This window comes from Mesorhizobium sp. Root102 (genome assembly GCF_001425625.1).
Lineage (GTDB): Bacteria > Pseudomonadota > Alphaproteobacteria > Rhizobiales > Rhizobiaceae > Mesorhizobium.
In genome coordinates this window covers 113,074-226,817 of sequence record NZ_LMCP01000001.1, presented here as the reverse complement: position 1 = coordinate 226,817, position 113,744 = coordinate 113,074, and the positions used below count along the sequence as shown (strand labels likewise).

Here is a 113,744-nt window from a genome sequence, read left to right as displayed (position 1 = left end):
TACATTTGAGCAGAGATTCGCCGCCACCGGGGCTAACACTGGCAACCTACTGATAGGGCAATCCCTTTTTGAGGAACTTCGCTTCGATGAATTCGAGTATGGGATGTCACGTTCTGCACAAGAGGTCGATGAACGCTTTGACATCATAGTGGTTTCAGCTGCGAATTTCATTTTTAAGAATTTCGATTTAGGTTATCTGGCGGACTATATTGAAGCGACTAAGCTCCCATGCTTGGTCGTCGGTCTCGGTGCGCAAGCGCCAGCTATGGGCGATAGGGTTACGAATATCCCCGAGGGCAGCAAGCGCTTTCTCCGAATCATTTCCGATCGCAGCAAGATCGTGGGCGTGCGAGGGAATTTCACCGCGGAAGTCATGAACGACTTTGGAATAAGAAACGTCAGGGTAACCGGATGCCCGAGTCTGTATCGAACGCTGAAGCGCGACCTGAAAATCAAGCGACCGGACACGAGCGGCCCACTCAAGGTTTCCATGAACGGGTCCCGAAACGTCTTTTCACATTCAGCCAATCCGGAGGCAGCCCGTCGTATCGAAGCGGACCTTCTCAAATTGTCGATTGCTGAAGGATATTGTTACGTCTTACAGAACGAAAATCCGGAAATGCAAATACTGCTATCCAGCGACGGAGAGGAGACCAATTTAGAGCGTGCCAAGGCTATAATAAGGAGCATGAGAATGGATGTTTCTCCATCCGATTTTGTGACTCATATAAAAGAAAACGGTAGACTGTTCTTTGATCTTGCGCGGTGGGACGAATACATATCTGCTTTTGATTATTCGTTCGGGTCACGGTTCCATGGAAATTTGATCGCTCTGACAAATGGAGTGCCGGCAACCATAATAACTCATGACTCTAGAACAACCGAGATGACGGAATTTATGAGAATTCCGCATATTTCAGTCGAAGACATAGAGTATGTCGACGTCAAAGAAATCGCACGAGCAGGAGATTACGAAGCGTTCGAACAAAACTACAGCATTCTATACGACCGTTTCGCTGATTTTCTTTCGGAAAACGGCTTGGATCACAACTTGGGAAAACTTCAAGTGGGCGCCGCCGATGATTCATCGTCTGTTCGCGCCAGCTGAGGCTTGTATCTTGCAGTGACTTGCGAATCAAATGGTGATCTTTATGAATACTGATCATAGACTAGTCTATAAGGGCGCTGGATATTGCCCGATTTGTGAGGCTCACGTTGATTTCTCTGCCAAATACGATTGGTACCGCGATCACCTGCTGTGTTCCAAATGCGGGTCGATTCCACGAGAGCGAGCGTTAGCTCTTATGCTGAAGCGATACGTTCCCAATTGGCGCGAACTCTCCGTTCACGAATCCTCCCCGACCGCTCGAGGGATTTCTCCCAAGTTGAAGCGAGAATGCACCCGGTATGTCGAGTCGCAGTACTTTCCGGGGGAACGTCCGGGCTCGCTTATCAAGGGCTTTCGAAACGAGAACCTGGAGGCGCAGACCTTCGCTGACGCAAGTTTTGATCTTGTCGTGACGCTGGATGTCATGGAGCACGTCAACATGCCGGAAATCGTGACAAAAGAGATTGCTCGGACGCTGAGACCTAACGGCGCTTATCTTTTTACGGTTCCCACTTACAAGGGAAAGGTGAGTAGTGAGCGTCGCGCGCTATATAAGGCAGATGGATCAATCGAATATATTGCCGAGGCTGAATACCATGGAAATCCGGTGAGTGATGCGGGTTCGCTGGTAACATTCCACTATGGTTACGATCTTGCGGAACTGACCCGTCAATGGTCAGGGATGGACGTCGAGGTTTGCCGATTTCACGACCACAAGCACGGAATTATAGGAGAATTCACCGAAGTATATTTGGCGCGTAAGCCCTCCGCTAATTGAGCGCGGTTGCAAAGTCGTAAAGCGTGCCGAGGTGACGTCCGGCGCCGATGTTGAATCCGCGAAGGCATGGGGACCGGTGAAAGTCTCGCTTAGGCAGGGGAGCCTGCCAAAGGCCGAGGGACACGGGTGACGCATTAAGCCAGCGGCCGGACGAGTTGGGTCGGGTGGGCGAGAAGCAGAAATTTACACGCCTACGGAATTTGCGGCATCTCCCCGATTATGGACCGTTCGGCAGAAGCAATTGCCAAGGCTACGTGGGTGACTCCGTATCGGGTCAGTACATCGATCTGATGTGCTCGCAGTCGCGAGCGGGAGTGACTGGCACGAAGCTCTCTACGTTGCGCTTAGTCACCAAATCGTCTAGCTAAGCCGTGGGTTTTGTCAGGAGCGAGCGTTGTATGCAGATCGATAAATTGGCAGCGATGTGGCAGGGTTACAGGCAGCGCGGCGTCATTCCGACGATCCACCCTGATGATGGAATGTTTAAAGGCAATCCGTTCCTTGATGACTACGACATTGTCGGCGAGAGCGTATTGAAGGTTATTGTCTCAAACTTGGCTATCGCTCGGAAAGAGGCTATTTACAACATCATGGATTTCGGATGCGGCCATGGTCGCGGTGCTCGCTATATCCGGTCACTGTTCCCAAGCGCCAATATAACCTTCTGCGATATCGATCCGAGTTGTATCGAGTTTTGCGCCCGCGAGTTCGGAGGAGATGCGGTGCTTTCGTCAGAGCACCCTTCTGACATCAAGATACCAGGTGGCATGGATCTAATCTGGGTCGGCTCCGTCTTCACCCATTTGGATTACGAGAGAATGCAAATTTTGTTCGACAAGCTCTTTGCGGCGCTGGGGCGCGGTGGGATGCTGATCGCAACCTTCCGGGGCCACACCTCATACGAGATCAGCAAGAACAATCCGGCCCAAGCCACCAGCCAGGCAAAAATGCTGGAGGATTACGATCAGACAGGGATCGGCTATTGGCCATACCCAAATGCCGCCGGCCAAGTCGGCATGAGCGAATGGGGACTTTCGCTTACATCGGTAGAACGCGTGGTGGCGTTAGGCAAACGACACGCTGACGCTCGCTTGGTCGGCTATAGCGAAGCCGGGTGGGCGAACATCCACGATGTTGGCGCTTGGACGAAACGCTAAACCACGGTGTATTCGAACATGGCGATCGAAGAAGCCGGTTATCTGGTCTAGGAACCGACGTAGCGGGCAGCAGCGCTGGCCAGGGTGTAGTTGGGGTTTGCTTGTACCCGGCAAAATGATTCGTAAACCGGGCAGTAAAGACGCTCGGGAACGCCAGCTTCAGCCTCTATCTCTGACATCATGTAGGTCAGGTCGGTTTGGAGAGGTCCGGCCTGCGGAATCTTGCTAGCTGGAGGGTTTACCGACACTTGGAATGGGTCGACGTCCCACTATTCTCCAACAATCCCCGCCCAAAAATCTATCTCGCAAGAGATGTCGCCGTACGCTTCGCCTTCAATACCACCGCGAAGCTCAGATGGGTCGGCGGATCAAGCTTTGCAAGCAAAGTAAGATGGAACCACAAAATCGCCATCGCAAGCGCCGCGCTAATCCCCCAACGCTGCGGCGCGTTCCGCTTCCGACAATAAGGGCAATGTGTGCTTAAACATGCTGAACTCGATCTTTCTTAGAAACCATTCGCAGCTGCCGTACGACCTACAAACGGCTTTCGTCGGAGCTGGCTTGCTTTCCGAACCATTCTTCAGCACTGCAAAATGTGCGTAGCCTGGATTCATGCAATTCCAAAATCTTGTTGCAAGTCTTCTTCAGCAGTCCGTGGTTATGACTCGCCAGCACGATGATCCCGGCCTTCTCGGCCATCTCGTTCATGCGCTGCCGTGCCTTGTCCTGAAAATTCGGGTCGCCGGCACCGATCCATTCGTCCATCAGCAAGATCTCGGGTTCGAAGCTGGTAGCGATGGAAAAGGCCAGCCGTGCTGCCATGCCCTGGCTGTAGGACTTGAACGGCAGGTCTATGAAATCGCCGAGCTCGCTGAATACGATGATCTCATCCATGCGTACCTTGATCTCATCCGGGCTCCAGCCATTGATGAGGCCGCGCAACTCGATGTTGCGCCGCCCGGTAGCCTCTGGGCGGAAACCCAGCCCGATGTTGAACAGCGCATCGACTCGACCTTCGATTGCGACCCTGCCTTTTGTCGGCACGTAAATACCGTAGAGCACTTTGAGAAGTGTGGTCTTGCCTGCGCCGTTGGCGCCCACAAGACCGAGTCGATCACCTGCTTCGAGCGAGAAGCTCACGCGATCTAGCGCCGTCACGTGGCGGTCGCGGCCCATACCCTCGATGCGTCCACCCGCCAGTACGCGCCTGTCCCGCAGGCCTAGCGTCATCTTCTGGCGGACCTTGTAGCTGAGGCCCAGATTTTCGGCGTGAATTGAAACCATCAGAGCACGAACACGATCTTCTTTCGACATCTGCCCAAAAGCAGCACAGCCAATACCCACAGTAAGACGATCATTATCGTGCAAATGCCGAAAGCGGTGGCCGGGAATTCAGCGTCTATCACCGGCAGGCGTACGATTTCCAGGAAATAGGTGAAGGGGTTCCAGCGATAGAACTCGCCACGGATGCCTTGGCCCGGGCCAATCCAGAACACCGGAGTGATGAACGTGCCGATGCGCATAAGGTTCTGAACGATGAAGCTCAAATCGGGGAAGAATGCACCAGCCACGGCAAAGACCAGGATCACCGCCGGCGTCACTATCATGATCATGATGAGCGCTAACCCTGACCAGAGCCAGTCAACAGTGAGCGGCGTGCGCACGAGCAGGAGGATGGCTAGGCAGCCGACCAAGGCGTAGCCTGCGCGGATTACCGATTGCATGGTGAGGCGCATGACATAGATGGTCAGTGGAAGTGTTGTCCCCTTGATGAAACTCTCCTCGCGAGCAAAGAGGGTCACACTCAGGGTGATCACTTCCATGAAATAAAGCCAGACCAGTAACCCGGTCGCCACGTAAGCGGCAAAATGCGGCACCGAGCGATTTTCGCCGAAGATGACGACGAAGGTGCCTGCAAAAGCGAGGTAGTTGATCAACAGCCAGATGGGACCGAGCGTCGTGCGTCTGTGCTGGTCGCCGATGTCCTCATGGGCAAGCGCAACCCAGACCCGGTGCAACCTCATGGCCTTGGAGATATCGTCAAGAGCGCCGGTTAGTACCGCAATCATAGGTGGAGTATCGCAATCCGTTGTTCTGGCGCATTATCCTTCGCCGCCATAGCGAACCACCAAGCCCGTCTCTAATATCCATTTCGGCGGGCATATGGCAACGCATTGCGTCGTAACGAGGTCGGTAGCAGAGTCAACTGCGGCAAAACTGGACACATGCCGATGCCGCGTTGCCCCTTTAGTAGCACGATCTAATGCGGACCTGGCGGCAATCGCCCGCGAATGATGATCGCGCTTCAAAAAACAACTGGCTATGACGTCACGCCCGCAGTATGCGATACAACAAGGCGGGGGCCGGGGATGGCACTGATAAGGTGATCGGCCACGAAGTATCTTCGTGTTCGCACTTTGCAGGTGTTCATGCCCTTGAGCCTGGAGTCTAGTGCCGCCCGATGAATTCTTACCTGGAAGCTGTGTTCCGGCTCAGGCCGCAGATGCGGCGCGCCTTCATCATGGTCCAGGACGTGGTCATGGTCCTGGTCGCCGTTGCGCTCAGCCTCGTGCTTTCGCGGTCGGATCTTTCGTTCGCGGCACTCTCCGACGAGGGGCTGGCAACCTGGGCATGCGTCGTCCTCATCAGCCATTTGCTGTTCAGATATTGTGGCCTCTACACCACGGTATGGCGCTTTGCCTCGACGCCCGACTTTTTCAACATCCTGAAGAGCTGTGCGATCCTGACGCTCACTCTCTACCTGGCCTCGCTGCTGCTCCGTTCTTTCAAACCCGTGCAGGGGCTGAACGAGCGTCAGTTCATCGTCTTCTTCCTCGTCTCCTTCACGATCATATCGGCGCCCCGGCTGTTCTACCGCTTCCTGCGTGACGGCGTGAGTTGGGGCATTCTGAGCCGCAAGACCGACAAGTCGCGGGCCAAGCGGGCGTTGTTCGTCGGCCGGCTCGGCGAGGCCGACCTGATCATTCGCTTCACGCGCACGGCACAGCCGGCGGACCACTCCATCGCGGGCATCATGGCGACCGAGCGCGGCGCGCCGTTGGGCACGCGGATCCAGGGCGTTCCGGTGGTCGCGACCCTGCCGCGTCTGATCGACGTCCTGGAAGACTATGTGAGCGGCACCAAAAGCCTGGATTTGCTGATTTTCGGCAGCGGCGCCGAGCACGAGATCGAGGACTATTCGGAACTCGTCCGCGTCGCCCGGCACGGCGGCATAAATGTCGTGCAGTTCTCCGGTCTTTCGGAACTGGAACAGCACGGAAAGCTGGTTCTCGACACCGTCGAGATGGAAACCATCCTGCGCCGTCCGACGGTCGCGTCCGATGTCGAGCGCATCGGCGCCTTTGTCGGCGGCAAACGTGTCCTGGTCACAGGCGGCGCCGGCTCGATCGGCCGGATGCTGGTCAAACGGTCGCTGCGGCTGGGAGCGGAGGCGGTGCTGGTCGCCGACAACTCCGAGTTCGGCATCTTCCAGCTGAGCCAGTATATCGACGAGAAGGACCACGACCGTCTCAAGGTCCGCATCGTCGATGTCGCGGACCGGCGCCAGATAATGCGTGTCGTCACGGAATTCCGGCCCGACATCATCTTTCATGCCGCGGCGCTCAAACACGTTCCGCTGCTCGAGGAAAACTGGGATTCGGCCATCCAGACCAATATTTTCGGAACGCTTGTCTGCGCCGAGGTCGCCGCCGAATGCGGGGTTCCGCAATTCGTCATGATATCGAGCGACAAGGCGGTGGATCCGACATCGGTGCTCGGCACGACAAAGCGGGCCGCCGAACAGATCGTCAGCGCCTTGCATGGAATGCCCGCGGGCGAGCCGGGCGAGCGTCGCTCCGCCACCAGGTTCATAGCCGTGCGGTTCGGCAATGTCTTCGGCAGCAATGGCTCTGTGGCGACGATATTCCAGGCGCAGATCGAGGCCGGAGGACCCGTCACCATCACTGACCGGCGCATGACACGCTATTTCATGACCGTGGCCGAAGCCGTCGATCTCGTCATCATGTCGGCGGCCGATGCCGCGTCGCGGCGGAGCGGGGAAGATTATGCCGTCTATATGCTCGACATGGGCAAGCCGGTGCCGATCCTTGAAGTGGCCGAAACGATGATCCGCATGGCCGGCAAGAGCCCATACACCGACATCGCGATCCGGTTCACCGGCATAAGGCCCGGCGAAAAACTCCACGAAACGCTGCATGGCGAAGATGAGGAGCTCGTCGAACTCGGCATTTCGAAGATTTTCGGCCTCAGTACGGACGTCGTGGAATGGTCGGATGTCCAGCTTGCGCTCACGGTGCTGCGGCAGTCGGTGCGGAACCAGGACAAGGCTGCCGCGCTCGCCGTGCTGGCGGGCCTCGACCGCGCCAAGAAGGCCAGGGCGGGCATTCATCAGGGCGCGATCCCGAAAACGGCCGGGCAGGCGAGCTAGATCTTGGTCGTTAGCAAGGAAGATCCGCGCATCGCGGTCCTGATGGGCACGAAAGATGGCGCCGCCTTCATCGATGAGCAACTGCAATCCCTGCTCGCGCAGTCGCACCCCCTGGTCGACCTGTGGATCTCCGACGATGGCTCCATCGATGGCACCACCGCCATCATCGAGACATGGAAATCGCGCTGGTCCAAGGGTCGAATGACCCTCGTGGAGGGGCCGCGGCAAGGCTTCGCCGCCAATTTCCGGTCGATGATCCTCGATCGGCGCGTCGATGCGGACTGCTATGCCTTCTGCGACCAGGACGATATCTGGGAGTCCGACAGGCTGGAGAGCGCCATGCGCTGGGTGCGGGCCCATGACGCGAAAACCCCGCTGATGTTTTGCTCGCGAACCGCGACCATGACGGAAACGGGAAGCCTGGTCGGCCATTCGCCGCTGTTTGCCCGGCCGCCATCCTTTCGCAACGCGCTTGTGCAAAGCATCGCCGGCGGCAACACCATCCTGCTCAACGCCGCGGCACGCGATCTTCTGGCCACGGCCTCCGCGCGGACCGGGTTCGTCAGCCACGACTGGTGGGCCTATCTCATCGTGACCGCCGCCGGCGGCATCGTCCGCTATGATTCGCGGCCGCTGGTGCGCTACCGGCAGCATGCGGCAAACCTGGTTGGCGCCAACGTATCGTGGCGGGCAAGGGTTTCCCGGCTTGGCCGCCTGTTCAAGGGCGAGTTCGCCGGCTGGACGGATCTCAATCTTGACGGCCTTGCCGTCAATCGCGACCTCCTGACCGAGGACGCGGCGGCATGCCTGGACCTGTTCAACAGCGGGCGGCAGGGCGGTCTTTTCCGCCGCTTGGCCGCCTTGCGCGAAAGCGGTGTCTATCGGCAGACTTTTTCCGGAACCCTGGGACTCTATCTCGCTTTCATCCTGGGGCGCATCTGAAGTATCGAACGGTCCTCGGGACTTTCGCAGGGAGCACTATCGGCCGTTCATGAAGGCAGCCAAGAAAATCTTCGATCTTGCCGGCGCGGCCGTGCTGCTGGTGACCACATCTCCTGTTTTGGTGCTGGCCGTCCTCGCCGTTCGCGCATCGTCGCCCGGTCGGGCTATTTTTTCCCAGACGCGGGTCGGCCGCGACGGCCTGCTTTTTCGCTGCCACAAGTTGCGCACGATGTATGTCGGGACGCCGTCATTGCCCTCGCATGAGGCGCCGGCGAATTCCGTGACATCGGTTGGAGCGGCCTTGCGCAAGTTCAAGCTCGATGAGCTGCCGCAATTCTGGAACGTTCTGAAGGGCGAGATGAGCCTGGTCGGGCCGCGCCCCTGCCTGCCGACCCAAACGGAATTGATCGAGTGTCGCAGGCAACTGGGGGTTTTGGCGGCACTGCCCGGCATAACCGGCCTGGCTCAGATCAAGGGCATCGACATGTCGAACCCGGAGCTGTTGGCGCAAACCGATGCCGACTATCTCCGCACAGCGTCGTTCTGGCTCGACCTTCGGATCCTGCTTGGAACGCTTTATCGAAGCTGAGCGGACCATGCTCCCAAGAAGAGTCAGGATCTGCTAAGCCGCGCCAGTTCGGTCAGCCGCTCGAGCGTGTCGGTTTCAGGCGTCCAACCCTCCGATACCAGCAGGGCGGGGTCGCAAATCTGGGTCGCGGTCAGGCTGTCCCAAAAAGCCCGCCTGCCCAGCACGCTTGCCGCCGGCCGTATCAGGCCGGCCGGCACGGTCATCAGGCGCATCGGCCGCCCGAAACCTCCACGAAAGGCGGCGATGATGGCCGCGACGGCGACCGGCGGCACATCGGCGCCGACATAGATCGGGCGCAGTGACCCCGAATGGCCGAGCAGGTGCGACACCGCTCGCACCGCGGCCTCGGTTGACATCAGCGAGCGGATTCCCGTCAAGGCACCGGTCGGCAGCGGCAGCGCCGTATCGGCCAGGCGCATCAGCGTCGCGAGGTTTCCCTTCATGCCGCTTCCATAGACAGGAGGCAGGCGCAACACGGCGGCGTCGGAGCGGCCATGCGACGCATAGGCATCCAAAACCCTGATCTCGCCGTCGCGCTTCGAGCGTCCGTAGGCGCATTGCGGGGCAGGAAGCGTGTTCTCGTCGATCGTCGCGCTGACGCGAGCGCCGATCACGGCCCGGATCGAGGAGAGATGAATGAAGCGTCCGCTTGCCTGTGCCGCCGCGGCATGCGCCAGCCGTGCGCTCAATTCGACATTGGCCGCCCGATAGTCGGCTTCGGTGGCATTGCCCTGATCATTGTTGAGGCCGGCACAATGGACGACATGGGTCACATCCCTGGTGAGTGCCAGGAAGGCCGCGGCCGGCGCATCGAAATTGGGCATCCGCACCGCCCCATCCCCCGACCCGAGCCTCTCCGGGTGGCGGGAGGCGAGGCGAAGCTCTGCTCCGGCCTGCCGAAGATGGCGCGCGACAAGACGCCCGATGAAACCCGTCGCCCCTGTCACCAGGACTTTCATTGCCTTGCTCGCAACAGCTCTCGAGTAGCTGGTGGTTCCACCAACGGAGCTTGACGTCCGGAGGCGAGATATGTCCCACACACCAGGAAGACCATCAGCACCGAGTCCAGAATGTCATGGCCGACGAGGATGCCCGTCATTCCCGCCGTGAGATACGTGATCACGACGATGACGATCATGGTGGCGCCGAACCGCTCGACCGGATCGCTGCTGTTGCGCAAGACCCGGGCGGCATTCCCGGCGGCAACGACAAAGATCGCCGCCAGCGTTGCGGCGCCCAGAATTCCCGCTTGCACCAAAGCGGTCAGGAAGCCGTTGTGGAAATGGTTGAAGCCGGCGTCCATCGCGAACTGGTCATGGAAGCCCTGCTTGATCAAAAGCTGGGTTGCACCCACCCCATGTCCGAACAACGGCATGTCATGGAATGCTTTGAGGCCGATCTCCCAGAGCGCGACACGTAATCCCAACGAGGTGTCGTAGTTGCCGTGAGTCCCCAGCGCATCCCAATCAGCGTGCAGAAAGTCGACGCGCCCGGATATCGCCTGGAAGCCGAAAGCGGCGATCACGATGCCGACTGCCACCAGCAACCGCAGCAGGCGAACGGCATTCCTGCCTCTGAGCCTCTGCCGGTGGATCAGCAGAACGGCGATGCCTGCAATCAGCAGCGCCAGCCAGACGATACGCGAACCGGAATAGATGATGGCGATCGTCCCGGCCAGTGTGGCGTAGAAGAGGGGGTTTCGGGCTCGCTCTATGCCTGACAAGGCACCGGCCACGCAGACCATCACCGCAAGGCAGACGACCGTCGCGAACACGATCGCATTGCCGGCCCCGCCCTCGGCCCTGACCCCACCCCAATATTGCTGGATGACGGCCATGAGCAGCGCGACAAAACAGGCGACCATGCTGGAGAGCACGATGATGCGGGCCAGCGTGGTTTTCGACGTGATGCTCCAGGTCGAATAGGAGAGGGGAAAGAACAGGAAGGTGACGAGCGGGATAAGGTGTGGGGCATCCCGGACGAAAGAGTTGTTGACGATGGAGGCCATCAGATTGGCCGCGCAGTAGGCATAGATCGCGGCCGTCAGCCAGATCATCGGCAGGTCAGCGTTGAAGCGCCTTTTTCCAGTAGCAATCAGCACGACGGAAGCCAAGCCTCCGCCGTTGAACACAAAGCTGACCACCGATCCCAGAACCGGCGGAAAAAAGAAGCAAAGGATAGAGAAGTAGATATTCACCTGCGAGGGAGTGAATTGCCGTCTTATGAATGAAAGTCGGTTCAATGCTCTGGATCACAATTCTCTGCGAGCTTCAGATGGCAGGTCTCATTAGCGAAATCGAATGTGGTGGCCTCGAAATGCACGTGTTCGACCATGCGTCGTTCTTGTTTTCAACGCCGGTATAGCGGCCGAAGTCTTGTTTCGATAGTGCGGCAAGGCCGGTTGCCACCAGAAATCGACGGCCACCAGCGGGCCAGCCGGGCAATTATTTTCCCCGGCTTTTCCTGCCTACTTGGCCGGCGAGCAGGAAATTCCGGGTTTTGCGATCTCCGTGGAAAATTCATTCCCGAACCATGTGCCTCCGGGCCAGTCTTGCATTGTTCTTGCCAACGACGATCTGCTAAAACGCCGGCTCGAAAGAGATTGTCCAGAAGCAAGGCTTGAACCGGGCGCAAAAAGCTCGATGATTTGGTCTTCTGTCGGAAGGCACGAAAGAACGCTCACGGTCCATGACAATAGCGCTTACGCATCTTCAACGGCTTGAAGCCGAGTCCATACATATATTCCGCGAGGTTGCGGCCGCCTTTGCCAAGCCGGTCATGCTCTACTCGGTCGGCAAGGATTCATCCGTGCTGATGCATCTGGCAATGAAGGCCTTTTATCCCGCCAAGCCGCCATTCCCCTTTCTTCACGTCGACACGACGTGGAAATTCCGTGAGATGATCGCCTTTCGCGATCAGATGGCGCAAAAGCTCGGCTTCGATCTCCTAGTTCATGTCAACGAAGATGGCGTGCGCGACAACATCAATCCGTTCGACCATGGTTCGAACACGCACACCCATGTGATGAAGACCGTGGCGCTGCGCCAGGCGCTCGACAAATACGGTTTCGACGCGGCCTTTGGCGGCGCCCGTCGCGATGAGGAAAAATCGCGCGCCAAGGAGCGCATCTTTTCCTTCCGCAACGCCCAGCACGTGTGGGATCCGAAGAACCAACGCCCCGAGATGTGGAAGATATTCAACACCCGCATCGCATCGGGTGAATCGATCCGCGTCTTTCCGTTGTCGAACTGGACCGAACTCGATATCTGGCAGTACATACTGCAGGAAAGTATCCCGATCGTGCCGCTCTATTTCGCCAAGGAACGGCTGGTGGTGGAACGCGACGGCATGCTGATTCTCAGGGATGACGAGCGCATGAAGCTGCGCCCCGGCGAGGTTGCGGAGAACCGGCTGGTGCGATTCCGCACGCTGGGCTGCTATCCGCTGACCGGCGCCATCGAATCGGAGGCCGACACGCTGGAAGCCATCGTCGGAGAAATGCTGACCGCGCGCACCTCCGAACGGCAGGGGCGCCTGATCGACCGCGATGAAGCCGGCTCGATGGAAAAGAAGAAGCGCGAGGGGTATTTTTGACCATGCGCCACATCATGGCAAAGAGCCTCGCACCCACCGATGGCGTCCGCGACTATCTGGCGGCGCAGGAGAAGAAGTCGCTGCTGCGCTTCCTGACCTGCGGCTCCGTCGATGACGGCAAGTCGACGCTGATCGGGCGCCTGCTTTCCGATACCAAGCAGATTTTCGAGGACCAGCTCGCCGCGCTCGAACGCGATTCGCGCAAGCACGGCACGACGGGCGAAGACATCGACTTCGCCTTGCTGGTCGACGGTCTCGAGGCTGAGCGTGAGCAAGGCATCACCATCGACGTCGCCTACCGCTTCTTCGCCACGCCGAAGCGCAAGTTCATCGTCGCCGACACGCCCGGCCACGAACAATACACGCGCAACATGGCGACCGGCGCCTCGACCGCCGACCTGGCGATCGTGCTGATCGATGCCCGGCAAGGGGTGCTGCGCCAGACGAGGCGCCACTCGATCATCGCCTCGCTGCTCGGCATCCGCCACATCGTGCTGGCCGTCAACAAGATCGATCTCGTCGGGTTCGATCAGGCGGTCTTCGACCGGATCGTTGAAGACTACCGGCAGTTTTCGCGCGATCTCGGTTTCCAGACCATCGTGCCGATCCCGATGTCGGCCCGTTACGGCGACAACGTCACCGGCCGTTCGGGCAACACAGAATGGTATTCCGGCCCGACGCTGATCGAGCATCTCGAAACCGTGTCGGTCGACCAAGCGGTGGTCGAACTGCCGTTCCGTTTTCCGGTTCAGTATGTCAATCGCCCCAATCTCGATTTTCGCGGTTTTGCCGGCACGATCGCATCCGGCTCGGTCGCGCCCGGTGATGAGGTGGTTGTTGCCAAGTCCGGCAAATCCTCGCGCGTCAAGCGGATCGTCTCCTATGGCGGCGACCTGGCCCAGGCGGCTGCCGGCCAGGCTGTCACGCTCGTCCTTGACGACGAGATCGAGATTTCACGCGGCAACATGCTGGTTTCGCCTGCCGCACGGCCGCAGGTCGCCGACCAGTTCGCCGCCAACATCGTCTGGTTCGACGAGCACGCCCTGCTGCCCGGCCGCTCCTACATCCTGCGCACCGAGACCGATCAGACCAGCGCCACCGTCACCGACCTGAAATACCGGATCAACGTCAACGACTTTGCCCATGAGGCGGCCAAATCGCTCGAAATGAATGAAGTCGGCATCTGCAACATCTCGACGCGGACGCCGACCGCCTTCGATCCGTTCGCCGAGAACCGTACGACCGGCGCCTTCATCCTGATCGACCGCATCTCAAACGCAACGGTCGGCGCCGGCATGATCCTGCACACGCTGCGCCGCGCCGAAAACATCCACTGGCAATCGCTCGATGTCGTCAAGCGCGTTCGCGCCGACATGAAGAACCAGCGGCCCGCCGTGTTCTGGTTCACCGGGCTGTCGGGCTCCGGCAAGTCGACCATCGCCAACCTGTTCGAAAAGAAGCTGTTCGCCACCGGCCGCCATACCTATATCCTGGACGGCGACAACGTCCGTCACGGCCTCAACCGCGATCTTGGTTTCACCGACGCCGATCGTGTCGAGAACATCCGCCGCGTCGCCGAAGTGGCGCGGCTGATGGGCGATGCCGGGTTGATCGTCATTGTATCGTTCATTTCGCCGTTCAGCGCCGAGCGGCGCATGGCGCGCGAATTGATGGCCGACGGAGAGTTCATCGAGGTGTTCGTCGATACCCCCTTCGAGGAATGCGCCAGGCGTGATCCCAAGGGCCTCTATGCACGCGCCTTGAATGGCGAGATCAAGAATTTCACCGGCGTCGATTCTCCCTATGAAGCGCCGGAAAACCCGGAAATCCATCTCAAGACACTCGGCAAATCGGCCGAAGAGATGGTAGACACCCTGGAACACTGGCTGAACGAGCGCGACATTGCCGAAGACCAATACGACAGCGGCGGCGGCATCTGACGACAGGCTGATGCTCGGAATCTGCGAGCGGCTGGCCTTGGCGGCGGGGCGTGAGGTGATGCGCGTGTTCCACGCCGGCTGTGCGGTCGACCGCAAGTCCGATTCGTCGCCGGTGACCGAGGCGGACCGCGAGAGCGAGAAGATCATTCTCACCGGGCTGCGCGCCGCATTTCCCGACATTCCCTGCGTGGCCGAGGAGGAAGCATCCGCCGGCATCGTGCCGCCCGACCTGGACGGGGCCTTCTTTCTGATCGATCCGCTCGACGGCACCAAGGAATTCGTCAACCGCCGCACCGATTTCACCGTCAACATCGCTCTGGTTCGCGATGGCGTACCGGAAGTCGGCGTCGTCTTCGCGCCCTGCACCGGCCGCTTCTTTTCCGGCCTGCCGGGCAGGGCGGAATCTCTCGAAATCGATGGCGACTACCAGATCACCGGGCGCCGGCCGATTTCGGTGAGAACAGCCATGGCGCCGCTGGCCGTCGTTGCCAGTCGTTCGCACAACACGCCGGAAACCGAGGCCTATATTCGCGACCTTGGCGCGGCCGAAATCGTGTCGGTCGGTTCGTCCTTGAAATTCTGCCTTGTCGCCAGCGGTGAGGCGGATGTCTATCCGCGCTTCGGCCGCACCATGGAATGGGACACGGCGGCGGGCGACGCCGTTCTGCGCGCGGCCGGCGGCATGACGCGCACGCTGGACGGCCAGCCTCTGGTCTATGGCAAGCGCAGGCAATGCGACGATGAGGATTTTGCCAATCCGCATTTCATTGCCAGCGGCAGAGCAGGGGTCAGCCCCGCCTGAGAAGGCCCCGCAGCTTACTCGGCTGCGGCCTGCGCTGAATTCGAGCCGATATAGTTGCGGATCGTTTCAATGATGCGGTCCTGGTCGGCTTCGCTGAGATAAGGGTGCATCGGCAGACAGAGAATCCGCTTCGGCAGGTCTTCCGACACAGCAAGGCCGGTCGGCGTGCGCGGGTAGTCGCGATAAGCAACCTGGGCATGCAGCGGCTTCACATAATAGATGACCGACGGAATTCCCTTTTCGCCGAGATGCGCCTTCAGCCCGTCGCGCTTCGGCGTCTCGATGGCGTACTGCGCCCAGGCCGAACGGCTGCCATCCAGATTGCGGGCGGCGGTAACGACGTCGCCAAGCCCATCGGCATAGCGCTTGGCCACCACTTGGCGGGCAACCATCTCGTCTTCGAGGATGGCCAGCTTCTCGATTAGGATCGCCGCCTGCAGCGTGTCGAGGCGTGAATTGATGCCGACGCGGACATTGTCGTATTGCGTTTCGCCCTTGCCGTGGAAGGCGAAGGATCTGAGTTGCTCGGCCAGCGCATCGTCATTGGTGAACATCGCGCCGCCATCGCCGTAGCAGCCAAGCGGCTTGGCAGGGTAGAAGCTCGTCGAGCCGACCGCGCCGAACGAGCCGCACATCTTGCCGTCGAGAGAACCGCCCATCGACTGGGCGGCATCCTCGATCACCATCAGCCCTTCGCGGTTGGCGATCGCCATGATCGCCTCGTAGTCGGCGGCAAGGCCAAACAGATCGACGGGAATGATTGCCTTCGGCTTCAGCCGGCCTTCCTTCTTGATCATGGTGATGGCCGCTTGGAGGCTGGCAATGTCGATGTTGTAGGTATGCGGGTCGACATCGACGAACACCGGCTCTGCCTTGGCCAGCGCCACCACTTCCGCCGTGGCGGCGAAAGTGAAGCTCGGCACGAACACCGCGTCGCCCGGTCCGACGCCGGCCGCAAACAGGGGCAAGAGCAATGCATCGGTGCCGTTCGCGCAAGCCACGACATGCTTGGTGCCGACATAGGCGGCGAGCTTGTTCTCGAATTCGGTGACTTGCGGGCCGAGAATATAGCGGCCCTCGTCGACGACACGGTCGATCGCGGCCTTCAGCCGGTCGCGGATTCGTTCGCGCTGCGCGCCAAGATCGATGAACTGCATGTCGGCCTCAAAACGGTTTCAACCAGGCGGTTTAGCCAGATAACGGCCCGCTGGTACCAGAGTTGCGCTTGACGAGAAAGCCGGACGCACAGAGCCGTAAATTGCCTGTGTGTCGTAGCCTGTTACCTGTATTTCCCGGCAGACCTTCGCGAGATGCCGGAAATCCGGGCTTCGTCGGGCGCGATCGCGCCTTTATAGCCCCACGCATCGGTCCTGCGAAACATAAAGTGATCGACTGCTCAATCTATGTTGAGCGCTACTCAGGCGATCTCGTGTCGCCAGGGTGGATTGGCGCCGGCCCGTGACACCGTTACCGCTGCTGCCTTGGCGCCAAGCGCCAGCGCCTTGTGGATGGCGTCTTTCGACAGGTCGGAAATCGACGCTTTCGTCAGCAGGCCCTGCTCATGCAAGGAGGCGAGGATACCGGCGTTGAACGTGTCGCCGGCGCCGACCGTGTCGACCACCTCGACCTTCTCCGGCATCACCGTGACGGTGTGCTCCTTGCTGTAGCCGACAGCGCCTTCGCTGCCATGGGTGACGACGATCAGCTTCGGGCCGCGGTCCAGCCAGTTGCGGATGACATCCTCATGCGAGCCGGCTTCGCCAAACCAGTTCAGGTCTTCGTCCGACAGTTTCACGATGTCGGCCATCGCCATCATGGCGCGGATGCGCCTGAGGTGCTTGGCCTTGTCCGGGATGAAGTTCGGCCGGATGTTGGGATCGAGCATCATGACGCGGCTTGCCTGCTCGCGCCGCATGAACTCTTCGTAGGCACTGCCGGCGGGCTCCGAGATCAGGCTGATGGCGCCGAACAGCATGGCTTCGATCTCGTTGCCGAGCTGTGGCAGGTCGTCGATGGTCAGCATGCGGCCGGCGGTGTTCTCGTCATAGAAGGTGTAGGTCGCCTGGCCGTTGGTGAGCTTGACGAAGGCCAGCGTCGTTGGCCGAGGCGAGGTGTGTGCATAGGTGGAACTGACCTTGCTCGCCCCCAGCGCATCCAGGAACTGGCCACCGAACAGATCCGACGACAGGCCGGAAAAGAAGCCGGCTGGCGCGCCGAGCCGGCCAAGCGCGATCGCCGTGTTGAACACGGCGCCGCCGACATAAGGCGCAAAGGCCGGCTCGCCCGCTGTCGTCGTGCGCGGCAGCATGTCGATCAGGGCTTCGCCGCAGCAGAGGATCATGGCTTCCTGGTCTCCGGCGGATAGATCACGCCTTTGCGGATTATGATGTTGGCGTAGAGCCGCGGCTCGCTTGTTGCGACGATGGCATGCGCCGATTTGACCCGTGCATAGAAGTCGGCGCCGGCCAGCGCAACCACCTTGCGGCCTGGCGCACGTTTGGCGCAGATCGCCTCGATCTCATTATGGACGGGATCGGCAAGCGAGGGGTCACCCTTGACCGAGGCGCGGAACAGCGCCTCCGGCACGGCGTCGTCCACCGGCAGCACGCTCAAGATCGCGTCGAGCACCGGGATGAGGTGGTGACCATCGGCTCGTACCAGCCGTGTTGCCTGCTGTTCCGCCGGATAATTTCCGTCGACAAGCGCGATTTCGTCGCCATGGCCCATGCCGCGCAGGATCGCCAGAAGCTCCGGACCGAGCAGCGCCGGGATTCCGATCAGCATCAGGCGCTCCTGGAAATCGTCGTCGAGCCGATCAGGAAGCGTTCGGATAGTGGCAGGCTGGCGCCTCCGAGGGCCCGGGCATGAATGCCGACGGTTCCCTCGCGAACCGCGGGCAGCTTCAAACCTTCGCCGTCGATCGTGGCGATGGCCGCGATGATGGCGTCAACCAGACGACGGCGCACCGCCTTCGGCATCCAGCCGTCGATCACCGCCGCCTCGAAATCGATGACCGAGGATGCGGCGACGATGGCGTAGGCGAGCGCTCGCGAGGCGCTGGCGATCCAGTCGTCGAGCTCGGGTCCGATCTCGCCCCAGTCTTCCGGCGATGTCCACAGATGCGAGGCCTCGACGCCGCGCGCATTGAGCGCCTTTTCGAGCATGGCGATGGACGCCACGTCGATCAGCTGGGTCGGTTTGCCGTTCGGCCCGGGCACGGGCATGGAGCCGAGTGCTCCGGCATTGCCGGTCGGGCCGCCAAACAGCCGGCCATTCAGCACGATGCCGCCACCGGCAAAGGCACCGATATAGAAATAGACGAAGTCACGCGCGCCGCCCGCGTGGCCGAAGACGAGCTCGGCGCCGCAGGCCGACGTGGCATCGTTCTGCAAATAGACCGGAAAATCGCATTGCGCCTGGATGTCGGCCCTGATGTCGCGGCGGCGCCATTCGTCCATGACGTCGCGCGGGGCGCCGGCAGTATCGGTCCAGTTCCACAACTCGAACGGCATGGCGATGCCGAGCCCGGCGATGCGCTTGTCCTGTGCGGGCGTCAACTCGCCGCGCATCTGCCGAATGCCGTTGCTGACGAAGTCCACCGTCTCGCGCCGCGCCGGGTAGCGGTATGAATGCTGCAGCATCGAGCGCACATTGCCAAGGAAATCGATCAGCACCAGTTCCGCGCTGCGCCGGCCGATCTTCAGGCCGATGAAGAAAGCGCCTTCGGGATTGAGCGCCATCGGGATGGAGGGCTGGCCGATCTTGCCGCGCAACGGCGCCTGGCGCAGCAGAAGGCTTTCTTCCTCCAACTCACGCATGATGACCGAAACCGTCTGCGCCGAAAGTCCGGTCATGCGAGCGATGTCAGATTTCGCCAGGCTGCCGTGCTGGCGCACCAGCGAGAGCACCAACCGCTCGTTGTGGTCGCGCATGCCGCTCTGGTTAGTGCCGCGGTGAATGAGGCTGTCATTCACCTCGGGCGAACCGTGCCTCGCAATGGCGGTTTCCACCCTGTTCCTCCCGTCGTTTCCCCTCAATGCTTTTGGGCCAGAATGGGTGAACGAAGCAATGCTGTCAATAATAAATAAGAGTGATTTAATTATTGACAGAGGCTTCGGCCTGGTGTCTGTTGAGGCAGCGTCCACACTGGGAGAATTTCGTTGGATGCGCTGCAGGTGCCGGTTGGCCGGCATCGGAATGGTTCCACTGGGAGGAAAATCGTGACCAATACAAAACTGTTGAAATCGACCGTGTTTGCCGCCGCGGCTCTTGGCCTGATGGCGTTTGCCTCGTCCGCATCCGCGGCCGGTGTCGGCGCCTGCCTGATCACCAAGACCGACACCAATCCCTTCTTCGTCAAGATGAAGGAAGGCGCGACCGCAAAAGCCAAGGAACTCGGCGTCGACCTCAAGACCTACGCCGGCAAGATCGACGGCGACAGCGAGAGCCAGGTCGCGGCGATCGAAAGCTGCATCGCCGACGGCGCCAAGGGTATCCTGATCACCGCGTCCGACACCAAGGGCATCGTGCCGACCGTGAAGAAGGCGCGTGATGCCGGCCTGCTGGTGATCGCGCTCGACACGCCGCTCGATCCCATCGACGCGGCCGACGCGACCTTTGCGACGGACAATCTCGAAGCCGGCAAGCTGATCGGCGCCTGGGCCGCCGCCACGCTCGGCGACAAGGCCAAGGACGCCAAGATCGGTTTCCTTGACCTGACCCCTTCGCAGCCGACCGTCGACGTCCTGCGCGACCAGGGCTTCATGATGGGCTACGGCATCGATGTGAAGGATCCCAACAAGATCGGCGATGAGGACGATCCGCGCATCGTCGGCCACGATGTCACAAACGGCAACGAGGAGGGCGGCCGCAAGGCGATGGAGAACCTTCTGCAGAAGGACAACACCATCAACGTCATCCACACCATCAACGAGCCGGCCGCTGTCGGCGCCTACCAGGCGCTGAAGGCCGTCGGCCTCGAAAGCCAGGTGCTGATCGTTTCCGTCGACGGCGGCTGCCCCGGCGTGAAATCAGTGGCCGAAGGTGTCATCGGCGCCACGTCGCAGCAATATCCACTGCAGATGGCAGCACTTGGCATCGAGGCGATCGCCGCTTTCGCCAAGGACGGAACCAAGCCGAAGCCGACCGAAGGCAAGAATTTCTTCGATACCGGCGTCAACCTGGTGACCGACAAGCCGGCCACTGGCGTGAAGTCCATCGACACCAAGGAAGGCCTCGCCAAGTGCTGGGGCTGATGCCGGTCTGACAGGCATCTACGGAACCTGAGCGGTCGGGGCTTGATCCCCGGCCGCTTCGGGTGGACGATGGGTCGCGTGACCGCGAACAATCCCGGCGACAGACCGGAAAAGCGTGGACGGGTGTTGGCGCGTGGCTGGCACCCAACGGGGAGGAAACATGGCTCAAGCTCAGGAATTCGAGAAGGTTCTCTCGAGCAGCGATACAAGCGTTGCCGCTTTTGACGAGCACAAATCGGCCGTCAAGCGCATCCAGCATTTCCTGCATTCGACGCCGGCCGCAGTGCCATTGATCGTGCTGGTTCTGGCGATCGTCGTCTTCGGCATCACCATCGGAGGACGCTTCTTTTCGTCCTACACGCTGACGCTGATCCTGCAGCAGATCGCCATCATCGGCATTCTGGGTGCTGCGCAGACATTGGTCATCCTGACCGCCGGCATCGATCTGTCGATCGGCGTGATCATGGTGATTTCAGCAGTGATCATGGGCAATTGCGCGGTCAGCTACGGCATGCCGAGCGTGCTCGCCGTGGCGATCGGGCTTGCCGCCGGCGCGGCCTGCGGGCTGCTCAACGGGGTGCTGGTCGCCTACATGAAGCTGCCGCCATTCATCGTGACGCTAGGCACCTGGAACATCGTCATGGCCACGAACTTCATCTATTCGGCCAATGAGACGATCCGCGACACCGACGTCGACACCCAGGCGCCGCTGCTGCATCTGTTTGCATTAAGCTTCAAGATTGGCACCGCGGTGCTGACGCTCGGTGTCATTGCCACGGTCGTGCTCGTTCTGATCCTGTGGTACGTGCTCAATCACACGGCATGGGGCCGCCATGTATACGCCGTTGGCGATGATCAGGAGGCGGCGAAGCTGTCGGGCATCCAGACCAAGAAGGTGCTGATGACGGTCTACACCCTTGCCGGACTGATCGCCGCTTTCGCTGCCTGGGTCTCCATCGGCCGCAACGGCTCGATCTCGCCGTCAGCCGCCGTCACCGACTATAATCTCCAGGCGATCACCGCGACGGTGATCGGCGGTATTTCTCTGTTTGGCGGACGCGGCTCGATCCTGGGCACGCTGTTCGGCGCGATGATCGTCGGCGTCGTCTCCATGGGCCTCAACATGCTGGGCGCCGATCCTCAATGGAAAGTGCTGCTCACCGGTGTGCTGATCATCGGCGCCGTGGCAGTCGACCAATGGATCAGAAAGGTTTCGGCATGACCATGACCCAGGAACCCATTCTCACCGCTCGTGGACTGGTCAAGCGCTATGGCCGTGTCACCGCCCTCGACAATGCCGACTTCGACCTTTACCCCGGCGAAATCCTCGCCGTCATAGGCGACAATGGCGCCGGCAAGTCGTCGCTCATCAAGGCGATTTCCGGCGCGGCCGTACCCGACGAAGGCGAGATCCGGCTTGAAGGCAAACCTGTCGCCTTCAAATCACCGATGGAGGCCCGCGAAGCCGGCATTGAAACCGTCTATCAGAATCTGGCGCTGTCGCCGGCACTCTCGATCGCCGACAACATGTTCCTTGGCCGCGAGATCCGTAAACCGGGTTTTCTGGGCGACTGGCTTCGTATGCTCGACCGTCCGGCGATGGAAAAGCGCGCCCGCGACAAGCTCACTGAGCTTGGCCTGATGACCATCCAGAACATCAGCCAGGCGGTGGAGACGCTTTCAGGCGGCCAGCGCCAGGGCGTGGCGGTGGCGCGCGCCGCCGCCTTCGGCAGCCGTGTGGTGATCATGGACGAACCGACGGCCGCCCTTGGCGTCAAGGAAAGCCGCCGCGTGCTCGAACTGATCCTCGACGTCAAGAAGCGCGGCCTGCCGATCGTTCTGATCTCGCACAATATGCCACATGTCTTCGAAGTGGCCGACCGCATTCACATCCACCGGCTGGGGCGTCGCCTCTGCGTCATCGATCCCAAGCAATATACGATGTCCGATGCCGTCGCCTTCATGACCGGCGCAAAGGTTCCGCCCGAGGCGGCGCTGGCGGCTTGATGCATGTCGCCCAAAAGTGCGTAGCGGTTTTGGGAACAACGACATGTATGGAACAAGAAATTTGAAGCGTGTCGCGCGGGATCGCCTGGGCGCGTCACGCTTCGAACTGTCAAATTGCCGCAGGGTAAGCCAGTATGCGCTGATCTAAATCGATTGAATATGTAGTGGTATCGGCTAGCATGGGCTGGGAGGAACGATGAAAGCCGGTATGATCGTGGCAACCGCACGAGAGGCAGCATGACGCGCGCGATGACATCCGAAGCTCCCCAGCCCGAACTTGAAAATCCCGATCCCAAGACACTCGCCGCGGAAGTCTTGAAGGCCCTCAAATACCGGGTTGGCAAGGACACCACCGTCGCGACCCAGTACGACTGGCTGACCGCCTCGATCAAGGTCGTGCGCGACCGCATCGTCGACCACTGGATGCAGGCGACGAAGGAGGCCTACGACCAGCAGGAAAAGCGCGTCTATTATCTGTCGCTGGAGTTCCTTATCGGCCGCCTGATGCGCGACGCCTTCTCCAATCTCGGCCTGATGGACAATATGCGCGCGGCGCTGTCGTCGCTGGGCGTCGATCTCGATCTGATCGCCGCTCTCGAGCCGGACGCGGCACTCGGCAATGGCGGCCTCGGCCGGCTTGCCGCCTGCTTCATGGAAAGCATGGCGACCGTCGACATTCCCACGCATGGCTATGGCATCCGCTATGCCAACGGCATGTTCCGCCAGGAGATTCATGACGGCTGGCAGGTCGAACTGCCCGAGACCTGGCTCGATCACGGCAATCCCTGGGAATTCGAACGCCGTGAGCGCTCTTTCGAGGTCGGTTTCGGCGGTTCAGTGGAATCGATCACCTCCAAGGACGGCCGGCTCGAACGCCATGTCTGGAAGCCGACCGAGCATGTACTGGCCGTCGCCTATGACACGCCCGTCGTCGGTTGGCGGGCCAATCGCGTCAACACGCTGCGGCTCTGGTCGGGCATGCCTGTCGATCCGATCCTGCTCGACAAGTTCAATGCCGGCGACCACATCGGTGCGCTTGCCGAAAGCAACAAGGCCGATGCCTTGTCGCGCGTGCTCTACCCCGCCGATTCACACAAGGCCGGGCAGGAACTGCGGCTCAGGCAAGAATACTTCTTCTCCACCGCCTCGCTGCAGGACATCGTCCAGCGCCATCTCAGCCAGTATGGCGACCTGAAGTCGCTGCCCGACAAGGCTGCGATCCATCTCAACGACACCCATCCGGCCATCGCTGTCCCCGAGTTGATGCGCCTGTTGATGGATGTCCACGGCATGGATTTCGACCTTGCCTGGAGCATCACCAAGCGGACCTTCGGCTACACCAACCACACGCTGCTTCCTGAAGCGCTGGAAAGCTGGCCGGTGCCGCTCTTTGAGCGGCTGCTGCCGCGCCACATGCAGATCGTCTACGCCATCAATGCCGAAGTGCTTCTTGAGGCGCGCGCCTCCGACCAGTTCTCCGACGAGCAGATCAGTCGCATCTCGCTGATCCAGGAAAACGGCGACCGTCGGGTGCGCATGGGCAATCTGGCCTTTGTCGGCTCGCACTCGATCAACGGCGTTTCGGCGCTTCACACCGACCTGATGAAGGAAACGGTGTTCGCCGACCTGCACAAACTCTATCCCGATCGCATCAACAACAAGACCAACGGCATCACGCCGCGGCGCTGGCTGATCCAGTGCAATCCCGGGCTGACGTCGCTCGCCCGCGAGACGATCGGCGACCGTTTTCTCGACGACATCGACGCCATCAAGGGTCTCGACGTCTTCGCCGGCGATGCCGCCTTTCGCGACAAGTTCGCCGCCGTCAAGCGCGCCAACAAGGCGCGGCTGGCCAACCTCGTCGCCGACCGGCTCGGCATCAAGGTCGATCCCTCGGCGCTGTTCGATATCCAGATCAAGCGCATCCATGAATACAAGCGCCAGCTTCTGAACATCCTTGAGGCGATCGCTCTCTACGACCAGATCCGCTCGCATCCCGAGCGCGACTGGATGCCGCGCGTGAAATTCTTCGGCGGCAAGGCGGCACCCAGCTACCACAATGCCAAACTGATCATCAAACTCGCCAACGACGTCGCCAAGGTCATCAACCGCGATCCGGCCGTGCGCGGTTTGCTGAAGGTGGTGTTCGTGCCAAACTACAATGTCAGCCTGGCCGAGATCATGATGCCGGCGGCCGACCTGTCCGAGCAGATCTCGACCGCCGGCATGGAAGCGTCAGGCACCGGCAACATGAAGTTCGCGCTGAATGGTGCGCTGACCATCGGCACGCTCGACGGCGCCAATGTCGAGATCAAGGAGTGCGTCGGCGACGACAATATCTTCATCTTCGGCCTGACCACCGCCGAGGTCGCTGAGCGGCGCAACAACGGCTACGATCCGCGCGCCGTCATCGAAGCATCACCCGAACTGGCGCAAGCGGTTGCTGCCGTTTCGTCGGGTGTCTTTTCGCCGGACGATCCGGAGCGTTACCGCGACTTGATGAACGGTCTCTATCAGAGCGACTGGTTCATGGTCGCCGCAGATTTCGACGCCTACGCCGCTGCGCAGCGCGAAGTCGATGCCGTCTGGCGCAACAGTCCCGACTGGTACGCCAAGGCGATCCGCAACGTTGCGCGTGTCGGCTGGTTCTCCTCCGATCGCACGATCCGCCAATATGCGAAAGAAATCTGGAACGTACCTGTCTGATGTGGTTGCATGAGGCCGCGAACAATGTGGTCCCAGGGTGTGAAATGCACACCCTAGAACAAAATACTCGGTGCCCGGGGAGGGACGCTGCCTGATGAAGAAGCCGCGCGCGACCGCTGCGACAAGCGGGCCGGACGGACTGGCGCAAGCCAGCGATGTTGCGGCGATTGTTGCCGGCACGCACGGAGATCCCTTCGCGGTCCTTGGTGTCCATGAGATCGGCAAGAGCCTGTATGCCCGATGCTTCGTTCCGCATGCCGAATTCGTTACCGCTTATACGCTGACCGGCACCATCGCGGGTGAACTGTCCAGGCGCGACGACGGCGGCTTTTTCGAAGGCAAGCTCTCGATCAAGAAGCGGCAGCCCCTGCGCTATCACGCGCGCAATGCCGGCGGCGACTGGTGGCTGACCGATCCCTATTCGTTCGGTCCGGTGCTTGGCCCGATGGACGACTACTACATCGCCCAAGGCTCGCACCTCAGGCTGTTCGATAAGCTCGGCGCCCATGTCATCGACCACGAAGGCGCTTCCGGAGTGCATTTCGCCGTCTGGGCTCCCAATGCACGGCGCGTCTCGGTGGTCGGCGACTTCAACGAATGGGACGGTCGCCGGCACACGATGCGTGATCGCCGCGACACCGGCATCTGGGAACTGTTCGTGCCCGATATCGGTGCCGGTCGGCCCTACAAATACGAGATCATCGGTCCCGATGGCGTGAGACTGCCGCTGAAAGCCGACCCGTTCGCCTTCAAATCTGAATTGCGTCCGGCCACTGCTTCGGTCGTGGCCGTGCCACCGGCGCATGAGTGGGGCGACGAGGCGCACCGCAATTTCTGGCGCAATGCCGATCACCGGCGCGAAGCCATCTCGATCTACGAGGTCCATGCCGGCTCCTGGCAACTTCACGACGACGGTACGTTCCTGTCATGGGACGAGTTGGCCGACCGGCTGATCCCCTATGTGGTCGAGACCGGTTTCACCCATATCGAATTCATGCCGATCTCTGAACACCCCTATGACCCGTCCTGGGGCTACCAGACGACCGGCCTCTACGCGCCGTCGGCCCGCTTCGGCGACCCGGACGGCTTTGCTCGTTTCGTCGATGGCGCCCACCGCGCCGGCGTCGGTGTCATCCTCGACTGGGTGCCGGCGCATTTCCCGGTCGACGCGCACGGCCTTGCCAACTTCGACGGCACCGCGCTCTATGAACATGCCGATCCGCGCAAGGGTTTTCATCCCGACTGGAACACCGCGATCTACAATTTTGGCCGCCGCGAGGTGGTGTCGTTCCTCGTCAACAACGCCTTGTTCTGGGCCGAGAAATATCATGTCGACGGTTTGCGCGTTGATGCGGTCGCCTCGATGCTCTACCTCGACTATTCGCGCAAGGCCGGCGAATGGATCCCCAACGAGAAGGGCGGCCGCGAGAACCTCGAGGCGGTCAGCTTCCTGCAGAAGATGAACAAGGAGGTCTACGGCCACCATCCGGGCGTCATGACCATCGCCGAGGAATCGACCTCCTGGCCGAAGGTCTCGGCACCGATGCATGAAGGCGGCCTGGGCTTCGGCTTCAAGTGGAACATGGGCTTCATGCACGACACGCTGGAGTATTTCTCCAAGGAGCCCATCTTCCGCAAACATCACCACAACGACCTCACCTTCGGCCTGACCTACGCCTTCTCGGAAAATTTCGTGCTGCCGCTCTCGCATGACGAGGTCGTGCACGGCAAAGGCACGCTGCTTGGCAAAATGGCCGGCGACGACTGGCAGAAATTCGCGACATTGCGCGCGTACTACGCTTTCATGTGGGGTTATCCCGGCAAGAAGCTGCTGTTCATGGGGCAGGAGTTCGCGCAGCGCCGCGAATGGAGCGAGGCGCGCGCGCTCGACTGGAACCTGCTGGAGTTCCGCCCGCATCGCGGCGTCTGGCAGACGGTGCGCGATCTCAACTATCTCTACCGTTCGCGCCCGGCGCTACATGGCCGTGATTGCGAGCCGGAAGGGTTTTCCTGGCTGATCGTCGACGACAGCCAGAATTCGGTTTTTGCCTGGCTGCGCAGCGCACCGGGCGGCAACTCGGTGGCCGTCATTTCCAATTTCACGCCGGTGCCGCGCGACAATTATCGCGTGCCGCTGCCGACGGCCGGCAAATGGCGCGAAATCATCAACACCGACGCTTCGGAATATGGCGGTTCCGGCAAGGGCAATGGCGGCATGGTCGAGGCGCGGGCGGAGGGAGGGAGCATCTCCGCGACTATGCTCTTGCCGCCGCTGTCGACGATCATGCTTGAACTCGTTGCGGACTAGGTCCGTCAACTTGTCGCCGACTGAACCATGTCGAGATCGAGTAACTTGGGAGGGTAAAAATGGCAGACTTGAAACGGACCCAGCCGCTGGCGCGCGATGCCATGGCCTATGTGTTGGCCGGCGGCCGTGGCAGCCGCCTCAAGGAACTGACCGACCGGCGTGCCAAGCCGGCCGTCTATTTCGGCGGCAAGACGCGCATCATCGACTTCGCGCTCTCCAACGCGCTCAATTCCGGTATCCGGCGCCTTGGTGTCGCCACGCAGTACAAGGCGCATTCGCTGATCCGCCACCTGCAGCGCGGCTGGAACTTCCTGCGTCCTGAACGAAACGAGAGTTTTGACATCCTGCCGGCCAGCCAACGCGTCTCGGAAACGCAATGGTATGAGGGCACCGCCGACGCCGTCTATCAGAACATCGATATCATCGAGGCCTATGGACCTGAATACATGGTCATCCTGGCCGGCGACCACATCTACAAGATGGACTACGAGATGATGCTTCGCCAGCACGTCGACGCCAATGCCGATGTCACCGTCGGCTGCCTCGAAGTGCCGCGCATGGAAGCCACCGGCTTCGGCGTCATGCATGTCGATGCCAACGACAACATCATCGCCTTCGTCGAAAAGCCCGCCGACCCGCCCGGCATTCCCGACAAGCCGGAATTCGCCCTGGCCTCGATGGGCATCTATGTCTTCAAGACCAAGTTCCTGATGGAGCAGTTGCGCCGCGATGCGGCTGAGCCGGGCTCAAGCCGTGACTTCGGCAAGGACATCATCCCCTATATCGTCCAGCACGGTAAGGCGATCGCGCACCGCTTCGCCAAGTCCTGCGTCCGCTCGACCGCCGAGAACGAGGCCTATTGGCGCGACGTTGGAACGGTCGACGCCTATTGGGAAGCCAACATCGACCTGACCGACATCACGCCGGAACTCGACCTCTACGACCGCGACTGGCCGATCTGGACCTATGCCGAATTGAAGCCGCCGGCAAAGTTCGTGCATGACGAGGATGGCCGCCGCGGTTCGGCCGTGTCCTCGCTTGTCTCGGGCGATTGCATCGTCTCGGGGGCTTCGCTGAAAAGAAGCCTGATCTTCACCGGAGCGCGCATCAATTCCTATTCGACCCTGGAAGAAGTCGTCATGCTGCCGGACGTTCATGTCGGCCGGAACGCAAAGTTGAAGCGCGTGGTCATCGACCATGGTGTTAGGATACCGGAAGGGCTGGTGGTCGGCGAAGACCCCGTCCTCGACGCCAAGCGTTTTCGCGTGTCCGAAAAAGGCATCTGCCTGGTTACTCAGGACATGATCGACAAGCTGGGGCTCTAACGCATGCAGGTTCTGTCGGTCGCGCCCGAGATTTTCCCGCTGATCAAGACCGGCGGGCTTGCCGACGTGACCGGCGCGTTGCCCATCGCACTGGCGGCCAAGGGCGTGACCATGCGCACGCTCATTCCCGGTTTCCCGACCGTTATGGCCGCTTTCAAGAAAAAGAGGGCGGTTCTGCAATATCCCTTGCTGCAGGGCGGTAAGGCCTCCGTTCATTCCATCCAGCTTGCCGGGCTAGAGCTGTTCGTGCTCGACGCGCCGCATCTGTTCGACCGTCCCGGCGGTCCCTATGGCAATGCGACCGGCGTCGATTGGCCCGACAACTGGCGGCGCTTTGCAGCACTAAGCCAGGTCGGCGGCGATATCGCCGGCGGCGCCATCTCGGGCTACCAGCCTGACATCGTCCACGCCCATGACTGGCAGTCGGCGATGACGCTGGCCTATATGCGCTACGGCAAGGCGGTCGGCGTACCGTCGATGATGACCGTTCACAACCTCGCTTTCCAGGGCCAGTTCGGCGCCGGCATCTTCGGCGAGCTCGGCTTGCCTGCGGCGGCTATGGCGCTCGACGGCGTCGAATATTATGGCGGCGTCGGCTTCCTCAAGGCGGGCCTGCAGGCCGCCTGGGCGATCACCACGGTCAGCCCGACCTACGCGCAGGAGATACGCTCGGCGGAATTCGGCATGGGCCTCGACGGCCTCATCAACATGCGCTCCAGCGATCTCTATGGCATCGTCAACGGCATTGACATCGACATCTGGGATCCGGAGACCGACAAGCATCTGGTCTCCACCTACACGGCCGGGACGCTGAAGGCGCGCGCGCCCAACAGGGCCGCCGTCGAGGAGCGCTTCAGCCTGGATCGCGACGACAGCCCGATCGTCTGCGTCGTCAGCCGCCTGACTTGGCAAAAGGGCATGGACATACTAGCGCTGGTGGTCGACGGCATCGTTGCCACGGGCGCGCGGCTGGCCATCCTGGGCTCGGGCGACGCCGGCCTCGAAGGTGCGCTGCTTGCCGCCGCCGCCAGACATCGCGGCCGCATCGGGGTTGTCGTCGGCTACGATGAAGGGCTGTCGCACATCATGCAGGGCGGTTGCGACGCTATCGTCATTCCCTCACGCTTCGAACCGTGCGGGCTGACGCAGCTTTACGGCCTGCGTTATGGTTGCGTGCCGGTGGTTGCCCGCACCGGGGGCCTGGCCGATACGGTCATCGATGCCAATGAGGCCGCCGTCTCGGCCGGCGTTGCCACCGGCTTCCAGTTCGCGCCCAACAATGGCGGTGCCTTGCTGCACGCCATCCGCCGCCTCGTCGACGCCCATGCCAGTCCGCCGGTCTGGGAATCGCTGCAGCGCCAGGGCATGAAGGCCGACGTGTCGTGGGACAAGAGTGCGGATAAATATGTTGAACTCTATCGCTCGCTGCTTTCGAAAAGGGTTGCCTGAAGCATGATACGGACCATCCCCACCAAACCCTATTCCGATCAGAAGCCCGGCACGTCGGGCCTGCGCAAGAAGGTGCCTGTCTTTCAGCAGGAGCACTATGCCGAGAATTTCATCCAGTCGATCTTCGACGCGCTGGACGGTTTCAAGGGCAAGACCCTGGTGATTGGCGGCGATGGCCGCTTCTACAACCGCGAAGTCATCCAGAAGGCCATCGCCATGGCAGCCGCCAACGGCTTCGGCAAGGTGATGGTCGGGCAGGGCGGCATCCTGTCGACGCCGGCCGCCTCGCATGTCATCCGCAAATACAAGACCTTTGGCGGCATCATACTGTCGGCCAGCCACAATCCGGGCGGTCCGCACGAGGATTTCGGCATCAAGTACAATGCCGGCAATGGCGGCCCGGCGCCGGAAAAGCTGACCGACGCGATCTTCGAAAAGACCAAGGCGATTTCGAGCTTCAAGATCGCCGACATCGATCCGATCGACATCGACACGGTCGGTGCGGTCAAGGCCGCCGGCATGACGGTCGAGATCATCGACCCGGTCGCCGACTATGCCGAGCTGATGGAAAGCCTGTTCGATTTCGACGCATTGCGCAAACTGTTCAAGTCCGGCTTCCGCATGCGCTTCGACGCCATGCACGCGGTGACCGGGCCCTACGCCAAGGAGATCCTGGAAAACCGGCTTGGCGCGCCCAACGGCACCTGCCGCAATTTCAAGCCGCTGCCGGATTTCGGCGGCCACCATCCGGACCCGAATCTTGTCCATGCCAAACACCTCTATGACGAAATGATGGGGCCGGACGCGCCGGATTTCGGCGCCGCCTCTGATGGTGACGGCGACCGCAATTTGATCATCGGCAAGGGCATTTTCGTCACCCCGTCGGATTCCGTTGCCATGCTTGCCGCCAATGCGCGCCTGGCGCCCGGCTACAAGGCCGGTTTGAAAGGCATTGCCCGCTCGATGCCGACCAGTGGCGCGGCCGATCGTGTCGCTGAAAAACTCGGCATCGGCATCTATGAGACGCCGACCGGCTGGAAGTTCTTCGGCAATCTGCTCGACGCCGACATGGCGACGATCTGCGGCGAGGAGAGTGCCGGCACCGGTTCCAACCATGTCCGTGAAAAGGACGGCCTGTGGGCGGTGTTGCTGTGGCTCAACATCCTGGCCGCGCGCGGCGAAAGCTGCAAGCAGATCGTCACCGAGCACTGGGCGACCTACGGTCGCAACTACTATTCTCGGCACGATTATGAAGAGGTTGAGAGCGACCGCGCGAATGCGCTGGTCGACGAACTCCGCGCCAAACTCGGCTCATTGCCGGGCACCAGCGTGCGCGGCATGACAATCGCCAGCGCCGACGATTTTGCTTATCACGATCCGGTCGATGGCTCGATCAGCGAGCACCAGGGCATCAGGGTGCTGTTTGAAGGTGGTTCGCGCGTCGTCTTCCGCCTGTCCGGCACAGGTACGTCGGGCGCGACGTTGCGCGTCTACATCGAGCGCTACGAGCCGGACAGAGCGAGGCACGATCTCGACACGCAAGAGGCGCTTGCCGATCTGATCGCGGCCGCCGATGATATAGCCGGCATCAAGAGTCACACCGGTCGCAACGAGCCGAGCGTGATTACTTGAGAGTGGCTGTGTGCGCTTTCCCTTCTCCCCTTGTGGGAGAAGGTGGATCGGCGCGCAGCGCCGAGACGGTTGAGGGGTGCGCGAAGGATCGCCGTCGGCGCCAAGCTGGAACGCCCCTCATCCGTCGCCTTCGGCGACACCTTCTCCCACAAGGGGAGAAGGGGGAGCCCGCATGACGTCACTCGGCGCTACGGTCACCTGCGAAGGCATCCGCTTTGCTGCGTGGTCGCAGGCCGCCCGCCGGCTCTGGGTCTCGGTCTTCGACGAGCAAGGCAACCGGGAAATCGAACGGCTCGAACTGCACCCGGAAGGCGAGGGCGTCCATGCGCTGTTCGTTGCAGGCCTTGGCCCCGGCACCCGCTATGGCTTTCGCGCCGATGGCGATTATGCGCCCGAGCGTGGGCTTTGGTTTGATCCCGACAAGCTGCTGACCGATCCCTACGCCGTCGAGATCGACAGGCCCTACGCCTATGACTGGCGGCTGGGCCGGCGCCGGGGCGAGGGGGCCGATACCGCGCCGCTGGTGCCGAAGGCGATTGCCGCCGCCTTGCCGAAGCCCGTGCAGGCTGCGCCGCCGCTATTTCGTGCCGGTGGTCTGATCTACGAGGTGCCGGTACGCGCCTTCACCATGCTGCACCCAGACGTTCCTGAAAAGCTGCGAGGTACGGTCGCCGCCCTCGCTCACCCCGTGGTTGTCGAGCATCTGAAGAAGATTGGCGTTGGCGCGGTCGAGCTGATGCCGGTGACCGCCTCTATCGACGAGCGACATTTGCCGCCGCTCGGGCTGCGCAACGCATGGGGCTACAACCCCGTCACCTTCATGGCGCTCGATCCGCACCTGGCGCCGGGCGGCATCATGGAATTGCGAAACACAGTCGCCGTGCTACGCAAGGCCGGCATCGGCGTTATCCTCGATCTCGTCTTCAACCACACAGGCGAGAGCGACAGGCTTGGTCCGACGTTGTCGCTGCGCGGCCTCGACAACCAGGCCTATTACCGGCACACATCAGACGGCAGGCTGGCCAATGACACCGGGACGGGCAACACAGTCGCTTGCGACCATCCCATCGTTCAGGAAATGGTCCTCGACACGCTTCGCCATTTCGTCAGGGATGCCGGCGTCGACGGCTTCCGCTTCGACCTGGCGACCATTCTGGGGCGGGTCGAGGGCACATTCGATGCCGAGGCGCCGCTGCTGAGAGCGATGCGCGACGACGCGCTGCTGGCCGATCGCGTGTTGATCGCCGAGCCGTGGGACATCGGTCCGGACGGCTATCAGCTCGGCAATTTCCCACCATTCTTCCTCGAATGGAACGACAAGTATCGTGATGATGTCAGACGCTTCTGGCGCGGCGACGCCGGCATGGTCGGCGCCCTGGCGACCCGGCTCGCCGGTTCGTCCGATGTGTTTGCCGCGAACGGGCAAGACGCCAGCCGCAGTGTCAATTTCATCGCCGCCCATGACGGCATGACGCTCGCCGACATCGTGCGTTATGAGCGCAAGCACAACGAAGCCAATGGCGAGCAGAACCGCGACGGCCACAATGAAAACCTGTCCTGGAATAACGGCGTGGAAGGTGATGCGGACGACCCAGCCGTAGCCATGGCTCGCCTGAACGACCAGCGCGCGCTGCTCGCCACGCTGTTTGTCTCACGCGGCACCATCATGCTGACCGCGGGCGACGAATTCGGCCGCACCCAGCACGGCAACAACAACGCCTATGCGCAGGACAACGCGATCACCTGGCTCGACTGGCCCGGCCGCGATCAGGCGCTGGAGCGCTACACGGCGCTGCTCTCGACGCTGCGCCGAGCGATGCCCGCGCTTTCCGACACAAGCTTCCTTGCTGGCCAGCCGCCGGCAGATTCAGAGATACCGGACGTCGCATGGCTGACCGAGATGGGCGTGCCGCTCGACGAACAGAGTTGGCAGGATCCGCAGCGGCACCGCCTTGTCATGATCCTGGCCGCCGATGACGACCGCAGTCTTGCGGTGCTCATCAACGGCGATCGCCGGGCCTGCATGTTCACCTTGCCCGAGCGAGATGGATTTTTCTGGGCTCCGGCCATCGAAACGCCGGATGCGGCGGATATCTCCCGGCCGATATCGGGGCGGACAGTGATCTTCATGATCGAACGAGTGCAGACCGGCACAAGGGAGAAGCGCAATGGGGGCAGGTGACAAGGCCGGATGGTGGCGCGGCTGCGTCATCTACCAGATCTATCCGCGCTCCTTCCAGGACACGACCGGCCACGGCAGCGGAGACCTCAGCGGCGTTACGTCGAGGCTCGCTCATGTTGCCTCGCTTGGTGTCGACGCCATCTGGCTGTCGCCCTTCTTCAAGTCGCCGATGGCCGACATGGGCTACGACGTGTCGGATTACTGCGATGTCGATCCAATGTTCGGCACGCTTGAGGATTTCGATGCGCTGGTCGCCGAGGCGCATCGTCTCGGCCTGAAGATCATCATCGACCAGGTGCTGTCGCATTCATCCGACAAACATGACTGGTTCGTTGAAAGCCGCGCCAGCCGCGATAATCCCAAGGCCGACTGGTATGTTTGGGCCGATACCAAACCCGACGGCAGCGCACCCAACAACTGGCTCTCCGTCTTCGGAGGCCCGGCCTGGGAATGGGATTCGACCCGCCGGCAGTATTACATGCACAATTTCCTCGCCTCGCAGCCGGACCTCAATTTCCATAATCAGGAGGTTCAGGACGCGCTGCTGGAAACGGTGCGGTTCTGGCTCGAGCGTGGCGTCGATGGCTTCCGGCTCGATACGGTCAACTACTATGTCCACGACCGCTGGCTGCGCAGCAATCCACCCTTGGCATCAAGCGTCGCCGGTACCAACAGCGAAACCAACACCTACCTCTACCAGGAGCACCTGTTCGACAAGACGCAGCCGGAAAACCTGGCGTTCCTGCGCCGCTTCAGGGCGCTGCTCGACGCCTATGAGGACCGCGCCGCTGTCGGCGAGATCGGCGATGAGGGCCGCTCATTGCAGACGCTCGCCGCCTACACCTCCGGCGGGGATACGCTCCATATGTGCTACACCTTCGACCTGCTTGGCCCACAGTTCTCTGCGGCGCATGTGCGCGGTTGCGTCGAAGCCTTCGAGGCAGCCGTTTCCGATGGCTGGGTCTGCTGGGCGTTCTCCAACCATGACGTGGTGCGCCATATCAGCCGCTGGACAAGGCCGGGCAGCGATCCCGACGCGATCGCAAGATTCTCGATCATGCTGCTCTCCTCCCTGCGCGGCTCGATCTGCCTCTACGAAGGCGAGGAACTCGGCCTTGAAGAGGCGGAGCTTGCCTACGAGGATCTGCGCGACCCCGTCGGCATCCGCTTCTGGCCGGGCGTCAAGGGTAGGGATGGGTGTCGAACGCCGATGGTCTGGGAGGCCGGCGCCGACAATGCAGGCTTCTCGACGGCCAGGCCGTGGCTGCCGATACCGGCCAGCCATCGCGCCCGAGCAGTCGACGTCCAGAACGCCGACACGGCCTCGGTGCTCACGTCCTATCGGACCGCGCTGGCGTTGCGCAGGGAGCATGAGGCATTGGTAACAGGCTCGATCCGCTTTCTTGACGCTGAGGGCGACGTGCTCGCATTCGTCCGCGAAGGCGGCGGCGAGAGACTGCTCTGTATCTTCAATTTCGCTAGGGAGCCGGGGACCTGGCCGTTGCCGCCTGATATTGGAGCGGTTGCAAAGCTTGACGGCGATACAGCGGTCGTCGAGGAGTCCGAGCTTTCGCTGCCTGCGCTCGGATACTACCTTGGTCGCCTCGATTGATGCCTCGGCCGTCCCTACTGGACGAGCACCGAGCGTCCGCAGGTCGCACCGGTGACACGGACATCGGCCTGGCCGACGCCGACACCCAGCGCTGAAAGCACATTGTAGAGCAGGTCGTCGACGGGTGCTGTTACACCGTTCAGCACCGCCACCACCGCCGGCTTGACCGTTCCGAGCAGGGCGGTCAGGTCGATCCCCAGGCCAAGCGCATTGACTGAAAGCGACAGGTTGCTGACCAAGGATGTGGTGAGCGACTGCGTAATGTTGCGCGTCGAAACGGTCTTGATCGTCTTGTTGGCGATGTCGGTCGCATCGAAGGTCAGCGTCGTCGGGTTGTTGTTGGTTATCGCGGTGGCGGCGGAGCCCATCACCTGTATCAGCGGAATGTTGATCAGCAGCAGCTTGAGGCTCACATCCGCGATTTCCGCGTCGGTGAATGTCTGCGGTTGGCTGAAGTCGCCAAAGCCTGATGAGTTGCTGTTGGCCAGATGCAGCGAGGCGATACCTGGGTGTGCGGCGATGGAAACCTTGATGCTGGACGGCCCTGTCGGACAAGTGATGTCGGTCAGTTTGGCTTCGGCATAGGCGACTTCCACATTGAGCGGCAGATTGACGGCCAGCAGGCTGATGCCGCCGCCGAGACTGGGTGTGCCGACGCCAACGGTGGCCACCAGCTTGATGCGCGTCTGGGCCGTGCGCACCACCGTGCCGATGCCGTCGACCGCGAGCCACGGCGAAGATTGCGCCGGCTCGCCAATGGCAATGGTAAGCGCGGTGGACAAAAGCCCGGGTACGGTGGCCCCGAGGTTGACCTGAGCCTGGTTCGTGCCGTTGGCCAGCACGGCGGCGGCGGTCAGCATTCCCATGGCGCTTGCGTCAACGCCAAGGCCGGCCGGTTTTTGCCCGAGCCCCAGGCTGCCGAAGGAGCCGAGGTCGACAAGTTTGTTGAGCGGGATCTTGACCGTGCTGGTCGCCTTGGACGCGATCGTCTGCAGGGCGACCTTGGCCGTATTGCCAACTCCGGGCACGTTGGCCATGGCAGTTGCGATCTGGCCGACGGTCGCCTTCGATGCCAGTACGTCCGAATAGGACACGCCGGTCAGGTTCAGCTGCGTGGCAAGGCCGTCGACGAACGAAAGTACGCTCACATCCGCGGAGATCAGCGCGTTGTAGTCCATGACACTGAGCGAGATGTTGCCGCCGAGAAGTCCGCTGAGGAGCGCGTTGAGAATGCCGCCATTGACGCTGAGCAGCCTCGATCCGACCGAGAAGGTCGCCTGCGGCGTCATGCTGGCGGTGGCCTGCGTGCCGATCACGGGAGAGGGGATCAGCGAACTCGCGAAATAGCGGGCGGGGATCTTCTTCAGGGTGACACGGACGGCATTGTAGGGTGTTACGCTGGCCTGGAAGCGCTGGCTCACATTGGTGCCGGATGCCGCGTATCGCCCGGGCGTGACCGTAACGACGGTTTTCCCTACGGCCGGAGCGATCGTCTGTCCCGAGCCTTGAACGACCACCCCTGGCATGCCGTTGTCGGTCAGCGTGGTCACGACTGCTGTGTTGACGTTGGTGATGTTCGAGGCGGCGGTGATCGCCGCCAGATCCACCATTGCCTGCGCCTCGCGGCGCTCGGTGTAGATCGAGGCTTCGTCGATAGCCACCGCGGCCAGCGCCAGCGCCACCGGCGCCATGAGCGCCGTCATGACGGCGAAATTGGCCTTTCTGTCGCCCAGCATCAACCGTGCAAGCCGGAAGATCTCCTTGCGCTCACGCAGCAACATTCAGATGCCTCCGACCCTGATCGTTGACTTGCGCGTGATGGTGGTGCCTGGCATCGCTATGCCTGGGAAAAGATTCCAGATCGGCAGGTTGCGGGCATCGTATTGGATGGACACAACGAACTGACTTCCATCGGCCACGCTATCATTGGCCTGGTAGGTCAGCTTGCTGGCATCCACGAAAGGATATCCGCCGGCATTGTTGGTGACGAAGCTGGCGACGAGCGTCTGCCGTTCGGTCTGGTTCAATCCGGAGATCGCTGTGCGGGCCGCGTCCGCCGCGATCTGCTGGATCGAGTTGGCAGCGCCGAAATATATACCGTATGCAACCATCCCGAGTAGAAGAAGGATGAAGATCGGTGAGAGCAGGGCGAACTCAACCGCCGAAGTTCCTGACGTATCCATCTGGAATCGGCGGCTTATGACCGTGGGAATGACATTGCGTACCATGGCTCTGAACATGCCAAAGTTCGGATGCAAAAGCGAAAACTCTAGGCGCAACCTGGAGGTGTGCACGATTGAAAGACAGTTCTAATTTAGTGGATGCTTGCTTTGATTTCTGACTATTGACTTAAGGTCAATCAGTACTCGGTTGAAAAGACCTTACCTCCTGTCTAGTCTCCTGCCACCAGCCATCGGAGGGAACCGGTGGCGCGCTCAAAGGGGTCAGATATCGGCTCCGGGGCGTCAACACTTAAAAGGTGCGCCGACGGCAGCGCCGACAGGGAGAACTTCATGCTGATGAAAAACATGCTGAAGGCGACGGTGCTCGCCACGACGATGGCTTTGGCGGCCGGCACGTTCTACACACCGGCTTTCGCCGAGACCGTCTATAACAGAGGCAGCGCCGCCGAAGCGGAGACGGTCGACCCGCACAAGACCTCGACTGTCTACGAAGCCGATATCATACGCGACCTGTTCCAGGGCCTGGTCATGCATGACCAGAAGACCAACCTCATTCCGGGCGCCGCCGAAAGCTGGACGGTGTCCGACGACGGCACTGTCTACACCTTCAAGCTGCGCAAGGACGGCCTCTGGTCGGATGGCAGCCCGGTGACGGCGGACGACTTCGTCTATTCGTTTCGACGGCTGGAAGATCCGGCCACCGCTGCCGAATACGCTTCCATGCTCTATCCCGTGAAGAACGCCGAGGAAGTCAACACCAAGAAGGGCAAGCCGGAGGATATGGGCGTCAAGGCACTTGACGCAAATACCCTCGAAGTCACGCTCAAGGCGCCGACGCCTTACTTCCTGGAGATGCTGACCCACCAGGCCACGTATCCGGTCAACAAGGCTTCAATCGAAAAGCTCGGCGCCGACTGGATCAAGGCGGGCAATCTCGTTTCGAACGGCGCCTATACACTGGCCGAGTGGATTCCCAACGACCACATGAAGCTGGTCAAGAATCCGAAATTCTGGGACGCCGCGACCGTCAAGATGGACGTCGTCAACTATATCCCGACCGAAGACCGTTCATCGGCGATGAAGCGCTTCGAGGCCGGCGAACTCGACAGCTACGGCGACCTGCCGACCGAACAGCTTGCTGACCTCAAGACCAAGTTCGGTGATCAGGTCCGCGTCGGACCGTATCTCGGCACCTATTACTATGCGATCAAGACCGACAAAGCGCCGTGGGACAACCCCGAACTGCGCAACGCCATCTCGATGGCGATCGACCGGGACTTCCTCGCCGAGAAAGTCTGGCAGAACTCGATGCTGCCTGGCTATTCTATGGTGCCCCCGGGCATCGCGGGCTACACGCCGGCAATGGCCAAATACGCCGACATGTCGCAGATCGACCGCGAGGACGCTGCCAAGAAGACCCTCGAGAAACTCGGCTATACGCCCGAGCATCCGTTGAAGATGGAGATCCGCTACAACACGTCGGAAAACCACAAGAACACCGCGGTTGCCATCCAGGAACAGCTGAAGCCGCTTGGCGTCGACGTCACGCTGCTCAACACCGACACCAAGACCCACTACTCCTTCCTTGAGCAGAAGGGCAACTATGATGTGGCGCGTGCCGCCTGGATCGCCGACTACAAGGATCCGGAGACCTTCCTCGGCATCACACGCAAGGCCAGCGGCAACAACTATTCCAACTATGTCAGCCCGGCATATGAAGCGGCCATGGACAAGGCGGCGGCTTCCGGCGGCAAGCCAGAAGAGCGCATGAAGGACCTCACTGAGGCCGAGCGCATCCTTGTCGATGACGTCGGCAACATTCCGCTTCTCTACTACAGCTTCCACGATATCGTTTCCTCGAAGCTGCATGGCTTCGATGACAATGTCATGGACATCCATCCGTCCCGCTTCGTCAGCAAGGACTAACTCCCTGGCCAAGCCGCCGCGCCCTTCAGGGCGCGGCGGCAGTGGTTTGCCATCGCATCGGCCCGGGAACCGGAATCGATTTTCGGCATGTCGGTGCGAAGATTTGAAGGCTAGAGCGCAACCGTCCGGCTGGACGCGCGTTGCTCTGGATCAAGCGGGGCACCGATGCTGCGATACGTATTACGGCGGCTTCTGACCGCCATCCCGACGCTGTTCGTCATCGTGACCATGGCGTTTTTCCTGATGCGCGTCGCGCCAGGCGGTCCATTCAACCAGGAGCGGGGGCTAAGTCCCGAGATCAGGGCCAACCTTGAAGCCCAGTTCGGCCTCAACGATCCGCTCTGGCTGCAATTCGTCCACTATCTCGGCAATCTGCTGCGCGGCAATTTCGGCCCGAGCTACAACATGCCGGACTTCACCGTCACCGAACTGTTCGCCAAGGGGCTGCCCATTTCGGTCCAACTCGGTGCTTCGGCGCTCGTCCTGGCGCTTCTGCTCGGTTCCGTGCTCGGCACCATTGCCGCGCTCAACCAGAACAAGCTTGGCGACTACACGGTGATTGCGTTGGCGACCGCCGGCAGCACCATCCCCACCTTCGTCATCGCACCGGTAATCCAGCTCCTGTTCGGGCTGACCTGGAAGCTGTTGCCGATCGGTGGATGGGGCGACGGCGCTTTCATCAACAAGGTCGGCCCGGTGCTGACGCTCGCTCTGCCGCAGATCGCCATCGTCGCCCGGCTGATGCGTGGTTCGATGATCGAATCCTTGCGGTCCCATCATATCCGCACGGCGCGCGCGCTCGGCCTCTCCGACTGGTCGGTGGTGGTCAAGCACGCGCTGCGCGGCGCCATCCTGCCGATCGTCTCCTTCACCGGCCCGGCAGCCGCGGCATTGCTGACCGGCTCGGTCATCGTCGAGACGATCTTCTCCATTCCGGGCGTCGGCCGCTATTTCGTCGATGCCGCGCTGAACCGCGACTACACGCTGGTGATGGGAACGGTGGTGGTGATCGCCATCTTCACCATCGTCTTCAACCTGATCGTCGACGTCATGTACGCGGTCGTCGACCCGAGGGTGCGCTATGACTGACATTGCAGCCACAGCTCCCGCCGTCGTCGGTCGCTCGCTCTGGGGTGATGCCTGGGCGCGCCTCAAGGCCAATCGCGCCGCCATGTTCAGCCTGTATTACCTCGCCCTGATCGGTGTCGTCAGCGTGTTCGGGCCCTTGTTCGTGCCGCATCAGTACACCACCATCTATGCCGACTATGTGCGCATGCCGCCGAGCCTGTCGGCCTATCCGAAGGCCGACATGATCGAGACGGCACTCACCGAAGCGATCAAGCGCATGCGGGTCGACATCAAGGAGTGGCGGCAGGAAGGCAACCAGGTCTTCGTTACCGTCAAGTCGACCAAGCCGATCGACGACCGCAACATCCGCTATCTCGACCGCTCCGATGCCTTTGACGACACCAAGATCGAGAGCAAGTCGCCTGACGGCCTCGAAGTGACCATGAGTGCCTCGATCAAGCAGCAATATTTCCTGTTCGGCACCGACAACACCGGCCGCGATCTGTTGTCGCGCACGCTGATGGCCGGGCGCATATCGCTGGCCATCGGCCTGCTTGCCGGCGTCGTGGCGGTGGCCATCGGCGTGGTCTACGGGGCCGCTGCCGGCTTTGCCGGCGGCAAGGTCGACGAGGTCATGATGCGCATCGTCGACGTGCTCTATTCCTTGCCCTTCATCTTCTTCGTGATCATGCTGGTGGTGTTCTTCGGCCGCAACTTCGTGCTGATGTTCCTGGCGGTCGGCGCCGTGCTGTGGCTCGACATGGCGCGCATCGTGCGCGGCCAGGCGCTGTCGATCCGCCGGCAGGAATATGTCCAGGCGGCGGAAGCCATGGGTGTCGGCCAGCGCGGTATCCTGCTGCGCCACGTCATTCCCAACCTGCTCGGCCCGGTGGTGATCTATATGACGCTGCTGGTGCCGCAAGTCATCATCCTGGAGAGCTTCCTGTCATTCCTCGGGCTCGGCGTGCAGGAGCCGATGACCAGTTGGGGCGTGCTGATCTCGGTCGGCGCCAAGAACATCGGCACCGCCAACTGGCTGCTCCTGTTTCCCGCCTTCTTCCTCGTCTCGACACTGTTCGCGCTGAACTTCGTTGGCGACGGCCTGCGCGACGCGCTCGACCCGAGAGATCGATAAAGATGGGGATCGCTGAAATGTCTGCTTCCGAAACGATCCTCAGCGTCAAGGATCTGCGCGTCCGCTTCCGCACGCTCGACGGCGCGGTCGAGGCGGTGAAGGGCATCAACATCCACGTCAAGTCAGGCGAAACCGTTGCAGTGGTTGGCGAATCCGGCTCCGGCAAGAGCCAGACGATGATGGCGGCGATGAGCCTGCTGGCATCGAATGGCGAAGCGACAGGCAGTGTCGACTATCGCGGCCGCAATCTTCTGACACTGAGCAAATCCGAGCTCAACAAGGTCCGAGGCCGCAAGATCAGCATGATCTTCCAGGAGCCGATGACCTCGCTCGATCCGCTCTATTCAATCGGCAACCAGCTGATCGAACCGATCCGACGGCATCGGGGCCTGAATGCTGCCGAGGCGCACGAAGAGGCGCTCAGGCTGCTGCGGCTGGTGCATATCCCCGACCCCGAGCGACGGATGAAGTCCTATCCGCACGAAATGTCCGGCGGCCAGCGCCAGCGCGTGATGATCGCCATGGCGCTCGCCAACGACCCTGACATATTGATCGCCGACGAGCCGACGACGGCGCTCGACGTGACGATCCAGGCGCAGATCCTGATGCTTTTGGCTGAATTGCAGCGCAAGCTCGGCATGGCGATCGTCTTCATCACCCACGATCTCGGCATCGTCCGTCGCTTTGCCGACCGGGTCTATGTCATGCGTCAGGGCGAGGTTGTCGAGGAGGGGGAGGCCGAAGCCATCTTCGTCAACCCGCAGCATGCCTATACGAAAATGCTGCTGGCGGCCGAGCCGACCGGCCACAAGGCGCCACCACCCGCCAATGCACCGGTGCTGCTCGAAGGCAGGAATGTCGAAGTGACGTTCAGGATCGGCGGCGGGTTTCTGGCCGGCGAGCCGCTGATGCTGCGTGCCGTCGATCACATCTCGATCCGGCTGCAGCGCAACCAGACCATCGGCATCGTCGGTGAATCCGGCTCGGGCAAATCGACGCTCGGCCGCGCTCTGCTGCGGCTGTTGCCGAGCGACGGGCTCATCCGTTTCGGCGATCGCGACATTTCCCAGGCGGACCGGCAGGCGATGCGACCGCTACGGCGTCAAATGCAGCTCGTCTTCCAGGACCCGTTCGGCTCGCTGTCGCCGCGCATGACCGTCGGCCAGGTCATTACGGAAGGGCTGCTGGTGCATGAGCCGAACCTTTCGGGCAAGCAACGCGACCAGCGCGCCGTCGAGGCCTTGCGCGAGGTCAACCTCGATCCGAACGCCCGCAACCGTTACCCGCATGAATTTTCCGGCGGCCAGCGCCAGCGCATCGCCATTGCGCGGGCCATGATCCTGAAGCCCAAGCTGGTGGTGCTGGATGAGCCGACCTCGGCGCTCGACCGCTCGGTGCAGAAACAGATCGTCGAGCTGCTGCGCAAACTGCAGGCCGACCACGAACTGTCCTACCTCTTCATCAGCCACGATCTGTCGGTCGTGCGCGCCATGGCCGACTACATCATCGTCATGAAACAGGGCAAGATCGTCGAGGAGGGGCCGACCGAGGCGATCTTCAGCAATCCGCAGCACGTCTACACACAGACGCTGATGGCCGCGGCGATCGACGTCACGCGGTTTCGCCTGAGCGCCTGAGCCACTGCAGGCAGTTGCCGCAGATGGTCTTTTCACTCAGTCCGTTGACCGCGGGCACTTGCGCGCCCGTGCCCCGACAATCGCCTCTTGTTGCTGCTTCAGCCGATCGATTCTGGCCGTTTCACGGCCGGCGACCGCGGTCTTCACACGCGAGCCGCCCAGCAGCCAGCGCGGAACACTGGTGTTCGCGACCTTGCCACGGGTGATTGCGGTTTGTGAGATGTTACGGGCAACGGCTCCCAGCGCGCTGTTGAGCTTGGCACACGTCATCGAATCGTATTTCGCCGGATCGACGGATCTGCTAATCGATGAACAGCCAGCGACAAGAAACAGTGCAATCATCAGGACCGGTGGCAAAGCTGTCGTCGAATTCAAATTCATGTCGCATCCGGCTCGCCGTTTCATCGACCCATCATACCCATCGAACTACCTAGGGCCGAGGGCCATTTCGTCAAAGTCGTCAAAGTTTGCGACTGCGAAGGACCCTACCACCGCGCTCAGCCTTTCCGGCCAAAGCAGGAACATTCTCGGTCACTCGCAGTTGGTACCCGTCGAGTGCTTTAATTCAATCACTGGTAAACGGAGAGAGCCCGTCTCGGCTTACGCCGGGACCGGCTTTTTCGTGCATTTTGGTGATCTCCGACCACAACGGCTGCCGGGTCATTCATTCAATGTCCCTGGAAATTCTCACGCTGCTTCAGCAACGAACGTCGTCGGGGCGCAACCGTCGAGCATTGCCTGGGCGATGTCGGTCTCATTTCCATCGACATGGGCCGTCACCAAAACGATCCCCTCGGTGTTACTCCGATCATCCGTCTTCACGGCAGTCATGGGGAATGTTCCAAGCAGACCGCCAGCAACGCCGCCACAGGCCCCGCCGGCCACGACTGTTGCCCATACGCTTGCAGCAAGAGGACTGATGCCGTGGGCCGCAACAGCGCTCAGGCAGGCCAACTCGCCGGCGGCAGCGCCGAGGATGACCCCCAAAGCGGAAATCCACAGAGATCCCACTTCGTCATTGTAAGGTCCGATGATGGCGATCTGTACCCGAGGAATTCCGGCCGCCACCAGATCGCTGGCGACCCGGGCCGCTTGGGCATGGGAATCAAAAAGTCTGCTGATTGTTGGCATGGTCACTCAAGGCTTTTGACTGTTTGGCAGCGTGTCGGTGACGAAGGATGCGGCAATCAGGTCGTCGCTTTCAATTCGGCCCTGGCGGTCTTCCATGATGGCCGCGACCTTGTGGAAGGTCTTCATTTCGCCCTCGGTGATTTGGGCCTTCTCCATCTTGGACTTGAGGTCAGCGACGCGCATCCCCAAGGCATGTGATCTTGCAGTCTCAGGGTTCGACATGATGATGGTCATCCGTTTCATTTTTGTTGGTCTTTGCCCCAACCAACCGAACTGGGGCAAGTGCAAAAGGTTCCCAAGTCGGGCTTCGGTCGGGCAAGGCACCGGACCTAGGTCTGATCGCAAAAAGCAATGATCCTATTGGGGGCGTCGCTCGGAACGGCCACTGCCTGCGGTCGTTGTCCGCTGCACGTTTGCGGGAGGAAGCTGATGGAAAGGAGTGTTGGCCAAGCGCGCTGGTTGCTCGCACCGGTCTTCGCCGTGGCCATCACCTTCATCGTGATGGGAATAGCTCTTTGGCTGACCATCCGGAAGACCTGCGCGCGAAAGTTTTGCACATCGGTGCAGCTACGTCCCTTCCTGCGCTGATAGGGTTCGCTCGCTGCTCCTGTGTGACGGGCGAACCCTCAACTTTCAGGAGCGACGACCAAATGCCCGACTCCTGGGAGCCGGGCGGTTCGCGATCAGTAACCGTCGTTTTCGATCACCACGGGGTGGTGGCGATGAGTGGAGACGGAGCCTGTCACGACGACGGTGTCTCGACGATGATGCCGGCGCCCATGGTCATAGAACGCATCCGCACCGTGTCGGCGGTGGTGCAAGCGCTGGCCGTCTTCGTTGATGATCTTGACGCTGTTGTGGTGTCGATGGTGGGTTCTAATAACCACATCGGTCTCGGCAGCCGAAGCCATAACGGGCAATCCCATGGAAAGCGCCAAGGCGCACATGATCATTGTTTTCATTGCAGTTTCTCCATTTTCTTAATTAGCCCTTCGTCGGATAACCGCCTCTGATCACTTTGGTTCCGGCCTTCCCCAAGGCCAGCCAGAACACTTGCGGCAAGTCGAAGAACGGGCGATCGCTCTTGCAGAGAGCGATGTGTCTGACCGCATCAGTCTCGCTCGGCGCATGATGGCTCCTGACCCAGCCGGCGGTCTGCTTCTGCCGTCGGGGTAAATAGGCTCCGAGGCCAATATGAAGGCAATTCACCAGGCCATCGCTCGATCTCGCCAAACAGCGGAACATTAGGCACGTCTGATAGTTCTATTTCTCGCAGCCAGCACTGCGGCTTTGGTGTCTGCTGCGGATCAGCCGCTAAGGCTGGTCGGCCCGCGTCTCCGCCAGAGGCGCGGGTTTCCCCCAGGCAACAGGAGAGAAATTATGAACAACATCATTTGGCTCGTCGGAGCGGTGGTCATCGTCCTAGTGATATTGAGCTTTTTCGGCCTTCGTTAAGCGCGACGTAAGCCATGTCCATCGACCCTCTATCGGAAGGTGATCAGCCGAAGCGGACACTGCGAAAGCGACGCAAGCGGCCGGCCGAAGATCGACACGATGGCAGGGAGGCCATCGTCTCTGTGCCATCTGAGGAAAAGAGCTTTCGCGTCTGGTTCCTGTCCAATGAAACAGGCATCAGCCTGGACCAGGCTAGCGAACTTGTCGACAGAATCGAGGCAGATGGCGCGGCATTGTTGAATGCCGCGCGGCTAATGAAAATTCACTCGCAATGACTGGCAAATCTGTAGCCGCCGACGTCGTCGGCGACTTCGAGAAGCTCACTGGCGCTACGTGCCCGACGACGAAAGACAAGACTCTGGGTTTGTCTCATCAAGCAGTGAGCCATCTCGCTCTATCTTCAGGCGGGATATCAGTCTGAGCGCCGAAGTCGGGATGCGCTAACACTTTGTTTTTTCTGGTCGGAGTGGCAGGATTTGAACCTGCGACCCCCTCGTCCCGAACGAGGTGCGCTACCAGGCTGCGCTACACTCCGTGACCAGACCGCGGGCTTATAGCTGCCGTACTTCGTTCCTGCAAGCGGCAATGGCAGCGCCTCTGTCGCATTTCGTCCGCTTTCGTCGGGCATTTCGGCCAAGCTCGGATTTCGGTCCGGGATAAACGTGGCTTAAAGCCTTGTGTGCTAAGCCGCGGCCCTCGATAGATTGTATTTTCTGCCGCCTGGAGTTCTGCTGTCTTGCCCCCAAAAATCGTTGGCGACGCCCGGCCCAACAGTTTCGAATTCGAAACCGAAGCGCTGATCAAGGCGTCCGGCTTTCGCGAATATGATGCGCGCTGGTGGTTCGGCCATCCCGGCTCCGCGCAACCGCCGGAGCTCAATCTGATCGGCGTCCAGGCGCTCGGCATGGGGCTTGGCACGCTGATTCGCCGTCTCGGCGCCGGGCCGGATATCGTCACCGGGCATGACTTCCGCTCCTATTCGCTGTCGATCAAGTTGGCGCTGGTGTCCGGCCTGATGGCGGCGGGCGCCCGCGTGAGGGACATCGGCCTGGCGTTGTCGCCAATGGCCTATTTCGCTCAGTTCGCCTTGGATACGTCCTCGGTCGCCATGGTCACCGCCTCGCACAACGAGAATGGCTGGACAGGCGTCAAGATGGGCGCGGCGCGGCCGCTGACCTTCGGCCCCGAAGAGATGAGCGCGCTGAAGGCGATCGTGCTGGCCGGCGATTTCGATCTTGCCGGCGATGGCTCCTATGATTTCGTCCGCGATTTTCGCGCGACCTATCTCGACGATCTGACCCGCGACAAGCGCATCACGCGAAAGCTGAGAGTGGTCGCCGCGTCCGGCAACGGCACCGCCGGCGCCTTTGCCCCGCAAGCATTGGAACGCATCGGCTGCGAGGTCATCCCGCTCGATGTCGAGCTCGACTATACCTTCCCACGCTACAATCCCAATCCTGAGGACATGCAGATGCTGCATGCCATCAGGGACAAGGTGCTGGAGACCGGTGCCGATGTCGGCCTTGGCTTCGACGGCGACGGTGATCGCTGCGGCGTCGTCGACAATGAAGGCAACGAGATTTTTGCCGACAAGGTCGGGGTGATGCTGGCGCGGGATATTTCCAGCCAGCATCCGGGCTCGACTTTCGTTGTCGACGTCAAGTCGACCGGCTTGTTCAACACCGACGCAGTGCTGCGCGCCAACGGCGCCGTCACCGATTACTGGAAGACCGGCCACTCCTACATCAAGCGCCGCGTCGCCGAGCTTGGCGCCGTCGCCGGTTTCGAAAAGTCAGGCCATTTCTTCTTCAACCCGCCGATCGGCCGCGGCTATGATGATGGGCTGGTCACCGCCATCGCTATCTGCCAGATGCTGGATCGCAGCCCCGGCAGTTCGATGGCCGATCTCTACCGCGAGCTGCCGCTGACCTTCGGCACACCGACCATGTCGCCGCACTGCGCCGACGATGTGAAGTATGGCGTGGTCGAGCGGGTGGTTGCCGACTTTCAGGCCATGAAGCGGGATGGAATGGTTTTCGCCGGCCAGAAGATCGGAGATCTCATAACCGTCAACGGCGTGCGTGTCGTCGCCGAGGACGGCACCTGGGGGCTGGTGCGCGCCTCGTCTAACAAGCCGGAGCTCGTGGTGGTCGTCGAAAGCCCGGTATCGTCGCAGCGTCGCCGGCAGATGTTCGAGGCCGTCGACGCGGTGCTGCGCCGCAGCCCCGAAGTCGGCGCCTACAACCAGACTTTTTAAGATCAGCGATCGGTCGTGGAAGCTGTCCGCTCCAGGACGCTCCAGTCGAACGACCGCGCCCAGTCGGCAAATCCGTGCCAGCGGACCTCCGGGAATTCCTTGCGCAACGCGGCGATATCGACATCGTAACCGACGCGGTCGAACCACTCGAACATGAGTGCCGCGTCCTCGCTCTGCTGGCGGGCCGCCGCGATCGGGATTTCCTGATAGCGGATCAGACGGCCGATGGCCTCGGACAGGATTTTCGCCTGCTCTTCGCCGGACAGTTCGTCCCCGGCGAAGTCGAAGCGCTTGCCGAATACCTGTTCTCGCCGCTCGACCAGGGCAGCAACGAAGGCGCCGATGTCCGTCAGGCTGACAAGCTGGAGGACGCGTTTGGCAGGCAGGGCGAAGGCATGTGTGCCTTGGCTGAGCGCGTCGATCGACCATGGCGCGACGGCATTTTCCATGAACGCGACCGGCGCGCTGATCGTATAGGGGATGCCGAGACCAACGACATGTTTCTCGACGAGATATTTGCTCTCGAAATGCGGGATACCGGTTTTCTTGTCGGCATCGGCGACTGACGAATAGATCAGGTGTCCGACGCCGGCAGCCTTCGCGGCATCGGCTGCAAGGATCCCCTGGCGGGTCTCTTCCTGCAGACCGGCCTCGTAGCTGTTGCCCATCAGGAACATCGTGTCGACGTCTTTTGCCGCCCTCACAACGGAGGCTGCGTCAGCGAGATCGCCGGCCACGATATCGGCGCCCGCCGACGCCAGTTGCCGCGCGGCCTCGCTGTCCGGCTTGCGCGTCAGCGCCTTTACGTGATGGCCCCTCGACAACAGGGCACGGGCAACCGCGCCGCCTTGTTGGCCGGTGGCGCCGGTTACCAGGATGTTTCGCTTGCCGGTCATGATCTCTGCTCCTTCTTGTTTCTCCTGGAGCAAAACTAGGGCCTGTCGCATTGATGCATAATTGGCTATAATTGGAAAACTTAGTGCCAATTTTAGATACAATGCTCGACCTCAACGACATCATCGTGTTTGCCCGCGTCGTCGAAGCCGGCAGCTTCACTGCTGCCGCGCGTCTGCTCGCCATGCCCAAGACAACGGTCAGCCGCCGCATTGCCGCGCTCGAGCGCGAGGTCGGCGTGCGCCTGCTGCAGCGCACGACACGCAGCCTCAACCTGACGGATGCCGGGCGTCTCTACTATGAGCAGAGCAGCCGGGGGCTGCGCACAATCGAGGAGGCAAATCTGCGCCTCGCACAGGCGAGGGCGGAGCCGTCGGGCACGATTCGCATTTCGGCCCCGGTCGGCTTTGGCGGCCATTTCCTCATCCGCGCCGTGGTCGACTTCCTGGCAATGTATCCGAAAACCAACGTCGAGCTGCGCCTCACCGACGACAGGCTCAATCTGGTCGAGGACGGTATAGACCTCGCTTTCCGCACCGGGATCCTTCAGGATTCGACGCTGATCGCCCGCAAACTCGGCTCCACGCACAGGCTGCTCTGCGCCAGCCCGGACTATCTCGCGCGGCACGGCATGCCCGAGAGCCCGGCGGACCTTGCGCACCATCAATGCGTCATCGCCGGCCCTTCGGTCTCAGGCGCTCATTGGGTGCTGGATGGGCCAAGCGGCCAGGAAACGGTCGTGGTGGCCGGGCGCTTCGCCGCCAATGAAATGCAGGCGGTCGTCGCGGCCGCGCTCGCAGGCTTCGGCATTGCCCAATTGCCCCAGGCGATCGCAGAAGGGTTGATCAATGACGGACGACTGCAGCGCGTTCTCAGGACCTACGCGACACCGGCCGGCGGCCTGCACGTTCTCTATCCGAGCAGCCGGCATCTTTCTCCTTTGGTCAAGGCGTTCATCGAGCTTGCATCCGAGCGCATTCCCAATGGGATAAACACCGCTTAAAGGCTAGGTGTGATAGCAACCGGCACCACTTGCCTCCTGAACGTGAGACCTTAATGACCGAGCGGATTGTCAGTTTTGTCATGAGCGGCGGCGTCGGCTCGCGGTTGTGGCCGCTGTCGCGCGAGGACAATCCCAAGCAGTTCCACGATCTGTCGGGCGACGGCTCGATGCTGGCCAAGACCTTGCGCCGGCTGACCGCCCGGCCGCAAGGCGAAACGCCGATCTTCCTGATCGCCGCGGAGCGCCACGCCGATCGCGTCCACACCGATCTTGCCGGCCTCGATCTCGCCGGCGGCGGTCCGCTGTTCGAGCCGACCGGGCGCAACACAGCCGCCGCCGTCGCGCTGGCGGTGCTGCGCACACTGTCCGAGTTCGGCGACAGCCTGGTGCTGGTGGTGCCGTCGGACCATGAGATATCGACCCCGCGCCAATTCTGGCAGAGCGTCGAAGCTGGCACCGGGGCAGCGCGCGCCGGCCGGCTGGTGGTGTTCGGCATCAAGCCGACACAGCCCGAGACCGGATACGGCTATATCGAGGTCGCAGCCGAAGGCGGCGGCACCTTCGACGTGTCGCGCTTCGTCGAGAAGCCGGACCTTGCGACGGCGCAAAGCTATCTCAAGGCCGGAACTTTCTACTGGAACACCGGTATCTTCCTGTTTCGCGCCGGCGCCATGTGTGACGCCTTCATGGCGTTCCAGCCGGACATCTGGCGGGCCACCGAAGCAGCCTACAAGGCCGCGACATCGGATCTCTCCGGCCTCTACATGCCGCTTGAGCTCTACGCCGCCATTCCGTCGAACTCGATCGACTATGCCATCATGGAGCGGGCAAGAGACATCGCCATGGTGCCGGCCGGCTTCCGCTGGAACGATCTCGGCTCGTGGCAGTCGCTGCTTGATGTCGGCCCCGCCGACAACCAGGGCAATGTCATCATCGGCGATGTCGTCGCCATCGATTGCGAGAATTCCTACATCCGCAGTGACAGCCGCCTGCTGTCGGCGATCGGCATGAAGGACGTCGCCATCGTCTCGACATCGGACGCCACCTTCGTCGCCCCGGTCAGCCACAGCCAGCACGTCAAGAAGATCGTCGAGCAGCTCGAAAAATCGGGCCGGCTGGAAACCAGGTTCACGCCGGCGCAAGACCGCGTCATCGAGAGCGGCGCCTGGCGGCGGCGCGTGCACCACTGGCTATTTCAGGAGACCTTGCCGCTGTGGTCGACATCAGGCGTCGACGAACGCCATGGCGGTTTTCATGAGGCGCTCGGCCTGGACGCCTCGCCGCTGATGAAGCCCAAGCGCATGCGCACCACGGCAAGGCAGGTCTATGCTTTTGCAGTCGCCAAGGAGCGCGGCTGGGACGGTCCGGCCGACCGGCTGATCAGCCACGGCATCGACTTCATGGAAGGGAAGGGCCGCACCGACAAAGGCGGCTGGGTTCGCACGCTGAATGTCGACGGTTCGGTCGCCGACGCCACCGAGGATGCCTACGATCATTCCTGCGTGCTGCTGGCACTGGCGCATGCGCATATGTCGGGCAATCCCGACGCCTTGCGGCTCGGCGAGGAAACCTTCGCCTTTCTCGATGCCCATCTCGAAGACAGCCGCATGACCGGCTTCCTCGAGACATCGGACGGGGAGGGCGAGCGCCGCTCCAACCCGCATATGCATTTGCTCGAGGCTTTCCTCGCCTGGTACGAGGCGACAGGCGACCGCACCTATCTGCGACGCGCCGCCCGCATCATCGATCTCTTTCGCAGCCATTTCTTCGACGCCGAGAGCTGGACGCTGGGCGAATATTTCGACGCTGGCTGGAAACCGGCTGCCGGCGAGAAGGGCACATGGACCGAGCCCGGCCACCATTTCGAATGGGCCTCGCTGCTCACCGATTTCGCCGCCCGCAGCGGCCAGAGCGAGTTGAGCAATTTTGCCCGCAAGCTCTATGCCTCGGCCATCGCCAACGGCCTCAACCGCGCCACCGGCCTTGCTTACGGCGCTGTCTCAAGACAGGGCCTGCCGCTCGACCTTGTCTCGCGCAGCTGGCCGCAGGCCGAAGCGATCAAGGCGGCGATCGCACTGGATGGCTCGGGCGGTCCCGACCTGAAACCCGAGATCGAGGCGCGTGTCGGCCGCCTGTTTCGCTGGCACATCGACCCGGCCCCGCTCGGCCTGTGGATCGACCGCATCGACGAGCGCGGCCGCTCGCTTGCGGCGGATGTTCCGGCCAGCATCTTCTATCATCTGGTCTGCGCACTTACGCAGTATCTTGACGGGACGGCGGAGAAGGGGTGAGGCGTTGGGACAGACGGCCGCCAGGGAATTTGTGGACGTTCCGGGTGATACAACTTTCCGGAAGACGCAGGACATTCCGCCACAAAGGATAGGCCTTCCATTAGAGGCCCATGGCCGTTTTCGTTGGTACTATCCGATCTTCGGAATCGCTGCCATTTGGGCACTGTGTTCTTCGATAAAGTTCTATTCGGTTGCAGTCCAAAATTGGGAGCCCGGAAATTCACTCGACCGCATGGCATGGGTGGCTGGAGTGGTCGGATGCTTTTTTGTCAGCGTTCTCTTTGCGGGAATGCTGGTAAGGATGATACTCGACGCGGCGAGTTCGCGCCCGTTGCTAATTCTTACCAGAGAAACGTTGTGGGATAGGCGTCAGTTAGAAGAGCCGATGCCATGGAGCAACGTCCAGCACATAAGGTTTCAATCCGTCAGGGATACTGTTGTCGTTCACCTGAAACTTGCGCAACCGGTGTATGTTAGAAGTGGATTGTTTCGGATTGGTGGCGCGATGAAAAGCGGGCTCAGGTCAAGGATAATCGTATTGCTTTCAGACTTGGAGGACGAGGGAATCATTGAGAAGGTCATCATCGCCCTTGCTAAAAAAGTCGAAGGCTGAATCACGTCAATACGGGCTCGCCACGTTCCCAGTCTCGACGTAGATCGACTTCAGCTGCGAATACAGCGCCAGTGCCGCCAGTGAATTCTCGCGTCCGATGCCTGACTGCTTGAAGCCGCCGAACGGGATCTCCACCGGCGTCAGATTGTAGGCGTTGATCCAGCAGGTGCCAGCCTGCAGCTCGGCGATGACGCGGTGGGCGCGCGGCAGGTCGCGCGTGAAGACGCCGGCGGCGAGACCGAATTCGGTGTCGTTGGCGCGGTCGATCACCTCGTCCTCGCCGTCGAATTTCAGCACGCTCATCACCGGCCCGAAAATCTCCTCACGCGCAATGCGCATCGTGTCGGTAACGCCGGTGAACACCGTCGGCTCGACGAAGAAGCCGCCCTGAAAACCCTGCAGTGAAGGCACGTTGCCGCCGCAGGCGAGAACGGCGCCGTCGTGCTTGCCGATTTCGATATAGCCGACCACCTTGTCGTGCTGCGCCTTGGAGACCAGCGGGCCCATCTGGGTTTCGGGATCGAGCGGGTCGCCGATGCGGATTTTCTTGGTCCGCTCGACCAGGCGTTCGACGAAGCGGTCGTGAATACCGCTCTGCACGAAGACCCGCGTGCCGTTGGAGCAGATCTGTCCGGTCGAATAGAAATTGCCGAGCATGGCGCCGCCGATAGCGTTATCGATGTCGGCGTCGTCGAAGATGATCAGCGGCGACTTGCCGCCAAGCTCCATCGTCGCGTGCTTCATCTTCGAGCCGGCCAGCGACAGCACCTTGCGGCCGGTCGGGACGGAGCCGGTCACCGAGACCTTGGCGACGACATCGTGGCCGACGAGGCCGGCGCCGACATCGCCATAGCCCTGCACCACATTGAACAGCCCGTCGGGCAGGCCGGCCTCGCTGTAGATCTCGGCCAGCGCCAACGCCGAAAGCGGCGTGTTTTCCGAAGGCTTGAACACCATGGCATTGCCCATGGCGAGCGCAGGCGCCGATTTCCAGCCGGCGATCTGGATCGGGTAGTTCCAGGCACCGATGCCGACACAGACACCGAGCGCTTCGCGCCTTGTGTAGGCGAAGGGCCCGCCGAGATCGACCGATTCGCCATTGTAAGCGGCGACCGCACCGCCGAAATATTCGAGGCAGTCCGCCGCCGAAGGGGCGTCCGCGACCAACGTTTCCTGGATCGCCTTGCCGGTGTCGAGCGTCTCGATGCGGGCGAGGTCGGCGTTGCGGGCGCGCAATATGTCGGCGGCACGGCGCAGGATGCGCCCGCGCTCGACCGGCTTCAGCCGCGCCCAGGCGGGTTGCGCAGCGCGTGCTGCCTCGACGGCTAGTTCCAGCACGTTCGGCGTCGCCGAACGCAGCAGGGCAATGGTCTCACCGGTTGCCGGGTAGATGACCGGCAGGGGCGCGCCGCCTTCGTCCTCGATGTAGCGTCCATTGACATAGTGCGATGCCGTGGGCTGGGCGCGCATGGGAGTCTCCAAATCGTCTTGGCTTTGGCGCAACGTTCGCCGGATCATGCTCTATCTGTCCGACACCTGCCAGCGCGGATTGATCCATGGTTCCTGGTTGGAAGGCGCCAGCGGCGTGCGGCCAAGGATGTGGTCGGATGCCTTCTCGCCGGTCATGATCGATGGCGCGTTGAGATTGCCGTTGGTGACGCGCGGGAAGATCGAGGAATCGGCCACCCGCAAGCCTTCGACGCCGATGACCCGGCACTCGGGATCGACGACGCTCATCATGTCGTCGGCGCGGCCCATCTTGCAGGTACCGCAAGGATGGTAGGCGCTCTCGGCGTGGTCGCGAATGAAGACGTCGAGATCGTCGTCCGTCTGCACCTGGCTGCCCGGCGAGATTTCCTTGCCCCGATAGGGGTCGAACGCTGACTGGCCGAAGATCTCGCGCGTCAGCCGGATGCAGTGGCGAAACTCCGCCCAGTCGTCTGGATGCGACATGTAATTGAAGCGGATCACAGGCTGCGATTTCGGGTTCGGCGAGCGCAGCGTCACCGAGCCGCGCGACTTCGAGCGCATCGGTCCGACATGGGCCTGGAAGCCGTGCGACTTGGCCGCCGCCTTACCGTCATAGCGGACAGCCGCAGGGATGAAATGGTACTGGATATCGGGGTAGTCGACGCCGGCACGCGAGCGCACGAAGGCCGCCGCTTCGAAATGGTTGGTGGCGCCGAGGCCGGTCTTGAAGAACAGCCACTGCGCGCCGATGAGTGCTTTCGAGAACGGGTTCAGCACGGAATTGAGCGTGATCGGCAGTAATGATTCCTGCTGGATGTAGAGCTCCATATGGTCCTGCAAATTGCGGCCGACGCCGGGCCGGTCGGCCACCACGGCAATGCCGTTTTCGCGCAAATGCTCGGCCGGGCCGATGCCGGACAGCATCAGGATCTTGGGCGAATTGATCGACGATGCGGCGACGATCACCTCACGTCGCGCCTTAACGACCTGAATCTGTTTGTGAGCTTCGATCTCGACACCGATGGCGCGTTGATTCTCGATGATCACCCGCCGCGCAAAGCCCTTGACCAGACTCACGTTTTTGCGCTTCAGCGCCGGCTTCAGATAGGCTGATGCCGCCGACCAGCGGCGGCCGCCGCTTATGGTCTGCTCCATCGGCCCAAACCCTTCCTGCTTGGAACCGTTGTAGTCGTCGGTCAGTTCGAACCCGGCCTGGCGGCCGGCCTCGACGAAGGCGCCATAGAGCGGATTGCGCCGTGAGCCGCGCTGCACATGCAGCGGACCACTTTTGCCCCGCCAGCCATCCTCGCCGCCGTCCGAGTCTTCCATGCGCTTGAAATAGGGGAGCACGTCGGCAAAGCCCCAGCCCACCGCACCGTCTTCGGCCCAATGGTCGAAGTCGCGGGCGTGGCCGCGCACATAGACCATGCCGTTGATCGAGGACGAGCCGCCGATCACCTTGCCGCGCGGTGTCGCCAGCACGCGGCCGCCGAGATGCGGCTCCGGCTCGCTGGCAAAGCCCCAGTCGTAAAGGCTCATGTTGAGCGGGATCGACAGCGCCGACGGCATCTGGATCAGCGGCCCGATATCGCTGCCGCCGAATTCGATGACGATGACCGAATGGTTGCCGTCTTCCGACAGGCGATAGGCCATGGCCGAGCCGGCCGAGCCGGAGCCGATGATGACGAAATCCGCTTCAAGCATGGTTCATATGCGCCATGAAATCGGCGAGCGAGACATTCCCGCCGGTAGCCACAACCAGGACGGTCTTGTCCTTCACATCCACCTTGTCGCCGAGCAGTGCCGCGAGCGAGGCGGCGCCCGACGGTTCGAGCACCAGCTTCATGCGCTCGAAGGCGATCCGCATGGCGCTACGCACCGACTGATCATCGACGGTGATGCCGCGGACACCTGCCGACTTCACTGCGGCAAATGGAGCATCGCCCGGGCGGCGCGACATCAGCCCGTCGCAGATCGACTTCGGCCCGATCGGCATCGTCTCGATGCTGCCGTGTGCCAGTGACGAACCCATGCCATTGAATCCCTCCGGCTCGACGCCGATGATCTCGGTGGCGGGCGACAGATAGTGGAAGGCGAGCGAAACGCCGCCGATCAGTCCGCCGCCGCCGACCGAACAGAACAAGAGGTCGGCACTGGCGTTCTTGGCGGCAAGCTGGTCGAGCGCTTCGAGGCCGGCGCCCGCCTGGCCGGCAATGATCTCCGGATCGTCGAATGGATGCAGCAGCGCCAGCCCCTCTGTCTCGGCGATCTCGCGGGCCTTGGCGGCCGCGACTTCCTCCCGCGCGCGCTCGCCATGGTCGGTCAGCACGACACGGGCGCCATAGCCCGCGGTGGCGTCGCGCTTGGCGGCCGGTGCATCGATCGGCATGACGATGGTGACGGGAATGCCGAGCGCCTGGCCGGCGGCCGCCAGCCCTTGCGCGAAATTGCCGGAGGAATAGGCGACGACGCCTTTCCTCGCCTCGTCAGCCGAAAGCTGCTTCAGCCGCCAATAAGCGCCGCGCACCTTGAACGAGCCGGCCCATTGCAGCGATTCCGGCTTGATGAAGACGCGGGCCGCCCCCGTCTCCCTGGCCAGTGCCGTCGATTCCAGCAGCGGCGTGATCTGCGTCGCCCGTGATGTCACGGCATAGGCCTGCTTGAGATGGTCGAGGGAGGGAACGAGAAGGTCCGACATCATTCGCCTCGCGGATACCGCTTGCTCTCTTCGAGATTGTCGAGGTTCATGTGATTGCGCATGTAACGCTCGGACGCTTTTTGCAGAGGCTGGAAATCCCAGGGGTAATAGGCGCCGTTGCGCAGCGCCGGATAAACGACCCAGCGGCGCGCCTGGCTTTCGCGCACTGCGGCGTCGAAGCCGGCCATGTTCCAGCGCGCGTGGACCTTGTCCATGTATGCCGCCACCAGGCCCGCATTGGCGGGGTCGTCGGCCAGATTGTTTCGCTCGAGCGGATCGGCTTCGAGATCGAACAGTTGCGGCGAATCGAGCTCGCAGTGGACGAATTTGTATCTGCCGTCGCGGATCGCCACCAAAGGCGCGTTGGACCCTTCGGCAGCATATTCCATCAGCACAGGTGCGGTGCGCTCGATGCCGTCGGTGAGCGGCAGCAGTGACTGGCCGTCCGTCCAAGGTGCGATCGCAGCGATGTCGATGCCGGCGAGGTCGCAAAGCGTCGGCGCCACGTCGAGATTGGAGACCGGCGTCTCGATCAGCCCGGCGTGAACGCCCTTGCCGGCAATCATCAGCGGCACCCGCGCCGACCCCTCGAAGAAGCTCATCTTGAACCACAGGCCGCGCTCGCCGAGCATGTCGCCGTGGTCCGAGCAGAACAGGATGATTGTGTCGTCGGCCGTGCGGGTGCGCTCGAGAACATCCAGGATCTCGCCGAGCTTGTCGTCGACATAGGAGATGTTGGCGAAATAGCCGCGCCGCGAACGACGCACCTGCTCTGGCGTGATCTCGAAAGAGGGATAGTCGCTGGCGTGGTACAGCCGCCGGGAATGCGTATCCTGCTCGTCATGCGCGATGAACGCTGTTTCCGGGTCCAGCGCCTGGCAATGCTCGTAGAGATCCCAATACTGCTTGCGCGCGACATAGGGATCGTGCGGGTGCGACAGCGAGACGGTGAGGCACCAGGGCCGATGGTTCGCGTCGTCCTGTTCGCGCGAAAGCTGATAGAGCTTCTGCGTGGCGAGAAACACGACCTCGTCGTCATACTCCATCTGGTTGGTGATCTCGGCGACGCCGGCGCCGGTCACCGAGCCCAGATTGTGATACCACCAGTCGATGCGCTCGCCGGGCTTGCGGTAATCGGGCGTCCAGCCGAAATCGGCCGGGTAGATGTCGGTGGTCAGCCGCTCCTCGAAACCGTGCAGCTGATCCGGCCCGACGAAATGCATCTTGCCCGACAGGCAGGTGTAGTAGCCGGCGGCGCGCAGATGATGGGCGAAGGTCGGGATCGATGAGGCGAATTCGGCGGCATTGTCGTAGACGCCGGTGCGCGACGGCAATTGCCCGCTCATGAACGAGGCACGGCCCGGCGCGCAGAGTGGCGACGCCGTATAGTTGTTGGCAAAGCGCGCCGATCGGGCGGCCAACGCCTTCAGATGCGGTACGTGCAGAAACTCTGCCGGCCCATCCGGAAACAGGGTCCCGTTGAGCTGATCGACCATGACGATCAGGAAATTGGGTCGCTTCGTTGTCACTGTTTGCACCGCTCACCGAGTTTGGTTTCGAGATAGTCCTCGACCAGCGCGATCGCGGTCGCGGCGTCAGGCACGCCGTCCTTCAGCGCCCGCCTGATGTAGAGCCCGTCGATCATCGCCGCTGTCGCTTCGGCTGCGCGGTCGGCTTCGGCTCTGGGCAGGATGCCGGTCAGGCCGCTCATCAGGTTGGAGTGCAGGCGCCGCGCGTACACCCTGAGCAGCCGGCGTAAGGCCGACGACTTCTGCGCCTCGACATAGAAGGCGAGCCATGCGGCGATCGTTTCCGGCTGGAACTGGATGTCGGAGAAGTTGACGGCCACCACGGCCGAAACGCGCTCGCGCGGGGTGGCAGCCGATTGAAGGGCGCGTCGCATGTCGATGGTCAGCTCGGCCAGGATGTGGCGCATTGTCGCCAGCAACAGTTCGTCCTTGGCGCCGAAATAGTGATGGGCAAGCGCGGAGGACACGCCGGCGCGTCCGGCGATCTCGGACATGGTCACGTCGAGCGAACCGCGCTCGCCGATCGCCGAGATCGTCGCGTCGATGAGCGCCTTGCGGCGCAATGGCTCCATTCCGACTTTCGGCATCTCGCTGGTCCTTTGAAGCAGGATTATTTTTTATTGACGGGTCAATCAACAAAAAAATCGGCACCGGCTTTGCCTGTACCAAGCGATTGTCTGGTCCCGGCCCTTTCCGATGCGGGGATGATTGTTTATATTTGAACAATAAACGCAAAGTGCACTGTGAGCCCACGTGTTAGGCTCGCGTCAAGGATGGAGACCGCCATGACCGCATGCATCGTTGGCTGGGCGCATTCCCGGTTCGGCAAGCTTGAGGGCGAAACGCTCGAAAACCTGATCGTCAAGGTCGCAACGGACGCGCTCGACCATGCCGGCATCGGTCCCGACGAGGTTGACGAGATCGTGCTCGGCCACTTCAACGCCGGCTTTTCGGCGCAGGATTTCACCGCCAGCCTGGTGCTCCAGGCCGACGACCGGCTGCGCTTCAAGCCGGCGACGCGCGTCGAGAACGCTTGTGCCACCGGATCGGCGGCGGTCCGCCAAGGCATCCGCGCTATCGACGCCAATGCCGCCCGCATCGTGCTGGTGGTCGGCGCCGAGCAGATGACGACGACGCCCGGCCCAGAGATCGGCAAGAACCTGCTCAAGGCGTCCTATCTGCCAGAGGACGGCGACACGCCGGCGGGTTTCGCCGGCGTCTTCGGCAAGATCGCGCAGGCCTATTTCCAGCGTTATGGCGACCAGTCGGACGCGCTGGCGATGATTGCCGCCAAGAACCACAAGAACGGCGTCGACAACCCCTATGCGCAGATGCGTAAGGATTTCGGCTATGAGTTCTGCCGCCAGGAGAGCGAGAAGAACCCGTTCGTTGCCGGTCCCCTGAAGCGCACCGACTGCTCGCTGGTTTCCGACGGCGCCGCTGCCCTTATCCTCGCCGACACCGCGACGGCACTGAAGATGCGTCGTGCCGTTGCCTTCCGCGCCAACGAGCATGTGCAGGATTTCCTGCCGATGTCGAAGCGCGACATCCTGACTTTCGAAGGCTGCGAGCAGGCCTGGAACCGGGCGCTGAAATCGGCCGGCGTGACGCTCGACGATCTTTCCTTCGTCGAAACGCATGACTGCTTCACCATTGCCGAATTGATCGAATATGAGGCGATGGGCCTGGCCAAGCCGGGAGAGGGCGCCAGACTGGCGCTGGACGGCACGACGGCCAAGGATGGTCGCCTGCCGGTCAATCCCTCAGGCGGACTGAAGGCCAAGGGCCATCCGATCGGCGCCACAGGCGTGTCGATGCATGTCTTGACCGCCATGCAGCTTGTCGGCGAGGCCGGCGGCATTCAGGTGCCGGGTGCGAAACTTGGCGGCATCTTCAATATGGGCGGTGCGGCGGTCGCCAACTACGTTTCCATATTGGACCGGATCAGGTAGAAGCAGCCCGTATTTTTACGGGGTAGCCATGACAAATCCGGTTCTGATCGAAGTCTTGCGCGGCGCGATTGTCGAGAGCGCGCACCGTGGCGCGGTCGCGGTCTTCGACGCCGACGGCAAGCCCGTCTGGGAAATCGGCGATACCGCCAAGCCGGTGTTCCCCCGCTCGGCGGTCAAGGCGATCCAGGCATTGCCGCTGGTCGAAAGCGGCGCGGCGGATGCCTATGGTTTCGGCAACCGCGAACTGGCGCTTGCCTGTGCGTCCCATTCGGGCGAGCCGGCACATGTCGAACTGGCGCGATCCATGCTGGCCAAGGCCGGGCTGGACGGATCAGCGCTCGAATGCGGCACGCATTGGCCGTCCAATCATGACGCCGAGATTGCGCTCGCCCGCGCCGGCGGCTCGCCGAACGCATTGCACAACAATTGCTCCGGCAAGCATTCCGGCTTCCTCTGCACCTGTGTCCACGCCGGCATTGCGCACCGCGGCTATGTCAAGCCGGGGCACGGCCTGCAGGAGATGGTGCGCGACGCCATGCAGTCGGTGACGGGCGCCGTCCATGGCGCGGATGAGCGGGCCACCGACGGCTGCTCGATCCCGACCTATGCGGTGCCGCTCAGGAGCTTCGCGCTCGGCTTTGCCCGCATGGCCACGACAAATGGTTTTGGTGCCGAGCGAGCCAAGGCCGCGAGGCGGCTGCTGGCCGCGTGCATGGCCGAGCCTTTCTTCGTTGCCGGCACCGGCCGCGAAGACGTCGCGCTGATGGAGGCCGCGCCAGGGCGGATTTTCACGAAAGGCGGCGCCGAAGGCGTCCACTGTGCCGCAATTCCGGAACTTGGCCTCGGCATCGCGCTCAAATGCGACGACGGCGCCGGCCGCGCCGGCGAAGCCATGGTTGCCGCAGTTCTGGCCAAATTGTTGCGCGCAGACGAGGCCCTGGCAGCGAAGCTGACCGAAATGGCAAACGCGCCGATCGAAAGCCGGAACGGCGCCAAGGTCGGGGCGCTGAGGCCCACCGCGGCCTTGAATTGAAACCGGCCCTCAGCTGACGTGATTGCGCTCGACGGTCAGATGCGCATAGCCGCTATCGTTTGACGAAGCGAGGTCGCCCGTGGCCGGCTCGGCCCAACGCTGGCCGACTACCGCACCATTCAGGGCGCCGTCGATGACATTGTCGGAGATGACCGCTGTGCCGGCGCCCTCGACCACGGACACGACGATGCCGGTTCCAGCCTTGCGAATGATGTTGCCGGTGGCCACGACATTGCGCAGGTACGGACCCCAGCCGATCTGCATGCCATAGAGCGGCGCGTTCTCGATGACATTGTTGGAAACGGTGGTGTCGGCTTCGACGCCGATGCCGACGCCAAACCCCGGCGAGTCGGCGGGGTAGGGGCCGCTGGTCGACAGATTGCGCACGATGTTGCCTGAGCAGACACCCATGCGGCCGCCTTCATTGAAGTTGACGATCGAGATGCCGTTGGCGGCACCGTCGACGATGTTGTTGCTGATGATGGCGCCTTCGAACGAGAATTCGGAATAGACTGCCGTTTCGCCCGAGCGCGAGCAGGTGTTGCCCGATATCTGCAGGTTGCTGGCGCTGTTGGCCCGGATCGCCGAGAAGGCGCAATCCGACACGATATTGCCCGAAATGACGACATTGCCGGCCCGAAAGGCGTTGATGCCATTGCCGTTCTGTCCCGTTCCGCCGCTGCGCGCCCCGATGCGTTCGACGCGATTGCCGGTGACCATGGTGCCGTCTTCCGCCGCCTGCCAGCGGTGCACGAGGATGCCGCCATTGGCGCAGTCGGAGACGGTGTTGCCCGTGATCGCCAGCCCGCCGGCCTCGACCGAATAGATGCCGGCATCGGCAGCTCCCGATATCTCCGAGCGCTCGACCCGGCCCATCGCGTGTTCCAGCGCCAGTCCGTTCTTGCCGCTGCCGATGATCTGGCAATTGTCGACGACCAGATACACGACCCGGCGCAGATCGAGCAACCCTTGCGCGTAGTCGCCCATCGAACGGTTGCTGCCATCGAAAACCAGCCCGCTAAGCTCGATATGGTCGGCCTGCTCGGCCATGAACAGATGACCGTCGCCGCCATAGACGATCCGCGTTGCGCCCGGCACTCCGGAAAGACGCACGCGGCCGGGCAGCGAGAGGTTGGACACCACATAAGTGCCCGGTGGCAGGAACACCGGCATGTCGCGGTCGTTGGCGTCGCGCAGCAGTTTGGCGAAGGCCTTGCTCTGATCGTCGAAGCTGCCGGGCTGCACGCCGAGTTCGGTGGCATTGATCGAGCCGCGCATCGAGGCTTTCTCGATGCCGGTCAGGCTCGCGGCCGCCGCCTTGCCGAGCGCAAGGCCCATGACGGCGAAACCGGCGGTTCCGGTCAGCAGCGTTCGTCTGTTCAACATCGGCACAGGTCCTGGCGTTCGGCCTCGGTATCGCAGGAATCGTGCCAGACGCTCGGCCTCCTCTCGAGACCAGAGACAATGGCTTGTCGAGCAGCCTTTCCGCGCCTAAGCTTAGGGAATGAGCAGAGCTTTTACCCGCGAGGAAGACAGCGAAAACGCCATTGCCGGGGTCGGTGAGCGGCCGGTCAGCCAGTATCGCAATCTGGTTACGGAGCACGGTCTGGCGCAGATCGAGGAGAATCTGGCCGATCTGCGCGACATGTTGGCGAAGGCCGAACGGAAAGCGGACCGCGAACGCATCGCGGTTGTGTCGCGTGACCTGCGCTATTGGACCGCCCGGCGTGAAAGTGCCGAGCTCTCTTTGCCGGAGCCGGGCAGCGACCTGGTGCGCTTCGGCATGGGCGTCACGCTGGAGGGCGATGACGGCAGGAAGGTGCACTGGAAAATCGTCGGCGAGGACGAGGCCGATCCGACCAAGGGTAGCATTTCGCATGTTTCGCCGATGGCCGTGGCCCTGTTCGGCAAGAAGGTCGGCGACGTGGCCAGCGTCAACGGCAAGGAATGGGAAATCGTCAAGCTCTCCGAGAGCTAATCCTCAAGCTTGACGACATGGTCGCGGAAGAAAGCCGCTGCTCCAGTTTCATCGATCTCGCCGGCGGCGACCATCAAGACCAGTTGAATGACGTCCTGCTGGTCGGCCTCGACGCTTAATCCGTTGAAATAAAGAAACAGATCGGCCGCGGCAAAGGCAGTACGCTTGTTGCCGTCAACGAACGGGTGGTTCTTGGCGATGCCGAACAGGTATGCCGCCGCCAGTTCGCACAGATCCGGATCGCCATAAATCTCTCGCTGCTTTGGACGAGAGAGCGCCGACTCCAGCATGCCTTCATCGCGTATGCCTGCCGCCCCTCCGTGCAGGCGCAACTGCTCGGCGTGAAGCGACTCCACGAATTCCCGCGAATGATGCTCGGTCATTTCGCGAGCGCGCGGTAGGCAACCTCGTACTTTTTCATCCGCTCACGCGCGATCTTCATCTTGCGCTCGAATTCCTCGGCGCTGTCTTCGGTGCGACGCAAGCGAAGCTCTTCGCCTTCCTGAATGATGACGATGCTGTCGCCTGCCTTCATGTTCAAACGGTCGAGCAACTCCTTCGGCAGGATCACGCCCTCGGAATTGCCGATCTTGCGTATGGTCGTGTTCATGATGAATATCCTGTTGCAACGCCGATTATAACTCAACAGGAGTGCTGCTGCAACGGATATTATAACAAGCCTATCGGGCGGCCAGCAGGCGGTCCAGCAAACGATCCGCTGCCTCCGGAATGACGGTGCCCGGCGGGAAGATTTCGGCAGCACCTGCTAGCAGCACCGCGTCGTAGTCCTGCGGTGGAATGACGCCACCAGCGACGATCAGCATATCGCCTCGGCCGAGCTTTTTCAGCGCATCGCGCAGTTCGGGGATCAGCGTCAGATGCCCTGCCGCCAGAGACGAGGCGCCGACGATATGGACATCCTGTGCGACGGCGAGCCTGGCGATCTCATCGGGGGTCTGGAACATCGCGCCGACGGTGACATCGAAGCCGAGATCGGCGAAGGCCGTGGCGATGACCTTCTGGCCACGGTCGTGGCCGTCTTGTCCCATCTTGGCAACGAGAATGCGCGGCCTGCCGCCGGATTTCTTTTCGAAAGCTTCAAGCTTGTCCTTCAGGCCGTCTACCACGGGATTATCGCCAAGGGCCTTGCGATAGACGCCGGAAATGGTCTGCACCGTGGCGACGTGGCGGCCAAAGACTTTCTCAAGCGCAAACGAGATTTCACCGACCGTGGCATTGGCGCGCGCGGCGCGGATGGCGAACTCCAGCAGGTTTTCATTGCCTTGCGCGGCGCGGGTAAGCGCGTCGAGTGCGCTCTCGACCGCGCCGACGTCGCGTGTGCCCTTCAGCCGTTGCAGCTTCGACAATTGCCGGGCCCTGACCTCGGCATTGTCGATCTTCAGCACGTCGACCTCGATGTCGGTCCCGGGACGATGCGCGTTGACGCCGACCAGCATCTGCTCGCCGGAATCGATCCGCGCCTGCGTCCGCGCGGCGGCTTCCTCGATGCGCAGCTTGGGAATGCCCTGCTCGGTCGCCGCCGCCATGCCACCAAGCGCCTCGACCTCCTCGATATGGGCAAGCGCGCGCGCCGCCAGGTCATGCGTCAGCCGTTCGAGATAGGCCGAACCGCCCCATGGGTCGATGACGCGCGTGGTGCCGGATTCCATTTGCAGGATGAGCTGGGTGTTGCGGGCGATGCGCGCCGAATGATCGGTCGGCAGCGCCATCGCCTCGTCGAAGGAATTGGTGTGCAGCGACTGCGTGTGGCCCTGCGTTGCCGCCATCGCCTCTATCATGGTGCGGACGATGTTGTTGTAGGGGTCCTGCGCCGTCAGCGACCAGCCCGAGGTCTGGCAATGGGTGCGCAGCGACAGCGAGCGCTCGTCCTTCGGCGAAAAATTCTTCTCCATCAACGTCGCCCACAGCAGCCGCCCGGCCCGCAGCTTGGCGACTTCCATGAAGAAGTTCATGCCGATGGCCCAGAAGAAGGACAGGCGCGGCGCGAAGCGGTCGATGTCGAGGCCCGCCGCAACGCCGGCGCGAGCATATTCGATGCCGTCGGCGATCGTATAGGCGAGTTCCAGGTCGGCCGTCGCACCGGCCTCCTGCATATGATAGCCGGAGATCGATATCGAATTGAACTTCGGCATGTTCTTCGACGTGTAGGAGAAGATGTCCGACACGATCCGCATCGAGGGTTTCGGCGGATAAATGTAGGTGTTGCGGACCATGAACTCCTTCAGAATGTCGTTCTGAATGGTGCCGGCAAGATCCTTCTGCGCAACGCCCTGTTCTTCCGCCGCGACGATGTAGAGCGCCATGATCGGCAGCACCGCGCCGTTCATCGTCATCGACACCGTCATGTCGCCGAGCGGAATGCCGTCGAAGAGCTGGCGCATATCGAGAATGGAATCGATGGCGACGCCCGCCATGCCGACATCGCCGGCGACGCGCGGATGGTCGCTGTCATAGCCGCGATGCGTGGCAAGATCGAAGGCGACCGACAGCCCTTTCTGGCCGGCGGCAAGATTGCGCCGGTAGAAGGCGTTGGATTCCTCGGCCGTCGAGAAGCCGGCATATTGCCGGATCGTCCAGGGCTGCTGGACATACATGGTCGGGTAGGGACCGCGCACGAAGGGCGGCAGGCCCGGGTAGGTGTCGAGATACGGCAACCCCTTGAGGTCGCTTTGATTGTACAGATGCTTGGCGACGAGCCCTTCTGGCGTCGTCCGCTGGCCCTTGACTTCGACGGGTGCGTGGCGTGGCGGGACCCAGCCGATCTGGCTGAAATCAGGGATCAAGAGGTGGCTCCGATCGATTGGTCGATGCGGGCCGGAGGCAGCGGCTCGCAGACGGCAACGCCTTCGGTGAAGGCCGGCCGCCGTTCAGCCGCCAGCGTCTCGACCGGACGTTCGTCTTTCAGCGGGTAAAGCGTGGTGCCGATAATGGTCCGCTCGCCTGCCCGGTAGGCTGCATTGCGCTGCGCTGCCGCGGCGTGAACGCGCTTCTGGATGTGTCCGTCCTGAAGGCTGGACAGGACGCCGCCCTCGGCCTCGATTGTCTGCAGTTCCGCCCAGGCTATCTCACAGAGTTCAGCGGTCAGCGCTTCGACCGCGCCGGAACCATAGGCGGGATCGGCGACATGATCGATATGGCTTTCATTGGCCATGATCAGCTGCGCGTTGCGGGCAACGCGACGGGCAAATCCCGCCGGCAAGCCATGCGCGATCGTGTGCGGCAGGATGGAGATCGAATCGGCGCCGCCACACGCCGCGGCAAAGCAGGCAATCGTGGTGCGCAGGATGTTGGTCTCCGGGTCCATCGCCGTCATCATGCGAAACGACGTCTCGGCATGGATGTTGGCGGTGGATGTCGGGATCGAACAAGACTCCTGCACCCGTGCCCAGAGCCTGCGCAGGGCTCTCACCTTGGCCATTGACAGCAACTGGTCCTGGTCGACGCTGAGCGCAAATCCGATATGGGGCGCGGCATAGACAAGTGGCTGCCGTGCCGTCTCGAACATTCTGAGATAGGAGACCGCCGAAGCCAGCATGATGCCAAGCTCCTGCGCCTCTGTCGCACCGGCGTTGTGGAACACACGCCCGTCCGCCTCCAGCAGCACGCCCGGAACGCCCATCGAGAAGAAATGCGCCAGCGACTGCGGCATGGAGGCCTGCAGCGCCTCGATCGACATGCGCAACCGGCCGGTTCCGGCGAAGATGGCCGCCGGATCGATGCCGAAGGAGAGGTTGAGCTTTGCCGGGTCCGACCGGCGTTTGCTCAGGAACGCGACCAGCCAGTCAGCCACGGCGCGGCTCCAGGGATGGGCGTCGATGCGAACCTGGATGCGGTTGAGCGGGACGCCGTCCAGCACCGTCTCCAGCGCTTCCGCCGTTCTCGGCAGGCCGTAGCCGAACGCGTTCGGCGCCCCTTCGAAGACCAGTGACAATCCCGTGGCACCCTGTGCCACATCGTCCAGAGCCTGGGTTCTGGCGCGCTCGATGTCCGGATCGTCGACGCGCTGGCTGACGATCCAGGGCGATTTAGGGTTGGCGCGCACGATCGGCTCCGCCGCGGTGCTGCGGTCGTAGAGCGGTTCGATGCGGATGTTGTCGTCGCTATGCGAGACCAGCTTTTCCTCGAAGGAGGCGCCGGCCAGCGCCTTTTCCGCCAACGCCAGCCATCGCGGGCGCTCGGCGTTCTCGGGTTCAACATCCCTGGTCAAGGCTCCGGCGCCCATCCGTCCTCCTCGTTTTATGCGGCCGCACCAGCCGGGAGCGGTTCAGTCTACGGTCACCGGTCCGATATCGCAATGCAATGCTCTTTCAGAGACCGAATTCGATCCACCAGATATAGGGAAGCCTGAGTGGACGAACCATGAACGATTGCCAAACACCGGCAAAATCCGCAAGCTCCCAAAAACCGATTTTGAGGATTGGCATTGTCGCTCTGCGATGGCCTCACTATACCTGCGGCAAGGCCATTGGCTTTTAGACACATCAGTTTGCGGAGACCGGACATATGGCTGACGACACCAGTATTTTCATCGGCGCCAGCCGCAAGCCCGACGACAGCTATCAGCGTGCCGAGCAACTGTTGCTGCAATACGGGAATCGTCACGGTCTGGTGACCGGCGCCACCGGTACCGGCAAGACCGTCACCTTGCAGATATTGGCGGAAGGATTTTCCAATGCCGGCGTGCCGGTGTTCTGCGCCGACATCAAGGGCGATCTGTCCGGCATCGCCATGATGGGCACGGCACAGGATTTCCTGGTCAAGCGGGCCGAGCAGATCAAGCTCGACCCTTATGACTTCCAGGAATTTCCGGTCATCTTCTGGGATCTGTTCGGCGAGCAGGGTCACCCGATCCGTGCCACCGTTTCCGAAATGGGGCCATTGCTTTTGTCGCGGCTGATGAACCTGACCGAGGCGCAGGAAGGCATCATGAACATCGCCTTCCGCCTGGCTGACGAGGAAGGCCTGCTGCTGCTCGACATGAAGGATCTGCAGGCGCTGCTGGCCAACATCGCCGAGCGCGCCGACGAGATCGGCTCGCGCTACGGAAATGTGACGAAGCCGTCGGTCGGGGCGATCCAGCGCACGCTGCTGGTCCTGGAGCAGCAGGGCGCGGCAAACTTCTTCGGTGAGCCGGCACTGCGCATCGCCGACATCATGCGCACCACCCGCGATGGACGGGGCGCCATCAGCGTGCTTGCCGCCGACAAGCTGATGATGAACCCGCGGCTATACGCGACCTTCCTGCTGTGGCTGATGTCGGAACTGTTCGAGGTGCTGCCGGAAGTCGGCGATCCCGACAAGCCGAAGCTGGTGTTCTTTTTCGACGAGGCGCATCTTCTGTTCGACGAAGCACCCAAAGTGCTGATCGATCGCGTCGAACAAGTCGTCCGCCTGATCCGCTCGAAAGGCGTCGGCGTCTATTTCGTCACGCAGAACCCATTGGATATCCCCGAAAAAGTTCTGGCCCAGCTCGGCAACCGCGTCCAGCACGCGCTGCGCGCCTATACGCCGCGTGAGCAGCAGGCGGTGCGGACGGCGGCCGAGACGTTCCGGCCAAATCCGGACTTCGACTGCATGACCGCCATCACCCAGCTCGGCACCGGTGAGGCGCTGGTCTCGACGCTCGAAACCAAGGGTGTTCCGTCCATGGTGCAGCGAACATTGATCCGTCCGCCATCCTCGCGCCTCGGGCCGATCACGCCCGCCGAACGGCAAAAGCTGATCCAGGAAAGCCCGGTCACCGGCCAGTACGACCAGCTCATCGATCGCGAATCGGCTTTCGAGATGCTGCAGAAAAAGGCCAAGGACGCGCAGGATGCAGAAGAGCAGGCGCAGCAGGACGGCAGCGGCGGCTCGCGCTGGACCATTCCAGGCTTCGGCAATGACGATCCCGCGCCACAATCCGGTGGCAGGCGCGCCCCAGCGCCGCGCCCGTCCAATCGCCAGACCGTGGCCGAGGCGGCGATCAAGTCGGTGGTGCGCTCGGTCGGCTCGTCGGTTGGCCGGGCGATCGTGCGCGGGATCCTGGGCAGTCTTTCCAGGGGGCGGTGAGCCTCGGATGCCACGGCTTGAGGCCGTGCCGTGGTCGGGAGGACATCAGAACAGCTGGTTGCGGATAGAGATTTTGGCCGGTTCGGATCGGGACCCGAACCGGCCTCTTCGTCGTCAGGTCGCTTCGAGCACCATGTTGAGGGGGGTCTGGGCGGCCCGCCGGACACGAGAGAAACCACCTGAGCGGATCACCTCGGTCAGCCGGTTCTCTCCCGCTTGCGCGCCAAGCGCGAGGCCCGTCTCCTGTGCCAGCGATGTGGGAACGCAGATCATCGTCGAGGCCGAGTAGTAGAGCCGTCCGACCGGATTGATATTTTCCTCCAGCGTGTCTCCTGCCATGGGCTCGACGACCATCCAGGTGCCGCCGTCTTTCAGCGAATTGCGAATATGCACCGCCGCGGTCTTCGGATCGCCCATATCGTGCAAGCAGTCGAAGCAAGTGACCAGATCGAAGTCGTGTCCTGGAAAGTCCTGCGCCCGGCCGACCTCGAAATCCAGGTTCGTCAGCCCGTACGACCGGGCGTGCGCGGTCGCGGCGGCAATCGAGGCCGGATGGAAGTCGTAACCTATGAATCGGGAGTGGGGGAACGCCTGCGCCATCAGGATCGTCGACAGCCCGTGCCCACACCCAACGTCGGCCACCGACGCACCCGCCTTCAACTTGTCGACAACCCCGTCAAGCGCCGGCAGCCATTCCTTCACCAGGGCATTGACATAACCCGGCCGGAACAGGCGTGACACCGCGCAGAACAGACAACCTGCCTGGTCGCCCCAGGCAACGCCGCGTCCGGTCTTGAAAGCCGATTGCACCTTTGGCTGGTTCTCGACCATGGCGGCCGCGGTATCGAACCCGCCGATCAGATGGACCGGGCTGTCAGGCTCCGCAAATATGAATGACTGCTCGGGCGTCAGCGAGAACCGCCCATGTTCAAAATGCACGTAGCCGGACGCCGCCTGTGCCGCCAGCCATTCGCGAACGTAGCGGCGCGCGCATCCCGTGGCATCGGCAAGTTCGTCGGCCTTCGCCGGCCCGATCTCCTTGAGCGTCTTGTACAGACCCAGCGCATCTCCGATTCGAACCAACGGTACACTGACTGCCCCGCCAAGGTCGCCCAGGACGCGGCCTACCAATTCATTGAGCGTGGTTTCATTGAGTTGCGTCATGTCGGGTTCCTCCTGATCTTCGGACGACGCCTTTGCGGTCCGTCAATCCAAGGATGAGACGCCGGGGAACGATGGGCATGATGCGGCGGTCCCGCGCGGGCAAGGAAATCGGGTCCAAACAGGGACAGATGTCCCACTTTTATGGCTGCGCCGATCTCAATCGGGCTGCGGCGCTCGCCCTCTGTCGGACAGCGTCATCACGATTGCCTGCGATCGGCTGTGCACGCCAAGCTTGCCGAAGATCATCGACAGCTGGTTGCGCACCGTCTTCACGCTCTTGCTAAGGCGTTGCGCGATGGCGCGGTTGTCCAGCCCCTCTTTAACCAGATCCAGAAGCGCCGCCTCGGCAGGTGTCAGGCCGGCCTCGTGGATTGCGCGCGATTGCTTGGGCCGGTCATGTCCGAGGAAGGCGTCAAGTTCGCTCTGAAATACAGCCCAGGCCGGCTCGGTCGGCAGGAGAACATGGTTCTTGCTTTCAAGCGGTAGGAAGCGCGCTCCAGGGATCGCTGCGGCAAGCTTGCAGCCTTCATTGAATGGCACGCGCATATCCCCTCGGCTGTGCGCGATCAATGTCGGGACGCGGAGTTTCGCCGCAAGGTCCAGGACGTCGATCCCCTGCATCTGCCAGAGCAGGCGGGCGGCCACGTCGGCGCTTGCCGTCACACGCTCGAGATCGCCCCACCAGCGATGCTGTTCTTGTGTCCCGTCGGGAATGAAAAGATTGGTGAAGAACCGGCAGAACGCAGGATTTTCGCGTCCCCAGCCAATGCGAACGAAATTGACAAGCGTTTCGGCTTCCAACCGTTCGGCCTCGGTCTGCGCCCGAACCCTCGCACCCTGACCATAGGCGTTGAGGAGCACCAAATGCGACACCCGCTCAGGGTGCCGTAATGCATATGCGATGCTGAGAGCGCCGCCCTGCGAAAGACCGAGCAGAACGAAGCTTGGCTGCTCGATGGTCGCCGTCACGGCGTCCAGGTCTGCGTGCCACGCCTCGATCGACAGGTCGGCGACATGGCGATCCGATAAGCCGCAGCCGCGTGGATCGTAGCGTACAAACCGGTTGCGGGCCGAAAGGACCTGGAGCCATGGCCGCCAAACCGGACTTTCCAGATCATAATCGACATGGCTCAACCAGTGCGCCGCCCGCACGATCACCTTTCCCTCTCCGCAGGATGCGACAGCGATGCGGGTACCGTCTTCGGACGTGCAGAACCGTATGCTCTGGCTGAGTTTCATCGCGCAAGAATATCGCAGTGGGGCGCCAGTCAACAGACCGATCTCGGCAGACGCAGAATCGATATCGTTTCAGGACAATCATCCGGTGGAAGGAGCGCCGAATCCGCCGCTCCTTCGCCTGATCAGAAGACCGCGTCTGTCACTGCCTTTACCGGGCCGAGCAGCACCGATCCGTCCGGCACGCCGGCGTCGATCGGGATCGCCTGGCGGTTGGCCGTCGCCACCATCGGCTGGCTGGCGTCGCTGGTCACGATGACCGGCGTCTTGGAAGGCACGCGGTCATAGAGGTCGATAATGTCCTGATTCATAAGGCGCACGCAGCCTGAAGAGACCGACTTGCCGATCGACTTCCATTCCGGAGAGCCATGCAGGCGGTAGAGCGTGTCGACGTTGCCCTGGAAAAGATAGAGCGCACGCGCACCGAGCGGGTTCTTCAAGCCGCCGGGCATGCCGCCATTGTCGGCGCTGTACGGCTTCAATTCCGGCTGCCGGGCGATCATTTCATCCGGCGGCGTCCACTTCGGCCACTTCTGCTTCCACTGGACCACGGCGTCGCCGGACCATTCGAAGCCGGCGCGGCCGAGACCGACGCCGTAACGGATCGCCTGGCCGCCCGGGCGCACGAGATAGAGATGGTGTCCGGTCGTGTCGACGATGATGGTGCCGGGCTTCTGCCCCGTCGGATCGGGAACGATCTGGCGCAGGAACTGCGGATCGATTTTGTCGAACGGTATGGCGGGAAGGTCGAAACCGCCATCGCTGACGGCCGCGTACATCGTCGCATAGTCGGGCAGGGGCGGCTCGACATAGGTTGGCGGAGGCGGCTCGACCGGCCCCGGCCCGGTGGTGGCGCATGCGGAAACCGCGATCGAAGCGGCGCCCAAGGCTGCGGCGTTGAGAAAGCCGCGACGGCTCAGGCGAAGAGATTCGATTTCGGTTTTGGACATGGTTGCCTTCTTTAAGTCTCAAATCGCAACAAAGCATGAATTCGCCGACCGTTGCGCGGGTGCCTGACAACACCTGGGGCGATAGGCGGTTCCGATTCTGGCCTGAAGGTGGACAAACAAAGGCGAAGCTGTGACCGCGAGGCCACTGTGGCGCCAGGGCCACAGATCTTAGCTACCCGGCACCAAAGCTTCGAGCGATGGCAGGATCAGGGCCGGTGGGAAGTCCCGGTATTCTTCGGGCTGGTTGGAACGGTTGATCCACACCGTGCGAAAACCGAACTTGGTGGCGCCGGCGATGTCCCAGCGATTGGAGGACTGGAAGGATACCGCGCCGGGATAGAGGCGCCAGCCGGTGGCGATCATGTCGTAGACCGCCGGATCGGTCTTGAAGCGCCGCACCGTATCGACGGAATAGATATCGTCGAGGACTTGGTCGAGCGCGGCGGACTTGACCGCCGCCTGCAGCATTTCGGGCGAGCCATTGGACAGGATCGCCAGCCGCGCTCCGGAGGCCTTGAGCGCCTTGAGTACGGCCGGCACTTCCGGATAGCAATCCAGCCGCCAGTAGGCATCCAGCAATGTCGCCTTGAGGCCGGGGTCGGCCGAGGGAACCTTGCGCAAGGCGAAATCGAGCGCCTGTTCGGTCAACTGCCAGAAATCGACATAGGCGCCCATCAGCGTGCGCACCCAGGAATATTCGAGTTGCTTGGCGCGCCAGATCTCGGACAACAATTGGCCGTCCGCCCCGACCCGGTCGGCATGGCGGCGCACGGCGGCATGCACGTCGAACAGCGTGCCATAGGCGTCGAAGACATAGGCGGTGTATTGCATGATAACAGTTTTGAGGGCAGGCGCGACAAGGTGCAAGCCTTGATTGCATCGCGCTCCGTCTCTGGCCTCAACAAAACTCCTTGATGCCGGTTGACGGCGCCCGCCAAAGCATCTTCCAATAGCTGTCACACGAGATCGATTGAGACGGGATAACACGATGACACTGGCGGCTGCGGCGCAATCCGCGACATGGACTTTCGTCGATGGTGATTGGCACGAGGGCAATGTCGCCATTCTGGGACCGCGCAGCCACGCCATGTGGCTCGGCACCAGCGTGTTCGACGGCGGCCGCTGGTTCGAAGGCGTCGCCCCCGACCTCGAGCTTCATGCCGCCAGGGTGAATTCCTCGGCGATTGCACTCGGTCTCAAGCCGTCGATGACTGCCGACAAGATCGTTGGGCTGACGTGGGATGGGTTGAAGAAGTTCGACGGCAAGACTGCGGTCTACATCAGGCCGATGTACTGGGCCGAGCACGGCGGCTATATGGGCGTGCCGGCCGATCCCGCGTCGACCCGCTTCTGCCTTTGCCTCTACGAATCACCGATGATACCGCCGACCGGCTTTTCGGTGACCGTATCGCCTTTCCGGCGCCCGACCATCGAAACCATGCCGACCAACGCCAAGGCCGGCTGCCTCTACCCCAACAACGGTCGTGCCATTCTCGAAGCCAAGATGCGAGGCTTCGACAACGCAATGGTGCTCGACATGCTGGGCAACGTCGCCGAGACTGGAACCTCGAACATCTTCCTGGTCAAGGACGGTCATGTCTTTACACCGGCGCCGAACGGCACGTTCCTCTCCGGCATCACCCGCTCGCGCACGATAACGCTGCTTGGTGAGTATGGCTTCAAGACCACGGAAAAGACGCTGTCGGTGCGCGATTTCCTCGAAGCGGACGAGATCTTCTCAACCGGAAACCATTCCAAGGTGGTGCCGATCACCCGTATCGAAGACCGCAACCTGCAACCCGGGCCGGTGGCCAAGAAGGCGCGCGAACTCTATTGGGATTGGGCGCATTCGACTTCCGCCGCCTGAGCGGATAAAAAGGTGATCGACGCTTCATCCCGGAGTTGTCCCAACCCGTTCCAGCGCTATCTTAGTCCGGTATCGACACCGGATTTTTCCATGAGGGAGTACCATCCATGGCTTTTGAATTGCCCGCTTTGCCTTACGATTATGAGGCCTTGCAGCCTTACATGTCGAAAGAGACCCTGGAATATCACCACGACAAGCACCACAAGGCGTATGTCGACAACGGCAACAAGCTCGCCGCCGAAGCCGGCATGGGCGATCTGTCGGTCGAAGAGGTGGTCAAGCAGTCGTTCGGCAAGAATGCCGGTCTCTTCAACAATGCCGCCCAGCACTACAATCACATCCATTTCTGGAAGTGGATGAAGAAGGGCGGCGGCGGCAACAAATTGCCGGGCGCCCTGCAGAAGGCGGTCGATAGCGATCTCGGTGGTTACGACAAGTTCAAGGCCGACTTCATTGCCGCCGGCACGACACAGTTCGGCTCCGGCTGGGCCTGGGTCTCGGTCAAGGATGGCAAGCTGGCGATCTCGAAGACGCCGAATGGCGAGAACCCGCTCGTCCATGGCGCGTCGCCGATCCTCGGCGTCGATGTCTGGGAACACTCCTATTACATCGACTACCGCAACGCTCGGCCGAAATATCTCGAGGCGTTCGTCGACAGCCTGATCAACTGGGATCACGTGCTGGAATTGTACGAAAAGGCGAAGTGACCGATTTTCAGAAAGCCCCGGCATCCCCGGGGCTTTTCTTTTGGCGTCGAGGTCTTCGTAAAGGTTTGAGAAAAATCATCCGGGGGAAGGGAATATTCCCCACGCAGCGTCCGTTAACGCCCTGGCAGCGTCGGTTAACGCCCTGTCCGAATACCTTCATCATGGAGCCAATTGAATGAGAAAGCTTGTCCTCGCCATCTCTATGCTCGCCTTTGCCGGTTCGGTGGCCTCCGCCGATCCGATCCTCGACCGGCAGGCTCTGATGAAGGAACGTGGAAAGATTGCCGGCGGATTGTCGAAGGTTGTCAAAGGTGAAGAATCCTTCGACGCCGCGGCCGTACTGACGGCGCTGCAGGCGCTGCAAGCCAATGCCGAGAAGTTCAATGCCGAGGCGCTGTTCCCGGCCGGCAGCGATACGGGCGACACCACGGCCTCGCCAAAAATCTGGGAAGACAAGGTCGGCTTCAATGCGGCCGAGGACAAGCTTCTGGCCGACGTCAAGGCCGCGGTCGCGGCGCCGCCAGCCGATGTTGATGCCTTGACGACGCAGCTCAACACCATCGGCGGTGACTGCGCCAGCTGCCATCAAACTTACAGGGTGAAAAAGGGCTGATCGCGGCCGATGCCCTTGCTGAGAAAACTCGTCGGCGCCGTCCTCGTTCTGGGCGGCGTCGGCGCGGTTGCCGGATGGCTGCTGTCGGCGCCGGTAAGGCTGGATGCTGAAACTGTGGCGCAACTCGGCCCTGGCGATGCCGCCAGGGGCAAGCGCATTTTTTATGCCGGCGGCTGCACATCCTGTCATTCGAAGCCGGGCTCGCAGGGTGACGCCCGCCTTCAACTGGTCGGCGGCCTCGAACTGAAGACGCCGTTCGGCACCTTCGTGCCGCCCAATATTTCGCAGGATCCCAAGGACGGCATCGGCGCCTGGTCTGTCGAGAACCTCGCCAATGCCATGCTGAAGGGCGTGTCGCCCTCGGGCGAACACTTCTATCCGGCCTTTCCTTATGCATCCTACGCGCGCATGAATCCGGCCGACATTGCCGACCTCTATGCTTTCCTGAAGACGCTACCGGCCGTCGCCGGCAAGGCGCCAGCGAACTCGCTCAGCTTCCCCTTCAACATCCGCCGCGGCATCGGCCTTTGGAAACTGCTCTATCTCAGCGACCAGCCGGTCGTTCCCTTGCCCGATGGCACGCCTGGCCCGGTGATGGCCGGCCGCTATCTGGTCGAAGGGCCGGGGCACTGCGGCGAATGCCACACGCCGCGCGATTTTGCAGGCGGTACGAAAAAGAACGCGTGGCTGGCCGGCGCCGTGGCCGCCGAGGGCAGCGGCGTCGTGCCGAACATCACATCGGGCGAAGGCGGTATCGGCGATTGGTCGGAAGCCGACATCGCCAACTACCTCGAAACCGGCTTCACGCCTGATTTCGATTCCGTCGGCGGCGCCATGGTCGACGTGCAGCGGAACATGGCCGAACTCGCGCCCGAGGACCGTGCGGCCATCGCCGCCTACCTCAAGGCGGTACCGCCGCATCCAAACGGCTATCCGCCGCGCAAAAAGCCGGCGAGCTAGTTTTCCGGCGACAGGTGGCGGTCGCCGAGGAAATCGAAGCCGGTTTCAAAGAAATGATTGTAGTCGCAGGTCAGTTCCTCGCCAGGCGCGATATCGCGCAAGGCGTATGTTTCCTCAGGTGAGGAGACGTCGCAATTCGGCTCATCCGCATGGTTCATGAAGCGGGCGTCGTCGGCTTCGAAGACGATGTAGTTCGGGTCGCGCCGGTCGGGGTAGGAATAGCGGTCGAGATAGTTCTTCACCGATCCGCTTTCGCTCTCATAAGTTTCCACGTCGATGATCCGATCGAATCTCGGGTCCAACTTCCAGATCAGCGTGCCGCGCGGAATGTGGGCCCTGGCAAACACACCGATGCCCTGGATGGACGATTTGTCGAGATAGACGTCAACGAGCAGCATGGCGGACCCTTGCGAGACAGTACTGGCAGTCGCGGCTTTGAAAAGCCGGGCATTGGGTAGCGCGCGATGGTGGCAATTGCGAGCAGAAAATCGCGGCGCATGACCGCGAAATGAAGCCTCGGAAAAGATTATACGCAAATCAAAAACTCATGACATTGGAAATCCGTCGAGGAACAGCGGCGGTCGGTTCGCGACCCGTTCCGCTGACCGACGGCGAATAGGGATGAAAAGGTCAACGCTGCTGCAGCGCGAGCCGAATACCCAGAGCGCAGTAGATGCCGCCAACAACCTTGCCTTGCCACTTCAGCACTGTCGGATTTCGGCGCAGGAACGCGCCGAGCCGACCGGCGCTCGCCGCGAAGACGACCGTGCTGAAAAAGCCGAGTAAGACGAAGATAACCCCCAATATGGTCAACTGAAGCATCACCGATCCGTTTTCAGGCCGCACGAACTGAGGCAGAAAAGCGAGGAAGAACAGCGCGGTCTTGGGGTTGAGCACTTCGGTCAGGACAGCCTGTCGAAACGCCTTGCCGGCGGAGATCGCGAGCGCACCGGCAGCCGGGTTGGCTGGTGTTTTCTCGATGATCGCGCGAATGCCGAGATAAACCAGGTAGGCCGCGCCGATGTACTTTATGATACTGAACAGCGCCGCCGACGTGGCGATGATCGCCGAGATGCCAACCATCGCCATGACGGTGTGAAACACGTCGCCGGCAGCGATCCCGGCGCCGGTCGCGATGCCAACCTTGGTTCCGGAGCTCGTTGCCCGCGCTATGGTAAGGAGCGTGGCCGGACCCGGAATAAAGACGAAGCCGAGCACAACCGCGACATAGGCAATCAAGGTAGCGAGATCGATCATCGGACGATTTCTCCAGTAAGCTGCGCCCTGCCCATCACCTTCAGTGCAAACGAATAAGTGTAGGCGATCTCCTCCAGCCGCGAAAACCGGCCGGAGGCACCGGCATGACCGGAATCCATGTTGATCTTGAACAGCACCGGATTGTCGCCGCTCTTGCGCTCGCGCAGCCGCGCCACCCATTTGGCGGGCTCCCAATAGGTGACGCGCGGATCGGTGAGACCGGCCAGCGCCAGGATCGGCGGATAGTTGAGCGCTGCGACATTGTCGTAGGGCGAATAGGCGGCGATGGTTCGATAGTCGTCGGCTGACGCGATCGGATTGCCCCATTCAGGCCATTCCGGCGGCGTCAGCGGCAGGCTCGCGTCGAGCATGGTGGTGAGCACATCGACGAAAGGAACCTCGGCGACGATGCCGCCGAAACAATCCGGCGCCATGTTGGCGATGGCGCCCATCAGCATGCCGCCGGCCGAACCGCCTTGCGCGACGATCCTGTCATGCGCCGTGTAGCGCTCGGTCACCAGATGGCGCGCGACGGCGATGAAATCGGTGAACGTGTTCATCTTGTGCGCCCGCTTGCCGTCGTCGTACCAGCCATAGCCCTTGTCCTTGCCGCCGCGGACGTGAGCGATGGCAAAGACGAAGCCGCGGTCGACCAGCGAGAACCAGTTGGTGTTGAAGGCGGCCGGCACGGTGATGCCGTAGGAGCCGTAGCCATAAAGCAGGCACGGTGCGGATCCATCCAGCGGCGTGTCGCGGTGGTGCAAGAGCGAGATCGGCACCAGTTCGCCATCGCTGGCCGGCGCCATCAGCCGCCTGGTGACATAGTGCTCCGCGTCATGGCCGGACGGCACCTCCTGGGTTTTCAGCAGCACCCGCTCGCGGGTGCGCATATTGTAGTCGAACACCTGGGCCGGCGTCGTCATCGACGAGTAGGAAAAGCGCATGATCTCGGTATCGTACTCATAGGAACCCGACAGGCCGAGCGAGAAAGCCTCCTCGTCTAGGGACAGATGATGCTCCTCGCCGCTGCTGCGGTCGCGCACGACAATGCGCGGCAAGCCTTCCTTGCGTTCGAGCCGGACCATGTGGTCCCTGAAGCCGATCACCGACAGGATCAGTCGCCCGGGTTCATGCGGCACCAGTTCCTGCCAGTTGGCACGGACCGGATCGCTCGCCGGTGCCGTCATGATCTTGAAATCCTTGGCGCCATCGGCATTGGTCAGGATGAAGAAGATGTCGCCCCCTTCTTCAAGGTCATACTGAAGGCCAATCTCACGCGGCGAGACCAGTTTCGGTTCGGCAAACGGATCGCTGGCGCTCAAGAGGCGGTATTCCGAAGTTTCGTGATCGTTGATGCCGATCATGATCCATTCGTTGTTGCGGGTGCCGTCGACATTCATGAAGAAGCCGGGATCGGTTTCCTCATAAATCAGCCGATCGCTTTGCGGGCTGTCGCCCAGCGCATGGAACAGGACCTTGGACGGCCGGTGGTTGGGGTCGAGTCGCGTATAGAAGAAGCCGTCATTGCCGGCGCTCCAGATACCTGAACCGCCGGTGTCGGGTATCTGGTCGGCAAGCTCCTTGCCATCGGCAAGGTCGCGCACGCGAAGCGTGTAGAATTCGGAGCCCTTGTCGTCGAATGCCCACAGCAGCTTGGTGTGGTCGGCCGAATGGTCGACACCGCCAAGACGGAAATAGGCCTTGCCTGCGGCCTCCGCGTCGCCGTCGAGCAGGATATGCTCGGCGCCGCCGTCGCGCGGCATGCGGAAATAGCGCGGCTGCTCGCCGCCAAGCTTGAAGGACGAACCATAGGCATAGGGCCCATCCTTCATCGGCACGGAAGAATCGTCTTCCTTGATACGGCCCTTCATCTCCTTGAAAAGCTGCTTCTGCATCTCGACCGTATCGGCCATCAGCTTTGACTGGTAGGCATTCTCCGCCTCGAGCTCAGCTCGGATCCCCGCATCTAGCAATGACGGGTCCCGGAACATCTCCTGCCAGTTGTCGGCGCGCAGCCAGGCATAGTCGTCGGTTCGCGTGATGCCGTGATGTGTGTCGGAAACCGGCCGCTTCTCGGGCGTTGGCGGGCTGACGATCGGAAATACGGATGTCTTGGTCATTGCGTCTCGCTTTGGAAGTATCTTGAATGGCAAATGAACACACCGATCAGGGCGGGTTCAAGAGCCGCAGTCTATGGGTTGTGTCGGCTCCAGGAGATGAGCCGGGAGGAAAGATGATGACTGTTCGGTCTCGGACTGCTGCGGCTTTCGCCGTTGCTTCGCTAACTCTGGCCTTTGCCGGCCAGTCTCATGCGACCGTATTCGCGGCTTGGCAAGTGGCCAATGTGCCGTTCGGCGACACGCTCAATGTGCGCAAATACCCTTCGGGCACGTCCCAGAAGCAGGCGGCATACCCGAATGGGACCGTTCTGCAGATGACCGGACGATGCACCGGCGGGATAAACCTGCTCGACATCGCCAACCAGCCGGCGTGGAAGCAGGAACAGAAGGTTCGCTATCGTTGGTGCGAAATCTGGCATGACCCGGCCCAGAACGGCAACTTCGTCACCGGGTGGGCCTACGGCAAATACATAACCCCGCATTGATTGACGCGGCGCGGTTAACCGATCCGGCCGGATGACAGAGATGTCCCTGATTGCTTGCTCGACGGCGGCAACCTGTGGTTTTGTGGGCAGATATGAACAACCAAGTTTGCGCGTGCAATAGCCAAGCAAAATCAAGCATTGAAACCCGCTTTGTGAGTTGCCGCGAATGTAACGACGAGCTGACGTCGCGTCAGCCGTTGCTGGTTGGCGCGCGAAATATCGATAAATTGCACAATGCACGAAAGATTGAAGCTGATCCGGGAATAATTGACCAACATCGTTCAATATAGCGCAAGGGTCGAATTGACTTACTTGGCGCGCAGGCTCATTGATGTGCCCGCGACACGAATCGCAGAAGCTCTACCTGCACAAAGTTCGTGCAATGCCCTGCCTGTAAAAAAGGGCGCGGATCGAGTAACTCTTGTTGGGGCCTGAAGACCATGGATATTGTCGAAACACCTTCCAGAAACAGCGATGCGCTGATCGAATTGACCGCCGATGTGGTGGCCGCCTATGTCAGCAACAATCCCGTGCCGGTCGGCGAATTGCCGAACCTGATATCCGATGTCCATGCCGCACTCGGGCGTGTGGGCGGAACCGCCGAACAGCCGCCTGCCGACAAGCAAAAGCCGGCGGTCAACCCGAAGCGCTCGGTTCATGACGACTACATCGTCTGCCTCGAAGACGGCAAGAAGTTCAAGTCGCTGAAGCGCCATCTGATGACCCATTATGACCTGACGCCGGATCAGTATCGCGAAAAGTGGAACCTCGACCCGACCTATCCGATGGTTGCACCCAACTATGCGGCTGCCCGGTCCCAGCTCGCCAAGAAGATGGGTCTCGGCCGCAAGCGCAAGGCGCGGTAATCGCAGCCAGCCAGACCGAATCGATAAACGGCGCCTTCGGGCGCCGTTTGATTTTGCGGGGCGGCAACGCGCTGATCGAGTAGAGCAATTCCAGGAAGAGTGTGAAACGCGCTCAGGCGGTCTGCTTGAGCGCCACCTCGGCATCGCGCTTGATACGCTTGACCATCGAGCGAAGGCCGTTGGCGCGCTGCGGCGACAGATGCTCGTCGAGGCCGAGCTCTTTCAATGTCGCTTCCGCATCGGTCTTCTGGATTTCGCTGGCGGTCCTGCCGGAAAACAGCGCCAGCATGATCGCGACCAGCCCACGCACGATATGAGCGTCCGAATCGCCGGTGAAGGTGATGACCGGGTCGGCCCCAGCTCCGCGTTCGGTGGTCAGCCAGACCTGGCTGACACAACCCGGCACCTTGTTGGTGGCGCTGCGCTGCTCGTCAGGAAACGGCGGCAAGGCCTCGCCGAGTTCGATGACGTAACGATAGCGGTCTTCCCATTCCTCAAGGAACGAGAAGTCGTCGCGGATCGTCTGGATCGTCGTGGTCATAATGCCGGATATAGTCACGCGGCGGCTCCGCGTCACGGAAAAAACAAGGACACCGCGGGTGTCGAGAGGGCAGACAGCCCGCGGTGCGCCGTCGAAAACGGCTTAATTCTGCGTCGGCAGGTTGACTGTCTCGGGCAAGACGATTTCTTCCGGCACGCTGCCAGTCATCGTCGATGTATCGGGGCCGGCAGTGGACTTGTCGTCCAGCATTGCTGCCGCGATCTTGGCGGTCTCCTTGGCGCGCGCGGTGATGGTGTGCATCGCGGACTTGCCAGTTTCACAGACATCGGGCTTGCGCTCGCAAATGCCGGCGATGTCGCCAACTGCCTCGCGTGCCGCAAACAAGGCCTGGATCGGCCCGACGCTTTCATGCCCCGCTTCATCGGAACCGACACTCAATGGCAACGCCAGCAGCACCAGCGAAAACCAGAAAGCCATTCTCATCAAAAAGAACATGCCCTTGCCCTCTCGTCGTGACCGGATCATGCGTCCATATGGCATGACCTCTTTTGTGGCAGGATGTTGGCACACAGGCGCAAAGGACGGCTTGCAGGCAAAGCGACAATTTTCCTCAAATTTTAGGCAAATTCGAAACGAGCCGTTGTGCAAACGATTTGTCTCAAATCCGAACGAGTTTCCTTAACATACGATAACCATCTATCTCCATGTTTTTCCTGTATTTTTCTTGAAATCTCGGAGTCAAGGTGCCGCATGCTCCCACCCGATGGGCACCGTCGCCGAATAACCCTCCGTTTACTATGGCTGCATTTGCCCGGGCTTTCGGCTGCCGGCATCCCGATATTTGCCGCAGGCCGGGGCTTTGGTCGGCCCTGCCTTATCCATTCCTTAAACGCTGGATGCGAGTTTCAAAGCCAACCAGAAAGATCTGCAGGGCAGAGCTGTCCACGACGATTACGGGTGCGTTGAGTTGAGTTCAATCAAGGCCAGATACGTTGAATTGCCTGGCGCGATTGCCGCCGGTTGCGAACGTATGGTCCATCCGTCCATCCTTGGGCAAGGCGACCGCGAGCGCCAGCGCCGCTTCATCGGCGTCATGCTCGCTGCTCCTTTCTTTGCCGCGGGTGCCGCGGTCACGCTGGTCACTTCGGGCATGGGCGCCGCCGTCACCATGGCCGCCATCTTCGCGGCCTTTGGCCTGTGCTGGTTCGTCGCCTTGCTGGTGGCGGCGACCGGCAGGATGGCGATGGCGAGTCGGATCGCCCTGGCAGTGGCGGGCATTTCTCTCGGCAGTCTCATTGCCGCCGCGGGCGGGCTGAGTTCGCCTGTCGCCATGCTTGTCGTGGCGCTGCCATTCGAAGCCTGGTGGATCGGCGCCTCACGGCGCGCGGCACTGTGGGGAGCCCTGTCGGCCGCGGTCGCCATCCTGGCTCAGCCTCTGGCTGGAACCGTGTTCCCGTTCGCAGGAGCGCAGATCGCGGCGTGGCACTGGCTGGTGCCGTTGGCCTGGGCGCTCACGCTGATCCCGCGCGCATCGGCGTTTCGAAACACGGCCGATGCGGCTGATGTGGTCGACACTGCCGACCGGCTTGAAGACATCATCGATGCGGTGATCTTGCGCGTCGCCCGTCATGGCGAGGTTCTGGACGCTTCGCCAAAGGCGCGCACGCTTTTGAAATTGCCGCCCGAATTGCTGTCCGGAAGCGGCCTTTTCGATCGCGTCCATCTGTCGGATCGCGTTTCCTATCTCAGCGCCCTGGCTGACATGCGCGACGGCGCGTTGTCGCGCCGGCTCGAATTACGCATCAGGCTGCCCCAGAACGGCAATGGCCAGAATGACAGTCGCATGACGGCCGACAATTATCGGCCGTTCTCGCTCGATCTGGTGCGAGCCGAGGAACAGGGCGACGTCTTCACGCTTGTCCTGCGCGAGAATGACGAGATTGCCCGGCTGCGCGAGGATCTGGCGGCGGCCAATGAAGCGGCCGCGTCCGCCGAGGTGGCGAAGGGGCGCTTCCTTGCGGTGGTCAGCCACGAATTGCGCACGCCGCTGAATGCCATTATCGGCTTCTCGGACATGCTGCTGCATGAAATGTTCGGCGCCTTCAAGGATCCGCGCCAGAAGGAATATGTCGGCCTTGTGAGGGATTCGGGCCAGCATCTGCTTGCAGTCGTGACCTCGATACTCGACGTGTCCAGGATTGAATCGGGCGTCTATGCGACCGAACCGGAGCCGTTCCGGTTCGCGGAAGCGGTCGACATGTGCCAGTCGATGATGCAACTGCAGGCGCAGGCCAAGAACATCCATCTGCAGGCGCAGATCGCGCCGGACGCCGGCGACATCAATGCCGATCAGCGTGCCGTGCAGCAGATGCTCATCAACCTCGTCTCCAATGCGATCAAATTCACCCCCGATGGCGGCGATGTCGTCGTCGGCGCCAAGCGGATCGGCTCGCGCTTGCATTTCTGGGTCAGGGACACCGGCATCGGCATCGCCGAGGAGGATTTTGCCAATCTCGGCAAGCCCTTCATGCAGATCCAGAACGACTATACCCGCCGTTTCGAGGGGACCGGTCTCGGCCTGTCGTTGGTCAAGGGCCTGGTGGCGCTGCACGAAGGCACGATGTCCATTGAAAGCATGCCGGGCGAGGGCACCACGGTGACCATCAGCCTGCCGGTGAACGGACCGAAGGGGCATCAGGCGGAGAAGGCCGGCGTGCTGACGATGCCTGTGGCCATGGCGAAAGGGGACAGAAATGGCTCGCTCCGCAAAACAGCCTAAGGCGGTCAAGCGCCGCAGCAATGCCTTTCAGGACGGCGCCGTCGCCGTCGGTGGCATGATCTCGCGCAATCCTGTCCTGGTGGGTGGCTCGACCGCATTCCTGGTGACGTTGTTCTACGTTTCCGCCAATGCCTTGTGGTATCAGCCGTTCCCTCATGCCGGCGCGTTTTTCGCGACCCGCAGCATCGAGGGCTTTCCGCGCGCTGCATCCGACGAACCGGAGACGACATTCAACATCGTGCGGCCATCCGGCGCGCCGGCGCCGATCAAAGGTGACCCGGTGGTCGAGCAGGTGCAAGGCATACTGAAGGATCTCGATTTCTATTCCGGAACGGTCGACGGCATTTCCGGGCCCAACACGCGCAAGGCCATCCAGGCCTATCAGCAGAAGGTCGGGCTCAACGCATCCGGCGAGATCGATGCGCTTCTGTTGGATCAATTGGGCGCGACGCCGAAAACCGCTTCCGTCGTACCCAGGCCGCAGCCGCGCCCGGATATGCCGGCCGCCGTTCCGGTGTCTTTGCAAACAAATTCGGGGCAGGCGAATGCCGCCGAGTCGAACGCCGCGACGCAAGCGCCCGATGCCCGCATCGTCAAGATCCAGGCCGGGCTCAAGGCGTTCGGCAATGACGACATGCAACTGGACGGCGTCGTCGGCGCGCGCACCAAGGCGGCGATCAAGGAATTCCAGTCGCTGTTCGGGCTGCCGCAGACGGGCGACCCCGATGAGATCGTCTACGTCAAGATGCGCGAGATCGGCCTGACCAACTGACGGCCGAAACGACGGCTCGCCGAGCGGCGCAAATATCGATACAGAACCCGCTTGCCTTGTTTTCATGCATGTCGTTGTCCCAAAACCGGGGCCACTTTTGGGCGACATGCATTAGCGGAGTTCTCTCATGCGCGTCACATCGGATCTGTGGGTCTCGGCCCTGTTGCGCCGGGTTTTCGGCGCCGGCGGATTTGCCGCCGTGGTCAAGCGTGGCGCGACCGAAGCCGGCGCTGTCTTCGTCCTGGCGCGGGGCAGGCTGGGCGAGGTTGCCCTGTTCGGGCCGGCACCGCAGACAAGCTACGATTCGGCCAAGCCCGACGACCGGTTTTTCAGTCTGCTCGGAGCCGGCGACGATGCCGCAGTGCTCGATGCCAGGCTGGAACGGGAAAAGAAGTTCGATCCCGACATCTGGGTGGTCGAGATCGAGGCCGGCACCGTGCCTGTCGAGGAACTTATTTCCGTGAAGACGCCCTGAGGCCGGAGGTCTCAGCCGCATCGTCGCTGTTCGATGCCATGCGGGTATCGCTGTTTGCCGGTGCGGCGTCGCGAACCACCCTCGAGAGGGTTTCGGCTTTCCAGTGCCGCACCTTGTCCTGGGCCGCCTCGCGATGCAGCTGGCGGTAGCGGTCGAGGAAGGTGCGGATAGCTTGAGGATGTGGGAATTGGCTGGGGTAGACGGCAACGGCGATCAGGAAGGCCTTGTCTTCGCTGAGGTCCAGCGAGCGCAATGCCGCAAGCAGCGATGCGTAGTTATGGTTGGCGGTGAGCGATCGCGCGATCGAGAAATCGATATCGAGCGCATCGGCGAGCGCGGTCTGGAAGAACGCGGCGTTTCCCGTCAGCGCTGTCTCGCGCAATTTCACATAGGTGTCGGCGCCTGTGAATAGATCGGCGTTCGTCGCTGCCGTCTCGTCGCCCGTGCGCATCATCGAGCGCAGCCTGCGCCGTGCATTCTCGGCTGCGATGCCGAGCGCCTGTTCTCGGGCGGGCTCGTCGGAGGCCGTTTCCGTGCTCACCGACACCATCTCGTCTGCTGCGATGGCTTTCGCCTCCGGCTCCCGCACGCGCACCAGAGTTGGCCTTTCCAGCGCCCGGATCAGATCGGCGATGGTCGGGTTCAGGCCCTTGCGGCGCCCAATGGCGCGGGCATGCGGCAGGCCATGTCGCCCGATAAGCGCGATGAGATCGATGTCGTTGACGGCGCGTGAGCGGATGAGCAACGGCGCGGCAATGTCGACCGGTTCCTCGCAGAGACGGCGCACCAGTGCCGCAGGGGCATATTCGCATTCGGAAAGGGCGGCCGCCACGTAACGGCGGGATTCGACGGACACATTGTCGAACAGCGGCAGCGTCAGGTCTTCGAGTTGGCCGATCTCACGGCGTGAAGGGCGGGTGAGCGAGCAGAACGCCGACACTGCGGCGCGGAACAGCCTTTCGGCCTTTCCCGAGTCTTTTCGTACCGCGATTTGCCTGAAGTCCGAAGATGACACGAAGGATACGCCCGTACTCGACACAAGCTTGGGCACGCTCGACCGGGACTGTGTCGGTTTCGCGAGCGCCAAGAACAAAGATCAAGTTAGCGACGATCCGTTAGCGCTCCGTTAACCCTCTGCCGGCCTTAATGATATTTGGAGGCGTTGCGTTGTGCTCCGGGGAAACCGAGAGGAATGCGCGAACCATGGGCATGGTACTGTCTTTCGTGCCGCGTACGGCACCAAACAATCGAGCAAAGCAAGCCGCCGAAATTCCGGCGGCGGTGATCATCTTTCCCGGCATCCGCTACGAGCGGTCTCATGCCGGCGAAGTGCGGCCGGTCGATCCTGACAAGCCGGGGTCGCCAGGGACGAAGCCGGTCCCGCATCACTAGAAGTCCTGCAGCTCGCAGGAACTCTGCTCGAAGAAGCGTGATACGATCGGCTTCCAGCTGTCATCGGGCACGAAGGCGCGGATGACGAAGATGCCTTCCTCGATCGGTGCTTCGACAAAGATCGCTCCCTGAAGGTCCTCGGGAAGGTCCTTGCGCACGTCGATCATCTGCGCCGGCGTCAGCACGACGGCATCCAGCACGCCGCCGGTCGCGGTGTGGTCGTTGAAGGAATAGATGTTGTGGCCGCTGCGGTCATAGACCGACACTGACCAGAACGGGACATGTCCTGGCGCCTTGATGCGGACCATGCCTTCGCCCAGGTCGAACCGGCACGCTGTCGCGTAAAACAGCGGGTCGACGGATTTCACCACGGGCGCGCCACCGGCCTCGGCATCGAGCCGCGTCATCCTGTAGAGATCCGACGCCATGGACAGCCGCGACCAGGCATCGCGTTCGGAAAATTCAGGCACCAGAAGCAGCACGGCGATGTGCACGATGCCGGCGCCGAGCAGGCCGAGCAGGACGGCATGCAGAAGCCTGCGCATCGCCGCATAGAAACTACGCATCGCAGCCGACCTTTACGATCCGCGGCAGCGAGACGTCGGACAGGCCGGTGCTGCTGGCGATCGGCGTGTCGTAGAAGGTCAGCACGAAATACATCCTGCCGAAGCCGTCCGTCAGCAGCCAGTTGCCCGGCATCGGGTGATGGCCGGCGGAAATGACGACCGAGTTATCGGGTTGTCGTACAACACCATAGGATTGCAGTGCCGCCAGCCGGGGTTTGCCGGTTTCGACCACGCCGAGCGACTGGTCGGCGGCATAGAGCGTCCAGAACCGCGCCGTCGGAAATCCACCCTCGATGGTGTAGGTGCATTCGCGCTTGAGCTCGGCGCCGCCCGTGTCGCGCTCGGCGACAAAGGACAGGCCTTCGGCGCGGCCGAGCGCAAGCACGCCCTCGCGTGCCACGCGGGCCTTGGAATAGGGATCGGCGGACGGCGTGCCGATATCGGGAAAGGCTGTCCATTGGCCGATCCGGATCGCGCCGACACCACCCTGGAATTTCAGCGCATACCAGACGCTGCCGCCACCGCCGACGATGGCTATGGCAAGCGAAAGCAGCGTCAGGAAGGCATTTTTGAGCATGAAGGGCCGGGGACACCGAAGAGTTGCCGCTCGGGGATATCGCGGCGCAGGGCCTTGTGGCAAGCGGGCCGATGGATTTGCCCGCCCAGACCAGTCGGAAAGACTCACCCAATCAGAAAATCACAGCGCCGACAGCGTCTCCGGCGGTTGAGGCGTACTGAGGGCGGGCGCCGACTGGAACAGCCTTGTCATGTCCCGCAGCGTCTGCGTGGTCCGGCTGGACAGCACCGGCGGCCGTTCGGCGGCTGCATCGGCCGCCGCCTGCGCGTCGCTCTTCTTCTGCGCTTCCTCGGCCTTGGCCGCGATCTCCTCGTCGACGAAGGGCTTGTCGATACCCGGAATCGGCTTGAGGTCGATGTTCTGGTGCGCGTAGACCATCAGTCGCTGCCACACCATCGCCGGTAGCGAGCCGCCCGTCATGTTCTTGGTCGGCGTGAAGTCGTCGTTGCCCATCCACACCGCCGCCGTGTAGTTCCCGGTGAAGCCGACAAACCAGGCGTCGCGGTAGGATTGCGTCGTGCCGGTCTTGCCGGCGACGACGATGTTGGGAAGTTGAGCCCGCCGCGCCGTGCCCATCACCGGCACCGCGGCCAGCATGGTGTTCATCGATTTGAGCGCCTGCTCCGACAGCACCCGGTGTGGCGGCGGCGCGTCCTTGGCGAAATCATAAACCACCTCGCCGGTGCGGGTCACCAGTTGGGTGATGCCGTGCCGGGAGCCGACGAAGCCGTTGTCGGCGAACACGCTGTAGCCCGTCGCTTGGTCCATCACCGTCATGCCCGAGGTGCCGAGCACCATGGTCTTGTGCGCTTCGAGCGGCGATTCCACGCCCATCGCCTCGGCCATGGCCTTGATCGGCGGAATACCGAGATAGTCCTTGGCCAGCCGCACCGGCACGGTGTTGATCGATTTGGCCATTGCCATGATCAGCGTGACGTTGCCCGCCGATCCACCGCTGTAATTGTGCGGCGACCAGTTGCCCCAGCTGATCGGGCCGCCGGAAATGATGGAGTTGGGGGTGAAGCCGTGTTCCATCGCCGTTGCGTAGACATAGGGTTTGAATGACGAGCCGGTCTGGCGCAGCGCCTTGGTGGCACGGTTGAACTGGCTGGCGCCATAGTCGCGGCCACCGACGATGGCGCGCACGGCGCCGTTGGTCTCGATGACGACGACCGCGCCTTCGGTGACATTATATTCCTTGCCGAACTGGCGCAGGTGGAACTCCACCGATTCTTCCGCTGCCTTCTGGATGTTGGCGTCGAAGGTGGTGTGGGCAACAAGCGAGTGCTGGCCCGGCTTGGCGATCTTCTTGACCTCGTCGAACGCCCAGTCGAGGTAATAGTCCGGGCTTTTCTGTTCACCGCGATCGACGACATCGGCTGGATGCAACCTTGCCTGCAGGACTTGGCCCTCGGTCATGAAACCGGCGTCGACAAGATTGGACAGCACCACATTGGCACGCGCACGCGCCGCCGGCAGGTTGATGTGGGGAGCATATTTGGTCGGTGCCTTGAACAGCCCGGCCAGCATCGCCGCCTCGGCGAGGTTCAGGTCCTTGACGCTCTTGCCGAAATAGAAGTCGGCGGCCGCCTCGATGCCGAACGTACCGCCGCCCATATAGGCGCGATCGAGATAGAGCTGCAGGATTTCCTTCTTCGACAGATTGGCCTCGAGCCACAGCGACAGGAAGGCTTCCTTGATCTTGCGCTCCAGCGTGCGCTCATTGGTGAGGAACAGGTTCTTGGCCAGCTGCTGGGTGATGCTCGAGCCACCCTGGACGACGGAGTTTGCCCGCATATTCTCGAAGATGGCGCGCGAAAGGCCCAGTACATCGATGCCGTAGTGATCGAAGAAGCGGCGATCCTCGGTGGCGAGCACCGCCTTGATGACGTGATCGGGCATCTCGTCGACCGGCACGGAATCGCGCTGGATGATGCCGCGCTGGCCGATCTCGTTACCATAGCGGTCAAGGAAGGTGACGGCGAAGTCGCCCTGGGCGCGCCAGTCCCCGGTTGTATCCTGGAAAGCCGGGATGGCCAGCGCCAGCATCACCACGATGCCGCCGGCGCCGAGCGTAAAACCTTCGCTCAACAGTTCGATGATGCCACGGCGCCAGCCGTTGACGCGGAAGCGCCGCGAGAAGATCGTCGCGCCTTCCCAGAACTGGCGCGCCTTGAAACCGATCTCGTAGAGCGAGGAATCGATCCACGCGTCGAGCGCCAGCAGCCTTGTGGCGATCGGACCTCTTCTCTTGCGCGGTTCAGGACTGGCCATTCGGAAATCCGGCGATTATGGCGCGATCTGAAAACCGCAAGCCGGCAATTTCAGGGCGGACACCGTCCCGACTATTCATCCATTTTGCGGACACTCACAAGGGCAGGGAGGACACAGCTGCACGGTTTGTTGGTGCAAAGGGCAGGGGGCAGGCATGAATGGCGACCGGCGCCACCTCGAAACCGCGCTCGTTAAGCTGGCCGGCTCGAGGTCGGCGCGATCAGCCTGTCAGAGACAATGTTCTTAAATGGTCATCGCGGCGAGGCTGCCGCTATGGTCGCATGCAGCAGAACCCGTGCGCCGGTGACTGCGTAGGCAGGTTCCACATATTCCGCCTCGTTGTGGCTAAGTCCGTCGCGGCACGGCACGAAGATCATCGCGGCAGGCGCCACTCGGGCGAGGAACAGCGCGTCATGGAATGCGCCCGATATCATCTGCTTGTGCGGGAGCCGCAGGGAACTGACAGCCGCCTCGACGATTTTGACCATATCGGGAGAGAATGCCGCCCCGGGCATGTCGAACGATCGTTTGATCGTTGCCGCGCAATGCTGGGCCTCTGCCTCCGCCGCGCAGACCTGGCGCAGCTCGGCATCGATGGCATCGAGCCGCTCTACCCGCGGATGCCTGATGTCGACGGTGAAGGCCACGGATTGCGGTATGGCGTTGATCGATCCCGGCTTGGCGGCGATCCGGCCCACAGTCAGCCGCGCGCTGCTGTCGGGCGGCATGATCGTCGTCTGCAGCCTGTGCATTGCAGCAACGGCGGCGACCATCGGATCCCTGCGGTAGGCAAGGCCGGTGGTACCGGCGTGACCGGCAGTGCCCTCAATGGAGACTTCCAGCCAGCGCGTGCCCTGCACGGCGGTGACGACACCGATCGGCAACCGCTCCTTTTCCAGCGACGGTCCCTGTTCGATATGCAGCTCGATATAGCCTGATATCGGCTTGCCGATCGGACGAAGGGCTGCCTCCGGCAAGGCGGCGATCGTCGCCTCGATCTCCGTTGCGAGGGACGCGCCGTCGGCGCCGACAATTGATTTCCATGCGGCGGGATCCGCACCGGTGAAGGCCATGGAACCCATCACGCCCGGCGCGAAGCGACTGCCTTCTTCATTGGCCCAGGCGACGACCTCGATCGGCATTCCGGTTTCAGTCTTCGCGTCCTCCAGCGCTTCTAGCACCTCGAAAGCGGCAAGCGTGCCGAGCGCGCCGTCGAAGCGCCCGCCGGTCGGCTGGCTGTCGAGGTGGCTGCCGATCAGCAGCGGCGGCAGCGTGGCATCCGTGCCCTCGCGGCGGACGAAGAGGTTCGCGATGCCGTCCTGAAACACCGCGAAGCCGCGCTCCATCGCCAGCTTCGCCAGCAGGCGCCGGGCGTTGCGATCCTCGACGCTGAACGCCTGCCGGTTGACGCCGCCTGCCGGTGTCGCGCCGATCCGGGCGAAAGCATCGAGCCGTCCGAGCAGTCGCTCGCCATCGATTTCGGGCACCAAAGTCACCGCTTGAGGTCGCGGATGAAGGCCTTCACCCGCTGCGGGTCGACCTGGTTCCACCAGACGCCGTCATATTTCAGCGAGCTGGCGACAATGACGCCGTCGACGATGTCGAGGATGTCGTTGGCATTGTCGGGCGTCACCCCGCTGCCGACAAGCGTCGGCAGTCCAGCGGCCTCCTTGATCATCCTGATATAGTCGAGGTCGGCGGCGTGGCCGGTGCGCTGGCCGGTCGCGATCACCGCATCGGCATCGAAGAAGACCAGGTCCTTGACTTGTTCCTCGACCGGCCGGTCCCCAACGATCGCATGGGCGCCATGTTTGACATGGGCATCGGCAAAGATCCGGATGCCGTTGGCCCGAAGCCTGGCACGGAAGCGCATGGCGCGTGCTGCCTCTCCCTCGATAAGGCCCTCATTGGCGACATAGGCGTTGGCCCATTGATTGACGCGGACGAAGGAAGCACCGGAGGCGCTGGCGATCGACAGTGCCGGGATGGAGGCATTGGCAAGCACGTTGATGCCGATCGGCCGACCGAGTTCTCGGCGGATGCGGTCGGAGACGACGGACATATAGGCGGAGGTTTCAGGCCCGATATCATCTGGCTTGGCGAACGGCACGTCGCCATGGTTCTCGACGATCACGCCGTCGCAGCCGCCGTTGAGATAGGCTTTGGCGTCGTCAATGCCACGCTGATAGATGACCTCGACCGCCTCGCCATCGTAGCGCGGCGCGCCCGGCAGCGGTGCCAGATGAACGACGCCGATCACCACCTTGCTTTTGCCGAAGATCGACTGCAGCGCGTCATTGGCGACCTGTTTGGAGCCGATGGATTTGGGGGATTTTGTCATGCGGTTTCCGCTTCCGTCGTTTCCATGAGTATTTTCATCTCCCGCCTGTCGGGGCAGGAGCCGAGCGTGCCGGCGCGGCCGACGGAAATAGCCGCGGCGCGCACCGCGATACGCGCTGCCATGGCGAGGTCGATACCGGCCGCAAGGCAGCCGGCGAGGCATCCGCAAAAGACATCGCCCGCGCCGCTGGTGTCTACCACAGTCACCTTGGGCGCCGCGATCCGGTCGATCCGTCCTTCGCCATCGGCCACCAGGCAGCCCTGCGCGCCAAGCGTCACGATGGCGGCTCCGGCGCCTTGCCGGATCAACTCGCGGGCTGCCGCGGCAGGTTCGGCGGCTCCGGTGAGAAGCGCCGCCTCGCCTGCATTGGCGATAGCGAGGCTGACGTCGCTCAAAATCGGTGCGTAGCCAGCCGTGAGCGGGCTCGGATTGAAGATCGTAACGGCTCCCGCGTCGCGCGCCGCGCTTAGGCAGGCCGTCGTTGTCTCGGGAGAAAGATTACCCTGCATCACCACGATGTCACCGTGCTCGATCGACGGCGCGAAGCCACTGTCCGCCAGCGGATTGAAGGCGGCGGCGCAACTGGCACCGGTGACGATGAGGTTTTCGCCTCGCGCATCGACCATGATCGTTGACCGGTCGCTCTGCAGCGGCAGCATCGTCAGATGACTGGCATCGAGATCGCGGCTCAGATGTTCCCTTATCCAGGTTCCGGCGGCATCGTTGCCGATCGCGGTGTGGAGGCGGACATCGGCTCCGGTGCGGGCGGCGGCCACCGCCTGGTTCGCACCCTTGCCGCCAAGCCCGTCGGCATGTTCCGATGCGTTCAGCGTCTCGCCCGCTGCCGGAAACCGGTCCAGCCGAAACGTCGTATCGACGCAGACATTGCCGACGACATGGACGCGCATCGCTAATCCCTGGCCGTTGCCCAGCCCAGCATCTGTTCGAACAGTGTCTTGTAGCCATTCCAGGCGATGAAGCCTGGCGGCAGCCAATGCGGGCCGACATCCGAGGTCCAGGCGACGGTGCGGCCCTGGCCATATTTGCCGGTCACCAGCAGCGGCAGCGAACGGTAATCGGAAGACACGGTGGCGAGAACTTCCGCACCGTCCTTGACCACGACCTCGTTGAAGCCGAGCAGGATCGGCCAATCCTTGCCGAGGCCCTTGAGGATCGGATGGCTCTGCGGGCCGACAACGACCGGCGCATAGCCTTCCGGAACCTCGACGCGGTCGTCCACCGGCAGGCAGGAGACGGGCAGAACCTCCTCGACCGGTGTCTTGTGATAGCGCGCGCCGCCATTGATGCCCTGGAAGCTGTAGTAGCCGCCGAACATCAGCAGGCCGCCGCCGTTGCCGACATAGTCGCGCAGCAAGCGCAGCCGGTTCGGCGTTGGTTTGGAATGAATCCAGGTGTCGGGGTGAAGCAGCAGCGTGTTGGCGCCGAGATCGGAAAGCACGACAGCGTCATAGGCTGAAAGCGCTTCCATGGTCTGCGGGAAATTCCGCTGTGCCTCGTGCGCCGGCATGAAGGTGACGTCGAACTGACTGTCCTTCAGCGCGGCCAGCAGTTCGTCGGCTCCGGTGTGATAGGTCACGGTCGGAAACTGGTCGAAGCCCTTGATGTGGGTCGCGGTCGAGACCCAGGACTCGCCTGCGAGAAGAACCTTCTTCCTGGACATGTATACTCCCTTACTGCTTGGAGCCGCGACTCAGAGGCCCTCGGCGAACACGGTCGTTGGATTGTCGACGAGCATGCGGTCGATCGCCGACTGCTCGACCCCATGGCGTCTCAGCCGCGGCACGAAATGCTTGAGGATGAAGCCGTAGCCGAAGCCGCCGAAGCGCGTCAGCATGATCTTCAGAAAGACGTCCTGCGAAAGCAGGATCCGGTCGACCAGCCCCATCTCGATCAGCGAGCGGATCGCCTGGGCATTCTGCTCGTCGGACGGCGATTGCGCATCCTGGTCGGCGTAATAGAAATCCATGCCGATCATGTCGTATTCCAGGAAGGCGCCGCGCGCGGCAAGGCTTCTCTGGTAGGCAAGATCGTTGTGGCTCGGGTTCATGTGGCAAAGCACCGTGTGCCTGAGATCGGCGCCTTCCGCCTCGACCACGTCGAGCACGTCATGCGCCAGCCGTTCCCAGCCGGGCAGATGGATGGTCAGCGGCACGCCGGTGATTTTCGCGGCGCGGGCCGAAGCCCGCAGCGACTTGCGCTCCTCGTCGGTGAAATCCTTGCTGACGCCGACCTCGCCGATGATGCCGGCCATGATTTCGGGCTGCGTCGCCCCGCCGCCGACATCATTGACCAGGAATTCAGTGACGTCGTCGACGTCCATAGCCTTCAACCAGTCGGGATGGGTGTGCTGCAGGTAGAAGCCTGTGCCCATGACGATCCGCAGTCCGGAGGCGCGGGCAATGCGCGCCAGCTTCTCCGGATCGCGGCCGATGCCGATATTGGTCGCATCGACCACGGTATGGCCGCCGAGCTCCCGGTACTTCGCCAGTTCCGAAAGCGCCAGGTCGCTGTCGTCGAGCGAGACGTTGTCGCGGTTCATGTAGGGGTTCATCCGCAGTTCGCCGATGATCTCCATGCTGACCGGCTGTTCGGCGATCTTCTTCTCATCGGGATGACAGGGGCATTTCCACGATGTCGCGCCATCGAGCAGGATATGCTCGTGCATCAGCGTCACGCCCATGTCGGCGATCGCGACCGGGCCGGCAACGGTCATCACGGTGCCGGAGCGAACACCTATCGGCATCCTTTGCCTTGGCGTGTTGTCGAACAGATGATCCATGTCAGCGGCTCCGCGTTGCGCCCTTGAACAGGCGGAAATTCAGCCAGATGGCAACGAGGATGATTGTGCCGGTAACGATCGGCGTCAGGAAGGGCGACATGTGCGCGAGGATCAGGCCGTTGCCGATGACCGCGACGGTCAACGCGCCGAGCACGGTGCCGATGATCGTGCCGCGCCCGCCGAACAGGCTGGTGCCGCCAAGCACCACGGCGGCGATGACATCGAGCTCGAAACCCTGGCCGGAATTCGACGAGCCGGAACCGAGCCGGGCGGCAAGAACAATGCCAGCCACTGCCGCCGCCATGCCCGACAGGACATAGACAAAGAGCGTCATGAAGCGTGTATCGACGCCGGCGCGGCGCACGGCCTCAGTGTTGGCCCCGATGCCGGTCACATAGCGGCCGAACGGCGTCTGGTTAAAGGCGAGATAGGCGACGATCAGGACGACAAGGGCGAGCAGTGCGGGTACCGGCACACCGAGAAACCAGGCCCTGCCGATGTTGACGAAGAAGCTGGTAGGCTCGACCGGGATCGAATAGCCGCCGGTGATCAGCAGCGCCACGCCGCGGATGACGGAGAGACCGGCAAGCGTAACGATGAAGGCCGGTATCCGTTCATAGGCGATGAAGAAGCCCTGCAGGGCTCCGATCACCGCGCCGAGCGCCAGCATGGCGAGGACGACGAGCGGCCACGGCAGCCCGGCTTGGAGCAAGACGGCCGATAGCGTCGCCGTCAGCGCCAGCACGGAACCGACCGAGAGATCGATGCCGCCGGTGGTGATGACGAAGGTCATCGCAGCCGCAACGATCAGCAGCGGCGCCGACTGGCGCACGATGTTGAGCAGATTGGGTGTCGTCAGGAAGGAACCGGTGACCAGAGAGAAGACCACGCAAACGACGATGAAGAACAGCGCGATGGAGACGGCGCTGCCATTGGCTATCGCCACATCCTTCCATGTGCTGTTGTGGGCGCGTTTAGGCGGCGAGGCGCCCAATCCGGCGGAGGTGACGTTCATGGCTGGACCCCCTCGTCGCGGCTGGCGCGCGCCGAACGCGCGGTGAATTTCCGGCCGACGATCAGGTTGACGACCTCCTCGATACTGGTGTCGCCGATGTTGCGCTCGGCGACATTGCGGCCCTCATACATGACCTGGATGCGGTCGCAGACCAGGAACAGATCCTGCAACCGGTGGGTGATGAGGATGACGCTGACACCACGGGCGCTGACTGCGCGGATGAGCTCCAGGACCGCCTCGACTTCCGCCACCGCAAGGGCGGCCGTCGGCTCGTCCATGATCAGCACTGACGGATCGAAGGAGGCGGCGCGGCCGATGGCAATCGACTGGCGCTGCCCCCCGGAGAGGTTTTCGACCTTGAGCCTGGTGTCGGCAATGACGATGCCGAGCCGGTCGAGCATCTCACGCGTCTGGTCATGCATGCGTCTGTTGTCGAGAAAGGGGACGCCGAGCACGTGGCGTCGCGGCTCGCGACCGAGGAAGAGATTGCCCGCCACATCCACCGTGTCGCAGAGCGAAAGGTCCTGGTAGACCATCTCCACCCGTGCGGCACGGGCATCGGCCGGTGAGGAAAACGAAACGGCTTTGCCGTCGATCTCGATGGTGCCGGAATCCGGAATGACGGCACCGGACAGAACCTTGCTCAGGGTGGATTTGCCGGCACCATTGTCGCCGACCAGACCGAGCACCTCCCCGGGCTTCAGGTTCAACGAAACATCGTCCAGCGTCTGGATAGGGCCGTACCGTTTGGAAATACCGGTCATCCTGACGCGGTAGGTCTCGCCATCGCTCATCATGGTTCCAATTCTCTGGGCGCGACATGTTCACTCGGTCGCCGGGCCGCGCAGGCGACCATCAGGTCATTGCGCAGCCCGGCGGCCTGGGGAGGATACTACTTGAACATGTCCTTGAACTGGCCGACATTTTCCTTGGTCACGATGGTGATCGGAACATTGATGATCGGATCGATCTTCTCGCCCTTCTTGAGCTTGCCGAAGGCTTCGATAGCGGCCTTGCCTTCACCAGCCGGATCCTGCTGGACGACGGCGATCACCCAACCCTCTTCGAGACCTTGCACAGCCGACTTGGTCAGGTCCCAGCCGAACACCTTGACGTCGCCGGTGCGACCCTGGCTGGTCACGGCGGAAACCGCGCCGAGCAGAGCCGGCTCCCCGGTCGCATAAAGCGTCGTCATGTCGGCATTGGCGGTCATCAGGTTTTCGGAGGCGGACAGGGCTACGTCCTGGACGTTTTGACCATCGACCGTGTCGAGGAAGGTGACCTTCTGGCCGCTGTCGATGACGGCCTTCTTGAAGCCGTCGAGGCGCTGGTTCTGGATGAACGAATTGAGCGCGCCGACGACGCCGATCTTGGCGGTGCCGTTCAATTTGGTCTTGACGTATTCGGCGTAGAACTTGCCGATATCCTCGCCGGCCTTGGTGTTGTCGACGCCGACGAAGGCGACGTTGTCGCCATTCGGGATCTGCGCGTCGATCGCAATGACCGGAATGCCCGCTGCCTTGGCGGCGGTGATCGCCGGCTTCACACCGTTAACATCGATGGCGACGAGAATGATGCCGTCGACCTTCTGGGTGATGTAGTTCTCGATCGCGTCGTTCTGCGCGCTCGGCACATTGTTGGCGTTGAAGATGACGAGGTCGACGCCGGCAGCCTTTGCAGCGGCGGTGGCACCGTCATTGATCTGGTTGAAGAACAGCGCCTGCTGGTTGATGGTGACGAGTGCATAGGTCTCGGCCATGGCGGAGGCGGAGCCAAGCGCGAGAGTCATGGCGATGGCTGCGGCGCAGCCTGAAAGGATCTTGGTAAGACGCATTCCGGTTCCCCTTGGTTTTGCGGAAAGGCCCTTGATCGGGCTCACCTGGCGCCTGAGCGCACAAACATAATTCAAGATACTTGATTTCTTGTCAAGTGACTTGAATTGGCGTCGACGAAGGGAATCCAGGGGCTCGCAAGATCAAAACGTTGCCGGCGTGTTCACCCAGAAAATGCTGGCGCGTTCGTCGCCGACATTGCGGTACCAGTGCGGCAGTTCGGAGTTGAACACGAAGGAATCGCCCACGGACAGGCGAAACGTCTTTTCACCGACCATCAGTTCAATGGCGCCTTCCAGGAGATAGCCGACTTCCTCGCCGGCATGCCGGATCGGGCCAGCGCTTTCGCCGCCTGCCTCGATATGATGGATGTTGCACTGCAGGAGATGGCCTGGCGAATAGGGAATGACGCGCTCCAGCGAAATGCCTTCGCCGCGCCGAAGCGGATCGAGCGCGATCAACGGCCGCGCTCCCGCCCGAAAGACGATGCCTTCCTCGCCATCGGACTCCTCGAACATCCAGCCGATGTTGGTGCCGAGCACCTCGACAAGCCGGTGAAGCATGGGAAGCGAGGGCGAGACCTTGCCGTTCTCGACCTTGGACAGCAGGCTTTCAGAGCAGTTGGCGGCGGCGGCCAGCGCCTTCAAGGTCAGGCCACGCGTCTGCCGGGAGAGCTTCAACCTTGTGCCGAGCCGCAAGATGCTGGTGGCGGTCGAGCGCTCGTCGCCACCCTTGCTGTTGTGGGTATCGATCTTGTTCATTGGGGGACGTGAACATCTCCGCTGGTTGGGCTGACTCGTAAAACCGATCCCGGGCGTTGTCCATCCTCATGAAAATCGGACAACGCGCTGGATCGGAACCACGGACCCGTCCAGGGCAGGCGCCGCGCCCGCCGTTTCGATACCGGCGAGAGTCGCAGTCCCTTACGCCGGCTCGCGCTTCAGCGCCTGCGCCATGCAGTGGATGCCGCCGCCGGTCTTGGAAATCTCGCTCATGTCGACGGCCGCGACTTCGAAACCGCGGGCCTTGAGCTGGCCGATCAGCGTCTGGCTGGAGGTTGGTGCGATCACCCGGTCCTTGCCCAGCGACATGAAGTTGCAGCCGAGCGCCATCGTGTCCTGGAACGGCACGTCGATGATCTCGTGGCCCTTGCCCTTCAACCAGTCGACAATGCCGGGTTCGGTGCAGGCGAGGCAGACCGCGGTGAGTTTTTCGGCGATCGGCACCACCATCAGGTCGATATGGACATAGTACTCGTCGATGAAGGCGATGCGGGTTTCCCAGCCTTCCTTGTCGAACCAGGCCTGGACCTGGCGCGCACCTTCTTCCTGCGTGCGCGCGCCGCCGCAGCCGATCAGCACCACGCCATCCTCGATGACGTTGAAGTCGCCGCCCTCGAACGTACCTGCCGTGACCATGTCGTAGATCGGGATGCCGAGCTTTTCGTAGGTGCGGATGGCGGCGTAGTTCTCGCCGCGCCGCCACCAGTTGGCCATCGCGGTGATGACAGCGCCGTAGGGCGTCATGACGCTGGAATCACGGGAATAGACCTGCATCGGCAGCTCAGGCGTCGGCTCGTGCCAGTGGATGTTGACGCCGAAATGCTCGTAAGCGGCGACCAGGTCCTTGTGCTGTGCCTGCGCGATCTGGACGTTGCAGGGCGCCTCGCGCAGATGCTTTCGCGACAGCGAACTGGTCGACAGATGGCGCAGGAAATTGGGTGAGCCGAGCAGGACGTCGGTCAGGATGTCGGTCTCGTTGGCGAAGCCCCAGACGGTCAGCGGCTTGGTGCCGCCGGCCGGGTTGCGGCGCTGCAGCGAAAACGGCTCGGCGACAATGCGGTCATGAACGGTCATGGGATGCTCCTCGTGAGGTGGCTTGGGGTGTTTGATTGCTCGGTATCCACCAGTCGCGCCCGCGCGGGGTGGTGACATATTCGGGCCAGCGAAATCCAATCGGCGGATCGTAGTCGCAGAGCGGCGCGATCCAGGTCGAACCGCCGACGCCGCCGCCGGTGCGGGTGACGAACTCGTCCATCGCCGCATCGCGGGCGCCTTTGTCCTCCAGCAGGCGAAGGGCTGCCAGCGCAACCGTCTTCGCCGCGCAGATGACCATCGGGTCGATCGTCGCCGAAATGCCGCCCAGCGCATTCATCACCCAGGCCGGATAGACGTGGCCATTTGCGGAGCGTAGCGCCGGACGGGCGACGTAGAAACGCGCCGTCGGCGCATGCCAGCCCATGTCGGTGTAGTCGTCGGAGGTCGAATTGAGCTGCGACGGCGGCAGGTCGCGGCGCAGCAGCGCTTCGGCGTCCTGTGGCGCAATCAGTTGCTCCATCTCGGCAATGAACGGTTCGTCGGTCGCCACCCCGCCGGCATTGACCTGGATTTCGCGGGCGATTGCCTTCGCCGTCTCGTCCCAGCGCGGCGGCCCGACGCTTGACAATGCGTCATAGGCGATTTCGGCCATGGCGTGGTTGGCCAGCCCCGGCCGTGACTTCGACACCCAGTGCCGCTCGGTGCGGCAACCGCTCATCGCTGCCGCAGCCTGCGCGTTGCGGTCGAGCATGGCGGTGACCTGCTCGGCCATGGCAAGCGTCGGCACGCGGATCATGTACTGAATCTCGGCGAGCCCCGCCGGTAGATTGTCGGCGGTCGCCTGGCCGGCGGTCAGGATCGCCTCGCTGATCGACCAGCCGCCCTGATGCGGCAGCATGGAATCGCGCAGCGCCTTGGAGGCCATGTACATCATGGCAAGCGCGTCATTGGCCCCGGGCGCGCGCACCGCCGAATGCGACTGCGGAATCGGTGCGCCATCGCCTGCGCGAATCCAATTTTCGGGTTCGTCGCACACAAAGCGGTAGATCATCGCATAGGCCGCGCCGCAATGCGTGTCCCAGCGTGCCGTGTTGCAGAGCGGCAGCATGTAGAAGGGATGGAAGGAGATCATGCCGGCAAGCCCGTCATAGTAGCCCTTGGCGGCATGGATCGGCTTTGATCCGCGCACCTTTTCGGCCGGCTCGCCGGTGAATCGCAGCGTGCCCGGGATGCCGTGCCGCTGCATCGCCGCCTTGGTCGCCAGCAGCCCGCCAAGGCTTGAGATGCCGAGCCCGGAATGCGGATCGGTGTGGCCGCCGGCCTGGTCGCCAAGGCCCGGGCGAGGGCGCTTGACGGTCGCCGCATCCTGGCAATTGCCGGGCACGGCGTCATATTCGGCATACAGGCCGATGGTCGGCCCGGCGCCGTTCGTCCAATGCGCACAGAAGGCAGTCGGCATGCCGCCGGACCCTTCCTCGACGGAAAAGCCCTCGCGCTTCAGTCGCTCGACATACCAGGCGGCGGATTGATACTCGCGCCACGCGGTCTCGCCGAAATCGAAGATGGTGCGTGTCCACGCGGACAGCAACGGCAGGATGCCGTCGAGACAGGCAAGGGCGGTTGTTTGCGCCGAGGTGGCCACCGGGTTCTCCATGGCATGAGAAGAAAGCAGTGAAACGGTTCGCTAAAAAGTGATATGTTTTCCCGGCTCATGCAAATTCGGTTCACCTGAGGCTCCTTGCGCATACCATCGACACAAGCGCTGCGCGCGCTCGACAGCTTCGCCCGCCACGGCAGCGTCTGGCGCGCCGCCGACGAGTTGCACCTGACCCGCAGCGCCGTCAGCCACCAGCTTCGCCTGCTGGAGCGCGACCTCGGCTTCGACCTGCTCGAACGCATCGGCAAGGGCGTGGCGCTGACGCCGCGCGGCCAGCGCTACGCCGGCGATGTGCGCAAGGCGCTGACCGTGCTGGGCGACGCGGTGACGCGCCATGCCGGCACCGGCGTTGGCGGCTCGTTCAGCGTCAGCTGCACGCCGGGCTTCGCCTCGTTGTTCCTGTGCACCCATATCGGCGAGTTCCGGCAGATGTACCCCGATGTCGCGCTGCGTATCCTGACGCCGCGGCGGCTGGATGATGTCAGCAATGCCGAGGCCGATGCCTTCATCGCCTTTGGTGTCGGCAATTGGCCGAACCGGGCGGTCGAGCTTCTGTGCGAGATTTCCTTCACGCCGTTGTGCAGCCCGACGCTGCTCAACAAGGTCGGTGGATTCTCGAAGCCAGCCGATGTCTTGCGCGCCAATCTCCTCCATCTCGGCGATACCGAGGACTGGGCACGCTGGCTGGCCCTGTCCAAGGTGGAAAACCCCGACACAGAGGGCGGCATCTTCTTTTCCGACATGAACCTGGTCTTTTCGGCGGCGATTGCCGGCCAGGGCATCGCCATGGGCGACGAGCTGACCAGTCGCCGGGCGCTGAGCGAAGGCCGGCTGGTACGCCCCTTCGACATCGCGATCAAATCGCCACGCTCCTATTTCCTGGTGTCCGAGCATGCCAAGACGGCGCACCCCGTGCTCGACGCCTTCGCGGGATGGCTGAGGTCGAAACTTTCGGAGAACCCGGTCAGGCCGTATTGAGGGCATGGCGGGCCAGCCCGCCATAGATGAATCAAATTTGCCGATCACGCGAAAACTATTCGGTTGCGGTGAGCCGGCACCCTGCCTACGATTTCGACAAGCGTTAGGGAAAGGGCAGTATGCAGCAACCCGGCCGTGCCGCAGAGATCAAGGCAATCGGGATCGGCAAGAGCTTCGGCTCGTTCCGAGCGCTGGACAATCTGTCGCTCGATATCGGCCGTGGCGAGTTCCTGACCCTGCTCGGGCCGTCCGGTTCGGGCAAGACCACTTTCCTGATGATCCTTGCCGGCTTCGTGCAGCCGACCGAGGGTCGGCTGTTCAGCGATGGCGTCGACATCACCGACCGGCCGGCCGAGCAACGCGCCGCCGGCATGGTGTTCCAGGGTTATGCGCTGTTCCCGCATATGAGCGTCGAAGCCAACATCGCCTTCCCTCTCAAGGTGCGCAAGAAATCGGCGGCCGACATCAAGCGCCGGGTCGGTGAGATGATCGAACGCGTCGGCCTCAAGGGCCACGAGAAAAAACTGCCGGCGCAGCTTTCCGGCGGTCAGCAGCAGCGCGTGGCGCTGGCGCGCGCTCTGGTGTTCGAGCCGGGCGTTCTGTTGCTCGATGAGCCGTTTTCCGCGCTTGACAAGGGCTTGCGCGGCCAGATGCAGGCCGAGATGAAGCGGCTGCACCAGGAGACTGGCACCACCTTCGTCTTCGTCACTCATGACCAGAGCGAGGCGCTGGCGCTGTCGTCGCGCGTTGCCATCTTCAACCATGGCAAACTGCTGCAGGTCGGAGCGCCGGACGAGGTGTACGACCGGCCGGACAACCGCTTCGTCGCCGAGTTCCTCGGCGAGATCAACATGCTGCCGCTGAAGGGCGTGCGTCCGTCCGACTATGGCTCGACCGGCCTCTGCGAAGACCGCGCGGTCAGCATGCGCTGCAAGGCCGAGGCGGTGCGCGGCGATGCAATCCTGGCGATCCGGCCCGAATACATGTCGATATCGGGTGAGGCGGCAGCCGGCGAGAACGGCATCGCCGCGACAGCCACCAACTCGACCTATCTCGGCGCTGCGACGCGGCTCGACCTGACGACGCGGCAAGGCGCCAAGGTCACGGTCTCGGTGCCCAACGAGGTCGCGGCCGCCGCACTCAGCAAGGGCAACTCAGTCTGGCTCACCTGGCCGGCGGAAAAGGGTTTCCTCCTCCCGCATGGAGGACAATGACGAACGGTGTGGCGAGATATCGGCACCACTGCTTTCCGGTATTATCAACGACAAAAAAGGGGAACTGACATGACACATGACACCAAAAAACAAGCCATTGAGGGCCTGTCCGCCAGGGCAGGTCGCGGCGAGATCTCGCGCCGGCAGTTCACGCAGCTGGCGGCACTCGTGCTGGCCGGCACGCCAATGCTGCTGCGCTCGACCGGTGCCTTTGCGCAGGCCAAGGAACTGGTGCTGGTCAACTGGGGCGGCGACGCCATCACCGCCTATGACGCGGCCTACGGCCAGGCCTTCACCAAGGACACCGGCATCACCGTCAAGATGGACGGTTCGGGTCCGACCGAAGGCGCCATCGCCGCGCAGTTCAAGAGCGGCGCGCCGACCTGGGACCTCGTCGACGTCGACCCGTTCTCGGCCATCACGCTCGGTGCCCAGGGCGCGCTCGAGCCGATCGACTATGCAATCGTCGACAAGAAGAAGATGCGGCCGGGCTTTGGCTGGGAATACGCCGCCTCGACCTACTTCTTCTCCTATGTCATCGCCTATGATTCCGAGAAATACGGCAAGGACGCGCCGACCGGCATGGCCGATTTCTTCGACGTGAAGAAATTCCCCGGCAAGCGCTCGCTCTACAAATGGGGCGTGTCGAGCTGGGAAGCGGCGCTGCTCGCCGACGGCGTCGCGCCGGCGTCGCTCTATCCGCTCGATCTCAAGCGCGCGCATGACAAGATCGCCGCCTTCAAGGAAAACGTCGTCGCTTATTGGGGTGGCGGCGCCGAGAGCCAGAGCGTGCTGCTCAATGGCGAGGCCTCGATGGCGATCGTCTGGTCGACGCGTGCTTCGCTGATCGAGCAGGACTCGGGCGGCAAAATCAAGTTCATCTGGGATCAGGGGCTGATCTCGCCCGGCGCACTCGCTGTGCTCAAGAACAACCCCGGCGGCAAGGACGCTGCGATGAAGTTCATCGCCAGCGCCCAGGACCCGCAAAAGCAGTTGGTCATGTTCGACAAGCTCGGCCAGGGTCCCGCCAATCCGGCAGCCGACGCGCTGATCCCCGCCGACAAGAAGCGCATCAATCCGGTCGACCCCGAGAACATGAAGAAGCAGATCGCGCTCGACATGGACTGGTACGCCAAGAACTACGGGCCGGCGCTCGACGAATACACCAAGATCATCTCGGCCTGACCAGGGCCGGGGTAATCGGGTCGACATGCGATCCTATCTCTCCGACAGGATGGGCGCGGCGCTGTTGATGGCGCCGCTGCTCCTGTTTCTCGTCCTGGCCTATGCCTGGCCGTTCCTCGGTGTCGTCAAATGGAGTTTTACCCTGCCGAGCCCTGGGCTCGGCCAGTATGAGGCGCTGCTCACAGACGATCTGGTGCAGTCGGTGTTCATCCGCACGCTGCGCATCGCGGCAATTGTCACCGTGGTTTCGGTGGCCGCTGCCTACGCCATAACCGTCGTCTGGGTGCGCGGCACCCCGGCACAGCGCCTGATCGCAGAGTTCTGTATTCTCGTGCCCTTCTGGATTTCTGTGCTGACCCGTGCCTTCGGCTGGGTGGCGCTGTTGTCCAATCGCGGCCTGATCAACACCTGGCTGCAGGCGATCGGCTTCATTTCCGAACCGCTGGCGCTGGTGCGCAACGAATTCGGCGTCATCGTCGGCATGACGCATTTCCTTATTCCCTTCGCCGTCTTCCCGCTGGCATCGGCCATGCGCAGCCTCGACGACCGCGTGCTTTTGGCCGCGCGCGGGCTCGGCTCCAGCCGCATGCGCACCTTCTGGACGGTGTTCGTACCGATGACACGCTCCGGCATTATCGGCGCGGCGATGATCGTGTTCGTCTTCTCGCTCGGCTTCTTCGTCACGCCGGCGATCCTCGGTGGCGGCCGCAGCGTCATGATTGCCGAGCTGATCTATCTCAGGATCTTCCAGAGCCCGGACTGGGGCCTGGGCGCGGCGATCAGCGTTGTACTGGTGCTGTTCGTCGGCGCGCTGATGGCGCTTTTGTTCCGCTATGTCAGACCGAATCAGTTGATCTGATGCCGACCTATCGCCCCGGTCCCGTCTCGCTGATCATCGCCGCCTTCGTGGCGCTGTTCCTGCTGATGCCGCTGCTTGCCGTCATCCCGGTGTCGCTGACGCCGAGCCGCATGCTGGCGATGCCGTCGGGCGAACTGTCTCTGCGCCACTACCGGGCGCTGATCGAGGACCCACGCTGGCTCCAATCGATCCTGCTCAGCATCCGCATCGGTATCGTCAGCAGCGCTTTTTCAACCGTGCTGGCGCTGTGCTTCAGTCTCGGTGTCTGGATGTTCCAGCCGCGCTTCACCGCGGCACTCGTCGGCTTCGTGCTGCTGCCGATGGTGGTGCCGCCGGTGGTCTCGGCGATCACGCTTTACTTCCTTTTGACCTCGATCTCGGGTTTCAGTTCATTTTTCGGTTACGACACCTGGCTTGGCGTTGCCATGGCCCATTCGATGATGACTGTCCCTTTCGCCACCGTGCTGATGCTGGTCTCGCTCAGCCAGCTCGACCGGCGCATCGACCTCGCCGCGCGCGGCCTCGGCGCAACTGTCTGGGAGCGCGCCACCCGCATCATCATACCCAACATCAAGTTCGGCATCGTCACCGCAGCGCTTTTGTCCTTCGTGCTGTCCTGGGAAGAAATCGGCGTTACCCTGTTCATCACCTCGGTGAACGCCATCACGCTGCCCAGGCTGATGTGGATGGGCCTGCGCGATAACATCGACCCGGCGATCGCGGCCCTGTCGGTGATCCTGATCATCATCACGGTGCTGGTGTTGGCGGTGCGCAGTTTCGTGGCCAGGCAGCGCGGCGGCCAACCGTAACGGGTCCATTCATACGGAAATCTGCGACAGTCCCGACCGCCATGTGAAGGACGTCACGGAAGGTCTGCGTCCGGCACACTATCCAGCGCCATGGAAAACCTGCCGCTGGTGACGTTTGCCTTCATATCGATGCTCGGGATGGCGGTTCCGGGGCCGGATGTCGTGCTCGCCATCACTAACGGATCACGCTACGGGGTCAGGCACGCCTTCTTTGGCATGGCCGGCGTCGTGCTCTCGGACGTCGTCCTAATCTGCACGGTGGCGCTTGGCTTGGGAGCGCTTCTGGTGGCTTCGGAATTCTACCTTTCAGCTGTCAGGATGGTCGGCGCCTTCTATCTGCTTTTCATCGCTGTCGGCGCGCTACGCAGCTCCACCGGATCCCGCCATGCGTTCGATCCAAGCTTTCCCGACAAGGCTCGCTCGACCAAGGCACTCATGGTTCGCTGTTTCGTGGTGGCGGTTACAAACCCGGAGGCATGGCTGTTCTTTCCCGCCGTCCTGCCGTCCTTTGTCGACAGCAACGAGCCGGTCGCGACGCAATACGCGATCCTGGCAACCATCATCGCAGGGGCGGATGTTTTCGTCCTGACGCTTTATGCCACGCTTGGATCACGGGCAGCGAGGCTTCTGGCCGGCCCGAACGCAGTGTGGATCGCCCGGCTCTACGGCATCGCGCTGCTCGGTCTTTCAAGCGTTCTGATCCTGCAATCCCTTGGGCATCTCTGAAGCAGGTTGCGGTGAGGCAGCACCGAGCGCACTAGACAAAACGCACCGAGACGCGACCAAACCTGCCTAGATCGCCGGTGACTTCGTCACCTGCCTCGACACTTATCGGCGTCACGCAGGTGCCGGTAATCACCACCTGTCCCGGCTGCAGTGCTATGCCCAGCCCCGACAGTTCATTGACGATCCAGGTAAGTGCAATACGAGGGTCGCCCAACACGGCTGCTCCCGATCCGTTGTGCTGCGACTTTCCGGAAACGAAAGCGACCACCGGGTGCTTTGCGAGATCCACGTCGCGCCAATCGTCTTCCACAGCCTCGCCGATCACAAACAGATTGGCACAGGCGTTGTCCGCTATGAGCTGTGGCGCCCCGACGGCGCAGAAATCCTCATACCGTGAGTCCGGAATTTCGATCGCCGGGTGCAAGGTCGCCACGGCATCCATCACCTCGGCGATTTCATAGGGTGCCGGACGAGGCGCCAACTGGCGGCCGAAACGGAAAGCGAATTCGATCTCGGCCACGCGCATCTTGCTGGTCGCCAGCGAAACGGTCCCGCCAACCTCGACCGCTTTTTCGGCAAGGAGACGCCCTGCCATAGGGCCGTCGACGTTGATATGCCTTTGTCCGGCCAGACTGGTTGCGGCAATCTTCCAGCCGAAAAGCGGAGCCACCGAGCGATCCAGCACATGCGACTGGATGGCGTAACCTTCGCTCCGCGTTTGTGGCCGCAACTCCTGGGGTATGGCGTCGAGACGGGTGCCGTTGTCCCAATGGCCTACCAACAACCGAGACGCAGCCCTGGCCTTTTCTGGATCAAGCATCGTCAGCCCCGAAAATCAAAGAAGGCGCCCGCTGCCCACCGCTTCGTGGATCAAAAGCCGGCAAGAAACATTCCGTCATGTGGACCCGCCCCATATGCGGCAAGGTTAGGCGACCAGGATCCGAGTGTCCACATTCGTGCCGCGCTTGCCAAACATAGCTGGCTGCCCTCTGTCAGATCGCAGTGCCGTCATCATCACGGTGCTGGTGGTTGCGCTTCGTAGCTTCATCGTTAGGCTGCGTGGTTGGCAAAGTCGTATTTTCGAGATCATCAGCATCCATCATTCCGATGACGAATCGCCATCGTCTCCACGCGTCGATTGGCTATTTCTGACAAAGTATGCAGAACACTGACAGGCTTCCGAAAAGCAATGGTCGGTAGCGCAACGACTAGGGAAAAAGGACGATGACCGCGCCCGGCGATTTGCAGCAGGCACTGTTTCTGAGGCTCAAAAGCGATGCATCGCTGTCGGCGTTGCTGGGCGGCGCCGGACTGCTCGAACGGGCAACTGATAAGGCCGCTTTTCCGTACGTGACCTGCGGCCAGACCAGCGCCTTCGACTGGGATACTGGCGCCGAAAACACCGATGACCAATTGATTACGCTGCATGTCTGGTCGAAAGCCCATGGCGAAGCCGAAACGCTTGCCATCATGGCCGCCATCAAGGCGCGCCTTGCCGACGCAGCGCTGGTGATTGGCCCTCGTGGCCAGACTCGGTTGACGTTGGAATTCGCCGAGGCCCGCCATGACGAGGATCTGATCGTCCATCACGGATTGCTGCGCTTTCGCGCGATAACGCAGGAAAATGCCTGATGCGCTTTCAATATGGTCGAAACGGGGTCTAGACTGTCGTTTCCTGGATTTCGCCGGATTGGGCGGCGAAATCCCCGATCGGTTGTCTCGCATTGCAGGGGTGTGGCGAGGATGGTGTCAGCGGCGTTCACTGTTCATTTCACGTTCAGCACCGATGCGTTACAACGCGGACCATGAAAACGCTTCGCTCCCACTCCCGAACCGTGACACTGGCGCTCTGTGCTGCCGGGCTGTTTGCGTCGCAGGCGATGGCGATGCCGGTCATCGCGCCCGACCAGGCCAGCCCAATCCTGCTGGCGGCGTCCGATTGCTACGCGATCGGCCAGCAGGTGGCCGAACAGAATGGCGGAACGCTGGCCAAGGCCTCGCAATCGACACGCGGCGGCCAGCCTGTCTGCGTCATTGTCGTGCTGGTGCCTGGCAAGGACGGGCAGCGTCCGCGCCGTTCCGAAATCGTCGTTCCGCTGAACTGACCCGATCTTGCATCTTACGGACCTCGGTTTCCCAGGCCACCGGAATCGGCCTATATCTGACCCTAGCTCTTCAACAGGTATCGAACTCCGCATGCGCGTACTCGTCGTCGAAGATGACAAGGATCTCAATCGGCAGATATCGGATGCGCTGGTCGATGCCGGCTATGTCGTCGACCGCGCCTTTGACGGCGAGGAAGGCCATTTCCTCGGCGACACCGAGCCCTACGACGCCGTCGTGCTCGACATCGGCCTGCCGCAAATGGACGGCATCAGCGTGGTCGAGCGCTGGCGGCGCGGCGGCCGCAAGATGCCGGTGTTGATTCTCACGGCGCGCGACCGCTGGAGCGACAAAGTCTCCGGCATCGATGCCGGCGCCGACGACTATGTCACCAAGCCGTTCCACATCGAAGAGGTGCTGGCGAGGCTGCGGGCCTTGATCCGGCGCGCCGCCGGCCATGCGTCGTCCGAACTGACCTGCGGGCCGCTGCGTCTCGACACCAAGGCCTCGAAGGCCGATGTCGACGGCGTGCCGCTGAAACTGACGTCGCACGAATTCCGCCTGCTTGCCTATCTGATGCACCATATGGGCGAGGTCGTCTCGCGGACCGAACTGGTCGAGCATCTCTATGATCAGGATTTCGACCGCGATTCCAACACCATCGAGGTCTTTGTCGGGCGGCTGCGCAAGAAGATGGGCATCGACATGATCGAAACCGTGCGCGGCATGGGCTACCGCATGCGTGAGCCGGAGGCGTAACTCGGAACCGCTCAAACCAACCGCAAGGACGCCGCTTTCGCTGCGTTTGTGGCCGCGTTCGCTGACGTTCCGTGTCATCGCCTTTTCCACGGTCTGGGCGATCGTGACCCTCGTTGTCATCTTCACCCTGATCACCACGCTCTACCGCCAGGCCAGCGAGCGCGGCTTCGACAGCCTGCTTTCGGCGCATCTGTTCAACCTGATCGGCTCCATCGGTATTTCCGACAGCGGTGCGCTCACCGGCGCACCCGACCTCGGCGACCTCCGGTTCTCGGAGCCGAATTCGGGCTGGTACTGGTCGGTTGAGCCCGCTTCGGAAGGCGTGCATGGCGATCTTCACTCGTCGTCGATGACCACGACGATCCCATCGCCGAGCGTCGCCGACGTGCCGTTCAACGCCAGCTTCCAGCGCAGCTATGCGACCGAGGGCATCGACGGCGAACAACTCGAAGTGTTCGAGAGCGAATTCGTTCTCGATTCCAAGAACCGCGCCGCGCGTTTCCGCGTCATGGGCAACCAGAGCGAACTTGAACAGGAAATCTCCACCTTCCAGCGCCGCCTGCTGACCTATCTCAGCCTGTTCGGCGTCGGCATGATCGCCATCAACGCGATCGCCATCCTGCTCGGCCTGCAGCCGCTGCGCCGGGTCAGGAACGCGCTTGCCATGGTGCGCGAGGGCACCGCGCAGAGGCTCGACGGCCGTTTCCCGGCCGAGATCGAACCGCTTGCCAACGAAACCAATGCGTTGATCGAAAACAACAGGCGTATAGTCGAGCGATCGCGAACCCAGGTCGGCAATCTCGCCCATTCGTTGAAGACGCCGCTCGCGGTGCTGCTCAACGAGGGCCGGGCACTTGGCGGTGCCAAGGGACAACTGATCGCCGAACAGGCCGCTTCCATGCAGAAGCAGGTCGAGCATTATCTCCAGCGTGCCCGCGTCGCGGCGCAACGCGACAGCGTCGTCTACCGCACGCCGGTGACGCCGCTGGTGCAGCGCATGGTGCGGGTTCTGCAGAAGCTCAACCCGCGGACAAATCTGTCGCTTTCGCTGCCGGCGACCGAGATCGTCTTCGCCGGCGAGCGCGAGGACCTTGAGGAATTGCTAGGCAATCTCCTCGAAAACGCGATGAAATGGGCAAGGAGTTCGGTGCTGGTCTCAGTCGTGCCTTTGACCGGCAAGGACGATCCGGCCGGCCTGTTCGAGATCAGCATCGAGGATGACGGCCCGGGCATTCCCGAGGACAAGGCGCGCGAAGCGCTGAAGCGCGGACGGCGCCTGGACGAGACAAAGCCCGGAACAGGTCTGGGGCTGGCCATTGTCGCCGACCTCGTCAACGAGTATGGAGGCGTCCTGGCGCTCGAACGGTCCGGCATGGGCGGATTGAAGGCGGTGGTGCGATTGCGGAGCCTTCAGTGATGTTAACCAGGGCCAATCGACATCGAGGGACGGGAGATATTATTGGCGGCATGTCGATTGGTCCGGTAATGGCCGGTAGCGGCCAAATTTCCGACAAATATCAACACTATGGCCACGCTGACTTCTCCGATGACGCGGCCCCCGGCGCATCCATGACAGGCTCCAACTCAAGAAAACCGGTTGTTGGCATGAAGATTCGCGTCGCCCTTGTTTCCGCATTGCTGGCCGTTTCCGGCTGCACCACCTTGAGCGGCAAGGGTCCCACCGTGGCGCCGACACCGGCCTCGACGCCTCCTTCCAGCGGCAAGGTGACCACGACGATCATTTCGGCGATGGGCGGCGGCCTCATCAGTGGATCGATCGGCGCCGGCCTGAGCGAGGCGGAGAAGCGCAGTGCGCTCGAGGCTGAATACAAGGCGCTCGAATATACAACCAGCGGCCAGAAAGTGACGTGGAAGGGGGCCCAGGCTTCGCGCTACGGCGAGGTGGTTCCGGCACAGCCCTATCGC

General features: G+C 62.1%; 103 protein-coding genes and 1 tRNA gene (2 of these 104 only partly in view). 53 read left to right on the top strand and 51 right to left on the bottom strand.

Annotated elements, in window-relative coordinates:
• The 3 genes from ASD12_RS01035 to ASD12_RS01025 form a co-directional block, all read left to right on the top strand.
• Positions 1-1,108: the 3' portion of a polysaccharide pyruvyl transferase family protein gene (locus tag ASD12_RS01035; protein WP_056580866.1), read on the top strand. It extends 53 nt beyond the left edge of the window; the window shows 1,108 of its 1,161 coding nt (coding positions 54-1,161); the start codon falls outside the window, past its left edge; it ends in the stop codon at positions 1,106-1,108.
• 196 nt (positions 1,109-1,304) lie between these two features.
• Positions 1,305-1,886: a methyltransferase domain-containing protein gene (locus tag ASD12_RS01030; RefSeq protein WP_244482703.1), complete on the top strand. Its 582-nt coding sequence runs from the start codon at positions 1,305-1,307 to the stop codon at positions 1,884-1,886.
• Positions 1,887-2,284: 398 nt separating this feature from the next.
• On the top strand, positions 2,285-3,043 hold the full coding sequence (locus ASD12_RS01025) for a class I SAM-dependent methyltransferase (protein ID WP_056580863.1): 759 nt from the start codon (positions 2,285-2,287) through the stop codon (positions 3,041-3,043).
• A gap of 534 nt (positions 3,044-3,577) precedes the next feature.
• On the opposite strand, the gene ASD12_RS01020 is transcribed toward ASD12_RS01025, so the two are convergent.
• Together ASD12_RS01020 and ASD12_RS01015 are read right to left on the bottom strand one after the other, a co-directional pair.
• Positions 3,578-4,327, bottom strand: coding sequence for an ABC transporter ATP-binding protein (locus ASD12_RS01020; protein ID WP_056580860.1), 750 nt, complete (start codon positions 4,325-4,327; stop codon positions 3,578-3,580).
• Positions 4,327-5,112, bottom strand: coding sequence for an ABC transporter permease (locus ASD12_RS01015; protein ID WP_056580857.1), 786 nt, complete (start codon positions 5,110-5,112; stop codon positions 4,327-4,329). Before ASD12_RS01015 ends, ASD12_RS01020 begins: the two co-directional genes overlap by 1 nt.
• Positions 5,113-5,504: 392 nt before the next feature.
• Here ASD12_RS01015 and ASD12_RS01010 point away from each other — a divergent pair, with 392 nt between their 5' ends.
• Genes ASD12_RS01010 through ASD12_RS01000 form a run of 3 tightly spaced genes read left to right on the top strand, consistent with a single transcriptional unit; the run spans position 5,505 to position 9,024 of the window.
• Positions 5,505-7,493, top strand: coding sequence for a nucleoside-diphosphate sugar epimerase/dehydratase (locus ASD12_RS01010; protein WP_056580854.1), 1,989 nt, complete (start codon positions 5,505-5,507; stop codon positions 7,491-7,493).
• 42 nt (positions 7,494-7,535) lie between these two features.
• The gene (locus tag ASD12_RS01005; protein ID WP_056581904.1) at positions 7,536-8,435 is read left to right on the top strand and encodes a glycosyltransferase family 2 protein; all 900 of its coding nucleotides are present in this window, start codon (positions 7,536-7,538) and stop codon (positions 8,433-8,435) included.
• A gap of 49 nt (positions 8,436-8,484) precedes the next feature.
• Positions 8,485-9,024 carry a sugar transferase gene (locus tag ASD12_RS01000; RefSeq protein WP_056580850.1) on the top strand — a complete coding sequence of 180 codons (540 nt, stop codon included), beginning with the start codon at positions 8,485-8,487 and terminating at the stop codon, positions 9,022-9,024.
• A 23-nt stretch (positions 9,025-9,047) separates the two neighbouring features.
• Here ASD12_RS01000 and ASD12_RS00995 read toward each other — a convergent pair whose 3' ends face one another.
• Positions 9,048-9,983, bottom strand: coding sequence for an NAD-dependent epimerase/dehydratase family protein (locus tag ASD12_RS00995; RefSeq protein ID WP_056580847.1), 936 nt, complete (start codon positions 9,981-9,983; stop codon positions 9,048-9,050).
• The gene (locus tag ASD12_RS00990) at positions 9,980-11,221 is read right to left on the bottom strand and encodes an O-antigen ligase (RefSeq protein WP_244482701.1); all 1,242 of its coding nucleotides are present in this window, start codon (positions 11,219-11,221) and stop codon (positions 9,980-9,982) included. Before ASD12_RS00990 ends, ASD12_RS00995 begins: the two co-directional genes overlap by 4 nt.
• 491 nt (positions 11,222-11,712) lie before the next feature.
• Here ASD12_RS00990 and cysD point away from each other — a divergent pair, with 491 nt between their 5' ends.
• Genes cysD through cysQ form a run of 3 tightly spaced genes read left to right on the top strand, consistent with a single transcriptional unit; the run spans position 11,713 to position 15,360 of the window.
• Complete coding sequence (gene cysD, locus ASD12_RS00985; RefSeq protein ID WP_056580841.1) at positions 11,713-12,618, top strand: sulfate adenylyltransferase subunit CysD; 906 nt, start codon at positions 11,713-11,715, stop codon at positions 12,616-12,618.
• Between the two features lie 2 nt (positions 12,619-12,620).
• Entirely contained in the window at positions 12,621-14,558 is a 1,938-nt protein-coding gene (gene cysN, locus ASD12_RS00980; RefSeq protein ID WP_056580838.1) for a sulfate adenylyltransferase subunit CysN, read from the top strand.
• A gap of 10 nt (positions 14,559-14,568) precedes the next feature.
• Positions 14,569-15,360 carry a 3'(2'),5'-bisphosphate nucleotidase CysQ gene (cysQ, locus tag ASD12_RS00975; RefSeq protein WP_056581903.1) on the top strand — a complete coding sequence of 264 codons (792 nt, stop codon included), beginning with the start codon at positions 14,569-14,571 and terminating at the stop codon, positions 15,358-15,360.
• A gap of 14 nt (positions 15,361-15,374) precedes the next feature.
• On the opposite strand, the gene ASD12_RS00970 is transcribed toward cysQ, so the two are convergent.
• The 4 genes from ASD12_RS00970 to ASD12_RS00955 form a co-directional block, all read right to left on the bottom strand.
• Entirely contained in the window at positions 15,375-16,517 is a 1,143-nt protein-coding gene (locus ASD12_RS00970) for a DegT/DnrJ/EryC1/StrS aminotransferase family protein (RefSeq protein WP_056580835.1), read from the bottom strand.
• 260 nt (positions 16,518-16,777) lie between these two features.
• Positions 16,778-17,701, bottom strand: coding sequence for a carbohydrate kinase (locus ASD12_RS00965; RefSeq protein ID WP_056580832.1), 924 nt, complete (start codon positions 17,699-17,701; stop codon positions 16,778-16,780).
• Positions 17,698-18,144: an RbsD/FucU domain-containing protein gene (locus ASD12_RS00960; protein WP_056580828.1), complete on the bottom strand. Its 447-nt coding sequence runs from the start codon at positions 18,142-18,144 to the stop codon at positions 17,698-17,700. Before ASD12_RS00960 ends, ASD12_RS00965 begins: the two co-directional genes overlap by 4 nt.
• Positions 18,144-19,370, bottom strand: a complete 1,227-nt coding sequence (locus ASD12_RS00955; protein WP_056580825.1) for an ROK family protein — start codon at positions 19,368-19,370, stop codon at positions 18,144-18,146. The genes ASD12_RS00960 and ASD12_RS00955 overlap by 1 nt, the downstream gene beginning before the upstream one ends.
• Before the next feature lie 228 nt (positions 19,371-19,598).
• Between ASD12_RS00955 and ASD12_RS00950 the strand changes: the two genes are divergently transcribed.
• From ASD12_RS00950 to ASD12_RS00905, 10 genes are all read left to right on the top strand, one after another.
• On the top strand, positions 19,599-20,615 hold the full coding sequence (locus ASD12_RS00950; protein WP_056581902.1) for a sugar ABC transporter substrate-binding protein: 1,017 nt from the start codon (positions 19,599-19,601) through the stop codon (positions 20,613-20,615).
• Positions 20,616-20,775: 160 nt separating this feature from the next.
• Positions 20,776-21,837, top strand: coding sequence for an ABC transporter permease (locus tag ASD12_RS00945; protein ID WP_056580824.1), 1,062 nt, complete (start codon positions 20,776-20,778; stop codon positions 21,835-21,837).
• Positions 21,838-21,839: 2 nt separating this feature from the next.
• Complete coding sequence (locus ASD12_RS00940; protein WP_027035860.1) at positions 21,840-22,622, top strand: ATP-binding cassette domain-containing protein; 783 nt, start codon at positions 21,840-21,842, stop codon at positions 22,620-22,622.
• Positions 22,623-22,859: 237 nt separating this feature from the next.
• Positions 22,860-25,328, top strand: a complete 2,469-nt coding sequence (locus tag ASD12_RS00935; RefSeq protein ID WP_056580821.1) for a glycogen/starch/alpha-glucan phosphorylase — start codon at positions 22,860-22,862, stop codon at positions 25,326-25,328.
• 94 nt (positions 25,329-25,422) lie between these two features.
• On the top strand, positions 25,423-27,636 hold the full coding sequence (gene glgB / locus ASD12_RS00930; RefSeq protein WP_056580818.1) for a 1,4-alpha-glucan branching protein GlgB: 2,214 nt from the start codon (positions 25,423-25,425) through the stop codon (positions 27,634-27,636).
• A gap of 59 nt (positions 27,637-27,695) precedes the next feature.
• Positions 27,696-28,961, top strand: a complete 1,266-nt coding sequence (gene glgC, locus ASD12_RS00925) for a glucose-1-phosphate adenylyltransferase (protein WP_056580815.1) — start codon at positions 27,696-27,698, stop codon at positions 28,959-28,961.
• A 3-nt stretch (positions 28,962-28,964) separates the two neighbouring features.
• Positions 28,965-30,410 (top strand): glycogen synthase GlgA, encoded by a 1,446-nt coding sequence (gene glgA, locus ASD12_RS00920; protein ID WP_056580811.1) that lies wholly within the window; start codon positions 28,965-28,967, stop codon positions 30,408-30,410.
• A gap of 3 nt (positions 30,411-30,413) precedes the next feature.
• Complete coding sequence (locus ASD12_RS00915) at positions 30,414-32,042, top strand: alpha-D-glucose phosphate-specific phosphoglucomutase (protein ID WP_056580807.1); 1,629 nt, start codon at positions 30,414-30,416, stop codon at positions 32,040-32,042.
• Positions 32,043-32,214: 172 nt separating this feature from the next.
• Positions 32,215-34,224, top strand: a complete 2,010-nt coding sequence (gene glgX / locus ASD12_RS00910) for a glycogen debranching protein GlgX (protein WP_056580804.1) — start codon at positions 32,215-32,217, stop codon at positions 34,222-34,224.
• Complete coding sequence (locus ASD12_RS00905) at positions 34,211-35,836, top strand: alpha-glucosidase family protein (RefSeq protein WP_056580802.1); 1,626 nt, start codon at positions 34,211-34,213, stop codon at positions 35,834-35,836. The genes glgX and ASD12_RS00905 overlap by 14 nt, the downstream gene beginning before the upstream one ends.
• A 14-nt stretch (positions 35,837-35,850) precedes the next feature.
• Here ASD12_RS00905 and ASD12_RS00900 read toward each other — a convergent pair whose 3' ends face one another.
• Both ASD12_RS00900 and ASD12_RS00895 read right to left on the bottom strand, forming a co-directional pair.
• Positions 35,851-37,617: a TadG family pilus assembly protein gene (locus ASD12_RS00900; protein WP_056580798.1), complete on the bottom strand. Its 1,767-nt coding sequence runs from the start codon at positions 37,615-37,617 to the stop codon at positions 35,851-35,853.
• The gene (locus ASD12_RS00895) at positions 37,618-38,064 is read right to left on the bottom strand and encodes a TadE/TadG family type IV pilus assembly protein (RefSeq protein WP_162252207.1); all 447 of its coding nucleotides are present in this window, start codon (positions 38,062-38,064) and stop codon (positions 37,618-37,620) included.
• Positions 38,065-38,352: 288 nt separating this feature from the next.
• Here ASD12_RS00895 and ASD12_RS00890 point away from each other — a divergent pair, with 288 nt between their 5' ends.
• From ASD12_RS00890 to ASD12_RS00875, 4 genes are all read left to right on the top strand, one after another.
• A complete protein-coding gene (locus ASD12_RS00890; RefSeq protein ID WP_056581900.1) occupies positions 38,353-39,945 on the top strand; it encodes a peptide ABC transporter substrate-binding protein in 1,593 nt (530 codons plus the stop codon).
• A gap of 165 nt (positions 39,946-40,110) precedes the next feature.
• On the top strand, positions 40,111-41,034 hold the full coding sequence (locus ASD12_RS00885; protein ID WP_056580795.1) for an ABC transporter permease subunit: 924 nt from the start codon (positions 40,111-40,113) through the stop codon (positions 41,032-41,034).
• Entirely contained in the window at positions 41,027-42,148 is a 1,122-nt protein-coding gene (locus ASD12_RS00880; protein WP_056580791.1) for an ABC transporter permease subunit, read from the top strand. Before ASD12_RS00885 ends, ASD12_RS00880 begins: the two co-directional genes overlap by 8 nt.
• Positions 42,149-42,165: 17 nt before the next feature.
• Positions 42,166-43,785, top strand: coding sequence for an ABC transporter ATP-binding protein (locus ASD12_RS00875; protein WP_056581899.1), 1,620 nt, complete (start codon positions 42,166-42,168; stop codon positions 43,783-43,785).
• 36 nt (positions 43,786-43,821) lie between these two features.
• Here ASD12_RS00875 and ASD12_RS00870 read toward each other — a convergent pair whose 3' ends face one another.
• The 4 genes from ASD12_RS00870 to ASD12_RS00855 all read right to left on the bottom strand — a co-directional run bounded on the left by ASD12_RS00870 (position 43,822) and on the right by ASD12_RS00855 (position 45,878).
• Positions 43,822-44,166 (bottom strand): hypothetical protein, encoded by a 345-nt coding sequence (locus tag ASD12_RS00870; protein WP_056580789.1) that lies wholly within the window; start codon positions 44,164-44,166, stop codon positions 43,822-43,824.
• Positions 44,167-44,472: 306 nt separating this feature from the next.
• The gene (locus ASD12_RS00865) at positions 44,473-44,916 is read right to left on the bottom strand and encodes a hypothetical protein (protein WP_056581898.1); all 444 of its coding nucleotides are present in this window, start codon (positions 44,914-44,916) and stop codon (positions 44,473-44,475) included.
• A gap of 6 nt (positions 44,917-44,922) precedes the next feature.
• The gene (locus ASD12_RS00860) at positions 44,923-45,138 is read right to left on the bottom strand and encodes a hypothetical protein (RefSeq protein ID WP_056581897.1); all 216 of its coding nucleotides are present in this window, start codon (positions 45,136-45,138) and stop codon (positions 44,923-44,925) included.
• Between the two features lie 461 nt (positions 45,139-45,599).
• Complete coding sequence (locus ASD12_RS00855; RefSeq protein WP_056580788.1) at positions 45,600-45,878, bottom strand: hypothetical protein; 279 nt, start codon at positions 45,876-45,878, stop codon at positions 45,600-45,602.
• 507 nt (positions 45,879-46,385) lie between these two features.
• On the opposite strand from ASD12_RS00855, the gene ASD12_RS00845 reads away from it, so the two are divergent.
• Complete coding sequence (locus ASD12_RS00845; protein ID WP_056580784.1) at positions 46,386-46,646, top strand: hypothetical protein; 261 nt, start codon at positions 46,386-46,388, stop codon at positions 46,644-46,646.
• Positions 46,647-46,829: 183 nt separating this feature from the next.
• Here the strand turns inward: ASD12_RS00845 and ASD12_RS00840 are convergent.
• Positions 46,830-46,906, bottom strand: a tRNA-Pro gene (locus ASD12_RS00840).
• Positions 46,907-47,107: 201 nt separating this feature from the next.
• Between ASD12_RS00840 and ASD12_RS00835 the strand changes: the two genes are divergently transcribed.
• Positions 47,108-48,628: a phosphomannomutase/phosphoglucomutase gene (locus ASD12_RS00835; RefSeq protein WP_056580781.1), complete on the top strand. Its 1,521-nt coding sequence runs from the start codon at positions 47,108-47,110 to the stop codon at positions 48,626-48,628.
• Positions 48,629-48,630: 2 nt separating this feature from the next.
• On the opposite strand, the gene ASD12_RS00830 is transcribed toward ASD12_RS00835, so the two are convergent.
• Positions 48,631-49,524: an NmrA/HSCARG family protein gene (locus ASD12_RS00830; protein ID WP_056580778.1), complete on the bottom strand. Its 894-nt coding sequence runs from the start codon at positions 49,522-49,524 to the stop codon at positions 48,631-48,633.
• A gap of 101 nt (positions 49,525-49,625) precedes the next feature.
• On the opposite strand from ASD12_RS00830, the gene ASD12_RS00825 reads away from it, so the two are divergent.
• The 3 genes from ASD12_RS00825 to ASD12_RS00815 are packed head-to-tail and all read left to right on the top strand — an operon-like array spanning position 49,626 to position 53,429.
• Entirely contained in the window at positions 49,626-50,525 is a 900-nt protein-coding gene (locus ASD12_RS00825; protein ID WP_056580775.1) for a LysR family transcriptional regulator, read from the top strand.
• Between the two features lie 53 nt (positions 50,526-50,578).
• Complete coding sequence (locus ASD12_RS00820) at positions 50,579-52,816, top strand: mannose-1-phosphate guanylyltransferase/mannose-6-phosphate isomerase (RefSeq protein ID WP_056580772.1); 2,238 nt, start codon at positions 50,579-50,581, stop codon at positions 52,814-52,816.
• A 4-nt stretch (positions 52,817-52,820) separates the two neighbouring features.
• The gene (locus ASD12_RS00815; protein ID WP_056580770.1) at positions 52,821-53,429 is read left to right on the top strand and encodes a hypothetical protein; all 609 of its coding nucleotides are present in this window, start codon (positions 52,821-52,823) and stop codon (positions 53,427-53,429) included.
• Between the two features lie 6 nt (positions 53,430-53,435).
• On the opposite strand, the gene betB is transcribed toward ASD12_RS00815, so the two are convergent.
• From betB to betI, 5 genes are read right to left on the bottom strand one after another with little or no spacing between them, the layout of a single operon-like run.
• On the bottom strand, positions 53,436-54,899 hold the full coding sequence (gene betB, locus ASD12_RS00810; RefSeq protein WP_056580767.1) for a betaine-aldehyde dehydrogenase: 1,464 nt from the start codon (positions 54,897-54,899) through the stop codon (positions 53,436-53,438).
• A 51-nt stretch (positions 54,900-54,950) separates the two neighbouring features.
• A complete protein-coding gene (gene betA / locus ASD12_RS00805) occupies positions 54,951-56,603 on the bottom strand; it encodes a choline dehydrogenase (protein WP_056580763.1) in 1,653 nt (550 codons plus the stop codon).
• Positions 56,596-57,597, bottom strand: coding sequence for a threonine/serine dehydratase (locus tag ASD12_RS00800; protein WP_082525176.1), 1,002 nt, complete (start codon positions 57,595-57,597; stop codon positions 56,596-56,598). The genes betA and ASD12_RS00800 overlap by 8 nt, the downstream gene beginning before the upstream one ends.
• Entirely contained in the window at positions 57,597-59,126 is a 1,530-nt protein-coding gene (betC, locus tag ASD12_RS00795) for a choline-sulfatase (protein WP_056580758.1), read from the bottom strand. The genes ASD12_RS00800 and betC overlap by 1 nt, the downstream gene beginning before the upstream one ends.
• The gene (gene betI, locus ASD12_RS00790) at positions 59,123-59,713 is read right to left on the bottom strand and encodes a transcriptional regulator BetI (protein WP_056580755.1); all 591 of its coding nucleotides are present in this window, start codon (positions 59,711-59,713) and stop codon (positions 59,123-59,125) included. Before betI ends, betC begins: the two co-directional genes overlap by 4 nt.
• 198 nt (positions 59,714-59,911) lie before the next feature.
• Here betI and ASD12_RS00785 point away from each other — a divergent pair, with 198 nt between their 5' ends.
• Entirely contained in the window at positions 59,912-61,078 is a 1,167-nt protein-coding gene (locus ASD12_RS00785; RefSeq protein ID WP_056580753.1) for an acetyl-CoA acetyltransferase, read from the top strand.
• A 28-nt stretch (positions 61,079-61,106) separates the two neighbouring features.
• Entirely contained in the window at positions 61,107-62,111 is a 1,005-nt protein-coding gene (locus ASD12_RS00780) for an asparaginase (RefSeq protein ID WP_056580749.1), read from the top strand.
• 9 nt (positions 62,112-62,120) lie between these two features.
• On the opposite strand, the gene ASD12_RS00775 is transcribed toward ASD12_RS00780, so the two are convergent.
• Positions 62,121-63,497 (bottom strand): TIGR03808 family TAT-translocated repetitive protein, encoded by a 1,377-nt coding sequence (locus ASD12_RS00775; protein ID WP_056580745.1) that lies wholly within the window; start codon positions 63,495-63,497, stop codon positions 62,121-62,123.
• A 118-nt stretch (positions 63,498-63,615) separates the two neighbouring features.
• On the opposite strand from ASD12_RS00775, the gene greA reads away from it, so the two are divergent.
• Positions 63,616-64,089, top strand: coding sequence for a transcription elongation factor GreA (gene greA / locus ASD12_RS00770; RefSeq protein WP_056580741.1), 474 nt, complete (start codon positions 63,616-63,618; stop codon positions 64,087-64,089).
• Here the strand turns inward: greA and ASD12_RS00765 are convergent.
• The 4 genes from ASD12_RS00765 to ASD12_RS00750 all read right to left on the bottom strand — a co-directional run bounded on the left by ASD12_RS00765 (position 64,086) and on the right by ASD12_RS00750 (position 68,332).
• Positions 64,086-64,472 carry a type II toxin-antitoxin system death-on-curing family toxin gene (locus tag ASD12_RS00765; protein WP_056580737.1) on the bottom strand — a complete coding sequence of 129 codons (387 nt, stop codon included), beginning with the start codon at positions 64,470-64,472 and terminating at the stop codon, positions 64,086-64,088. The two genes, greA and ASD12_RS00765, sit on opposite strands and share 4 nt — an antisense overlap.
• Positions 64,469-64,699, bottom strand: coding sequence for an AbrB/MazE/SpoVT family DNA-binding domain-containing protein (locus ASD12_RS00760; RefSeq protein ID WP_056580734.1), 231 nt, complete (start codon positions 64,697-64,699; stop codon positions 64,469-64,471). The genes ASD12_RS00765 and ASD12_RS00760 overlap by 4 nt, the downstream gene beginning before the upstream one ends.
• Positions 64,700-64,769: 70 nt before the next feature.
• Positions 64,770-66,893 carry a methylmalonyl-CoA mutase gene (scpA, locus tag ASD12_RS00755; protein WP_056580729.1) on the bottom strand — a complete coding sequence of 708 codons (2,124 nt, stop codon included), beginning with the start codon at positions 66,891-66,893 and terminating at the stop codon, positions 64,770-64,772.
• Positions 66,890-68,332, bottom strand: a complete 1,443-nt coding sequence (locus ASD12_RS00750) for a methylmalonyl-CoA mutase subunit beta (RefSeq protein ID WP_056580726.1) — start codon at positions 68,330-68,332, stop codon at positions 66,890-66,892. Before ASD12_RS00750 ends, scpA begins: the two co-directional genes overlap by 4 nt.
• 281 nt (positions 68,333-68,613) lie before the next feature.
• On the opposite strand from ASD12_RS00750, the gene ASD12_RS00745 reads away from it, so the two are divergent.
• On the top strand, positions 68,614-70,161 hold the full coding sequence (locus ASD12_RS00745) for a helicase HerA-like C-terminal domain-containing protein (protein WP_056580723.1): 1,548 nt from the start codon (positions 68,614-68,616) through the stop codon (positions 70,159-70,161).
• Positions 70,162-70,275: 114 nt separating this feature from the next.
• On the opposite strand, the gene ASD12_RS00740 is transcribed toward ASD12_RS00745, so the two are convergent.
• From ASD12_RS00740 to ASD12_RS00725, 4 genes are all read right to left on the bottom strand, one after another.
• Positions 70,276-71,325 carry a class I SAM-dependent methyltransferase gene (locus ASD12_RS00740; RefSeq protein ID WP_056580719.1) on the bottom strand — a complete coding sequence of 350 codons (1,050 nt, stop codon included), beginning with the start codon at positions 71,323-71,325 and terminating at the stop codon, positions 70,276-70,278.
• 156 nt (positions 71,326-71,481) lie between these two features.
• On the bottom strand, positions 71,482-72,564 hold the full coding sequence (locus tag ASD12_RS00735; protein ID WP_056580716.1) for an alpha/beta fold hydrolase: 1,083 nt from the start codon (positions 72,562-72,564) through the stop codon (positions 71,482-71,484).
• Positions 72,565-72,686: 122 nt separating this feature from the next.
• The gene (locus tag ASD12_RS00730; protein WP_056580714.1) at positions 72,687-73,511 is read right to left on the bottom strand and encodes a L,D-transpeptidase; all 825 of its coding nucleotides are present in this window, start codon (positions 73,509-73,511) and stop codon (positions 72,687-72,689) included.
• A 168-nt stretch (positions 73,512-73,679) separates the two neighbouring features.
• Positions 73,680-74,342, bottom strand: a complete 663-nt coding sequence (locus tag ASD12_RS00725; RefSeq protein ID WP_056580710.1) for a haloacid dehalogenase type II — start codon at positions 74,340-74,342, stop codon at positions 73,680-73,682.
• 157 nt (positions 74,343-74,499) lie between these two features.
• Here ASD12_RS00725 and ASD12_RS00720 point away from each other — a divergent pair, with 157 nt between their 5' ends.
• From ASD12_RS00720 to ASD12_RS00705, 4 genes are all read left to right on the top strand, one after another.
• The gene (locus ASD12_RS00720) at positions 74,500-75,378 is read left to right on the top strand and encodes a branched-chain amino acid aminotransferase (RefSeq protein WP_056580708.1); all 879 of its coding nucleotides are present in this window, start codon (positions 74,500-74,502) and stop codon (positions 75,376-75,378) included.
• Between the two features lie 107 nt (positions 75,379-75,485).
• A complete protein-coding gene (locus ASD12_RS00715; protein ID WP_027053553.1) occupies positions 75,486-76,085 on the top strand; it encodes a superoxide dismutase in 600 nt (199 codons plus the stop codon).
• 175 nt (positions 76,086-76,260) lie between these two features.
• A complete protein-coding gene (locus ASD12_RS00710; RefSeq protein ID WP_056580704.1) occupies positions 76,261-76,698 on the top strand; it encodes a cytochrome c in 438 nt (145 codons plus the stop codon).
• Between the two features lie 9 nt (positions 76,699-76,707).
• Entirely contained in the window at positions 76,708-77,658 is a 951-nt protein-coding gene (locus tag ASD12_RS00705) for a cytochrome c (RefSeq protein WP_056580700.1), read from the top strand.
• Here the strand turns inward: ASD12_RS00705 and ASD12_RS00700 are convergent.
• From ASD12_RS00700 to ASD12_RS00690, 3 genes are all read right to left on the bottom strand, one after another.
• On the bottom strand, positions 77,655-78,056 hold the full coding sequence (locus tag ASD12_RS00700) for an SET domain-containing protein-lysine N-methyltransferase (RefSeq protein ID WP_056580698.1): 402 nt from the start codon (positions 78,054-78,056) through the stop codon (positions 77,655-77,657). The genes ASD12_RS00705 and ASD12_RS00700 overlap by 4 nt on opposite strands.
• Positions 78,057-78,288: 232 nt before the next feature.
• On the bottom strand, positions 78,289-78,915 hold the full coding sequence (locus ASD12_RS00695; protein WP_056580695.1) for a LysE family translocator: 627 nt from the start codon (positions 78,913-78,915) through the stop codon (positions 78,289-78,291).
• On the bottom strand, positions 78,912-81,035 hold the full coding sequence (locus ASD12_RS00690; RefSeq protein ID WP_056580691.1) for a S9 family peptidase: 2,124 nt from the start codon (positions 81,033-81,035) through the stop codon (positions 78,912-78,914). The genes ASD12_RS00695 and ASD12_RS00690 overlap by 4 nt, the downstream gene beginning before the upstream one ends.
• 116 nt (positions 81,036-81,151) lie before the next feature.
• Here ASD12_RS00690 and ASD12_RS00685 point away from each other — a divergent pair, with 116 nt between their 5' ends.
• Together ASD12_RS00685 and ASD12_RS00680 are read left to right on the top strand one after the other, a co-directional pair.
• On the top strand, positions 81,152-81,520 hold the full coding sequence (locus tag ASD12_RS00685) for a hypothetical protein (RefSeq protein WP_056581896.1): 369 nt from the start codon (positions 81,152-81,154) through the stop codon (positions 81,518-81,520).
• A gap of 440 nt (positions 81,521-81,960) precedes the next feature.
• Positions 81,961-82,386 carry a MucR family transcriptional regulator gene (locus ASD12_RS00680; protein WP_013532660.1) on the top strand — a complete coding sequence of 142 codons (426 nt, stop codon included), beginning with the start codon at positions 81,961-81,963 and terminating at the stop codon, positions 82,384-82,386.
• Positions 82,387-82,498: 112 nt separating this feature from the next.
• Here the strand turns inward: ASD12_RS00680 and ASD12_RS00675 are convergent, their stop codons facing one another.
• On the bottom strand, positions 82,499-82,927 hold the full coding sequence (locus ASD12_RS00675; protein ID WP_056580686.1) for a SufE family protein: 429 nt from the start codon (positions 82,925-82,927) through the stop codon (positions 82,499-82,501).
• 102 nt (positions 82,928-83,029) lie between these two features.
• The gene (locus ASD12_RS00670; RefSeq protein WP_056580683.1) at positions 83,030-83,383 is read right to left on the bottom strand and encodes a DUF5330 domain-containing protein; all 354 of its coding nucleotides are present in this window, start codon (positions 83,381-83,383) and stop codon (positions 83,030-83,032) included.
• Between the two features lie 535 nt (positions 83,384-83,918).
• On the opposite strand from ASD12_RS00670, the gene ASD12_RS00665 reads away from it, so the two are divergent.
• From ASD12_RS00665 to ASD12_RS00655, 3 genes are all read left to right on the top strand, one after another.
• Complete coding sequence (locus ASD12_RS00665; RefSeq protein WP_056580680.1) at positions 83,919-85,667, top strand: PAS domain-containing sensor histidine kinase; 1,749 nt, start codon at positions 83,919-83,921, stop codon at positions 85,665-85,667.
• On the top strand, positions 85,642-86,439 hold the full coding sequence (locus ASD12_RS00660; RefSeq protein ID WP_056580677.1) for a peptidoglycan-binding protein: 798 nt from the start codon (positions 85,642-85,644) through the stop codon (positions 86,437-86,439). Before ASD12_RS00665 ends, ASD12_RS00660 begins: the two co-directional genes overlap by 26 nt.
• A gap of 127 nt (positions 86,440-86,566) precedes the next feature.
• Complete coding sequence (locus ASD12_RS00655) at positions 86,567-86,914, top strand: DUF1491 family protein (protein ID WP_056580674.1); 348 nt, start codon at positions 86,567-86,569, stop codon at positions 86,912-86,914.
• Here the strand turns inward: ASD12_RS00655 and ASD12_RS00650 are convergent.
• Positions 86,892-87,929 carry a hypothetical protein gene (locus tag ASD12_RS00650; protein ID WP_056581895.1) on the bottom strand — a complete coding sequence of 346 codons (1,038 nt, stop codon included), beginning with the start codon at positions 87,927-87,929 and terminating at the stop codon, positions 86,892-86,894. The two genes, ASD12_RS00655 and ASD12_RS00650, sit on opposite strands and share 23 nt — an antisense overlap.
• A 188-nt stretch (positions 87,930-88,117) precedes the next feature.
• On the opposite strand from ASD12_RS00650, the gene ASD12_RS00645 reads away from it, so the two are divergent.
• A complete protein-coding gene (locus tag ASD12_RS00645; protein WP_082525175.1) occupies positions 88,118-88,306 on the top strand; it encodes a hypothetical protein in 189 nt (62 codons plus the stop codon).
• On the opposite strand, the gene ASD12_RS00640 is transcribed toward ASD12_RS00645, so the two are convergent.
• The 14 genes from ASD12_RS00640 to ASD12_RS00575 form a co-directional block, all read right to left on the bottom strand.
• On the bottom strand, positions 88,303-88,872 hold the full coding sequence (locus ASD12_RS00640; RefSeq protein ID WP_056580667.1) for a DUF1254 domain-containing protein: 570 nt from the start codon (positions 88,870-88,872) through the stop codon (positions 88,303-88,305). The genes ASD12_RS00645 and ASD12_RS00640 overlap by 4 nt on opposite strands.
• Positions 88,865-89,449 carry a DUF1214 domain-containing protein gene (locus tag ASD12_RS00635; RefSeq protein ID WP_056580664.1) on the bottom strand — a complete coding sequence of 195 codons (585 nt, stop codon included), beginning with the start codon at positions 89,447-89,449 and terminating at the stop codon, positions 88,865-88,867. Before ASD12_RS00635 ends, ASD12_RS00640 begins: the two co-directional genes overlap by 8 nt.
• Before the next feature lie 120 nt (positions 89,450-89,569).
• Complete coding sequence (locus ASD12_RS00630) at positions 89,570-91,723, bottom strand: penicillin-binding protein 1A (RefSeq protein WP_056580661.1); 2,154 nt, start codon at positions 91,721-91,723, stop codon at positions 89,570-89,572.
• Positions 91,724-91,974: 251 nt separating this feature from the next.
• Entirely contained in the window at positions 91,975-93,219 is a 1,245-nt protein-coding gene (locus ASD12_RS00625) for a Zn-dependent hydrolase (protein ID WP_082525174.1), read from the bottom strand.
• On the bottom strand, positions 93,216-94,064 hold the full coding sequence (locus ASD12_RS00620; RefSeq protein ID WP_056580657.1) for a BtpA/SgcQ family protein: 849 nt from the start codon (positions 94,062-94,064) through the stop codon (positions 93,216-93,218). The genes ASD12_RS00625 and ASD12_RS00620 overlap by 4 nt, the downstream gene beginning before the upstream one ends.
• On the bottom strand, positions 94,061-94,972 hold the full coding sequence (locus tag ASD12_RS00615; protein ID WP_056580653.1) for a ribokinase: 912 nt from the start codon (positions 94,970-94,972) through the stop codon (positions 94,061-94,063). Before ASD12_RS00615 ends, ASD12_RS00620 begins: the two co-directional genes overlap by 4 nt.
• Positions 94,973-94,974: 2 nt before the next feature.
• A complete protein-coding gene (locus ASD12_RS00610; RefSeq protein WP_056580650.1) occupies positions 94,975-95,745 on the bottom strand; it encodes a glutamine amidotransferase in 771 nt (256 codons plus the stop codon).
• Positions 95,746-95,775: 30 nt separating this feature from the next.
• On the bottom strand, positions 95,776-96,864 hold the full coding sequence (locus tag ASD12_RS00605) for a phosphotriesterase (protein WP_056580647.1): 1,089 nt from the start codon (positions 96,862-96,864) through the stop codon (positions 95,776-95,778).
• A 1-nt stretch (position 96,865) separates the two neighbouring features.
• Positions 96,866-97,879, bottom strand: coding sequence for an ABC transporter permease (locus ASD12_RS00600; RefSeq protein WP_056580644.1), 1,014 nt, complete (start codon positions 97,877-97,879; stop codon positions 96,866-96,868).
• Entirely contained in the window at positions 97,876-98,673 is a 798-nt protein-coding gene (locus ASD12_RS00595; RefSeq protein ID WP_056581893.1) for an ATP-binding cassette domain-containing protein, read from the bottom strand. The genes ASD12_RS00600 and ASD12_RS00595 overlap by 4 nt, the downstream gene beginning before the upstream one ends.
• A 98-nt stretch (positions 98,674-98,771) precedes the next feature.
• Positions 98,772-99,713, bottom strand: coding sequence for a substrate-binding domain-containing protein (locus ASD12_RS00590; protein ID WP_056580642.1), 942 nt, complete (start codon positions 99,711-99,713; stop codon positions 98,772-98,774).
• Between the two features lie 141 nt (positions 99,714-99,854).
• The gene (locus ASD12_RS00585) at positions 99,855-100,472 is read right to left on the bottom strand and encodes a cupin domain-containing protein (RefSeq protein ID WP_056580640.1); all 618 of its coding nucleotides are present in this window, start codon (positions 100,470-100,472) and stop codon (positions 99,855-99,857) included.
• Between the two features lie 162 nt (positions 100,473-100,634).
• Positions 100,635-101,567: a dimethylarginine dimethylaminohydrolase family protein gene (locus ASD12_RS00580; protein ID WP_056580637.1), complete on the bottom strand. Its 933-nt coding sequence runs from the start codon at positions 101,565-101,567 to the stop codon at positions 100,635-100,637.
• Positions 101,554-103,182 carry a hypothetical protein gene (locus ASD12_RS00575; protein ID WP_056580635.1) on the bottom strand — a complete coding sequence of 543 codons (1,629 nt, stop codon included), beginning with the start codon at positions 103,180-103,182 and terminating at the stop codon, positions 101,554-101,556. The genes ASD12_RS00580 and ASD12_RS00575 overlap by 14 nt, the downstream gene beginning before the upstream one ends.
• A gap of 84 nt (positions 103,183-103,266) precedes the next feature.
• Here ASD12_RS00575 and ASD12_RS00570 point away from each other — a divergent pair, with 84 nt between their 5' ends.
• The 6 genes from ASD12_RS00570 to ASD12_RS00545 all read left to right on the top strand — a co-directional run bounded on the left by ASD12_RS00570 (position 103,267) and on the right by ASD12_RS00545 (position 108,956).
• On the top strand, positions 103,267-104,163 hold the full coding sequence (locus ASD12_RS00570; RefSeq protein ID WP_056580632.1) for a LysR substrate-binding domain-containing protein: 897 nt from the start codon (positions 103,267-103,269) through the stop codon (positions 104,161-104,163).
• A 119-nt stretch (positions 104,164-104,282) separates the two neighbouring features.
• Positions 104,283-105,377: an ABC transporter ATP-binding protein gene (locus ASD12_RS00565; RefSeq protein WP_056580629.1), complete on the top strand. Its 1,095-nt coding sequence runs from the start codon at positions 104,283-104,285 to the stop codon at positions 105,375-105,377.
• Positions 105,378-105,446: 69 nt separating this feature from the next.
• Positions 105,447-106,562 carry an ABC transporter substrate-binding protein gene (locus ASD12_RS00560; RefSeq protein ID WP_056580626.1) on the top strand — a complete coding sequence of 372 codons (1,116 nt, stop codon included), beginning with the start codon at positions 105,447-105,449 and terminating at the stop codon, positions 106,560-106,562.
• A gap of 25 nt (positions 106,563-106,587) precedes the next feature.
• Positions 106,588-107,421 carry an ABC transporter permease gene (locus ASD12_RS00555; protein ID WP_056580623.1) on the top strand — a complete coding sequence of 278 codons (834 nt, stop codon included), beginning with the start codon at positions 106,588-106,590 and terminating at the stop codon, positions 107,419-107,421.
• Positions 107,421-108,230 (top strand): ABC transporter permease, encoded by an 810-nt coding sequence (locus ASD12_RS00550; RefSeq protein ID WP_056580620.1) that lies wholly within the window; start codon positions 107,421-107,423, stop codon positions 108,228-108,230. The genes ASD12_RS00555 and ASD12_RS00550 overlap by 1 nt, the downstream gene beginning before the upstream one ends.
• Positions 108,231-108,320: 90 nt before the next feature.
• On the top strand, positions 108,321-108,956 hold the full coding sequence (locus ASD12_RS00545) for a LysE family translocator (RefSeq protein ID WP_056580617.1): 636 nt from the start codon (positions 108,321-108,323) through the stop codon (positions 108,954-108,956).
• A gap of 31 nt (positions 108,957-108,987) precedes the next feature.
• On the opposite strand, the gene ASD12_RS00540 is transcribed toward ASD12_RS00545, so the two are convergent.
• Entirely contained in the window at positions 108,988-109,776 is a 789-nt protein-coding gene (locus tag ASD12_RS00540) for a fumarylacetoacetate hydrolase family protein (protein WP_056580614.1), read from the bottom strand.
• Positions 109,777-110,180: 404 nt separating this feature from the next.
• Here ASD12_RS00540 and ASD12_RS00535 point away from each other — a divergent pair, with 404 nt between their 5' ends.
• The 5 genes from ASD12_RS00535 to ASD12_RS00515 form a co-directional block, all read left to right on the top strand.
• Positions 110,181-110,588 carry a DUF3168 domain-containing protein gene (locus ASD12_RS00535; protein WP_056580611.1) on the top strand — a complete coding sequence of 136 codons (408 nt, stop codon included), beginning with the start codon at positions 110,181-110,183 and terminating at the stop codon, positions 110,586-110,588.
• Positions 110,589-110,761: 173 nt separating this feature from the next.
• Positions 110,762-111,061, top strand: coding sequence for a hypothetical protein (locus tag ASD12_RS00530; protein ID WP_056580608.1), 300 nt, complete (start codon positions 110,762-110,764; stop codon positions 111,059-111,061).
• 91 nt (positions 111,062-111,152) lie between these two features.
• Positions 111,153-111,818, top strand: a complete 666-nt coding sequence (locus tag ASD12_RS00525) for a response regulator transcription factor (protein ID WP_023812809.1) — start codon at positions 111,153-111,155, stop codon at positions 111,816-111,818.
• Positions 111,802-113,235: an ATP-binding protein gene (locus tag ASD12_RS00520; RefSeq protein ID WP_056580605.1), complete on the top strand. Its 1,434-nt coding sequence runs from the start codon at positions 111,802-111,804 to the stop codon at positions 113,233-113,235. The genes ASD12_RS00525 and ASD12_RS00520 overlap by 17 nt, the downstream gene beginning before the upstream one ends.
• 188 nt (positions 113,236-113,423) lie before the next feature.
• Positions 113,424-113,744: the 5' portion of a hypothetical protein gene (locus ASD12_RS00515; protein ID WP_056581892.1), read on the top strand. 117 nt of this gene lie beyond the right edge of the window; only the first 321 of its 438 coding nucleotides appear in the window; it begins with the start codon at positions 113,424-113,426; its stop codon lies off the right edge, out of view.

Excerpts from the sequence above, each read along its gene's own strand:
- ASD12_RS00680 (WP_013532660.1), top strand. The coding sequence starts at position 81,961 with ATGGATATTGTCGAAACACCTTCCAGAAACAGCGATGCGCTGATCGAA.
- ASD12_RS00595 (WP_056581893.1), bottom strand. The coding sequence starts at position 98,673 with ATGAGCGATGGCGAGACCTACCGCGTCAGGATGACCGGTATTTCCAAA.
- cysD (WP_056580841.1), top strand. The coding sequence starts at position 11,713 with ATGACAATAGCGCTTACGCATCTTCAACGGCTTGAAGCCGAGTCCATA.
- glgX (WP_056580804.1), top strand. The coding sequence starts at position 32,215 with ATGACGTCACTCGGCGCTACGGTCACCTGCGAAGGCATCCGCTTTGCT.
- ASD12_RS00875 (WP_056581899.1), top strand. The coding sequence starts at position 42,166 with ATGTCTGCTTCCGAAACGATCCTCAGCGTCAAGGATCTGCGCGTCCGC.
- ASD12_RS00710 (WP_056580704.1), top strand. The coding sequence starts at position 76,261 with ATGAGAAAGCTTGTCCTCGCCATCTCTATGCTCGCCTTTGCCGGTTCG.
- ASD12_RS00775 (WP_056580745.1), bottom strand. The coding sequence starts at position 63,497 with ATGTTGAACAGACGAACGCTGCTGACCGGAACCGCCGGTTTCGCCGTC.
- ASD12_RS01010 (WP_056580854.1), top strand. The coding sequence starts at position 5,505 with ATGAATTCTTACCTGGAAGCTGTGTTCCGGCTCAGGCCGCAGATGCGG.
- ASD12_RS00580 (WP_056580637.1), bottom strand. The coding sequence starts at position 101,567 with ATGACCGTTCATGACCGCATTGTCGCCGAGCCGTTTTCGCTGCAGCGC.
- ASD12_RS00585 (WP_056580640.1), bottom strand. The coding sequence starts at position 100,472 with ATGAACAAGATCGATACCCACAACAGCAAGGGTGGCGACGAGCGCTCG.
- betI (WP_056580755.1), bottom strand. The coding sequence starts at position 59,713 with ATGCCGAAAGTCGGAATGGAGCCATTGCGCCGCAAGGCGCTCATCGAC.
- ASD12_RS00935 (WP_056580821.1), top strand. The coding sequence starts at position 22,860 with ATGACGCGCGCGATGACATCCGAAGCTCCCCAGCCCGAACTTGAAAAT.
- ASD12_RS00665 (WP_056580680.1), top strand. The coding sequence starts at position 83,919 with ATGGTCCATCCGTCCATCCTTGGGCAAGGCGACCGCGAGCGCCAGCGC.
- ASD12_RS00830 (WP_056580778.1), bottom strand. The coding sequence starts at position 49,524 with ATGACCGGCAAGCGAAACATCCTGGTAACCGGCGCCACCGGCCAACAA.
- ASD12_RS00900 (WP_056580798.1), bottom strand. The coding sequence starts at position 37,617 with ATGTTGCTGCGTGAGCGCAAGGAGATCTTCCGGCTTGCACGGTTGATG.
- ASD12_RS00800 (WP_082525176.1), bottom strand. The coding sequence starts at position 57,597 with ATGTCGGACCTTCTCGTTCCCTCCCTCGACCATCTCAAGCAGGCCTAT.
- ASD12_RS01005 (WP_056581904.1), top strand. The coding sequence starts at position 7,536 with ATGGGCACGAAAGATGGCGCCGCCTTCATCGATGAGCAACTGCAATCC.
- ASD12_RS00620 (WP_056580657.1), bottom strand. The coding sequence starts at position 94,064 with ATGACAAAATCCCCCAAATCCATCGGCTCCAAACAGGTCGCCAATGAC.
- ASD12_RS00855 (WP_056580788.1), bottom strand. The coding sequence starts at position 45,878 with ATGAAAACAATGATCATGTGCGCCTTGGCGCTTTCCATGGGATTGCCC.
- ASD12_RS00860 (WP_056581897.1), bottom strand. The coding sequence starts at position 45,138 with ATGTCGAACCCTGAGACTGCAAGATCACATGCCTTGGGGATGCGCGTC.
- ASD12_RS00630 (WP_056580661.1), bottom strand. The coding sequence starts at position 91,723 with ATGGCCAGTCCTGAACCGCGCAAGAGAAGAGGTCCGATCGCCACAAGG.
- ASD12_RS00880 (WP_056580791.1), top strand. The coding sequence starts at position 41,027 with ATGACTGACATTGCAGCCACAGCTCCCGCCGTCGTCGGTCGCTCGCTC.
- ASD12_RS00575 (WP_056580635.1), bottom strand. The coding sequence starts at position 103,182 with ATGGAGAACCCGGTGGCCACCTCGGCGCAAACAACCGCCCTTGCCTGT.
- ASD12_RS00780 (WP_056580749.1), top strand. The coding sequence starts at position 61,107 with ATGACAAATCCGGTTCTGATCGAAGTCTTGCGCGGCGCGATTGTCGAG.
- ASD12_RS01000 (WP_056580850.1), top strand. The coding sequence starts at position 8,485 with ATGAAGGCAGCCAAGAAAATCTTCGATCTTGCCGGCGCGGCCGTGCTG.
- ASD12_RS00645 (WP_082525175.1), top strand. The coding sequence starts at position 88,118 with ATGGGCATGGTACTGTCTTTCGTGCCGCGTACGGCACCAAACAATCGA.
- ASD12_RS01025 (WP_056580863.1), top strand. The coding sequence starts at position 2,285 with ATGCAGATCGATAAATTGGCAGCGATGTGGCAGGGTTACAGGCAGCGC.
- ASD12_RS00550 (WP_056580620.1), top strand. The coding sequence starts at position 107,421 with ATGCCGACCTATCGCCCCGGTCCCGTCTCGCTGATCATCGCCGCCTTC.
- ASD12_RS00655 (WP_056580674.1), top strand. The coding sequence starts at position 86,567 with ATGCGCGTCACATCGGATCTGTGGGTCTCGGCCCTGTTGCGCCGGGTT.
- ASD12_RS00615 (WP_056580653.1), bottom strand. The coding sequence starts at position 94,972 with ATGCGCGTCCATGTCGTCGGCAATGTCTGCGTCGATACGACGTTTCGG.
- ASD12_RS00670 (WP_056580683.1), bottom strand. The coding sequence starts at position 83,383 with ATGTTCTTTTTGATGAGAATGGCTTTCTGGTTTTCGCTGGTGCTGCTG.
- greA (WP_056580741.1), top strand. The coding sequence starts at position 63,616 with ATGAGCAGAGCTTTTACCCGCGAGGAAGACAGCGAAAACGCCATTGCC.
- ASD12_RS00825 (WP_056580775.1), top strand. The coding sequence starts at position 49,626 with ATGCTCGACCTCAACGACATCATCGTGTTTGCCCGCGTCGTCGAAGCC.
- ASD12_RS00750 (WP_056580726.1), bottom strand. The coding sequence starts at position 68,332 with ATGGGCGCCGGAGCCTTGACCAGGGATGTTGAACCCGAGAACGCCGAG.
- ASD12_RS00640 (WP_056580667.1), bottom strand. The coding sequence starts at position 88,872 with ATGCGTAGTTTCTATGCGGCGATGCGCAGGCTTCTGCATGCCGTCCTG.
- glgC (WP_056580815.1), top strand. The coding sequence starts at position 27,696 with ATGGCAGACTTGAAACGGACCCAGCCGCTGGCGCGCGATGCCATGGCC.
- ASD12_RS00945 (WP_056580824.1), top strand. The coding sequence starts at position 20,776 with ATGGCTCAAGCTCAGGAATTCGAGAAGGTTCTCTCGAGCAGCGATACA.
- ASD12_RS00700 (WP_056580698.1), bottom strand. The coding sequence starts at position 78,056 with ATGCTGCTCGTTGACGTCTATCTCGACAAATCGTCCATCCAGGGCATC.
- betB (WP_056580767.1), bottom strand. The coding sequence starts at position 54,899 with ATGCGCGCCCAGCCCACGGCATCGCACTATGTCAATGGACGCTACATC.
- ASD12_RS00660 (WP_056580677.1), top strand. The coding sequence starts at position 85,642 with ATGGCTCGCTCCGCAAAACAGCCTAAGGCGGTCAAGCGCCGCAGCAAT.
- betA (WP_056580763.1), bottom strand. The coding sequence starts at position 56,603 with ATGCTTGAAGCGGATTTCGTCATCATCGGCTCCGGCTCGGCCGGCTCG.
- ASD12_RS00745 (WP_056580723.1), top strand. The coding sequence starts at position 68,614 with ATGGCTGACGACACCAGTATTTTCATCGGCGCCAGCCGCAAGCCCGAC.
- ASD12_RS00695 (WP_056580695.1), bottom strand. The coding sequence starts at position 78,915 with ATGATCGATCTCGCTACCTTGATTGCCTATGTCGCGGTTGTGCTCGGC.
- ASD12_RS00735 (WP_056580716.1), bottom strand. The coding sequence starts at position 72,564 with ATGAAACTCAGCCAGAGCATACGGTTCTGCACGTCCGAAGACGGTACC.
- ASD12_RS00565 (WP_056580629.1), top strand. The coding sequence starts at position 104,283 with ATGCAGCAACCCGGCCGTGCCGCAGAGATCAAGGCAATCGGGATCGGC.
- ASD12_RS00610 (WP_056580650.1), bottom strand. The coding sequence starts at position 95,745 with ATGTCCAGGAAGAAGGTTCTTCTCGCAGGCGAGTCCTGGGTCTCGACC.
- ASD12_RS00560 (WP_056580626.1), top strand. The coding sequence starts at position 105,447 with ATGACACATGACACCAAAAAACAAGCCATTGAGGGCCTGTCCGCCAGG.
- ASD12_RS01020 (WP_056580860.1), bottom strand. The coding sequence starts at position 4,327 with ATGGTTTCAATTCACGCCGAAAATCTGGGCCTCAGCTACAAGGTCCGC.
- ASD12_RS00820 (WP_056580772.1), top strand. The coding sequence starts at position 50,579 with ATGACCGAGCGGATTGTCAGTTTTGTCATGAGCGGCGGCGTCGGCTCG.
- ASD12_RS00725 (WP_056580710.1), bottom strand. The coding sequence starts at position 74,342 with ATGCAATACACCGCCTATGTCTTCGACGCCTATGGCACGCTGTTCGAC.
- glgB (WP_056580818.1), top strand. The coding sequence starts at position 25,423 with ATGAAGAAGCCGCGCGCGACCGCTGCGACAAGCGGGCCGGACGGACTG.
- ASD12_RS00785 (WP_056580753.1), top strand. The coding sequence starts at position 59,912 with ATGACCGCATGCATCGTTGGCTGGGCGCATTCCCGGTTCGGCAAGCTT.
- ASD12_RS00965 (WP_056580832.1), bottom strand. The coding sequence starts at position 17,701 with ATGATCCTCTGCTGCGGCGAAGCCCTGATCGACATGCTGCCGCGCACG.
- ASD12_RS00690 (WP_056580691.1), bottom strand. The coding sequence starts at position 81,035 with ATGACCAAGACATCCGTATTTCCGATCGTCAGCCCGCCAACGCCCGAG.
- ASD12_RS00635 (WP_056580664.1), bottom strand. The coding sequence starts at position 89,449 with ATGCTCAAAAATGCCTTCCTGACGCTGCTTTCGCTTGCCATAGCCATC.
- ASD12_RS00600 (WP_056580644.1), bottom strand. The coding sequence starts at position 97,879 with ATGAACGTCACCTCCGCCGGATTGGGCGCCTCGCCGCCTAAACGCGCC.
- ASD12_RS00740 (WP_056580719.1), bottom strand. The coding sequence starts at position 71,325 with ATGACGCAACTCAATGAAACCACGCTCAATGAATTGGTAGGCCGCGTC.
- ASD12_RS00845 (WP_056580784.1), top strand. The coding sequence starts at position 46,386 with ATGTCCATCGACCCTCTATCGGAAGGTGATCAGCCGAAGCGGACACTG.
- ASD12_RS00760 (WP_056580734.1), bottom strand. The coding sequence starts at position 64,699 with ATGAACACGACCATACGCAAGATCGGCAATTCCGAGGGCGTGATCCTG.
- ASD12_RS01030 (WP_244482703.1), top strand. The coding sequence starts at position 1,305 with ATGCTGAAGCGATACGTTCCCAATTGGCGCGAACTCTCCGTTCACGAA.
- cysN (WP_056580838.1), top strand. The coding sequence starts at position 12,621 with ATGCGCCACATCATGGCAAAGAGCCTCGCACCCACCGATGGCGTCCGC.
- ASD12_RS00720 (WP_056580708.1), top strand. The coding sequence starts at position 74,500 with ATGACACTGGCGGCTGCGGCGCAATCCGCGACATGGACTTTCGTCGAT.
- ASD12_RS00555 (WP_056580623.1), top strand. The coding sequence starts at position 106,588 with ATGCGATCCTATCTCTCCGACAGGATGGGCGCGGCGCTGTTGATGGCG.
- ASD12_RS00540 (WP_056580614.1), bottom strand. The coding sequence starts at position 109,776 with ATGCTTGATCCAGAAAAGGCCAGGGCTGCGTCTCGGTTGTTGGTAGGC.
- ASD12_RS00705 (WP_056580700.1), top strand. The coding sequence starts at position 76,708 with ATGCCCTTGCTGAGAAAACTCGTCGGCGCCGTCCTCGTTCTGGGCGGC.
- ASD12_RS00605 (WP_056580647.1), bottom strand. The coding sequence starts at position 96,864 with ATGGATCATCTGTTCGACAACACGCCAAGGCAAAGGATGCCGATAGGT.
- ASD12_RS00545 (WP_056580617.1), top strand. The coding sequence starts at position 108,321 with ATGGAAAACCTGCCGCTGGTGACGTTTGCCTTCATATCGATGCTCGGG.
- ASD12_RS00685 (WP_056581896.1), top strand. The coding sequence starts at position 81,152 with ATGACTGTTCGGTCTCGGACTGCTGCGGCTTTCGCCGTTGCTTCGCTA.
- ASD12_RS01015 (WP_056580857.1), bottom strand. The coding sequence starts at position 5,112 with ATGATTGCGGTACTAACCGGCGCTCTTGACGATATCTCCAAGGCCATG.
- ASD12_RS00885 (WP_056580795.1), top strand. The coding sequence starts at position 40,111 with ATGCTGCGATACGTATTACGGCGGCTTCTGACCGCCATCCCGACGCTG.
- glgA (WP_056580811.1), top strand. The coding sequence starts at position 28,965 with ATGCAGGTTCTGTCGGTCGCGCCCGAGATTTTCCCGCTGATCAAGACC.
- ASD12_RS00865 (WP_056581898.1), bottom strand. The coding sequence starts at position 44,916 with ATGCCAACAATCAGCAGACTTTTTGATTCCCATGCCCAAGCGGCCCGG.
- ASD12_RS00870 (WP_056580789.1), bottom strand. The coding sequence starts at position 44,166 with ATGAATTTGAATTCGACGACAGCTTTGCCACCGGTCCTGATGATTGCA.
- ASD12_RS00675 (WP_056580686.1), bottom strand. The coding sequence starts at position 82,927 with ATGACCACGACGATCCAGACGATCCGCGACGACTTCTCGTTCCTTGAG.
- ASD12_RS00730 (WP_056580714.1), bottom strand. The coding sequence starts at position 73,511 with ATGTCCAAAACCGAAATCGAATCTCTTCGCCTGAGCCGTCGCGGCTTT.
- ASD12_RS00895 (WP_162252207.1), bottom strand. The coding sequence starts at position 38,064 with ATGGTACGCAATGTCATTCCCACGGTCATAAGCCGCCGATTCCAGATG.
- ASD12_RS00960 (WP_056580828.1), bottom strand. The coding sequence starts at position 18,144 with ATGCTGATCGGAATCCCGGCGCTGCTCGGTCCGGAGCTTCTGGCGATC.
- ASD12_RS00905 (WP_056580802.1), top strand. The coding sequence starts at position 34,211 with ATGGGGGCAGGTGACAAGGCCGGATGGTGGCGCGGCTGCGTCATCTAC.
- ASD12_RS00970 (WP_056580835.1), bottom strand. The coding sequence starts at position 16,517 with ATGCAGTTCATCGATCTTGGCGCGCAGCGCGAACGAATCCGCGACCGG.
- ASD12_RS00995 (WP_056580847.1), bottom strand. The coding sequence starts at position 9,983 with ATGAAAGTCCTGGTGACAGGGGCGACGGGTTTCATCGGGCGTCTTGTC.
- ASD12_RS00715 (WP_027053553.1), top strand. The coding sequence starts at position 75,486 with ATGGCTTTTGAATTGCCCGCTTTGCCTTACGATTATGAGGCCTTGCAG.
- cysQ (WP_056581903.1), top strand. The coding sequence starts at position 14,569 with ATGCTCGGAATCTGCGAGCGGCTGGCCTTGGCGGCGGGGCGTGAGGTG.
- ASD12_RS00940 (WP_027035860.1), top strand. The coding sequence starts at position 21,840 with ATGACCCAGGAACCCATTCTCACCGCTCGTGGACTGGTCAAGCGCTAT.
- ASD12_RS00765 (WP_056580737.1), bottom strand. The coding sequence starts at position 64,472 with ATGACCGAGCATCATTCGCGGGAATTCGTGGAGTCGCTTCACGCCGAG.
- ASD12_RS00535 (WP_056580611.1), top strand. The coding sequence starts at position 110,181 with ATGACCGCGCCCGGCGATTTGCAGCAGGCACTGTTTCTGAGGCTCAAA.
- ASD12_RS00915 (WP_056580807.1), top strand. The coding sequence starts at position 30,414 with ATGATACGGACCATCCCCACCAAACCCTATTCCGATCAGAAGCCCGGC.
- ASD12_RS00525 (WP_023812809.1), top strand. The coding sequence starts at position 111,153 with ATGCGCGTACTCGTCGTCGAAGATGACAAGGATCTCAATCGGCAGATA.
- ASD12_RS00590 (WP_056580642.1), bottom strand. The coding sequence starts at position 99,713 with ATGCGTCTTACCAAGATCCTTTCAGGCTGCGCCGCAGCCATCGCCATG.
- ASD12_RS00530 (WP_056580608.1), top strand. The coding sequence starts at position 110,762 with ATGAAAACGCTTCGCTCCCACTCCCGAACCGTGACACTGGCGCTCTGT.